The following is a 113,633-nucleotide window of genomic DNA, read 5'->3' on the forward strand; positions in this document are numbered from 1 at the left end:
TTTGTGGGGTAAGGCCCCCAGCTAGACGACTGGGTTGATAGGCCGGAAATGTAAGCCCGGTAACGGGTTCAGTTGACCGGTACTAATAGGCCGAGGACTTGACTACCAAGCTGCTACGCGTCCACTGTGCAACTCTGAACAAGCGAACACCCCTAACGTGTGTGTGTTTGACATGTTCATAGAGTTACGGCGGTCATGGCGGAGGGGAAACGCCCGGCAACATTCCGAACCCGGAAGCTAAGCCCTCCAGCGCCGATGGTACTGCACTCGGGAGGGTGTGGGAGAGTAGGACACCGCCGGACAATCTTCCAGTCAGGGCCACCCTTCGGGGTGGCCCTGACTGCGTTTGTGGCGTGCTTCGGTGAATCGCCCCGGGCACGCGGCCGCGTCTCGTACGGTCGGTGCGGGAACCGCCCGCGCCTGCCCCGTCAGGCCGGCGGAAAACGTGACGTGCTGTAAGCGTCGTCCACGGTCGGGGCGGCCCGGCCGGGGTACCTGCTGATGGTTCGGCCGGAACTGACCGCCAGGCGCTGGCGGAGGCAGGAGTGGTCATGAAGATCGGAATCGTCGGGTCGGGGCACATCGGCGGCACCCTCACGCGTCGGCTGCAGGCGCTGGGCCACGACGTCACGGTGACGAACTCGCGCGGGCCGCAGAGCCTCACCGACCTGGCCACGGAGACCGGTGCCACGGCCGGCACCCTGGAGGAGGCCGTCCAGGGCGCTGAACTGGTCGTCGTCGCCATCCCCCTCAAGGCGGTCCCGGACCTGCCGCCGGCGCTCTTCGACGGCAAGCTGGTCGTCGACGCGGACAACTACTATCCCGAGCGGGACGGCGACATCCCCGAGCTGCTCGACCGCAGCCTCAGCTCCAGCCGCTGGACGGCGGACCACCTCAAGGGCGCCCGGGTGGTGAAGGCCTTCAACAACATCCAGGCCGCGTACCTCATGGACAGTGGGAAGCCGGCGGGCACACCGGACCGGATCGGGCTGCCGGTGGCCGGGGACGACGCCGAGGCCAAGCGGGTGGTCATGGAGCTCGTGGACGAGTTGGGCTTCGACCCGGTGGATGCCGGCACGCTGGACGAGAGCTGGCGGCAGCAGCCCGGAGCCCCCGTCTACGGCACCGACCGCGGTGCCGACGGCGTACGGCAGGGGTTGGCCGAGGCGCGGCCCTGAGCGGGCGTACGACAGCGAGAAGCCCCGCCGGCGACGTTGGCCGGCGGGGCTTTTCCGTGCGTGCGCGCGACGGGTGTCAGGCGGGCGGCTTGGCGCAGATGAAGCGCGGCTCGGGGTCGTAGCGCCAGCTGAACTTCTCCCGCTTCACCACCTTGCCGTCCTTCTTGATGACCCGGAAGGCGTCCTGGGCGAAGCCGACGCTGCCCGTGGCGGAGATGCAGTCCGGCCCGGGATCGAGGTAGACGGTCTTCGGCTGGGTGATGTTCCGGCGCGGCCCGTACTCCGTCTTGACGCTGTCGTAGATCTTGGTGCTCCACATCGACACGGTGATCGTGCTCGACGTGTAGGACGTGTCGATGAGGACGCCGTACGGGGTGTTGTTGCGGAACTTGAAGTCCAGCTGCGGCCAGTAGATGGTCGACTCGATCACCGCGGGGTAGCGGCTGAAGTAGAACGAGTGCGGCTTGTGCTCGACGTCCTCCAGCCCGGCGTAGTAGCTCGCGTTGAAGAGCGTGGTGGTGAACTGCGAGACACCGCCGCCGACGCCCGGCACCAGCTTGCCGCCCACGATGGTCGGCGCGTCCTTGTAGCCCTGGTCGTAGCCGCGCTCGCCGGTGTGGCCGTTGAGGGAGAAGGTCTCGCCCGGCCGCACGATGGCGCCGTCGACGTCCTTGGCGGCCTGGACGATGTTCTGGCTGCGCGGCGAGGACAGGCCGCCGGGGAACCGGGTGGTGAAGGTGGAGACCCGCTCCTTGATGCCCAGCTCGGCGAGCTTGGCCTCGGTCAGCTCGGGCTCGGCCGGCTTCAGCGCGGCGGTCACCGTGCGGCCGTCGGTCCTGGGCAGCACGGCGAGCAGGTCCCGGCCGAGCGCCGCGGCGTCGACCTGCCGCCCGGCCCGGCCCGGCACCACCTTCGGCTTGCCGCCGCTGATGGTCAGCCCGGCGTCCTTCGGCGCGACCTCCAGCTTCGCCAGCCCGTCGCCGAGCGCGGCCCGCAGCCGCTTGACGTCCACCCGGGGGGTCAGCCTGCCCGCGTCGTCGGCGGAGAAGCGCAGGCCCCGGGCGATGGCGGCCGGCGGGATGGTGACCTTGCCACCGTCGGTGGTGAGGGTGACGGGCGCCGCGACGGCCGGCCGCGCCAGCTCGGCGATGAGCCGGTCGACGTCCTCGCGGCTGCTGGCCGGCCACTTCTCGACCAGCGGCACGGTCACCGGCCCGCCGGCCAGCCAGCCCGCCTTCACGGCCTGGACCGCGCCGTCCGTGTCGACCGTCAGCGCCGGCTTCGGGTAGACCGGCTTCGGTGTGGTGCCGGTGAAGATGATGGCCGGCATGGTCATCTCGCGGCCCTGGTCGCCCATCGCGGTGCGGAGCGCGGCCGCCAGGCGGGTGCCGTCGACGGTCACCACCGGTTCGACCGTGCGGGAGCCGACGAGGCGGCTCACCGGGTGCGCCTCGGCCTCGGCCGCCGCTGCCACGGTGGCGTCCACGTCGATCGCGAGCCCGATGTCGCCCGGCTTCAGCTCGGCGCGCTTCTCGCCGACGGTGACGGGGATCGGGGCGTTCAGCGCCGCCGCCCGTCGCGCCAGCTCGTCGTGGAGCGCCCGGGCCGCCTCGGCCCGGCTCCGCCCGCCCAGCTCGGCCCCGAGGACCGTCGTGCCCCGGGGCACGTCGCCGGCGTACGCGTAGGCGCCGAGGCCGGTGCCGGCGGCCAGCACGGCGGCCACGATCCCGCCGGCGAGCAGCAGCCGCCCGCGCCGGAACCGCCCCGGCGTCGCGGGCCCGCGCGCCGGGGGTGCGGCGACCGGGTCCGGCTCGACGTCCGGCCAGCTCACCGCCGTCACCTTCACGGTGGGCCGGTCGTCGGCGGAAGGCACTTTTTCGCCGTACAGCGTCACAGCAACCTCGATCGGAAGTACCACGTGGGGACCGCTTCCCCCACGGGAGACACCTACGGTAACCAACGCTCGAGCCAGCCGGGAGTCTCCGCCCCGGCGGCCGTCCGGGCCGCGCGTCCGCCGCCGCCGGGTGTCGCGGGCATCACCCCTGGCCGGCCCCCACTCCGGTCCGGATCGTGGGACGGTGGCCCGGTGCGGACGGATGAGCGGACCCTGGCGTACGGCGGTGGCTGGCTGGACCGGGCGGGGGCGCAGCGGGCCGACCCGGCGTGGGTCGCCGCGCGGCTGAGCGACCCGGAGAGCGAGCTGCTGGCCCTGTGGCGGGACCGTTGCCTGGTCACGGCCGACCGGTCGCCCGTGCGCCGCGCGGCGGCCGAGGCGGCCGGGCTGCGCGCCGCCGCCGACGAGACGGTGTTCCTCGGGCTGGACGCCGGCCGGGCGGTGTTCGCCGTGGACGTGTCCGGCCGAAGCGAGGCGGAGGCGTGCGAGCTGGCCGGCGCGGCCGAGGCGGTGGACGTACGGGCCCTCGTGGGTGGGCTGGGGGCGGCCGAGGCGGCCGCCCAGGCGTACGCCAAGGGGTTGCTGCACTGGCACCGGGGCCAGCGGTTCTGCGGCGGCTGCGGGGCGGTGACGGTGGCCCGGGACGGCGGCCACACCCGGTCCTGCACCGGCGCCGGTTGCGGCCGGCTGCTCTTCCCCCGGATCGAGCCGGCGGTCATCGTGCTGGTCGAGGCGCCCGGTGAGCCGGAGCGCTGCCTGCTGGCCCGGCACCGGGGCGCGGGAGAGGACTCCTGGTCGACCCTGGCCGGCTTCGTGGAGATCGGCGAGAGCCTGGAGGACGCGGTGCGTCGGGAGCTGGCCGAGGAGGCGGGGGTGGCCGTGGTCGACGTGACCTACCAGGGGTCGCAGGCGTGGCCGTTCCCCGCCGGCCTGATGGTGGGTTTCCGGGCCACCGCCGTATCCGAGGAGGTCCGGGTCGACGGGGTGGAGTTGCTGGAAGCGCGCTGGTTCACCCGGGCGGACCTGCGGGAGCGGATCGCGGCAGGCCGGCCGCTCGGTCGGGTGGACTCGATCGATCATCGGCTGCTGCACGACTGGCTGGCGGCGGGTTGAACACCATCACCAACGCGGTCCCCGCGGCGGTGGCCAGAGCGCACCACATGATGCCCTGGAACGTCCGGGACGCGACCGTCATGGTCAGCACGGCCAGGACACCCGCGCCCACCCAGAGCGGCGCGGAGGGCCAGCGGGCGCCCGCCGCGATCTTCGCGTTGACGGCCGCGAAGACCAGCGCGTAGAGCGCGCCGGTCGCGGCGAAGAACGGGGCGTACTCGCCCAGGGACGCGTAGTCCTCGCCGCCGACCAGCCGGAACGCGAACCCGCCGGCCAGGGCCGAGGCGGCGACGAGTACAGCCCCGCAGGCGGCGACGATCGCGAGCACGACGGTACGGACCCGGTTGTCCCCCACAGCGAGTCGGGGCAGCGCCAGCACCACGATCACCTGGGGCGCCCAGAGCGCACCCTTGGTCAGCACCGTTCCGACCGCGTACGCCCCGGAGTCGGCCGGCGACAGCAGTTGGCGGGCGAAGATCAGATCGGCGTACGACACCGCGAGCATCGCCAGTGCGGCCGCACCGGCGCTCGTCACCTGCCGGATCCGCATGGTGGCGACCACGGCGTCGTCCCCGGCGACCGCCGGTCGGGTGGGCCGGGCGACCCAGGCCAGCACGGGCAGTACGAGGTACGCGGTCAGCATGCCGGTCACGAGGGTGGCCACGACGTCGGCGCCGAGGACGAGTGCGACGATCATGCCGCCGTACCGCCCGACCGCGACCACCCCCATCGCCCAGGCGAGGCGTAGGAAGCGCTGCTCACCCTGCAACTCGCCGAGCCATCGGCCGGCGAGGACGACCGCGACGGTGGTGCCGGCGACCAGCGCCACGACCGCCGGCGACAGCCGCAGGGCGGTCATCACCAGCGGCGCGGCCACCACGACGGCGCCACCGGCGGCGGCCGTGGTGACGAGGGCGACGCGGCGGGCCGGCGCGCCGGGGTGACGGGCCCGGTGCACGGCGATCGCCATCTGTAGTCCCACGCCGGCGACGCCGGCTATCGCGACGAGGGCCAGCACCGTGGCCAGCACGCTCAACTCCTCGATCGCCAGGTACCGGGCACCGAGCATGGGAAGCAGGTAGGCGAGCCCGTTGGTCGCCATCGCGGCGCCCGCCACGGCCGCGCCGGCCGCCCCGAGGCGGCCCGCGCCGGGCCCCGCCGTGGTCTCTGTCATCACGCCTCATGTCGGTTTCGCCGAAGGAAGTCGGTTTCGCCGGGGGAACAGGTTCGCCCCGAACCTCGCGTCGTCGTCGCGGGTCGCTTGTCGACGTCGTCAGGCAAGCTACCGGGCGCGCTTCCTTTGTGCCTAGAGTGCTGTCCGGAGCCCCGGGTGCGACGTCGGGCCCGCTTCCCGTCGAGGCCTATTGGGGGTCCGTGTGCGTCGACCGTCACCGGGGTTCGGTCCGGCGGTGCTGCGGGCCGCCGCCGCGCTCCGTCGGTGGTGGCCGGAGACGGCGCTCGGCGTCGGCGTGGTCGTCGCGATCCTCGGTCCGGTGCTGCGCCGTGGCTACGTCCTCCGGTACGACCTGGTGTTCGTGCCGGACCCGCCGTTCGGCGCGGTGGTCTGGGGCAGCGGCTCGGAGTTGCCACGGGCCGTGCCCAGCGAACTGGTCGCGGTCGGGCTGTCGCAGATCATCCCCGCCGATCTGGCACAGAAGGCGCTCCTCGCCGGCTGCCTCGCCCTGGCCGCGTTGGGCGCCGCCCGGTTGGCGCCCGTCGGCCACCCGCTGGCGAGAGTCGCGGCCGGGCTCGCGTACGTCTGGAACCCCTGGGTGTACGGGCGGCTGCACCTCGGGCAGTGGGCGGTGGTCGCGGGGTACGCCGCATTGCCCTGGGCGTACGCCTGGGTGCTGGGGGTGCTCCGGCCGCCGCCCGAGGGCACCGGCCCGGGGCGGCGTTCCGCGGTGGCGGGAGGGCTCACGGTGGTGCTGGGCGGCCCGGCGATGGTGTTGGCGGCGGTGTTCGCCTGTGCCCCGGCGTTGGCCCTGGCGCGTCGGTGGCGGGCACTGGTCGCGGGCGCGGCGACGCTGGCCGGCCTGACCGCTCCGTGGTGGCTGGCGCTGGCGAGCCGTGGTGGCGCGGTCGATCTCGACGAGCGGGGGGTCGCCGCCTTCGCGGTTCGCGCGGACACGCCACTCGGCGTGCTCGGCAGCGTCGCCACCCTCGGTGGCATCTGGAGCCGGCACGCCGTACCGGTCGGCCGGGACCAGTGGCCGGTCGCCCTGCTCGCGCTGGTGCTGGCCGGGGCGGCCCTCTGGGGGTACGTGTCAACCCGTCGCCGGTGGCCGTCGGCGGCCTGGTGGGGCCTGCTCGCCGGTGCGGTACTGGGTGCCCTGGTCGCCGTGGCGCCGGCGTGGTCGGTGGGCGCGCAGTGGATGGTCGCGCTGGTCGAGCACGCGCCCCTGGCCGGCGCGGTCCGGGACGGCACCCGGCTGCTCGCTCCGCTGGCGTTGGTGCAGGCGGTGGGGCTCGGAATGCTGGTGGAGTCGCTCAGGACGGCGGGCGGCCGGGCGTTGGCCCCGCTGGTCATGGTCGCCCCGGTGTTGCTCCTGCCCGGTCTGGCGTGGGGTCTCAACGGGCAGCTCGACACGGTGCGGTACCCCGCGGAGTGGTCGGCGGTGCGCGCCGAGGTGAACCGGGATCCGGCCGGGGGCAGCCTGGTGTCGCTGCCGTGGTCCTCGTTCCGGGCCTACCGGTGGGCGGGGGATGTGCCCGTGCTTGATCCGGCCTCGCGGGCGTTCCGTCGGCCGGTGGTCGGAGACCAGGACGTGCTGGTCGGTCGGGACCGGATCCGTGGGGAGAGCCGCGAGGCCGATCGGGTGGCGGCGGTGCTGGCGGCACCTGGCGATCCGGGACCGGCCCTGCGTCGGCTCGGAGTGCGCTATGTGCTCGTGCAGACCGACCAACCCGACGGCGCGCAGGTGGCGGGCCGTTTCGTGGACGCCGAGCTGGTGCGGCGGGACGGTGCACTGACACTGTTGCGTCTGCCGGATTCCGATTCATCCGACTCGTCCGAGCGTATCGGCATAGTGCCCCTCTTGGGGTTTTCGGTACTGGGGGCCACCCTGTTGGTCGCCCTTTTGCACCGGGTCAAGCGAGAGTGACGCATGTTACTCTTCGGTACCTTTCTTCGAAGGGATATTGATGAAGGCATCCTTCAATCCCCTCCTGACCGCGGTCGTCGCCGCGGCGGTGGGTGCCGTGCTGGGAATCCTGGCCGTCTCGATCGGGACGTCCACGATCAGCAACAGCAACAACAAGCCTGCGAGCGTGGAGCAGCCCATCATCGTGTACGGCGAGCGCTGACGGTGCCGCGTGGAGGTCCTCCCTCCTGACGTCTCGTCAGATGTGGTCGTACTCGACGTCGTGGTGCCCGCGTACAACGAGGCACTCCGGCTGCCGGACACCCTGATCCTGCTCCGCGCGGCGCTGGCCGAACTCGGTGTGCCCTGCCGGGTCACCGTGGTGGACAACGCCAGCAACGACGGAACCGGTGAGGTGGTGGCGAGCGCGCCGCCAGGCCCCGTTCCGGTCCGCCTGCTCTGGTGCGGCGAACCGGGCAAGGGCTTCGCGGTGCGTACCGGCGTGCTGGCCAGCGACGCGCGTTACGTCGGCTTCTGCGACGCGGACCTGGCCACCGCGCCGGCCGCTCTCGGGCAGGTGCTCGCGTTCCTGGCCGACGGCGCCGACGCGGTGGTCGGGTCGCGGGCCCACCCCGAGTCGGTCGTCGAGGAACGGCACAGCGTGCTGCGACGCTGGGGCGCGGTGGCGTTCCGCGGCGCGGTCCGGCAGGTGGTGCGCGGTGTGAGTGAGACGCAGTGCGGGTTCAAGTTCTTCCGCAGCGACGTCGCACGGCGGGTCTTCGCGCCACTTCGGTGCGGTGGGTTCGCGTTCGACGTCGAAGTGCTGGGCCGCGCCGAGCGGGCGGGCGCCCGGCTGGTGGAGATCCCGGTCAGCTGGGTGGACGTGCCCGGCTCCCGCTTCTCACCGGTCCGGCACGGCTGGCAGAGCTTCGTGGACGTCGCGAAGATCCAATGGCGGTTGCGTGGCGCCGACGTCGCCCCGGCGACGCCGGTGCCCGTCGCCACCCTTCCGGTCACCCCGGACGTCACCGGTGGCACCGCCGCTGTTGGAATGCGGCCGTGAGTGCTGGAACACCCCGTACCGCCGCGGCGCTCACCACCGACGCCACGGTGGTGGGCCGCCGGATCGCGGTGCTCAACTGGAAGGACCCCTGGCATCCCGACGCCGGGGGCGCCGAGGTCTACGCCTGGCAGGTCGCCCGCGACCTGGTGACCGCCGGCGCGGAGGTCACCTTCGTCACCGCGCGCCCCGAGGGTCAGCCCGGGGACGAGATCTCCGAGGGCATCCGGATCGTCCGCGTCGGCGGCCGATGGAGCATCTACCCCCGGGTGCTGGGCTGGTTGGCGCGCCGCCGCCGCCAGTTCGACGCGGTGGTGGACTGCCAGAACGGCATCCCCTTCTTCAGCCCGGTGGTCCTGCCGGCGGACGTGCCGGTGGTCTGCGTGATCCACCACGTGCACGACCGCCAGTTCCGGCTGTACTTCGGTCCGCTCGTGGGTCGCTTCGGGGCGTGGCTGGAGGGGCCGGTCGCCCGACGGGTCTACCGCCGTGCGGTGACCCTTGCGGTCTCCCCGTCGACGGCCGTGGCCGTACGGGATCGGCTGCGCTGGACGGGCCCGGTGGTCGTGGCGCCCAACGGCGCGGACGCGTCACCGCCGGCAGCCGCGGGGACGGCCCGCGACAGCCGGCCCCGTGTCGTCTGTGTCGGCCGGGTGACCCGGCACAAGCGGGTGGACCTGGTGCTCGACGCCGTGGACCGGCTCCGGGCGGAACGGCCCGACCTGCGTCTGGACATCGTCGGTGGTGGGCCGGACGTCGCGACCGTCCGCCGGCTGGTCGACGAGCGTGGGCTGAACGAGGTGGTCACGGTCCACGGGCACCTGCCCGCCACCGAGCGGGACGCCCTGCTGGCCGCCGCCTGGTTGCACGTCTCCGGCTCGTGGGGTGAAGGCTGGGGCCTCGTCGTGGTGGAAGCCGCCGCCGCCGGGCTGCCCACCGTCGCGTTCGACGTGGACGGGCTCCGCGACGCCGTCCGACCCGGTCGCACCGGATGGCTGGTCGACGAGGGTCAGGACCCGGCACAGAGCCTGGCCGCCGGTCTCGACCGCGCGTTGGACTCCCTGGCGGTGCCCGGGGAGGCGGACCGGATGGCCGTGGAGTGCCGACGGTGGAGCGGCTCGTTCCGCTGGACCGACACCGGCCGCCGGGTGCGTGCGGTCCTCGGGGACCTGCTCACCCCGCGTGCGGTGCCCTGGGCGGCCGGGAACGCGTCGGTCCTGGTGCGGACCGACCAGCCGGAGAGCCTCCTGGCCCGGGTGGCCCCGCTCCTGCCACACACCCGACACGTCGCGGTCGACGAGCAGGGCCTGCTGATCCTCGTGCCGGCCGCCGATCCGGACGCCGTCCGGCAGGTGCTGCTCAGTGCGGGGGTCGGAGGCGACGACATCAGCGAGCGGGACGCCGGAGCGGACGAACTGCTCACCGGCATTCCGGTACGGCAGTGCTGACCGCCTGGTCGACCGCTCGTCGCACCCCCGGAATACCGAGCGCCACGGTGTCCCTGGCGGTGTGGCGCCTGCGTGAGCTGCTGGTCTGCCTCGCGCTGATCGGTCTCTGCGTCACCCAGGAGCCCGGGCTCGTCGTGCCCGACACGAAGCTGGACATGGCCCTGGACCCGGGCGGATTCCTCGCTCGCGCGACCCATCTGTGGACCGGGGACTGGCAGTTCGGCACCCTCCAGAACCAGGCGGTCGGCTACTTCTTCCCGATGGGTCCGTTCTTCCTGCTCGGTGAGGCGGTGGGGCTGCCGGCCTGGCTCGTCCAGCGGCTCTGGATGGCGGCCCTGCTCTGTGTGGCCCTCACCGGTGTGGTGCGCCTGGCCCGCGCCCTCGACCTGGGCGGTCCGGGATCGCGGCTGGTCGCCGGCGCGGTCTTCGCGCTCTCCCCCCGGGCCCTGTCCCTGGTCGGCACGGTCTCGTTGGAGCTGCTGCCGTACTGCGTGGCACCGTGGGTCCTGCTGCCCCTGGTCAAGGGAGCCGCGGGTGGCTCCCGGCGGCGCGCGGCCGCGCTCAGCGGGCTCGCGGTGGTCTGCATGGGCGGAGCGAACGGTGCGGCCGTCGCGTGCGCCGTGCTGCCGGCGTTCCTCTACGTGGTGACCCGTGCGCCCGGCCGGCGACGGATCCGCCTGCTGGCCTGGTGGACGGTGGCGATGGTCGCGGCCACCTTCTGGTGGCTGGTGCCGTTGCTGCTCCTGCAACGCTACGGGTTCCCGTTCCTGCCGTACACCGAGAGCGCGGCGGTCACGACCGGCGTGACGTCGCTCCCGTCGGCCGTGCGCGGCAGCACCCACTGGGTGGGTTACCTGGCCGTCGACGGGGTGCCGTGGTGGCGCGCGGGCTGGGCGCTGGTCACGACGCCGTGGATGATCGTGCTCACCGGCCTGATCGCCTGCGTCGGCCTGGCCGGGCTCGCCCGTCGGGACCTGCCGGAACGGCGGTTCCTGCTCGTCGGCGCCCTGGTGGGGCTGCTGGCCCTGACCGCGGGAAACCTGTCGACCGGGGGCGCCGCGTTCGCGTCGACGGTGCGTGAGGTTCTCGACGGCCCGCTCGCCGCGCTCCGCAACCTGCACAAGTTCGACGTCGTACTCCGACTGCCGCTGGCTCTGGCCGCCGCGCACATGCTGGACACCGTCGGCCGGATCGCCCTCATCCGCCGGTTCACCCGCCCTACGAACATGGCGCCCCGGCGGGTGGCGTTGGGCGTCAGCGCCGCCGCGCTTCTCGCGGTGACCAGCGGTGCCGGGACCGCGGGACTCGCGGCGGGCGGCGGCTTCGCGGCGCTGCCCGAGCACTGGAGGCAGGCGACCGGATGGCTCGACCGGCACGCCGGCGAGGGCACCACGCTGCTGGTCCCCGGTTCCAACTTCGCCGAGTACAACTGGGGGCGTCCGCTGGACGAGCCGGTGCAGCCCCTGCTGGACTCGCCGTGGGCGGTGCGGTCGCTGGTGCCGGCCGGGTCGGCGGGAAACGCCCGGCTGCTCTCCGCGATCGACGAGCGACTCGCCTCCGGCACCGCCTCACCCGGACTGGCCGACGTGCTCGGTCGGCTCGGCGTGCGGTACCTGCTCGTCCGTAACGATCTCCGCCAGCCGGTCGGCGGCATCGCCTGGCCGGTTCTCGTGCACCGCACGCTGGACAGCGCTTCCGGGTTGTTCCGGGTCGCCGCGTTCGGTCCGACCGTCGGGGCGAAGCCCGATCTCGGCGGGGCGTGGGACTACGGGCTGCACGAGCCGTATCCGGCGGTGGAGATCTACGAGGTGAACCGGCCGACGCCTCGAGCCACGCTTGCCGACGCGGCGCAGCCGCTCACGCTGGTCGGCGCACCGGAGACGTTGCTGGATCTCAGTGACGCCGGTGTGCTGGGCGATCGGCCGGTGATCCTCGACGGCGATCCCCCGGCGGTCACCGACGGGGGCACCGTGCTCACCGACAGCCTCCGCGACCGGGAGGTCGATTTCGGTACCGTCCGTGGCAACACCTCGCGGACCCTGACCGCCGACGACCCAACCCAGCTGGCGCGCCTGGAACACGACGTCCTCGACCCGGCCTGGACGTCGTCGATCACCTCGTCGGCGTACGCCGGGGTGGCCGACATCCGGGCGTCCTCCAGCGCGGCGGACGTCACCGGGCCGGCCGGGCTGCGCGACCCGTCGGCCACACCGTTCGCGGCCGTCGATGGCGACACCGGCACCTCCTGGCTGTCGGACGGGGCTCGCAAACCCGTGGGCCAGTGGGTCGAGGTCCGGTTCGCCAAGGAGATCGAGGCCGACTCGGTGGAGTTGCAGGTGGTCGACGACGAGGTGATCGGCGCGCCGGTCACCTCGGTGCGGGTGAGCACCGCGGGTGGTTCGTACGTGCACCTCGTGGTCGGCGCGGGCCGGTCGGCGATGCGGCTGCCGCTGCCCCGGGGCCGGAGCGGTTGGTTGCGGGTGAGCATCGACGGGGTCGCGGGCGCGGACGTTCCGGGGCGCCGCGCGGGAATCCGGGAGCTGCGTGTCGCGGGGGTGAACCCCGAGCGCTACCTGCAACTGCCGGCGGTGCCCGACGCTGCCGCCCCCGAGGTCGTCGCGCTCGCCCGCAAGGCCGTGGACCGGCCGGCCTGCGCCGTCGCCGGTGACCACTACCTGTGCGCTCCCGACCTCATCCGTCAGGGTGAGGAGACGGGGTTGGTGCCCCGACGCTTCGACCTGCCGGCAGCCGTCACCCCCCGGCTCACGGGCCTGGCCCGCGCCACGCCCGGCACCGCGCTCGCGATGTACGACGAGCTGGTGGGCGGCCCGACCTTCACCACGTCGAGTTCGTGGTTCGCCGACCCGGTCGCCTCGTCGAGGTCGCTCGGGGACGGGGACGACGGCACGGCGTGGTGGGCGGACCCGGGCGACCCGCAGCCCACCGTGAAGGTGCGCTGGGCCAAGGTGCGGAAGGTGAGCTGGGTACGGCTGCGGTTCGCGGAAAGCCTCGTCGCGGCGCCGCCCAGGACGGTCCGGATCACCGGCGACGACGGTATCCGGGAGGTGTCGGTCGACCTGGACGGCGTCGCCCGTTTCCCGGCGCTGCGCACCCGTGGCCTCACCGTGGCCGTGACCTCGACGGTATCGAGGGTCAGCCGGTCGACTGCGCTGTTCGAGCCGCAGCCGCTTCCGGTCGGCCTCAGCGGTGTGGATGTGCAGGGCGTGCCCGAGGTGAACCAGCCCCACGACCTCGGCCGTGAGGTGACGCTGCCGTGCGGCGCGGGGCCCACGATCGTGATCAACGGGGCGAAGGTGCCGACGACGGCCTCCGGCACCCTGCGCGACCTGCGCGACCTGCGGCCCCTGCGCTACCGGGCGTGCCTTCCCGACAAGTCCTCCGCCCGGGCCGGGGCCGCCCCGAAGGCGAACACGGACCAGGTCGCGCTGCGGGCCGGCCCCAACGAGATCTCCGCCCCCGCGGACCGGTTCGTCGTGGACAGCGTGATCCTCAGCGGTACGCCGGCGGCACGACCCACCGTCGCCGCGTCGCCCCGCCGGGCCGTGACGGTGCTCCACTGGGACGACCAGCGCCGGTCGGTCGAGGTCGGGGCGGGCGGCGACAGCTACCTGGTGGTCCCGGAGAACGCCAACTCCGGCTGGGGGGCCACGCTCGATGGGCGGGAGCTGATTCCGGCGCGCCTGGACGGCTGGAAGCAGGCGTGGTTCGTGCCGGCCGGTGTGGCCGGTCACGTGGAACTGGTCTTCACACCGGGAGAGCGGTACACCGTCGTCCTGCTCGTCGCCGGGGGCCTGTTGGTGCTGCTGGTCGTCGCGGCCCTGATTCCCGCGCGTCGCCATCGACCGGCGTACCCCGTGGTGCCGACCTCGATGCCGACCGCGCCGCTGCTCGCGGTGGTTGTGCCGGCGCTGCTCGGGGGACTGGTCGGGCTCGGCTGCGCCGTCGTGGTCGTGGCGCTGCACCGGCGCCGGACGCCCGGGCCTGGATGGATCTGGGTGCCGGCCGCGCTGGGTCTCGCGGTCTACGGGACCGAGCGGTGGTGGCTGCCTCGGGTCGGCTCGGAACGGCCGGCGGAGCTACTGGTTCTGCTGCCGACCGGGCTGCTCCTGGTCGCGGTCGCCGCTCTGGTGCTGCGTTTCCGGCGGGTCCGCGGCCGGTACGAGGTGCAACCCGAGGCCAGGGTCGCCGGCGCCCTGCAGCGCCGGAACCGGCGTCGCCACCCGGAGCGGGGAGTCGGGCTCGACCACCGCGGGCCGGGTGCGGTCACCGCGTCGGCGCAGCCGCCGCACGGGCCGCTCGATGAGGTAGTAGCTGGCCGTCGCGACCGGGACGGTGAGGGCCAGGGTGACCGCGAGGAGAACCCAGAACGAGCTGTTCATCCGGGTGAATCCGAGCAGGCGGAAGCAGGCTTCGAGGGCGAGGAGATGCCAGAGGAAGATGCCGTAGGAGATCCGGCCGAGAAACAGGACCGCCCGGTGACCGAGGAGCGCGCGGGGCACCCCGCCCGATCCCGGTCCGACGAGGGGGGCGATCACGCACCAGGCGACGAGCAGGAACACCAGGTGCTCGGTGATCGACTCGATCGGCTTGGCGGGTTCGACCCCGCGCGGGCCGGCGATCGGCGTGCTGGCGATCCACAGCAGCGCGCCGGCCATGAGCCACGACGTTCCCGGGGCGAAGGTGAAGACGCGCAGGCCGCGCGGCGTGGCGGACCACAGGTCCTCGTCGCCCCGCCCCGGCCCGCCGCCGGCCAGGCCGGTGAGGAACGGGGACGAGGCCGGGCTGGAGGGCCACGAGGCGAGCACGGCCAACATGATGCCGATGCCGAACCAGTCCAGAAAGGCGGGCAACCAGAGCACCGCTAGTCCCGGTAGTGGCGAGTCGGGACCGTGCGCGTACGCGTTCCAGGTGAGGCCGGCAAGGACGAGTACGACGCCGAGTGCCAGTTGGCGTCGGGCTCGCCCGAGCGGAGTACGACCGCCCATTCGGCGGCCGAGCACCGCTATGACCGGCAGCGCCAGGTAGAAAGTCGCCTCCGTAGCCAGGCTCCAGGTCTGTTCCATGCCGACGGGTAGTCGCAATGGCTCATAAATCTGTGCCAGGAGAAAGGGGATTGCCCAGTCCCAGACGGACTTCAGGTAATCGATGTTGAGCCATGTCAGTGCGACGATCGCCATTGCCCAGTACCCGGGCAGAATGCGCAGTGCGCGATGCCAGAGGTATCTCCGAACGGACGGGTCCGACTGTCCGTGAATGGCGGCGAGTGCGAATGGCCGATAGAGGAGGAAACCGGACAGCACAAAGAAGATCGCCACCCCCACATCCAGCCTGGCCAGCATGCCTCCGAGTCGAGCGAACGAGTTGGTGAGTCCGCTGAGAAAGGAGACATGGTGGACGACCACGCCGATCACCGCCACGGCCCGGAGCCCTTCCAAAGCGGGCAACCAGCCGTCCGAACGGCCAGTATTTGGCGCGGACAGGCCAAACTGTCCGTTGCTCGAGTCCGGTCTGACGGGTCGGCTCACAGTTCCCTCAACATCCATTTGATCTCGCAGCCCGGTGGCTGCGTACCCCCGGAGTCAGTACGCCTCGGGAGGTCGCATCGGACCATATCCGAAATCGGCCTCGTCATGTACTGTCAGCCGACTAGTCGAGTCTTTACAAGGGGAGGAGTTACATGCGACCCACGTCGGGTGCCATCTTGGTGGCGGCAGGCGCGTTCCTGATCGTCGGGGCCGTGGCGACGCCGCTGGCCGTCGCGCCCGCTCTGGTCAAGGTGCCCCTGGATCAGAGTTCGGTAACGGTTTCAGAGGCAAAGAACGCGACCGTCCTTGACTTCAGCACGCTGTCGGAGCGCAACGGCGTCAACCTGACCGCTCACCGCGCCGTGCGCGGCGACGTCGACGCCGGCAACGCCGACCGGACGGTCTTCAACGTCGGTGTCCGGGTGATCGACGACGCCGACAAGGAGATCACGGTCAGCACGGACCGGGTCGCCCTCGACCGGCGCACCGCGGAGGCGGTCGCCTGCTGTGCCGAGGCCGTCAACGGCGCGCCCTTCAAGCACGAGGGCCTGACCTACACCTTCCCGTTCGGCACCGAGAAGAAGACCTACCAGTACTTCGACAACACCGCTCGGAAGTCGTACCCCGCCGAGTACGTGAGCACCGAGAAGTTGCAGGGGTTGACCGTCTACAAGTTCGAGATGACGATCGAGCCGGTCAAGATCAGCGAGATCGACGTCCCAGGCCACCTGGTCGGATCGACCCAGCCCACCGTGACCGCCGGCCGCTTCTACGCCAACACTCGCACCCTGTGGGTGGAGCCGGACAGCGGCGTGATCGTCAAGGGGCAGGAGAAGCAGCTCCAGACCCTCCGTGACGAGACCGGCGCAGACAAGATCAAGATCATCGACGCCACGCTCGTCTTCACCGAGGACACCCAGAAGCAGCAGGCCAAGGCTGCGAAGGATGCGCGTGGCCAGATCGCCCTGCTGACCACGGTGGTGCCGATCGTGCTCGGTCTCGTCGGTCTCGCCCTGCTCCTGCTCGGTCTGTTCATCATCATCCGCGCGGCCCGCCGTCGGCCCGACGCGGCCCCGGTGGGAGCCGACGACCAGCCGACGGCCGACCTGCCGTCGCAGCGGTCCGCGGAACCGGTCGAGGAGCCCACGGTGCCCGGCGGCGGGCGTCACGCCGCGGAGCACAAGGAGTAACCCACCAACCGACAACACCACCGCACGTCGAACTGACCGGGCCGGCCGACCCTCCGAGGGTTGGCCGGCCCGCTCGTGTGTCCGGTCCGTGGCGGGTCAGACGCGCCGCACCGCGTACCGGGTGCAGATCCAGTCCTCGGTGTACGGCAGGTCGGGTCGTTGCCCGACGATCTCGCCGCCGTTGGCCGCCGCCAGCCGCACCATGTCGGCGTGCGGCACCGCGGTCATGCTCATCGGCGCCGGGTAGTTGAGCAGTCGGCGCTGCGCCCAGCTGATCAGGCGGAACGGCGCGACCTTCCAGATGATGCCCTTGGCCGTACGGGCCGGCTCGGTCGGCAGGCCCACGATGGCCACTCCGCCCGGACGCAGCACGCGCAGGAACTCGGCGAGGTAGCGGTCGATCGCCGGGCGGGGCAGGTGCTGCAACACGAGCGCGGTGTAGACCAGGTCGAAGTGGCCGTCGGGAAACTGGCCCAGATCCGGTGCGTCGTTGAGGACGAAGCGGATGTTCCCGGCACTGCGGTCCAGGCGCTGTGCGGCCTCCAGCATGGACGGGGCGATGTCGACGGCGACGACCTCGTCGGCGTGCGGTGCGAGCCCCTGCGACAGCCGCCCGGCCCCGCACCCGAAGTCCAGCACGCGTTCCCACCGGGTGGGCAGGCCGAGCTGACTCAGCCAGCCGGTCGTCTCCTCGACGTCGGCGCGGCCGGTGGCCAGGAACTCGTCGACGTCCCACCGTCCGCCCCGTTTGCCGGGCTGAACAAGTACGGCCCAGAGCGGATCTTCGGCGCCCAGCTTGGTCCAGTCGCGCCGTACATCGTTCAGATTCACGCCAAAACCCTAGGGCATACCGGATCCCCGTCCGCCCAGATGATCGGATGAGGGCGGAGCTCCGAGCGGACGGCATGACCGAAGTCGCAAACCTCCGTTACCTGATTGTAATCCGTCAATGTCTGGTCACTCTCGGTTGTTTGACTGGGAGGTAAGGCCGGGTTTGTGTGCATCCCTGGCCTATCCGCTCCCGGTCAGTTCCACGCTTCGTGATGGTGTTCTGCCCCTCGATCGCCCTCGTGTTACTGACGGGTAAGCGAGGGGTTGTGAGCTGCACCGCATCGGGTGCACCATCAGGCTCGATCGTTACCCGCCGGTAACAGAGGGCGGGCCCCGGTGCGGGCCGCCGACTCGGACCGGCCGCCGCGCACATTCGCTCGAGGAGGAACCCGTGCAGAATCGGCTCGACAATCAGGGTCGTACCCGGTGGCGGCGCTTCGCCGCGATGATCGTGCCCGCCACGGCCGCCGCCGGCGCCATCCTGTTCGGCATGTCGACCGGCGCCATCGCGTCCGACATCACCGTCTCCGGGCAGACCTTCAAGATCAAGGCCGAGCGGCTCGAGGGCGACGGCTTCAAGCAGTACGGCGGCATCGTCCGGGAGAAGGACGGCACCGTCCACCCGATCGCCCTCGCCGAGATCACCAGCGCCGACCTCTACAAGCTCTGCCAGTCGGTCCGTGCCGACCTGCCGGGGCTGCCGGTGGTGCTCACCATCAACGCCGGTGACGGCAAGGATCCGGCCAAGGCCAAGGACCTGCTGATCGCGATGGACAGCCTGGACGGCAACGCGACCTTCAGCAACATCAAGATCGGTCGGGACGCGTCCGACCTGAACCCGACGGCGCGCGCCGGCTCGTTCGGGCAGAACGCCGAAGAGGTCACCATCACCAACCTCGAACAGGTCTCCCGCTACACCACGGCCTCCACCTTCAACCTGGTGGGCCTGCGACTCAAGGTCAACGTCGGGGACGCGGCCAAGGGCAAGGAATGTTTCTGAGCTGAACCGCAGGCCTGCGGCGGGCGACTGCCGCAGGCCCCGTTCCCGTCCCTCGTTTTTCGCTCGGCCAGGAGGAGTACGTGACGAACGCTGATCCGCAACACGTCCGCGCCGGTGGTGCCGGCCGGGTGTGGCGGGGCTTCCACAGCTGGCGGCGGACCCGGCCGTTCTGGGGCGGCCTGTTCACCGCGCTGGCCGGGGTGGAGATGTTCGCCTCCACCCGGATGACCCTCAACGGCTTGAGCTTTCACAGCGGATCCACCGGGCTCTACTCGCTGCTGATCCCGATCATCCTGCTCAGCTGCGGGCTGCTGCTCTGGTTCAGCCCGGCGCAGCGGCTGTTCTACTCGATCGTCGCGGCGGTCACGACGATCTACTCGCTGATGGGACTCAACCTCGGCGGCTTCTTCCTCGGCCTGCTGCTCGGCATGGTCGGCAGTGCCCTCGGCTTCGCCTGGTCGCCGACCGCGCGGCCGGCCAGCGACCTCACCGACGGCTCCGACGCCAGCCACCCCACCGACGGCTCCGACCTCAGCGACCCCACCGAGGGCTCCGACGCCGGCGAGCCGGTCGCCGAGGCGTCGGCGGCGTCACCGGTGCCCGCCACGCCCGTCCCCGGTCCGCGCGACGGGGTCCCGCCCTGGCAACGCGAGGGCGCTCCGGTGGCGGAGGCGGGCCCGGACGGCAAGCCGGAACCACCCGGCACCTCCCGCGATCCGCAGTACTTCGCGGTGGCCCTCATGCTCGGTCTCACCGCCACGGCTCTGGTGGCCAGTCACCCGCAGCCGGTACGGGCGGCCGCGCCCGCACCGACCTCGACCACCTGCCCGAAGCCGTCGGTGCGGGCCACCACCCCGTCCCCGTCGCCCAGCCGCAGCACACCGACCCCGACGGCCAGCCCGAGTCCGTCGGCGGAGCCCAGCTCCGGCGGCAACATCATCACGGACATCCTCGACGGCATCGGAGACCTCTTCACGGGCGGCGGCAAGCCGGCGGAGTCGACCACCCCGACGGCGACCGCCAGCCCGAGCACCGGTGCGACCGCGACGCCCCGCACCCCGGCCACCCCGACCCCGACCGCCACCGGCGGCACCGCTCTCACCTGCTCCCCGGCGAAGCCGAACCGGCCGGGCAAGGTGGAGACGGGTGAGCTGATGCCGAAGATCGCCCCCGAGGCGGGACAGCCGAAGGTGGCCGGGCAGCCGTCGAAGCTGACCGGCTCCAAGGTGACCATGACCGGGCTGCGGTTCGAGGGGATCGTCGAGCTGCCCACCCGTGACGGCACGCTCAAGTGCCTGAAGTTCACCATGGACAAGGCGGTGACGGAGGACTTCACGCTCCTGGCCAGCGGCCCGGGCGGCAAGAGGCAGCGGTACGTCACCGACAAGCTGACGGTCGAGGGTGACGTCGCCTTCTACGCCACCCGGTTCGTCGGGCACCTGCTCGGCATCAAGATCACCCTGACCCCGGACCTGCCGTTCCCCGACGGCCTCCCGATCACCTCGCCGATCCCGATCAGCTTCACCGACCCGGTGATCGACCTGGCCTACGAGAACTCCAAGGCGCTCACCGCGCGGCCGATCCTCAAGCTCGACCTCGCCTGACCCTCGCCTGACCCCGACCACCATGCGAAACGGCCGGAAGCCGAAGGATTCCCTCCGACTCCCGGCCGTCGTCGTGCGGTCAGAGCCGGGCCAGCGCCCGGCGCAGCGGGTCGAGCCCCAGCGAGCCCAGGTCGAGCGCCTGGCGGTGGAACTCCTTGAGGTCGAAGTCGGCGCCTTTGCGGGCCTTCGCCTCCTCGCGGGCCTGGAGCCAGATCCGCTCGCCCACCTTGTACGAGGGCGCCTGCCCCGGCCAGCCGAGGTAGCGGTTCAGCTCGAAGCGCAGGTTCTCGTCCGGCACCCGGCAGTGCGCACGCATGAACTCCCAGCCCAGCTCCGGCGTCCAGCGCTCGCCGGGGTGGAAGCCGAACGGGTTGTCGGCCGGGATCTCCAGCTCCAGGTGCATGCCGATGTCGACGATGACCCGGGCGGCCCGGAACGCCTGCCCGTCGAGCATGCCGAGCTTGTCGCCCGGGTCCTCGAGGTAGCCCAGCTCGTCCATCAGCCGCTCGGAGTAGAGCGCCCAGCCCTCACCGTGCCCGGAGACCCAGCAGAGCAGCCGCTGCCAGCGGTTGAGGAGGTCGGCCCGGACGGCGGTCTGGGCGACCTGGAGGTGATGGCCCGGCACGCCCTCGTGGTAGACCGTGGTCACCTCGCGCCAGGTGGAGAAGTCGGTGATCCCCTGCGGCACCGCCCACCACATCCGGCCCGGGCGGGAGAAGTCCTCGCTCGGGCCGGTGTAGTAGATGGCGCCGTCGCTGGTGGGGGCGAGGCAGCACTCGATCCGGCGCACCTGCTCGGGGATGTCGAAGTGGGTGCCGTGCAGTTCGCTGATCGCCTTGTCGGCGAGCGCCTGCATCCAGTCGCGGAACGCCTCCTTGCCCTGGATGGTCCGGGCCGGGTCCGCGTCCAGCGCGGCGACCGCGTCGTCGATGCTCGCGCCGGGGCCGACGATCCGGGCGGCGACCGCCCGCATCTCACCCTCCAGGCGGGCCAGCTCGGCGAAACCCCACGCGTACGTCTCGTCGAGGTCGACCCGGGCACCGAGGAAGTACTGCGAGGCCAGCTCGTAGCGCTCCCGGCCGGCGGCCTGCTTCTGCCGGCCCCGCGGGGCCAGCTCGGTGCGGAGGAACTGCCCGAACTCGGCGGTGGCGGCCGTCGCGGCGGCGGCGCCCTTGCGCAGCTCGGCGCCGAGCGCGCCGTCCGCGCCGAGCCGCTCGGCCAGGCCGTGGAAGAAGTTGTCGCCGTTCGGGTCCACCCAGATGTCGCACTGCTTGGCGACCTCGACCAGCTGCACCTGCGAGCTGATCCGGCCGGCCTCCGCCGCCTCGCGCAGTGTGCGCTTGTAGCCCTCCAGCGCGCCGGCGAAGCCGTTGAGACGGGCGGCCACGTTCGCCTTCGCGTCGTCGCTCCCGGTCGGCATGAGGTCGAAGACCATCCGCAGGTCGTGCAGCCCGCTGGCGATCACGTTGACCTCGCTGCTGGTCTCGCCGGCCTCGTAGCGGGCGAGCTCCAGGCCGAGGCGCTCCTGCATGGCCTCCTTGGCGGTCCGCTCCGACTCCGTGTCCGGCTCGGTCACGTCGAGGTCGGCCAGGGTGCGCCGGGTCAGGTCGGCGCGGGCCGCGTAGCCGTCCGGGGAGAGGTCGTCGAGCTGGTCGTCGTAGCCGGCGATGCCGACGTAGGTGGCCCCGGTCGGGCTCAGCGGAGCCCAGTCGGCCACGTAGCGGTTGGCGAGGTCATCGATTCGTCCCACCAGGCGACCCTACGTGACCGGGCCACCCCGGTGTCGACGGTGTTTTGCCGTGTTCGCGGGCGCCGGTGGGTCCCGTGTCGGCGGGCGGCTGTGGCGGTCGACACGGCGTCCGATTTTCGCGGGACTTCGTCGTACCCCTGCGGCAGAGTGTCAGGAGTGACAGCGGATATGACTCCTGACCGGGCACCGGTGCGCAGTTGGCTGCCCGGGTTCCTCGCACTCGGCGTGATCTGGGGTTCCAGCTTCCTCTTCATCAAGGTGGGCGTGGCCGAGCTGCACCCGCTGCACCTCACCCTCTACCGCGTGGCCACCGGTGCGGCCACGCTGCTGGTGGTGCTGGCCGTGCTGCGCGACCGGCTGCCCCGCGAGCCCCGGGTCTGGGCGCACCTGGTGGTGGTCGCCGCCTTCGGCGTGGCGCTGCCGTTCACCCTGTTCGGCTTCGGCGAGCAGCGGGTCGAGTCGATGCTCGCCGGCATCTGGAACGCCACCACGCCGCTGATCGTGCTGCCGCTGGCGGTGCTGGTGTTCCGCACCGAGCGGCTGACCGTGCGGCGCGCGGTCGGGCTGGGGCTGGGCTTCGCCGGCGTGCTCGTGGTGCTCGGCGTCTGGGAGGGCGTGGGCGGCTCGCACTTCACCGGCCAGCTCATGTGCCTCGGTGCGGCGGCCTGCTACGGGGTGGCGATCCCCTACCAGAAGAAGTTCATCGCCGGCAGCGCGTACTCCGGCCTGTCGCTCTCGGCGGCGCAGCTGCTGGTGGCGACCGCGCAGCTCGCGGTGGTCGCGCCGCTGGTGGCGGGTGCGCCGCCGGTGCCCACCGGGCTGTCCGCGAAGGTGGTGGCGTCCGTGCTGGCGCTCGGCGCGCTCGGCACCGGGCTGGCCTTCGTGATCAACCTGCGCAACATCCGGCTCGCGGGTGCGAGCACGGCGTCCACCGTCACGTACCTGATCCCGGTGTTCGCGGTGCTGGTCGGCGCGGTGGTGCTCGGCGAGCGGATGAACTGGCACCAGCCGGTTGGCGCACTGATCGTGCTGGTGGGCGTGGCCGTCGCACAGGGGATGCTCGGCCGGCGCCGGCCCGTGGAGGCCCCCGCCCCGGCCGCCGCTCCGGCGGCGGTGCCGGCCGGCCGCTGACCGTCAGGCCGGCGAGACGGCGGGGTCAAGCCCTGCCGGGCTCGCCGGTCAGCCGCGCCCGGCCGTCCACTTCACGAGCCGGTCGGCCTTCCAGGTGTTGACCACCTTGCTGGCCGGCACGCCGCAGAGCGCGGCCCGCTCGCAGCCGAAGCGCTGCCAGTCGAGCTGGCCGGGGGCGTGCGCGTCGGTGTTGATGGCGAACCGGCAGCCGGCCTCCAGCGCGCGGCGGATGAGCCGCTTCGGCGGGTCCTGCCGCTCCGGCCGGGAGTTGATCTCGACGGCCACGTCGTGCTCCGCGCAGGCCGCGAAGACCGCCTCGGCGTCGAAGTCGCTCTCCTTGCGGGTACGCGCCCGGTGTCCCCGGTCGCCGGGGCCGGTCACTCCCGCGGGGCGGGAGGAGACCATCCGCCCGGTGCAGTGACCCAGGATGTCGAGGTGCGGGTTGGCGACGGCGGCCAGCATCCGGCGGGTCATCTTCGCCCGGTCGTCGTTGAGGCCGCTGTGCACCGAGCCGACCACCACGTCGAGCCGGGCCAGCAGCTTCTCGTCCTGGTCCAGCGAGCCGTCGGCCAGGATGTCCACCTCGATGCCGGTGAGGATCCGGAAGCCCTTGGGCAGCGCCTCGTTCACCGCTGCCACGTGGTCGAGCTGCTTGCGCAGCCGGTCCGCGGTGAGCCCCCGGGCCACCTTCAGCCGGGGCGAGTGGTCGGTGAGCACCACGTACTCGTGTCCCAGCTCGACGGCCGCCAGGGCCATCTCCTCGATCGGCGAGCCGCCGTCGGACCAGTCCGAGTGGGTGTGGCAGTCGCCGCGCAGCGCGTCCCGCAGTTTCGCCGCGGACTCGTCCAGGTCGGTGCCCTCGGTGGCGACCAGGCGGCGCAGATAGACCGGCTCCTCGCCGGCCAGCGACTCGACCACGCACCGGGCCGTGACGTCGCCGACCCCGGACAGCTCAGCGAGCTTGCCGGTGCGGGCCCGCTCGGCCACCTCGCCGGCCGGCAGGGCGCCGAGGGCGTTGGCCGCCGACCGGAACGCCCGGACCCGGTAGGTGGCCTCGTTCGCCCGTTCCAGCAGGAACGCGATCCGCCGCAGGTCGGCGATGGGGTCCCGGGCAGTCATGCCCTGCAACCTACGCGCCCGCGCCGCCCGCCGCGCGGGTCCGGCCCCGGGTGTCGGGAGTGGACGCCGCTCAGCCGGCCGCGGCGGAGCCGCTCGGCGCCTTCGGGCAGCCGTGGCGGCGCTGCCACGCGGCCACCTCGGCGGCCGGCGCGCGGTTGCCCCGCTTGCGCCACGAGTCGAGATACTTCGCCGGCCAGACGACGCCCCGCCGGATCCACCAGTCGTCGTGGCCGGTGCACTTCGGGGAGAGCCCGAAGTGCAGGTGGCAGACGTTGTTGGCGTTCCCGGTGTGGCCCACCTTCCCGAGCTGCTGACCGGCCCGGACGCGGACGCCGGCGTCGACGCCCGTGGCGATCGCGCTCAGGTGCGACCCGTAGTAGCGGACCCCGTCGTCGCCGAGCAGGGACACCGACAGCCCGCCGTTGTTCGGCCCGAGCGGCTCTCGCCGGCTGAACCGGTCCACCCGGCTGACCTCCAGGATCACGCCGTCGGTGACCGCCACGACCGGCTCGCCGCAGTCGGCGAAGATGTCCGTCCCGGGGTAGGCGGAGTGGGTGGGGTGGTAGTCGACGTTGCCGGCGCGCACCGGGAAGACGTGCCGCGACTCGGTGCGGCTCGGCGACGGGGACGGCGCGGGCGGGGCCGATGCGACGGGTCCGGCCGGCCGGGCGGGCTGCGCCCCGGAGGACGGCGTGCCCGGGCTCTGCCACGAGCTGCCCGGCTCCCCGGTGGAGCCGGCGTCCGGGGCGCACCCGGCGGCCAGCGCCGCCACGAGCAGCAGGACCGGGTACGCCGGACGCGCGCGGCGTCCGATCGATGGCGAGCGCATCCGGTCATCCTGGCAGACCACTACCGTAGGGACGAACGCTGCGACGGACCCGCGCCGGCCCGTCGCTCTGCGTGATCTCGGTACGTCTACGGTCCGTGAAGGGGGCAGCGGTGACGAACGGGTGGCACGGCATGGCCGGGGAGCCCGGTGCGGGGCCGGTGCGCCCGCTGCCCCGTACGCCGTCGGGGCTCTTCCCGTCCGGGGCGCCGATGCGGCCCAGCTACCGCGAGCCGTACCCGGTGACCGGGCCCGGCGTCGCGATCGGCGCGGTGACCGCGTTCGCCTGGTTGCTGCTGTTCGGCCTGCTCGGGCGGGACGTGCGCGGCTACGCCTGGTGGACCCTGCTCGCCGGCGGGCTGGCCTGGCTGGCCGCCGCGGTGCTGGTCCGCCACGGCGACCGGGGGGTGGCCACCGGGGTCGCCATCGTCACGGCGGGTGGCTGGAGCATCGCTGCGGCGATCGTCGCGGTGCGCTGGGCGCAGACCGGCGACTGGCCGCTCTGGTGACGGTGCGTGCCGGTTTCGCTGCGTAGCGAAGACCGTCTTGACGTACGCGCGGTGACGGTCCACGCTCGCGGTATGGCCTGGATCACCCCGCCGCGGCTCGACCCCGAGCGGAGCCGCCGTCGCCTGCAACTCCTCGCCGAGTTGGCCGGTGCCCGCACCGTGCGGCAGCGTGAACGGCCGCAGCAGCGGGCGCGCTCGGAGCGCCTGCGCGAACTCATCGCGACCCGCCGGCGCATCGCCGGCTGACCGACTTTCTCCAGGATCGGCCGGCCCTTCGGGGCGTTGACCGGTCGCCTGCCGACCCGACCGGTTAACGTGCATCGCGTGACGAGTCGGCGTGCTGCCGAGGCCAATTTGGGGGGACCGTGTCGTACTTCGCTGCTGCCGTGGCGCGCGTCGAGGGCGCCTGGACCGCCGAAGAGGTGAGTTTGCGGGGGGTCACCGACATCGAGGAGGTGGCCGACCGCATGCGCGACGTCGAGCCGGACGCCGACCTCTCCCTGCTGTTCGTCGAGGCCGACGACACGTACCTGGTGATCCTGCGGCTGGACGAGGGCGAGGACCTGCGGGTCTTCGGCTCCGACTCGGCGTACGCCGAGGAGTCCCGGCTCGGCGCGCTGCTGGTCGGGGACCTGAAGACCTCGGTGACCGGGTTGGAGGACGCCGACGAGCCGCGGCCGGCCGCCACCGGCGACGAGGAGACCGAGCAGCCGGCCGTGGATCCGGAGGCCGACCCGGTGGGCGACGCGGACATCCTCGCCGACCTGGGCATCCCGGCGCCGAAGCTGCTCGCGCTCTGCGGCCACGAGGGGATGATGCCGGCCGACGTCACCGCCGAGGTCTGCCAGGTGCTGGGCTGCGCCGACGAGGTCGAGGAGTTGCGTGAGGTCTGAGCCGCCCGGCCCGGTGTGGACCGGCGGGGCGGAGCCGGCCGACGCCACCGATCCGGCGCTGGAGACCGTACGGCCGGGGCAGCCCACCCCGGGGCGGCCGGCGCGGGTCGGTCCGGGCGCGCACGAGGGTCTGGCCGAGCCGGACGGCGTGGGCCGGCGGCAGCGGCACGAGCTGTGGATGCGCCGGGCCCTGGAGGTCGCGGTGACCGGACCGGACGGGGTCCCCGGCGACGGCGCGGACGCGGTCGAGGACGTCCCGGTCGGCGCGGTGGTCTACGGCCCGGACGGCACCGAGCTGGCGATCGGCCGCAACGAGCGGGAGCTCACCGGCGACCCGACCGCGCACGCCGAGGTGCTGGCGCTGCGCCGGGCCGCCGAGCGGCTGGGCCGCTGGCGGCTGGAGGGCTGCACCCTGGTGGTGTCCCTGGAGCCGTGCACGATGTGCGCGGGCGCCATCGCGCTGGCCCGGATCTCGACGGTGGTCTTCGGTGCGTGGGAGCCCAAGACGGGCGCCGTCGGCTCGCTCTGGGACGTGCTGCGCGACCGCCGCCTCACCCACCGCCCCGAGGTGTACGGCGGGGTGCGGGAGGCGGAGAGCGCCGCCCTGCTGCGCGCCTTCTTCCGCTGACCGGGCCCGCTCAGACCGGGGCCGGCGCCGGGCGGAGCAGGGTCTCGGCGACCGCGCGGGCCGCCTCGGTCCACGCGGTCGGGCGCAGGGTCGCGGGGTCCAGCCGGACGATCGACCGGGTGCCGTCGGCGTGCAGGACGCGGCCGTCCACCGAGCGGAACTCGAACGCGTAGCGGGCGCTGCTGGTGCCGAACTGCTCCAGCCAGAAGTGCACCGCCACCGGGCCGACGCCGGTGACCGGGGCGCGGTAGGTGATGGTGAACTCGCGGACGGCGTGGAACACGTCGGGGGCGGCGTGCACGTCGCCGCGGAAGGCGACGCCGCGCTCGGCCCAGTAGGGCGTCAGGGCGCGCTCCAGCAGCACCGCGTAGCGGGCGTTGTGCAGGATGCCCATGGCGTCGAGGTCGTCGAAGTGCACCGGGACGCGCTCGACGTGCCCGAACTCCTGGCTCATGGCTGGCCTTCCGCTAGCAGGGCCGGATCCGGGCAGAGCGCCCGCAGCCGGTTCAGCAGGCCCTGGCGGGCGTGCCGGTAGGTGGCGTCCGGGTCGAGCATCCGGGACCGCATGACCGCGCTGATCCCCAGCGCGTCGATCTCGTAGGCCAGCAGCGGCACGTCGAGGTCGGCGGGGAGCTCGCCGAGGTCGACGGCCTCCCGGACGAGGCGTTCGAGGAACATGGTCCACCGGCCGAACGCGTCGGCGAGGCGGTCGCGGACCGGGCCGGGGCGGGCGTTGTACTCGAACTCGGTGTTGGCGAAGAAGCAGCCGCCGGGGAGGACCCGGGCGGCGTAGAACTCGATCCGGGCTTCGTGCAGCGCGTGCAGCCGCCGGACGCCCCGGGGAGCGCGCAGGGCCGGTGCCACGATGCGCTCCTCCCACTGCGCCACGGCGCGGTCGACGGTGGCGAGTTGCAGTGCCTCCTTGGAGCGCCAGTGCGCGAAGAGCCCGGACTTGCTGACTCCGAGCCGGTCGGCGAGCTGGGCGAGGGAGAGCCCGTCCAGGCCGACCTCGGTGGCGAGCGCCACGGCGGTGTCCAGCACCGCGGTGCGGGTGCGGTCGCCGCGGGCGACGCGGCCGTCGGTGGTCATGCGAGCAGCGTAACGAGTAAAAGACCGACCGGTCGTGTTTATTTGTGTGACCCCGGTAACGCGACCGCCCCGCCACCGGGCGGTGGCGGGGCGGACTCCGGGTCGGGTCAGGCGATGATCGTGTCGAGGGCGATCTCGACCATCTGGCCGAAGGTCTGCTCGCGCTCCTGCGACGTGGTCTTCTCGCCGGTCTTGATGTGGTCGCTGACGGTCAGGACGGTCAACGCACGGGCCTTGAACCGGGCCGCGATCGTGTAGAGCGCCGCCGACTCCATCTCCACCGCGAGCACGCCGTAGTCGGCGAGGGTGTCGTAGAGGTCCGGCCGGTCGGTGTAGAAGGCGTCCGCCGCCAGGATCGGCCCGACCCGCATGGTGATGCCGCGCCGCTCCGCCACCTCGACCGAGGTACGCAGCAGACCGAAGTCGGCCACCGGGGCGTAGTCGATCAAGCCGTCGAACCGCATCCGGTTCATGTTCGAGTCGGTGGACGAGCCGATCGCCGCCACCACGTCGCGCAGCTGGAGGTCCTCGGTCAGGGCGCCGCACGAACCGACCCGGATCAGCGTCTTCACGCCGTACTCGTTGATCAGCTCGTGGGCGTAGATGGAGGCGGACGGCATGCCCATGCCGGAGCCCTGGACGGAGACCTCGACGCCGTTCCACCGGCCGGTGAAGCCCAGCATGCCGCGAACCGTCGTGTAGCAGCGGGCGTCCTCGAGGTAGGTCTCCGCGATCCACTTGGCCCGCAGCGGGTCACCCGGCATCAGGACCCGCTCGGCGATCTCTCCCGGCTCAGCGCCGATGTGCGTACTCATGGCAAGGATCCTGCCAGGCCGGGCCCGGGGATACCGGTTCGGCGTCCAGACCCGGGGTCCTGTACCCTACTCGGCGGTGGTGTGTCCGAGTGGCCTAAGGAGCACGCCTCGAAAGCGTGTGAGGGTTTACGCCCTCCGCGGGTTCAAATCCCGCCGCCACCGCTCGTGAGATGCGCGAACGCCCGGTCGATCCGTGAGGATCGGCCGGGCGTTCCGCTGTATGCCCTCAGTGCTCACGCCTGCGGTCGATGAGCGCCTGGATGCCGTCGAGGAGCAGGTCGAGCCCGAAGGTGAAGTCGGCGTCGTCGATCCACTCCTCGGCGACTCCGAAGGCGTTCGCGTGCACGGCCTCGGTCAGTGCGGGGTAGCCGTCCGGGTCGAGGACCTCGCCGAGGATGTCGGCGTACTCGGTCAGCCCGGCGATCGGCTCGCCGGCGGCGGCGACGTTCAAGGCGTGCGCCAGGGACGCCTGCCGGGTGGCGTAGCCGGTGAGGGTGGTCGCGATGTTGATCCGCTCGCCGTGGCCGAGGCCGGTGCCGGCGAGCGCGGCGAGCGCACGGTCGAGCCAGCGGAGCGCCCGAGGCCCGGCGGGCGGGGTGTGCTGGCCGAGCGCGAGCAGCCACGGTCGGCCGAGCAGGAAGTCCCGGTTGGCCCGGGTCCAGTCGGTGAGGTAGTCGCGCCAGGCCCGCCCGTCGAGCGCCGGAGGCTCGGGCGCGGCGGCGTCGGCCATCGCGATCAGCAGTTCGTCCTTGCTGCCGACATAGCGGTAGAGGGACATCGTCGCCATCCCGACCTCGCGGGCGACGCTGCTCATCCTCACGCCGTCCAGGCCGTCGCGGTCGGCGATCCGGATGGCGGCGTCGACGATCCGGGCCAGGTCGAGACTCGGCCGGGGGCCGTGCCGGGGACTGGTCTCCCGGCCCCACATCCGGGCCACGACGGGGGGAAGACGCCGTTCCGACACGTTCGACTCTCCTCGTTTCCCACCCGCGGGTCTTGTGCTCACTCTAGAACCCAGGGATTCTGTACCACGTACGCTGTATCGCATACGCAGATTACGGGGGTTCGGTCATGAGCACATCCGGTCCAGCCACGCGCGTCTTCGACGTGGACGCCGTCCGTGGGTTCGCCCTCTTCGGGATATTCGCCGTCAACGTGACCTTCATGGCCTCCGGCTATCCGGGGAACCTGGTGACCGACCCCGACTTCGTTTCGGGCCTCGACGACGCCGTCCGCACGCTCTCCTCGGTGTTCGTCGACATGAAGTTCTACGTGCTTTTCTCGTTCCTCTTCGGATACAGCTTCACGCTCCAGATGGCGGCGGCCAGCAGAGCCGGCGCGGCCTTCGCGCCGCGCATGCTCCGCCGGATCGGCGGCCTGTTCCTCCTGGGCGCCCTGCACACCGTCCTCCTCTACGGCGGCGACGTCCTCACCACGTACGCGGTGGCGTGCCTCGCGCTGCTCCTGCTGCGCCGGGTGACCGACCGCACGGCGATCCGGATCGCGGTGGCGCTCTACGCCCTCGTGCTGCTCAGCCTGGTCGCCGGCGCGCTGTTCGTGGACCGCTCGGCGTTCCTGCCGAGCGAGGCGGAGGCGCTGGCCAACGGCGAGGCGGCGACGCGGGCGCTGCTCGGTGGCTGGGAGGCCAACATCGGTGAGCACCTGGCCGGTCTGCCGCTGCTGGTCCTCCAGGCGGTGACCCTCCAGGGCCCGACCGCACTGGGACTGTTCCTGCTCGGCATGGTCGCCGGCCGCCGGGAGTGGCTGGCCCGGATCACCGGACGCGAGCCCGTGCTGCGCCGGATCCAGTGGATCGGGTTCCCGCTCGGGCTGCTCGGGTCGATCGTCTACGCGGTCAGCGGTGGCAACGGCAACAGCCTGGGCGTCGCGGCGAGCGTCGCGACCGCACCCCTGCTGGCCGCCGCGTACGTGGCGACGCTGCTGCGCATCATGCACCATCCCCGTACGGCGGTCGTCCGGTCGGCCCTGGCGCCGGCCGGCCGGATGTCCCTCACCAACTACCTGGGCCAGTCGGTGGCCGGGCTGATCGCCTTCACCGGCATCGGGTTCGGGCTCGCGGGCACGTTCTCCCCGCTCGCCCTCTTCGCCTTCGTCCTGGCGGTGTTCGCGGTCCAGTTGGTGGCGAGCGCGTGGTGGCTGCGCCGGTACCGCTACGGGCCGGCCGAGTGGGCGTTGCGCTGGCTCACCAACGCACGCCGCCCGGCCTTCCGGAACCCGCCCGCCGACCAGCCGCGCCGAGAGGAGGTCAGGCCGCTGCAGGTCGAGCCGGGCTCGGCGCGCTCGGCGAAGTGATCCAGCAGTTCCCGGTGCACGAAGATGTAGCCGTCACCGACCTGGCGCAGGAAGAGGCACTGCACCGCGTGGTCGAGGAACGGCAGCAGCGGGTACGGCACCACGGCCTCCCGGGCGAGTCGCCGCCGGGCCAGGGCCTGCTCGACCATCGGAGTGAATGCGACAACGGTGAACAGCACGAGCGCCGTGCCCCCACCGAGCAGCACCGCGAAGCGGAGCGCCTCGGCCGTCCCCCGGGCCAACGCGACCGGCACGAAGCCGAGCACGCCGACCATCACGCCGAGCAGGACGAGATCGGCCGCCATGACGGTCAACCGCTGCCGCAGCAGCGGGCTCGGCAGCTCGCGGCGGCCCGTCCGGGGCGGCAGCGGCCGGAAGTGCAGCCGGATCTGCGCGCTGTCGAGGGCGATCAGGGCGACCACCGTGGCGAGGAAGAACCCGCCGCCGTAACCGAGGCCGGCCGTCCAACTCGGCCCGCCGGGGGCGAGCCAGCCGGTGAGCACGCCGACGGCCGCGCCGGCGGCGAGCGCCGACACCTGGATGAGCCGTTCCAGCTCGGCGACGCTGGTGGTCCAGGCCACCACCCAGCTCTCCGGGTGCCGGTCGTCGCGGTCGCGGATGGTCGACGTCAGCTCGAACAGGTCGTCGTAGTTGGCCGTGTGCATGAGCACGGCCAGCCCCAGCAGGCCACCGGCGACGACCAGCCCGGTCACCGAGCCCAGCGCCCGTCCCGCCGTGCCGAACAGCGCGGCCAGCGCGGCGCAGGCGAGCAGCCGGGCGAGCGCCGCCGAGGTCCGCCACGCGGCCGGCCGCCGGGGTGACCAGGACTCGTCGATCATGTCCAGCACGAAGACCGTCTGGTCGCGCCGGCGCAGCACCCGGGCCAGGGTGGCGAGGTGGCCGGCGGTCCGTTCGGGGCGGTACCGGGGATGTGGCCGGCGGCGCAGCATGGTGTCGACGTACCGGGCGAAGAGGCGTTCGCGGCCCGAGCCGGTGGAGGCCGGGTCGGATCCGGCGTCGTCCGGGTCCGCGTACGCCAGGGCCATGATGCTGAGCATCAGGGGCGAGTCGGCGAGCTGCCACAGCTCGGGGTCGGCGTCGAGCGCGGCCCGCAGGCCGGCCAGCCCCGGCCGGTCGACGTACCGCCCGATCTGCGACCGGTCCAGCGGCTGGATGGCGACCGTGCCGTAGAGAGGCAGTGCCGACCGGAGCCGGGCGTACTCCGCCTGGCGGCAGCAGACGGCGATCGGGGTGAGTGGCTGCCGCTGGTGGAACGCGGCGATCGCCTCCGCGCACTCGTCACGGTGCTGCTCGCCGACCTCGTCGAGGCCGTCCAGCAGCGGCAGGATCTCCCCGGCCGCCACCCACGCGGCCGCCTGCCCCGCCGGGATGCCGTACCGCTCGGTGAGCTGCTCGACGAGCCAGCGGTCGAGGGGGCGGCGGAGGGTCGCCCAGGAGGAGAGGTTGAAAACGGCCGGGATCGGGGCGTCCGGGTCGTGGTCGGCGCGGTCGAGGAGGTCCCGCGCGAGTTCCAGGAGGCTGGTCGTCTTGCCGGCACCGGGTGCCCCGACGATGACCACCGCCCCGTCGAGCTGGTCGAACAGCGCCGCCATCGAGGTCCGGTCGTCCAGCGAGCCGGTGAAGCCGTCCCGGTGGCTGGCCTGCAGGCTCCACGGGTGCCGCCGGTCCTCGGCGGTCGCGGCGATGCCCAGCTCGATCCGCGCCTCCTCGTGGAGGGAGCGGTCGAGGACGCTGGTCACCCAGTAGCGGCGGACCCGTTCCAGCAGCACCCGGCGGGCCCGCGCCGCGCCGGCGGTCCCGGCCCGCCGCGGCTCCCGGCCGCGCTGCACCTCGATGAGCACCAGGACCGCCACGAGCAGCAGCACCAGCGGCCAGGCCAACCAGAGGTACGGGGTCCAGCGCGCCGGCAGCGCCCCGGTGGCGACGTTCGTGGCCACGCCGAGCAGGGCCACCACGACCACCGACATGCCGACCATGACCACCCGACGCATGCGTCGTCTCTACCGTCCGCGCGGGTGGCCGCACAACCCGCGCCGGGTCAGCAGGGACCGTAGCCCTCGTCGAAGAGGCGGCGCGCCCAGTCCGCGTACCCGGCGATGATCTTCCGGACCGTGGTGCCGTCGTGCAGGAAGAGGTACGCGCGGTCGCCGTTGCGGGCGAGCAGCCCGTCGAACCGGTGCATCTCCTGTGGAGCGTCGAGCCCGACCACCGACGGGTACGCGTCGTGCACCGCGTCGACCGGCGTGCCGACCGTGATCCCCTCCGGGGTGCTCATGGGGTCGTCGAGCCAGAGCAGGACGAGCCGGTCGTCGGCGAAGATCGGGCTGACCGAGCCGTGCCCGGCCAGCGTCGGCCCGCACGCGTCCTCGTCCGTACGCAGCACGCCGCGCCGGGTCAGGTCCTCCTCGGTGGCGCCGAACGCGGCGTTGCCCAGCCCGTCGAGGCTGACCACCTCGGCGGCGCCGACCGGCCGGGCCGGCACGTCCGGCCCCTGTGGACGGACGCCGCTGCCGGCGATCGAGGCGGCCGCCATCAACGCGGCGATGAATCCGAATTGTCGCAGTTTCATGCAATCCCCCAGTCCCCAACGGGACCGGGGCGAGGAGGTTGCTGGTGCTGGTCGGATTGCCGCAGTTCCCACTCGTCGGCCAGCTCGTCCCAGTAGTCGGCGGAGAGCCCGCGCCGGCCGTGCGCCAGCCAGCCGGCCGTCTCGCGCTCCAGGTGCAGGCCCAGTTCGGCGAACGGGTCGATCCACGGCCCCGGTTCGACGCCCAGCCGGGCGAGCGCCGCGTTGATCGGCCATTCGGCGCGCGGCCGGTCGAGCCGGTCGTCGAAGCAGGGCCCCCAGCTCGGCTCGCCGCCCAGCCAGACCGCCGCGGCCTGGTGGCCCAGCCCGCCGGCGAACTCCGCCTCCAGGTACGCCACCGGCCCCGGCCGGGACCAGCGGGCGAGCAGCTCCGACAGCGCGGGCGAGAGGACGAGCTGGAAGGGCTGCTCTGCCGACGGTTCGCCGGTGGTGAAGTCCGGCAGCCCGCCGGTCAGCTCCTCGACCAGCTGCGGGGTGACCGGCAGCAGCGCGAAGTCCTGGCGGAGCGCGGCGAGCACCGCGTGGTCCAGCCCGGCGGTCTGCTCGCGGAGCAGCTCGACGTCTGCGACCACCGCGCTGAGCTGGTAACTCATCCGTTCCTCTCGGCGTCCACAGGCTGTGGATGGAACATGTGTACGACGGGCGGTCAGTCCTCGGCGGCCGGCGGCGGGTCGGCCATCTCGAAGGCCATGAGGGTGGCGCCCACCCGGACCGTACCGGGGGCGTGCGGCGGCTGGGCGGCGTCGTGCAGCTCGGTCATGATCGCGTGCAACCGGCCGCGCGCCGCCGCCCAGGCGTCGGGGGACACCCACAGCTCCGCGTCCGTGGTGACACCGGGCGTCCCGGGGGTGCGGTGGGCCACCCGGTCGAGCAGGTTGCGGGCCAGCGACTCGGCGAGCAGCGGCTGCCCCTCCTGCTGCTCGGTGAGCCAGGGGCCGCGTACCGCGCGATAGCGGCGTTCCCGGCCGCCGCGCCGGGCGCGCACGTCGGCCAGTTCGACCAGGCCGGCGGCGTCCAGCCGGCGCAGGTGCTGGCTGGCCAGGGCGTGCGAGATGGCCAGCTCCCGGGCCAGCGCGGCGGCGGAGAGCGGCGCGCTCCACAGCAGCGAGAGCATGCGCAGTCGTACCGGATGGGCCAGCGCGCGCAGGCGCGGATCGGCGGTGCTCACGGCCGCCATTGAACCGCACCCGACGGGAGCGCTCACCCCCAAGCATTGACTTGGGGGTCGGATGTGGACAGAATCGCACCGCACGGGGGAGGTGCCATGAGCTGGGGTACGACCAGAGTGCTGGGCAACCGCGACGCGGGCCGCTACCTGGCCGCCGTGCTGGTGTCCGGCTTCGGGACGGCGGCCATGCTGCTGGTGGCCGGGATCTGGGTGAAGGACCTCACCGGGTCGAGCAGCCTCGCCGGGCTGGTCACGCTGGGCACCTGGGGGCCGACACTGATCGCCCCGCTGATCGGGGTGCTGGCCGACCGGTTCCGCCGCCGGCCGCTGCTGATCGCGCTGCATCTGGCCATGGCCGCCCTGCTGCCGGTGCTGCTGCTGGTCGACTCCGCCACCCGGGTCTGGCTGATCTTCGCGGTGACGGTCGCCTACGGGGTCAGCTTCGTGCTGATCGACTCGGCCGAGGCGGCGCTGGTGCCGGCCGTGGTCCCCGGTGAGCTGCTCGGTGACTTCAACGGGCTGCGGACGACCGTCAACGAGGGCATGAAGCTGGTCGCCCCGCTGGCCGGCGCCGGCCTCTTCGCCGCGTACGGCGGGCCTCCCGTGGTGCTGCTGGACGCCGCCACCTTCGCCCTCGCCGCGCTGCTGCTCACCCTGATCCGGGTCCGCGAGACGGCCCCACCGCCGCGCGAACCCTGGACCCGCCAGCTCGCCGAAGGGCTGGGCCACCTGCGCCGGCATGCCGCCCTGCGGCACCTGGTCGCCTGCACCGGAGCCGCCATGCTGCTGATCGGGCTCAACGGCGCCCTCGCGTACGCGGTGGTGGACGACGGCCTGCACCGGCCACCCGAGTTCAACGGGGTGCTCGGCACGATGCAGGGCGTCGGTTCGCTGATCGGTGGACTGGCCGCCGGGACGCTGCTGCGCCGGTTCGGCGACCGGCGGGTGACGGCGGCGGCCGTCGCGCTCCTGGCCGCCGGCCTGGCGCTGCGGGCCGCGCCCGGCCTGGCCCCGGTGGTCGCCGGCACCGTGGCGGTCGGCGTCGGCGCTCCGTTGGTGCTGATCACCGTCTGGACGGCGGTGCAGCGGGAGACACCGAACGCGCTGCTGGGGCGGGTCTCCGCGACCGTGAACACGCTGACCTTCGGCCCCGGCACGCTCGCCGTGCTGGCCGGCGCGAGCCTGCTGGCCCTGGCCGACCACCGGATGATCCAGCTCGCCGGGGCGGCCGGCGCGCTGCTGCTCGCCGGCTGGGCCCTGCGCGGCGGGCCTCGTCCCGCCGCGCCGGCCCCGCCGCCGACCGCCGCCCCGCACTCGGACACGTCGCCGGTCAGCTCGTGAAGCCGCCGTCCGCGTTGATCGTCGCGCCGGTCACGTACCCGCCGTCCGGCCCGGCGAGGAAGGCCACGACGGCGGCGATCTCCGCGGGGTCGGCGTAGCGGCCCAGGGCCGTGAAGGCGCGGATGGCGTCCGCGTTCGGCCCGTCCGCCGGGTTCGCGTCGGTGTCGGTCGGCCCGGGGACGACCAGGTTCGCGGTGATCCCTCGGCCGCCCAGCTCGCGGGCGAGGCCCCGGGTCAGGCCGGTCAGGGCGGTCTTGCTCATCGAGTAGAGGGCGAGACCGGGGAACACCGCCCGCTCGGCCACGTTGCTGCCGATGTTCACGATCCGGCCGCCGTCGGTCAGGTGCCGGACCGCCGCCTGGGCGAACACGAACGGCGCCCGCACGTTGACCGCGATGGTCCGCTCGACCTCGTCCGGGCCCAGCTCGGTCACCGGGCCGGTCAGGAACACCCCGGCGTTGTTGACCAGCACGTCGAGCCGGCCGAGCTCCCCGGCGACCCGGTCGACCGCCGCGCGGGCCGCCGCCGGGTCGGCGCTGTCGGCCCCCACCGCCAGGGCGCGCCGCCCGACCGCCTTGATCTGCTCGACCAGCTCGGTGGCCCGGTCGGCCCGCCGCTCGTAGGTGAGCGCCACGTCGGCACCCTCCCGGGCCAGCCGCAGCGCCACCGCCGCCCCGATACCCCGGCTGCCGCCGGTCACCAATGCCACTTTTCCGTCCAGAACTCCGTTCATGCCACCAGCCTGCTCGGGCGGGGGCAGGGAGTCTGGCGGCGATCAGACGCCGCGTTCGCGCGCAACCAGACCGCTCACCCGTTGGCCACACCGGCCATCCGCACTCAGCCAGCGCATGGGCGTGATACGACTGCTGAAAGCACAACAGAAGCGGCGGAAACGGGCGAGCTGATGGCGATCGGGGCAGCGGCGTTCCTGCGACCACCCGGGAAACCACGGGCGACGTTCCTGGAGCTGTTCTTCGACCTGGTCTTCGTCCTGGCGCTTGCCCAGCTGTCACAGGCACTACTACGAGATCTCAGCTGGACCGGCGTCTTCCAGTCGCTGGTGATGCTCCTGGCCCTGTGGGCGGTCTGGGCCAACACGGCAGGGCTGACCGACAGGCTGGACCCACAGCAGCCACTGATACAGCTGCTGGTGATCGCGACCATGTTCGGCGCCCTGATGATGGCCATCACGGCGCCCGCGGCGTTCAGCGACCGAGGTATGACCTTCGCCATCGCATACGTCGCAGTCCAGATCGGTCGGAACGCCGGCGCCGTGCTCCTGGTGCGGGGCCACGAGGCGCGGGGCGCCTTCGCGCGCCCGCTCTTCTGGTTCGGCGTATCCGCAGTGCCATGGATCGCCGGTGCCGTCGCACAGGACACGGCACGTGGAGCGCTGTGGGCGCTGGCGGTAGCCGTCGAGTACGGGGCACTTGCGCTCGGCCTACCCACACCGGGGCTGGGTCGCGCGTTCACGCGGAAGGCCGAGTTCGCCGTCTCCGGCGCGCACGTGGCCGAACGCTTCCAGCAGTTCTTCATCCTCGCGCTCGGCGAGCTCATCCTGGTCACCGGGCTGACCGCCGGCCGCAGCGGCTTCGAGCCCGACCGGAGAGCCGCGGTCGTTCTCGCGTTCGCCACCACGGCGCTGCTGTGGCGGATCTACATCCACCGCACCGGGGAACTGCTGGCCGACGCCATCGCAGCCGCCCCCGACCCGGTCCGCGCCCTGATCACGGTGGTGAACGTCCATCTGGTCATGGTCGCCAGCATCGTCACGATCGCCGTCGGCAACGAACTCGTCATCGAGCACCCGTCCGGCCACCCCCGGCCGGCCTGGTCCGCCGTCATCCTCGGCGGACCCGCACTGTTTCTCGTTGGACGCGCCGCCGTCGAGTACGCCGTATTCAGCCGCATATCCCCGAATCGGCTGATCGGGGTACTCCTGCTCGCCGCCATTTCACCCGGGGCCTTCTTCCTGCCGCCACTGCTGGTCGCCAGTGCGCCAGTCCTCGTCCTGGCCGGGATCGCCGTGTCCGACGCGATCCGCGCCCGAGGGCGCCCACCCGAGCGGCCGTCACCACCCGGCTAGCCAAGACGACTCAGGGCCGGTCCCCATGAGGGCCGGCCCTGTCGTCTGTCCTGCTCAAGAGAGCGGAGGATACGAGATTCGAACTCGTGAGGGTGTTAACCCAACACGCTTTCCAAGCGTGCGCCCTAGGCCTCTAGGCGAATCCTCCGCGAGCCAGGATACAGGTCCCCGACCGCCGGGCCACCCCACCACCCCCTGAAGATCCACCCCGCGTCGGGTAGGCTGGGCGGCACCCCCCGTGCGGCGTGCATCTCGTGAACCTCCCCAGGGCCGGAAGGCAGCAAGGATAAGCGGGCTCTGACGGGTGCACGGGGGGCCTTTCTGTCTCCGGGTGCCGGTAACGTCCCTGCGGGTCAGGTCACGGGGTGGTGGGTGGTCACCCGGGGCCGACCGGCGCAGAATGGCTCGGTCGAGAGGAGGCGGGACGGGTGGCACTGGCCCTTTACCGCAAGTACCGGCCCCGTACGTTCGCCGAGGTCATCGGCCAGGAGCACGTCACCGAGCCGCTGTCGCAGGCGCTGCGCAGCGGGCGGCTGAACCACGCCTACCTCTTCTCCGGCCCCCGGGGCTGCGGCAAGACCTCCAGCGCCCGCATCCTGGCCCGCTCGCTCAACTGTGAGCAGGGGCCGACCCCGGAGCCGTGCGGGCAGTGTGAGTCGTGCCGCTCGCTGGCCACGGACGGCGCCGGCTCGATCGACGTCATCGAGATCGACGCGGCCAGCCACGGCGGCGTCGACGACGCCCGCGAGCTGCGCGAGAAGGCGTTCTTCGCGCCGGCCCGCAGCCGCTTCAAGATCTATGTCATCGACGAGGCGCACATGGTCTCGTCGGCCGGCTTCAACGCCCTGCTCAAGCTGGTCGAGGAGCCCCCGGAGTACGTCAAGTTCATCTTCGCCACCACCGAGCCGGAGAAGGTCCTCGGCACGATCAAGTCGCGGACCCACCACTACCCGTTCCGGCTCATCCCGCCGAAGGTGCTCCGGCCCTACCTGGAGCAGCTGACCGAGGCCGAAGGCGTCAAGGTCGAGCCGGCGGTCTTCCCGCTGGTGGTGCGCGCCGGTGGCGGCAGCGCCCGCGACAGCCTCTCCGTGCTCGACCAGCTCATCGCCGGGGCCGGCCCCGAGGGGGTCAGCTACGCCCGGGCCGCCGCGCTGCTCGGTGTCACCGACTCCGCGCTGATCGACGAGATGTGCGACGCGCTGGCCGCCGGTGACGGCGCCGCCGCGTACGCCACCGTCGACCGGGTCGCGGAGGCCGGGCACGACCCGCGCCGGTTCGCCTCCGACCTGCTGGAGCGGCTCCGCGACCTGATCGTCATGCAGCAGGTGCCCGACGCCGCTGCCAAGGGCCTGATCGACGGCCCCGACGACCAGATCGAGCGGATGGCCGCCCAGGCCCAGCGGCTCGGCCCGGCCACCCTGTCCCGCTGCGCCGACATCGTGCACAACGGCCTGGTCGAGATGCGCGGCACCACCGCACCCCGGCTGCTGCTCGAGCTGATCTGCGCCCGGATGCTGCTGCCCGGCGTGGACGACTCGTCCGGTGGCCTGCTCCAGCGCCTGGAGCGGATGGAGCGCCGGCTCACCCTGGGTGGCGCCGAGCCGCCGCCGGCCGCCGCCGGCTCCGCGCCGGTCGGCTCCGCCCCGGGGGTACGCCCGGCGCCTCCCGCCCCGACCGCGGCTGCCGCCGCGCCCGACCCGGAGACCGCCGGCGCGCCGGCGGCTGCCGGTGCCCCGACCGGGGCGGCCGCCGCCCGCGCCGCCGCCGCGGCGGCCGGTGCCCGCTCGGCCCCGGCTGCCCGCCCGGCCGGCCCGGCCGAGAGCGGTCCCGCCCAGCCCGGTCCGGGCGCCCGTCCTGGCGACAGCGCCGGCCCGGCCCGGCCGGCCCCGGGTCCGACCGACCGGGCGCCCGGCGGCCCACCTGACCGGGCCACTGGCGGCTCGACGGCCGGTGGTCCGGCGTCCGGCGCTCCCGTCCGGCGGCCGGTCCCGGCCTCGGCGGTGCTGCCCGATCCGGCCACCCCCGAGCCGCCGCGCCCCGGTGCCGCCCCGGCCGGCGCGCTCGACGCCGTCGCGGTGCGCCGGGTCTGGGCCGAGGTGGTCGGCAAGGTCAACCGCAGCAACAAGCGGATCGCGGCGCTGATGCGCGACGCGGTGGTCCGCGACCTGGACGGCGACACGCTGGTGCTGACCGTGAAGTCGACGGTGCTGGCGAAGATGATGGCCGACCACGCCGCCGTGCTCACCGACGCGCTCTACGAGGAGCTGGGCGGCCGCTGGCAGATCCGGTGCGAGGTGGCCGGCGAGCGGGGCGCTGCCTCGCTCGGCGGCCCGGCCCGCCCCTCCGGTTCGTCCCGCGCGGCGTCCTCCGATCCGGCCCCGGTGGCCGGTCCAGATGCCGCACCGGCACGCCCGGCCGGCCCGTCCGGCGGAGCCGCCCGCGCGTCGGAGCCGTCCGGTGATCCCTCCCGCCGGGTGTCCGGCCCGTCCGCACCCGGGACGGCTGCCGGCGGGGACGACGACGAGGAGGACTGGCCGGAGCCGGCCCGACCGGGCGGCACCGGCCAGCCGACCGGTGACGGCGCTGCCCCGACGGCTGCCGCCGACGCCGACGACTGGCCCGACGCGGCCCGCCCGGGCGGGACGGCAGCCGTGGCCACGGCCACCGCGCCGGCCGCCGTCTCGGCGCCCGCCGTACCCAGGCCGGCCGGACCACCGGCCACCGCGCCGGCGCCAACGCCGGCGGGCGGTGCCGCGCCGAAGAACAGCGCGATCGCGGCGGCCCGGGCGGCCGCGGCGGCGGCCGCCGCCGGTGGCGGTCCTGGCAAGGGTCCCCGGGCGGCGCAGGCGGCCCGGAAGACCGCCGACGCCGAGTGGGCCGGGGAGCCGCCCTACGACCCCGACTACGACGGGCCGGTCGGCAACCGGTCGGCGGCCCCGGCCCCGGCGGCACCCGCCTACGAGGGCTTCGACCCGGGCGACGAGCCGCTGGACGACGTGATCGACGAGCGGACCGCCCGGCAGTCCAGCGAGGAGCAGGCGGTGCAGCTGCTCCGCGAGGCGTTCGGGGCCGAGAAGATCAACGAGGTGGACGCGCGGTAGCGCGCGTCGACCGCCGAGGAGCAGTGCCGCCGCCCGACTAGGCTGGGCGCGGCCGATCAGACGAGTGCGAGAAGGAGCCGTCCGTGCGCCCAGGTGGACAGCCGAACATGCAGCAGATGCTGAAGCAGGCGCAGAAGATGCAGCAGCAGATCGCCAAGGCCCAGGCCGAGCTGGCCGAGGCCGAGCTGACCGGCACCGCCGGTGGGGGCCTGGTCACCGCCACCGTCGCCGGCACCGGTGAGCTGAAGGCGATCAAGATCGACCCGAAGGCGGTCGACCCGGAGGACGTGGAGACGCTGGAGGACCTGGTCGTCGCCGCCGTGCACAACGCCGCCGAGGCGGCCCGGGAGCTGACCGAGAAGAAGATGGGCCCGGTCGCGGGCGGCATGGGCGGCCTCGGCCTGCCCGGGTTCTGAGCCGGCAGATGTACGAGGGTGCCATCCAGGACCTGATCGACGAGCTGGGCCGGCTCCCGGGCGTGGGCCCGAAGAGCGCCCAGCGGATCGCGTTCCACGTCCTCTCGGCGGACCCCGCCGACGTGAACCGGCTGGCCGGTGCGCTGCGCAAGGTCAAGGATCTGGTGCGGTTCTGCACCACCTGCTACAACGTGGCCGAGTCGGAGCAGTGCCGGATCTGCCGTGACCCGCGGCGCACCGACGAGGTGCTCTGCGTGGTCGAGGAGCCGAAGGACGTCGTGGCGATCGAGCGGACCGGTGAGTTCCGCGGCCGCTACCACGTGCTCGGCGGCGCCATCAACCCGCTGGAGGGCATCGGCCCGGACAACCTGCGGATCCGGGAGCTGATGACCCGGCTGGGCGGGGGCGCGGTCCGCGAGCTGATCCTCGCCACCGACCCGAACACCGAGGGTGAGGCGACCGCGACCTACCTGGCGCTGATGGTGAAGCCGATGGGCATCGCGGTGACCCGGCTGGCCAGCGGCCTGCCGGTCGGTGGCGACCTGGAATACGCCGACGAGATCACCCTGGGCCGCGCGTTCGAGGGCCGCCGGGCGATCTGACCGGAGCGACGTACCGCCGGCCGGTCCCCTTGTGGGGGCCGGCCGGCATCGTTCGCGTATCCGGAATGTGAGACGGGTGTGGTTCGCCACGTCCTCGCCGCCCGGCCGGCGACTGTCCGCTTTTGCGGTGATCCGTCCGGTCCCACTATCTGCTCATGGCTGTGACAGTCCTGTTTGTCGGGAGATCGCGCGCTGTCAGACCCGGCCACTTGGTGTCGGCTTGATAGCGATTGCCTCGCGGGCGTTCCGCATTCTGTGTGTCGTGTCATAGCCTCCCGCACACGGACTGAGTCACAGCTCGGCGTGGACACATGCGCATGACAGAGGTGAGAGATGCAGGCGAGCAGGCTTAAAGCGGCCGTGGCCCTCGCGGCCGCCGCCGCTCTGGCGGTCGGGGCGTCCGGCTGCGCCAAGAGCGAGCGCGACGAGGACAGCGGTGGGGCCAAGACCGGCGGCACCTTCGTCTTCGCGGGCGCCGGTAACCCGAAGAACTTCGACCCGATCTTCAACGACGACGGCGAGTCCTTCCGGCCGATCCGGCAGATGTACGACACCCTCGTGCAGAACAAGCCGGGTACGGCCGATCTGCAGGGCGCCCTGGCGGAGAGCTGGGAGCACGACCCGGAGGGCAAGGTCTGGACCTTCCACCTGCGCAAGAACGTGAAGTTCCACGACGGCACCCCGTTCAACGCCGCCGCGGTCTGCTTCAACTTCGACCGCTGGTTCAACATGAAGGGCGCCGCCGCCCAGTCGCAGATGATCTACTACTCGGACGTCTTCGGCGGCTTCGCCAAGAACGAGGCCGAGGGCGCGGGCGACCCGGTCTACAACAAGTGCGAGGCGAAGGACGACGGCACCGCCGTCGTCACGATGAACCGCTACAAGGGCGCCTTCCCCGGTGCCTTCGCGCTGACCGCGCTCTCGATCGCGAGCCCCGAGGCGCTGAAGAAGTACGACGCCGACACGGTGAAGCAGAACGGCGACTCGTTCGAGTACAGCGCGTACGCCAACGAGCACCCGGTGGGCACCGGCCCCTTCACCTTCGGCGGCTGGGACAAGGCCAAGGGTGAGATCACCCTGAACCGGAACCCCGACTACTGGGGCGAGAAGGCCAAGGTCGACAAGCTCGTCATCAAGATCATCGAGGACGAGAACACCCGTAAGCAGGAGCTGCGGGCGGGCACCGTCCAGGGCATCGACTTCCCGGCTCCGGCCGACCGGAAGGCGCTCGCGGGTGAGGGCTTCCAGGTCCTCGACCGCCCGGCGTTCAACATCCTCTACCTCGGCTTCAACCAGAAGAACCCGAAGCTGAAGGACCTGCGGGTGCGCCAGGCGATCGCCTACGCCCTCAACCGTCAGGCGCTCGTCCAGACCAAGGGCCCGGGTGGCACCAAGGTCGCCGACGAGTTCATGCCGGACACCGTGCTCGGCTACGCCCAGGACGTGCAGAAGTACGACTACAACGTCGACAAGGCCAAGCAGCTGCTCAAGGAGGCGGGCGCCGAGAACCTGACGCTCAACTTCTACTACCCGACCGACGTCTCCCGGCCGTACATGCCGAACCCGCAGGAGATCTTCACCGTCCTGGCCAACGACCTGCAGGCCGTCGGCATCAAGGTCAACGGTGTGGCCCGCCCGTGGAACGGTGGCTACAAGGACGACGTGCAGCAGTTCGGCAAGCACGACCTGCACATCCTCGGCTGGACCGGTGACTACAACGACCCGGGCAACTTCGTCGGCACCTTCTTCGGCCGCGCCAAGGTCGAGTTCGGCGACCAGGCGATGACCGAGATGTTCGACGCCATCACCAAGGCCGACGCCACGGTCGACGAGGCCGGCAAGAAGACCGCGTGGGAGCAGGTCAACCGCGACATCGCCGCCAAGTGGCTGCCGGCCGTGCCGGTCTGGCACGCCCCGCCGGCCATCGTGGTCACCAAGGACGTCAAGGGTCTGGTCGCCAGCCCCCTGACCGACGAGCGGTTCAACACCGTCAGCGTTGGCTGAAGGCGCTCCTGACCGCTGACACCGTACGCGGAATCGGCCCGGGCCGGGCTCTCTCTCCCGGCCCGGGCCGACCCGCTGTTACCGAGAATCTGGTGTGTGAGAGATGTTGCGAGTCATAGTCCGCCGCCTGCTGCAACTGGTGGTGACCCTGATAGGGCTGTCCTTGCTGGTCTTCGTCTGGCTGCGGAACCTCCCCGGCGGCCCGATCGAGGCGCTGCTCGGTGAGCGGGCCACGCCGGAGCGGCGGGCCCTGCTGGTCAAGGCCCTCGGCTACGACCAGCCGATCCTGGTGCAGTACGCCAAGTTCATGCAGCGGCTGCTGACCGGCGACTTCGGCAACTCGATCCGGAGCGGCGACCCGGTCACCGAGGTGATCGGCCGCGCCTTCCCGGCCACCATCGAGCTGGCCGCGGCCGCCATGATCATCGCCATCGGGCTCGGCGTGCCGCTCGGCTACCTGGCCGCCCGGCACCGCGGCCGGCTGCTCGACAACATGAGCATCGCCGGCACCCTGCTCGGCATCTCGATCCCGATCTTCTTCCTGGGCTACCTGCTCAAGGACGTGTTCACCCAGAACATGCACTGGTTCCCGCCCTCGGGCCGGATGAGCACCGGGGTGGACAACACCGAAGTCACCGGCTTCTTCGTCCTCGACGGGCTGCTCACCCGCGAGTTCGACGCCAGCGCCGACGCGCTGTGGCACCTCATCCTGCCGGCACTCACCCTGGCCACCATCCCGCTCGCGGTGATCGTCCGGATCACCCGGGCCAGCGTGCTCGACGTGCTCAACGAGGACTTCGTCCGCACCGCCGAGGCGAAGGGTCTGCGCCACAAGACCATCCGGGGCCGGCACATCCTGCGCAACGCCCTCCTGCCGGTGGTCACCACCATCGGCCTGCAGACGGGCGCGCTGCTCTCCGGCGCGGTGCTCACCGAGCGGGTCTACAACTGGGGCGGCCTCGGCACGCTGATCTACAACTCGATCAGCGGCGGCCGCGACTACCCGGTGCTCCAGGCGCTGATCCTGCTGGCCGCACTGGTCTTCGTGGTGGTCAACCTCCTGGTCGACCTCTCCTACGCCTTCATCGACCCGAGGGTGCGTGTGCGATGAGTGACCCGATCACCCGGCCCACGGTGGGCACCCCGCGCGAGAGCGTGGACTCCTCGGCCGTCGAGGAGAAGCGCGAGGGCACCCTGCCGCGCGGCATCGACCGGCTCGGCGAGCGCAAGCGCGCCCGGCTGGAGCAGCTGGCCCAGGCCACCGCCGACAAGGGCGGCGTCAGCCTGCTCCGGGACGCGTTCCGCCGGCTGCGGCGCAACCCGACGGCGATCGTCGGCGCGTCCATCGTGGCGCTGTTCGTCCTGGTCGCCATCTTCGCGCCGCTGCTCGCGCCGCACGACCCCGCGCAGCGCTTCGACGAGCTGACGAAGAACCTGACCGTCGACAGCATCCCCGGGGCCAGCAGCGAGTTCCCGTTCGGCTCCGACCCGCTCGGCCGGGACTTCCTGTCCCGCATGATCCACGGCAGCCGGCAGACCCTCTTCGTCGGCGTGCTCGCCACGCTCATCGGGCTGGCCCTGGGCGTGCTGATCGGCGCGATCGCCGGCGCCTTCGGCGGCTGGGTCGACAACATCCTGATGCGCGTCACCGACGTGATGCTGGCGCTGCCGGCCCTGCTGCTGGCCATCAGCCTGGTGGCCATGGCCAGCCGGTCCAGCCAGTGGACGGTCATCCTGGCGGTGGCCATCGTCAACGTGCCGATCTTCGCGAGGCTGTTGCGCGGGTCGATGCTCGCCCAGCGGGAGAGCGACCACGTGCTGGCCGCCCGCGCGCTCGGCGTCAAGCAGGGCTCGATCGTGCTGCGGCACATGCTGCCCAACGCGATGACCGCGGTGATCGTGCAGGCCACGCTGACCCTCTCCACCGCGATCCTGGAGGCGGCGTCGCTCTCCTTCCTCGGCCTCGGCGACCCCGACATCAACCGGGCCGAGTGGGGCCTGATGCTCGGTGTGGACGGTCAGCGCTACTTCGAGGTCCGGCCGGAGCTGGCCTACTACCCGGCCATCGCGATCATCGTGGTCGCGCTCGGCTTCACCCTGCTGGGTGAGGGCATGCGCGAGGCGATCGACCCGAAGAGCCGGCGGTGACGGCGATGCGGACCAAGGACCAGCACGGTGAGGAAGTGACCCGATGAGCCTGCTCGACGTACGCGATCTGAGCGTGGTGTTCCAGCGTCGCGGTGAGCGGCCGTTCACGGCGGTCGACAAGGTCAGCTTCAGTGTGGAGCCGGGGCAGACCGTGGGCCTGGTCGGCGAGTCCGGCTGCGGCAAGAGCGTGACCAGCCTGGCGATCATGGGCCTGCTGCCCCGGCGGGGCAACAAGGTCACCGGCGAGGTCAACTTCGACGGCGCCGACCTGCTCAAGCTGCGCCCGGACGACATGCGGGACCGGCGCGGCCGGGACATCGGCATGATCTTCCAGGACCCGCTGTCGTCGTTGAACCCGGTCGTGCCCATCGGCGTCCAGGTGGCCGAGGTGCTGGAGCGGCACCGCGGGATGGACCGCAAGGTGGCCATGAAGGAGGCCCGGGAGCTGCTCGACGCGGTCGGCATCCCGGACCCGATGCGGCGGCTCAAGGAATATCCGCACCAGATCTCCGGCGGCATGCGGCAGCGCGCGCTCATCGCCATCGCGCTGGCGTGCAAGCCGCGGCTGCTGATCGCGGACGAGCCGACCACGGCGCTGGACGTGACCATCCAGGCGCAGATCCTCACCCTGCTCAAGCAGCTCGTCGACGAGACCGGCACCGCGCTCATCATGATCACGCACGACCTGGGCGTGGTGGCCGGCCTCTGCGACACGGTCAACGTGCTCTACGGCGGCAAGGTGGTCGAGCGGGCCGAGCGGCACGAGCTGTTCGCCCGGCCGCGGCACCCGTACACGCACGGGCTGCTGAACTCGGTGCCGCGGCTGGACTCGCCGCGGGGCGAGCGGCTGCACGCCATCCGCGGCTCGGTGGCCGACAACATCCCGTGGGTCGAGGGCTGCGCGTTCGCCCCCCGCTGCGACAACGTGGTGGACGCCTGCCTGGAGGGCACGCCTCCGCTCGAACCCACCGCGACCGGCGGCGACCTGCGCTGCAACAACCCCGTTTCCGAGGAGGTGGCGGTGCCGTGACCGAGTCGACCGAACGGACCGGACCACTTGTCGAACTGCGCGACGTCAAGGTCCACTTCCCGATCAAGAGCGGCGTGCTCTTCGACCGCACCGTCGGTCACGTCTACGCCGTCGACGGCGTCTCGCTCTCCATCAACAAGGGCGAGACGTACGGGCTGGTGGGCGAGTCGGGGTGCGGCAAGTCCACCCTGGGCCGGGGCCTGCTGCGGCTGGTCGAGCCGACCGACGGCGAGGTCGTCTTCGACGGCACCGACGTCCGCGCGCTCAAGGGCGAGGCGATGCGCAAGATGCGCCGCCGGATCCAGATGATCTTCCAGGATCCGCTGTCCAGCCTCGACCCCCGCCAGTCGGTGGAGTCGCTGCTGGTCGAGGGCCTCAAGGCGCACGGCCTGGCCAAGGACAAGGCGGCCACCGCGAAGCGGCTCCGCGAGGCGCTGGCCGCGGTCGGCCTGCCCGCCTCGGCGCTGAGCAAGTACCCGCACGAGTTCTCCGGCGGCCAGCGGCAGCGCATCGGCATCGCCCGGGCGCTGGTGCTCGACCCGGACCTGATCGTCGCCGACGAGCCGGTCTCCGCGCTGGACGTGTCCATCCAGGCCCAGGTGATCAACCTGCTGGAGGAACTCCAGAACGAGCACGGCCTGACGTACCTGATCATCGCTCACGACCTGGCGGTGGTCCGGCACATCGCCGACACGGTCGGGGTGATGTACCTCGGCGGCCTGGTGGAGGAGGCGTCCAGCGACGACCTCTACCGGGAGCCGATGCACCCGTACACGAAGGCGCTCATGTCGGCCGTGCCGGTGCCGGACCCGCAGGTGGAGGACCGCCGCGAGCGGATCCTGCTCGCCGGCGACCTGCCCTCGCCGACGAACCCGCCGGCCGGCTGCCGGTTCCACACCCGCTGCCCGTGGGCCCAGCCGACCCGCTGCGCTGAGGAGCGGCCGGCGCTGCGCCAGGTGCTCGACGGGCACCGGGTGGCCTGCCACTACGCGGAGGACATCGCCGCCGGCCGGATCCGGCCGCACGAGGTGGAGCCGGAGCTGGTCCGGCCGGACGACGGCGCCGCGCCGGGCGACACCGGCGAGCTGATCCCGACCCCGTGACGTGACGACGCGAGGCCCCTTCCCCGGTCGGGGAAGGGGCCTCGTCGCGTTCGAAGCGGGTCAGCCCTCGGGTCGGTTGAGCAGGGCCACCGCGACGGTGTGCACGGCGTCCAGCGCGGCCGGGTCGGCCAGCGGCACCCGGCCGCCGGTCACCGCGTACCACTCGTCGGCGTCCTTGTACTGCACCCGCAGGGTGACCTGGCCGTCGGCGTACTCGGTGCGCAGGGTGAGGTCGCCGGTCACCACGCCGACCTCGTCGGTCATCACGCCGCCCGGGCCGGCCGTGATGTCGCTGGTCCGTTCCGGCGATCCGGGTGCCGGCGGGGCCGCGGCTGGTGCGGCCGGCGTCGCGTCGGCGGACATCCCGGCCCCGGAGACGTCGGCGGGCGCGGCCGGCGTGCCGTCGGCCGTCATCCCGGCCGAGGTCGGGCCGGGTGCTGTCGCGCCGCCGGCGGCCGCCGCGGCGTCCTCGCCGGTGCTGTCCGGCGTCCTCTCCGGCGCCGGCGCGCCACCGGCCCCGGTCACGGCTTGTTCGCCCATGTGCAGCCCTCCAACATGTCGGTGAGGGCGGCCTTCTCGGCACTGGTCACCGTCAGCCGCCAGTAGTGCTTGACCGTCACCCAGTCCGCGGCGTACTGGCACCAGTACGACCGGTTCGCCGGCTTCCACTGGGACGGGTCCTGGTCACCCTTTGCCCGGTTGGAGCGGAGGGAAACCGCGATGAGCTGCGGCCGGGTGAGGTCGTTGGCGAAGTCGCCGCGCTTCGAGTCGTCCCACTCGTCGGCGCCGGACCGCCAGGCGTTCGCCAGCGGCACGACGTGGTCGATGTCCACGTCGGCCGGATCGGTCAGCGCCAGCCCGTCGTACGCGCTCTCCCAGCGGCCGTCGACCACGTTGCAGCCGGAGAGCTTGATGCCCTCACCGTCCCGTTGCAGCACGCTGTCCCGCACGTCGCAGTTCTTGCCGGTGTCCCGCCAGTGCGGGAAGCGGGTCCGGCTGTAGCCCTTCATCGACCCGGCGGCGGCCACGGTCAGCTCGCCGAGCTGCTGGTCGACGTTGCCGGTGCTGCTCGGCGGCGTGTCCGGCTCGTCGACCGGCACACAGCCGGCCGCGCCGAGGGCGAGCACCGCGGTGAGCGCGACCGCCATCCCGGCACGGGCTCCTGATCTCGTACGCACAGACGACACCTCTCCAGCTTGCGTGCTCCGGGCGAGTCCGCACAGTACCCGGCGACGGTTTCCCAGATTCGTGGCGTCGGGAGTGGAGGTCCCGGCAGAGTGGTTACCCATGACCGCACCCGCTCCCGAGCTGCGCCTCGGCTCCGCCGCCGGGCGCGGCACGCTGCTCGCCGCGGTCCTCGCCTCCGGCATGGTCTTCCTCGACAGCACCGTGGTCAACGTGGCGCTGCCCCGGCTCGGCGCGGAACTGGACGCCACCGTGGCGGGTCTGCAGTGGACGGTCAACGGTTACCTGCTCATGCTGGCCGCCTTCGTGCTGCTCGGCGGCGCGCTCGGCGACCGGTTCGGGCGGCGGCGGATCTTCCTGCTCGGGGTGGTGTGGTTCGCCGTGGCGTCGGTGCTCTGCGGGCTCGCGCAGGGGACCGGCTGGCTGATCGCCGCCCGGTTCCTCCAGGGCGCCGGCGGGGCACTGCTCACCCCCGGCTCGCTCTCCGTGCTCCAGGCCAGCTTCCACCCGGACGACCGCGCCCGCGCCATCGGCACCTGGTCCGGGCTCTCCGGCGTCTCCACCGCGCTCGGCCCGCTCCTCGGCGGCTGGCTCATCGACGCGCTCTCCTGGCGGTGGATCTTCTTCGTGAACCTGCCCCTGGCCGTCGGGGTGGTGCTCGCCGCGCTGCGCTGGGTGCCGGAGAGCCGGGACGAGGCCACGTCGCGTACCGGTGCCGGCCGGGGGTTCGACGTGGCCGGTGCGCTGCTCGGCGCGCTGGCGCTCGGCGGCGTCACGTACGCCCTGATCGACGCCCCGGCGCGCGGCGCCGGCTCCCCGGCGGTGCTGGCCGCGGCGGTGCTCGGGGTGCTCGGCGCGGTGGTGTTCGTGCTGGTCGAGCGGCGCCGCGGCGACACCGCCATGCTGCCGACCGGGCTGTTCGGCAGCCGGCTCTTCTCGGTGCTGAACGTCTTCACCGTGGTGGTCTACGCGGCCCTCGGCGGGTTCACCTTCTTCCTCGCCGTCTACCTGCAGAACGTCGTCGGCTGGTCGGCGCTGCTCACCGGCCTGGCCACCGTGCCGATGACGCTGCTGCTGCTCGTCGGTTCGGCCCGGGCCGGGGCGCTCGCCGCCCGGATCGGCCCCCGGCTGCCGCTCACCGTCGGCCCGGTGGTCGCCGCGGCCGGCCTGCTCCTGCTGCGCCGGGTCGGCCCCGGTGCGTCGTACTGGACGGACGTGCTGCCCGGGGTGCTCCTGTTCGGCGCGGGGCTCACCCTGGTGGTCGCCCCGCTGACCGCGTCGGTGCTGGCCGCGGTGGCGGACCGGTTCGCCGGGGTGGCGAGTGGCTTCAACAACGCCGCCTCCCGGGCCGGCGGCCTGCTCGCGGTGGCCGCGCTGCCGCTGCTGGTCGGCCTCTCCGGCAGCGGCTACGAGCAGAAGAGCGCGCTGGCCGGCGCTTTCCGCGGGGCGATGCTCTGGTGCGCCGGCCTGCTGCTGGTCGGCGCGCTCCTGGCCGGGCTGCTCATCCACCGCCCGCCCGGAAGCGCACCCGGCCCCCACGCGACGCCGCCCCACGGGCGATGAACGGGGGCGCTGTTAGCGTCGGGCCATGGGTGATCAGGAGAGTGCAGGGCCGGTCCGGCTGCGGTACCGGCTGCTGACCGGGCCCGACGACGCCGACTTCTGCCGGCGGGTCAGCGAGCTGCTGGCCGACGGCTATCGCCTGCACGGCTCGCCGGCGGCCACCTTCGACGGGCAGCGGGTGATCGTGGCGCAGGCGGTCGTCCTCGACGACGGCAACCCCACCGTCGTGCCGGTCTAGCGGCTGGTCGGGCCCGCGCGGCGGGCCCGACCAGCCGTCGGTCAGCTCCGCGCGCGGTTGACCGCGCTGGTGACCGCCTTGATCGAGGCGGTCACGATGTTGGCGTCGACACCGACGCCCCAGACGGTCCGGCCGTCGACCTCGCACTCCACGTACGCGGCGGCCTGCGCGTCCCCACCGGAGGAGAGCGCGTGCTCGTGGTAGTCGAGCACCCGCACGGCCACGCCCAGCGACTGGAGCGCGTTGACGTACGCGTCGATGGGGCCGTTGCCGACCGCGGTGAGCGGCTGGACGTCGCCGTCGTAGCCGATCCGGGCCTCGATCTCGACCTTGCCGTCGGCGGTGCCGATGGCGTAGCCGGCCAGGGTGACGGCCGGGTCGACCTGGTGGTCGACGAGATAGTTGCGGGCGAAGATCTCCCACATGGTGCCCGGCTCGACCTCGCCACCGTCGTGGTCGGTGACCTGCTGGACCACGCCGGAGAACTCGATCTGGAGGCGGCGCGGCAGGTCGAGCTGGTGCTCGGACTTCATGATGTAGGCGACGCCGCCCTTGCCGGACTGCGAGTTGACCCGGATGACCGCCTCGTAGGTGCGGCCCAGGTCCTTCGGGTCGATCGGCAGGTAGGGCACGGCCCAGGTGAACTCGTCGACCGGCACCCCGGCCGCCGCCGCGTCGGCGTGCAGCGCGTCGAAGCCCTTCTTGATCGCGTCCTGGTGCGAGCCGGAGAAGGCGGTGTAGACCAGGTCGCCCGCGTACGGGTGGCGCTCGTGCACCGGCAGCTGGTTGCAGTATTCGACGGCGCGCTTGACCTCGTCGATGTTCGAGAAGTCGATCATCGGGTCGATGCCCTGGGAGAACATGTTCAGCCCCAGGGTGACGAGGTCGACGTTGCCAGTGCGCTCGCCGTTGCCGAACAGGCAGCCCTCGATCCGGTCGGCGCCGGCCAGCAGGCCCAGCTCGGCGGCGGCCACCCCTGTGCCCCGGTCGTTGTGCGGGTGCAGGCTCAGCACCAGGCTGTCCCGGCGGGGCAGGTGCCGGTGCATCCACTCGATCGAGTCGGCGTAGACGTTCGGCATGGCCATCTCGACGGTGGCCGGCAGGTTGACGATCAGCTTCCGGTCCGGGGTGGGGTCGACCACCTCGATGACCTTGGCGCAGACCTCCAGCGCGTACTCCAGCTCGGTGCCCGTGTACGACTCCGGCGAGTACTCGTAGTGGATGTCGGTGTCCGGGGTGTGGATCTCCGCGTACTTCTGGCAGAGCCGGGCGCCCGTGGTGGCGATGTCGGTGATGCCGTCCCGGTCCAGCCCGAAGACCACCCGGCGCTGGAGCGTCGAGGTCGAGTTGTAGAAGTGCACGATGGCCCGGCGGGCGCCGCGCAGCGACTCGAAGGTGCGGTCGATCAGGTGCTCCCGGCACTGGGTCAGCACCTGGATGGTGACGTCCTCGGGGATCAGGTCCTGCTCGATCAGCTGCCGCACGAAGTCGTAGTCGGTCTGGCTGGCCGACGGGAAGCCGACCTCGATCTCCTTGTAGCCCATCTGCACCAGGAGCTGGAACATCCGGCGCTTGCGCTCCGGCGACATCGGGTCGATCAGGGCCTGGTTGCCGTCGCGGAGGTCGACGGCGCACCAGCGGGGCGCGGCCTCGACGCGGCGGGTGGGCCAGGCGCGGTCCGGCAGGTCGAACCGGAACTGCTGGTGGTAGGGCAGGTAACGCTGGAACGGCATCCGGCTGGGGCGCTGCCGGGCGATCGGATCGGTCTCGGCGTCGGTGACAGGTTGAGCCATCTCGGAGTGCTCCCTGGGAACATGTGGCGTCAGCAGATCGGAAGGTGTCGGCGGATGCCGGGCGACGGTGCGCGGCGGTGCCGAGAGGAAGTTCGGATGTGCTGGACGGCGCGGTTCAACTCCGCGACGAGGTGCCGGCCGGTCAGGCCTCGTCGCGGCAGCCAAGGAGAAGGTACGCCCGCCACATGACAAGGTCACCCTACGTGGCGAGGCCGGGGGTGGGAAGCCAGGTCCGGACTATGGGACCGGAGTCACGGTCTGCTCCGGGGCCGCCGCGCCCAGCCGAGGCGTGCGGCCGGCCCAGGCCACCACGGGCACGAGCGCCAGCCCGACCAGCGCGAAGACCGCCGCCGTCGGGAACCAGCCCCAGCCCCCGGTGGTCACGCCCAGGGCGGTCAGCCCGGCCGGGGCGATCAGGTACTGCAACTGCGTGCCGAGCCGGAACGCCCCCACGTACGCGCCGCGCTGGGCGGCCGGCGGGAGGGTGGCGGTGAGCCCCCAGGTGCCCGCGGACTCGACCAGCTCGGCCACGATCAGCAGCAGCGCGGCCGCCACCAGCACCACCAGCGTGAGCGCGCCCCGGGTCACCCCGGAGATCGGCACGACCAGGCAGAACAGGGCGATCAGCAGGGCGCCCCGGCGGGACGCCCGGGCCGCGCCCGGCGCGGTGTCGGCGCCCCGGCTGGCGCGTACCTGGAGCAGCACGATGAGGACCGTGTTGAGCAGCACCAGCCCGGCGATCACCGTCTTCGGCGCGTCGGTGTGAGTGAGGATCCAGAGCGGCAGCACCGTCAGGTAGAGCGTCTGATGCGCGGTGAGCAGCCCGGAGAGCAGGGAGACCGCCATGAACGGCCGGTCCCGCAGCACGGCGAACCGGCTCATCGGCTCGGCCGGGCGGGCCACCTCGGGCAGCCGGGGCAGCCGCCGCACGAAGAGTGCCGTCACTCCGAAGACCGCCGCGATGAACCAGACCATCCCCCGGTACGCCGCGATCGTGTCCACCGCCAGCACCAGGCCGCTGATCGCCGCGCCGAGCCCGAACCCGACGTTCAGCAACGACCGCTGGTAGGCCATCGCGGTGACCCGTTCGGCCGGGGGGACCGCGTTGATCGAGTAGACCTGCACGGCCACGCCCGTCGCGGCGTGCACGGCGGCCAGCGTCACCACCACGGCGAGGAAACCGGCGAAGCCGCCCACGAACGGGTACGTTCGCGAAGAGCGCCGCCTCCAGCACCAGTCCGAGCGTCCACACCCGCTGCGGTCCGTACCGGTCGGTGAGCCCGCCCAGCGGCACGGTGCCCAGCAGCGACACCCCCGCCGCGATGGACAGGCCCAGCCCCACCTGGGCGGCGCTGAGCCCGAGCGCCCGGGTGAAGAAGACGGCGCTGCCGGCCTGGAACAGGCCGTTGCCGACGGCGTAGACCATGGCCTGCACGGCCAGGGCGCGGGTCAGCCCGGCCGGCGGCACGACGTGGTGGACGGCGGTGCGGATGATCTCTCTGGCCCCCATGGGCGGTGAGTGAACCGTGCCCCCGGGGCCCGGCGCGAGCACTTTCAGTCTGGGGCGAATCCCCGGTCGCCGGCTCAGGCGAGCAGCAGGGTGGCGAGCGGTCGCCGGCGGCGCAGTGCGGTCTCCCGGTCCCGCAGGTCCTCGGGAAGCGCGGACGGGTCCCCGAGCCGGCCGATCGCGACCACCACGAGGGGCCGGACCCCGGCGGCCAGGTCCAGCTCGGTGGCGAGGCCGGCCCGGTCGAGGCGGGTGAGCTGGTGCGCGTGCAGGCCGAGCGCGGTGGCCTGCACGGTCAGGTGGGCGACGGCCTGACCCAGGTCGTACGCGGCCCGTTCCGGGTCGCCGCCGGTGTGCGCCCCGACGACCAGGGCGGCGGCGTGCGGTACCCACCGCTGGTCGCCCTCGGGCAGGTTGACCAGGATGCGCTTCCACGTCTCGTCGTGCCGGTGGCCGAGCGCGAAGCGCCACGGCTGGGCGTTGCCGGCCGAGGGCGCCCAGCGGGCGGCCTCCAGGAGGGAGGTGGCCTCGTCACCGGTCAGCTCGGCGGCCGGGTCGAAGGCGCGCGGGCTCCAGCGGAAGGCGAGCAGCGGGGTGAGGTCAGGCATGTGGCAAAGCATCACTGATGGGTGTTTTGTGCCCTCGCTCGCCCCCGGTCAGATGTGGCCAAGAGCACCCGTAACGGACATCGGGGTCAGGGCGTTCCCGCGGTCGGGCTGTCGGTCGGCGACGCCGCATCCCGGCTCACCGGCTCGCCGCCCTCACTGACCGGCCCGGCCAGCGGCACGGTGGCCGGCGCCGCGCCCGGCTCGCCGGCCAGCTTCAGGGTGCCGAAGGCCGCCCGCACGGCCGCCGGGGTGCCGTCCGGGAGGTAGCAGTAGATCCCCACGTCCAGCGGGGCGTTCAGCGAGGCCGAGGTCGACTCGACCGAGTAGCACTCGCCGCGCACCCCGGGCAGCGGCGCGGCCGGTGAGACGGCGAGCGGCGCGCGCCGGTCGGTGAGCACCTCCAGCCAGTCGGTGAACGGGTGCTGCACCCGCGGGTCCAGCCTGCGGGGCACGGCGTCGTCGGCGTCGCCGAGGCGTACGCAGCCCGCCGGCTGCGCCCAGCCGGCCGAGGGCAGGGCGCACTGGAAGAGCCCGTCGCCGGTGGCGGCGAGCGAGACGTCGACCGTGCCGCCCTGCCCCCAACCGGGCACGTCCACCCGCCAGGTGCCGTCGTTCGCGCTGGTCACCGTGACCGTCCGGGTCGCGCCGTCGCCCGGCTCGTAGGCGTACGTGGCGGTGAGGTGCCGGTCCTGCGCGGCGGCGGCCAGCGCGGCCAGTTCGTCCCGCGCCGCGTCGACCTCAGCCGGAACCGGGTCGGCGGTGCTGGTCGGTGCCGGGCTCGGCGGGTCGGTGGTGCAGGCGGCCAGGAGCGCCGGCAGGGCGAGCGCCAGGACGCCGGTCAGCCGCCGGGCGGCGCGTCGATGTGCGTGCACCGGGACATTCTGCGGTGCCGGCCGGGCTCCGGGGAGCCCGCCGCACGGGTGTTCCGGCCGGCGTGTCGCAGGGCCGGCTCGGGGCCGGTGAGCCGCCCCACGCCGGGCCGGATGGTGGGATCACCCGACCCGGCGCCGCGCGCCGCCCGATACCCTGGGGAGGTCTGACACGCGCCGCCGGACCGAAGTAACCGGCGGCGCCGGCACGCTCAGGGTCGTCGCTGGGAGGGAGTGCACCGTCGTGGCACTCGTGGTGCAGAAGTACGGCGGGTCCTCCGTCGCCAACGCCGAGCGGATCAAGCGGGTGGCCGAGCGCATCGTGGCGGCCCGCAAGGCCGGCGACGACGTGGTCGTGGTGGTCTCCGCCATGGGCGACACCACCGACGAGCTGCTCGACCTGGCCAACCAGGTCAGCCCCCTGCCGCCCGGCCGCGAGCTGGACATGCTGCTCACCGCCGGGGAGCGGATCTCCATGGCGCTGCTCGCCATGGCCATCCACAACCTGGGGTACGAGGCCCGCTCGTTCACCGGCTCCCAGGCCGGCGTGCTCACCACCTCGGTGCACGGCCGGGCGCGGATCATCGACGTCACCCCGGGCCGTCTCAAGGGCGCGCTGGACGAGGGCGCCGTGGTCATCGTCGCGGGCTTCCAGGGCGTCTCGCAGGACACCAAGGACGTCACCACGCTGGGCCGGGGCGGGTCGGACACGACCGCCGTGGCCCTCGCCGCCGCGCTCGACGCGGACGTCTGCGAGATCTACACCGACGTGGACGGCGTGTTCAGCGCCGACCCGCGGATCGTGCCGAACGCCCGGCACATCAAGCACATCACCTACGAGGAGATGCTGGAACTGGCCGCCTGCGGCGCCAAGGTGCTGCACCTGCGCAGCGTCGAGTACGCCCGGCGCGCAGGCTTGCCGATCCACGTCCGTTCGTCATACTCGACCAACACCGGCACGATGGTCACCGGATCGATGGAGGACCTTCCTGTGGAACAGGCACTGATCACCGGGGTCGCCCACGACCGCAGCGAGGCGAAGATCACGATCGTCGGGGTGCCCGACGAGCCGGGCGCCGCCGCGCGGATCTTCGACACGGTGGCCGGCGCCGAGATCAACATCGACATGATCGTGCAGAACGTGTCCACCGAGGGCACCGGCCGCACCGACATCTCGTTCACCCTGCCCAAGACCGACGGCCCGACCGCCATGGCCGCGCTCAGCAAGATCCAGGAGCAGGTCAAGTTCAAGGGCCTGCTCTACGACGACCACGTCGGCAAGGTCTCGCTGATCGGCGCCGGCATGCGCTCGCACCCGGGTGTCGCGGCCGGCTTCTTCGCCGCCCTCGGCGCGGCCGGGGTGAACATCGAGATGATCTCCACCTCGGAGATCCGGGTCTCGGTGGTCTGCCGGGACACCGACCTCGACAAGGCGGTCCGGGCCATCCACGACGCCTTCGACCTGGGCGGTGACACCGAAGCCGTCGTCTACGCCGGCACCGGGCGGTAGTGCGGATGTCGTCGCTGCCCACCCTCGCCGTGGTCGGGGCAACCGGCGCCGTCGGCACGGTGATGTGCCAGATCCTCTCCTCCCGCCGCAACGTGTGGGGCGAGATCCGGTTGCTCGCCTCCGAGCGCTCGGTCGGCCGCCAGATCCAGTGCCGGGGCGAGTCGCTGACCGTCCAGGCGCTCACCCCCGAGGCGTTCGACGGCGTGGACGTGGCGATGTTCGACGTCCCGGACGCGGTCTCGGCCGAGTGGGCGCCGGTCGCGGTCAGCCGGGGCGCCGTCGCCGTGGACAACTCCGGCGCGTTCCGCATGGACCGCGACGTGCCGCTCGTCGTGCCCGAGATCAACCCCGAGCAGGTCCGCAACCGACCGAAGGGGATCATCGCCAACGCCAACTGCACGACCCTCGCGATGATCGTGGCGATCGCCCCGCTGCACCGGGAGTACGGGCTGCGCGAGCTGGTCCTCGCCTCGTACCAGGCGGTCTCCGGTGCGGGGCAGGCCGGCGTGGACACGCTGCACGCCCAGCTCGGCAAGATCGCCGGGGACCGGGTGCTCGGCTCCCGGCCCGGCGACGTCCGGCAGGCGGTCGGCGACGAGGTGGGCCCGTTCCCGGCGCCGCTCGCGCTCAACGTGGTGCCCTGGGCCGGCTCGCTCGCCGACGGCGGCTGGTCGTCCGAGGAGCTGAAGATGCGCAACGAGTCGCGCAAGATCCTCGGGCTGCCCGACCTCAAGGTCTCCGCGACCTGCGTTCGGGTGCCGGTGGTGACCGGTCACTCGGTCGCGGTGCACGCGGTCTTCGCCACCGAGGTCGACGCCGAGGGCGCCCGCGAGGTGCTGCGCAACGCGCCCGGCGTGATCCTGGTCGACGACCCGGCCGCCGGCGAGTTCCCCATGCCGATCGACGCGGTGGGCACCGACCCCTCCTGGGTCGGCCGCATCCGCCGCGCCGTCGACGACCCGCGCGCCCTCGACCTCTTCGTCACGGGCGACAACCTCCGCAAGGGCGCCGCCCTGAACACCGCGCAGATCGCCGAACTCCTGGCCAAGGAGCTGACCCGGCCCTGAGCCCGTAGCTCAGGCGGCGGAGAGGTGCACGCCGTCTCGGCCGTCCCGCTTCACCGCGTAGAGGGCCTGGTCGGCGCGGCGGAGGGTCCGCTCCGGCGACTCGCCGGGCCGCGGCAGGGCGACGCCGACGCTGATCGTCCGGCCGGTGCGGCGGGCGGCCGCGGTGAGCCGCTCGGCGATCCGGACGGCCTCCTCGGGGCGGCTCACCTCGATCACCGCGACGAACTCGTCGCCGCCGGTGCGGTAGAGCTCGTCGCCCTGGCGCAGCGCACCCTCCAGCGCCCGGGCCAGCCCCACCAGCAGCTGGTCGCCGGCCTGGTGGCCGTACGTGTCGTTGACGTCCTTGAAGCCGTCCACGTCGATCGCCAGCAGGGCGGTACGCCCCGGCGTAGCGCTCGCGATCCGCTGCCCGAACGGCCCGGTGTGGCGCAGCCCGGTGAGCGGGTCCGAGCTGGCCTGCTCGCGCAGCCGGGCGAGCGTACGCAGCCGGTCGAGGCAGATCCACGCCTGCCCGGCCAGCAGCTCGATGAGGTTGACCGTGGTCGGGTCGGGCCGCAGCAGCCGCTCGTCGGCGACCAGCAGCACGCCGCCACCCTCCGTGGGGCCGACGGGCACCGCCACCAGGGTGCGCGCCCCGGCCCGGGTCAACGGCAGGTAGTCCGCGGTCGGCGGGTGCCCCTCCTCGCCCAGCGTGTACGCCGAGCCGTGCCGGTGCGCGCGGGCGATCATCCGGGCGAGCGCCGCCGGGCCGGCCTCGGCCAGCTCGGCCCGCATCCGGGCCTCCAGCGCGCCGGGAGTGCCCGTCGGCGTGCCCAGCCGGGGTTCGCGCGGGCCGGGGAGGACCAGCACGGCGGCGGCGAGCGCCGAGACGTCCCGGGCCGCGGCGATCGCGGCGGTCATCAGGTCCCAGTCGGTGGGGGCGCTGGTCATGGCGGCGGTGTGCCGGAGCAGCTTCTCGCTGCGGCTTTCGGCGGGCGGGCCGCCGAGCGTGGCGATCCGGGCGCCGAGCCGGTCGGCCATCCGCTGGGCGGTCCTCCGCCACCGCTCCGTCTCGACCGGGCCGCTCCACTGGAGGTCCAGCACGCCGAGCGGCCGGCCCGCCCGGTCCCGCACCGGCACGCAGATCTCGGCCGTGACGTCGGGGCGTACCGGGAGGTAGTCGGGATCGGCGGTCACGTCGGGGACGACGGCCGGCTCGCCGGAGCCGTACACCCGCGCGACGATCGAACGCTGCTGGTCCCGGCGCGGCGTGCCGGAGTCGTCGCTCCCGGCCTGTGCCGGCACGGTCGAGAAGACCTGCCAGGCGCCGCTGGCCGCGACGCAGCGGAGCGAGTCATGGACCCCGAGCAGGATCGAGATCGTCGCCGGGGTGTGCCGGGCGAGCGCCGAGACGGTCCACTGGCACGCCTCCAGCGCGGTCGACGCCATCGGAAGGCGGACCGTGACGTCCCGGACGACTCGCTCGTGATCCACGTCGTTCCTGCTCGGAGGGGGCGGGGCGCGATCAAGGGTACCCAGCGCGGCAGCCCGCGACCTTCGTACACATGTGCTATCCACAGGCTGTGGACGGGGCCTGTGGGCATGAGGGGGCCGCGCGGCGGGGTGCGGCGGCGATAGCGTGAGGGTCCCGGGCTCGTCAGGAGGCGCCGATGCTCATCGCCCAGCTCAGCGACCCGCATGTGACCACCGGCCTGCTCGCCGCCGAGCCCGCGTCCGGGCTGCACCGGGCACTCGGGCGGGTGCTGGCCCTGCGCCCCCGGCCGGACTGCGTGGTGATCACCGGCGACCTCGTGAGCAACGGCCGACCGGACGAGTACCTCGCGCTGCGCGAGATCATCGGGCGCTTCCCGCTGCCCGTCCACCTCGCCGCCGGCAACCACGACGACCGGGAGTCCCTGCTCGACACCTTCGGCGGCACCCCGTACCTGGGCGGTGGCTTCTCGGCCTACTACCACGTGGACCAGCCGGACGGCACGCTCGTGGTGCTCGACTCGCTCGCCCCCGGCAGCGACGCCGGGCGGCTCGGCGACGACCAGCTCGGCTGGCTCGACGGCGTGCTGGCCGGTCGCGCCGAGGTGCCCGCCGTGGTGTTTCTGCACCATCCGCCGGTGGCGGTCGGCGTGCCGGCCATGGACGCCATGGGGCTCACCGATGCCGGCGCTCTCGCTGAGGTGATCAGTCGGCACCCCCACGTGGTGCGGGTCGCCGCCGGCCACCTGCACCGGCCGGTCACCAGCGCCTTCGCCGGCACGGTGCTGACCACCGCGCCGAGCACCTGGATGCAGGTCAGCCTCGCCATGACGGACGAGGAGGAGATCGGGTGGGTCGCCGAGCCCACCGCGTTCCTGCTGCACCGGGTGGCCGACGGGGGCTGCGTGACGCACACCGTCCAGGTCAGCCATTCCGCCGGGCGGACCTGCTGGTTCTGAACCCGTGGAGCGGCTGCTCTGGTACGTCGCGTACGGCTCGAACCTGCACGCGGCGCGGCTCGACCGGTACCTGCGGGGCGGGCGCCCACCCGGCGGGCTGCGCACGTACCCGGGCTGCCGGGACTGCCGGCCACCGCGCCGGACGGTCGCGGGGCTGATCCCCGGCGGCGTCTACTTCGCTGGCGAGTCGCGGGCCTGGACCGGCGGGATGGCGTTCTACGACCCGGAGCTGCGCGGACGCGCGGCCGTGCGGGGCTACCTGGTGACGGTCGAGCAGTTCGCCGACATCGCGGCGCAGGAGATGTACCGGCCGCCCGGGACGGACCTGGACCTGATCCGGGTGGCGGCGGAGACCGGCCGGGCCACCCTCGGCCCGGGTCGCTACGAGACCCTGCTCCGGGTGGGCACGCGTGACGGCCTGCCGATGCTCACGTTCACGGCCCCGCATGCGGCGTCCGAGGTGGCGTGGGCCTCGCCCGCGCCGGTCTACCTCGGGATGCTCGCCCGCGGACTGCGCGAGGCGCACGGCTGGGGCGTCGCGCGGATCACCGGCTACCTGGCCGCCCGGCCCGGCGTGCGGGGGAACTGGCCCCGGTCGCGGGTCGGCCACCTGGCCGAGGACGCGGTCGGTGGGGCGGGACGCGGCGGAGGCCACCGGGACCGGGTCCCGATGGCCTCCGCCCTCAGCTCCGCGGAGTCGGGGCGGATCAGAGTGCCCCGAGGATCCGGTTGAGCAGGGCGACGATCCCGTTCAAGACGCCGCCCGCGCCGCCGGTGTTGTCGAGCAGGCCGGCGACGGCGCAGAGCAGGTTGCCGAGCAGGTTGCCCGGGCCCTGCTGCGCGGTGATGTCGAGCACGACCTCGTCGAGGTGCACCTGAAGACCGAGCAGGTTCAAGTCCAGCGGGCCGAGGTCGAGATTGAGGATGTCGCAGGTGGCGCTGGCCTGGACCGGCACGGTGATCTGCTGACTGATCGCGCCGAGCGAGGTGCCGGCGGAGTTGGTGAGGGTGCCGGCCAGCGTGCCCACGGCGGCGAGCTGGCCGTTCTGGTTGACGAACCGGGTGGGCGTGAAGGTGCCGGTGAAGCTGCCGACCCCGCCCAGCGCGTCGGTGAAGCTGCCGGTGACGGGCGTGCTCACCGCGGACGCCGCGGGGGCGGCCGCCGGCGCCTGCTGGGCCTGCTGGCTCACCGGGGCGGCCTGCGCGACGCCCGTCGTGGCGAGGACCAGGCCTACGCTCGCGGCCAGGGCGACGGAGGCGGTCCGGAGACGTGCTGCATGCATGAACTCTTCCTTCCTCTGGCTCATTCGTGCATCCATCCGGTACCCGTGACCCACCCGGCGATTCAAATAAAATTCTTCACTTTCGATCTGTTCCGGACAGGTAGCCGCAGCTCAACAGCCAGTCGATCTTCCTGCTCGGCACGTCGGCGCCGCGTCGTGCAGGCGATGGTCGAGATCGGACTGTCGACATTCCCGGCCGGCCGCAGGCGATCACTCGCCGATCGTCATGCCGAGCGAAATGTCCGATCCAACCCCTCGGCCGCCGGTGGATCCCCGCAACGGCGCGCGCACGACCGGCGCTGCCGCCAGGGCCAGGCCTTCGGCCGGATGCGACCGGCGGACCGGCAGATGTTGACCACCGATCGGTCGTGTTCGGCTCGTCCGCGGATGTATTTACTCCCGGGAAGGTTGCGCGAGCAAGATTCTGCACGTGACATGAAGGGGCCGCGACACCTGATCGTGGATCAGCAGGTGCCGCACCCTCCTGCTGGTCCGCCCCGCGCACGGCGCCGGCTCCCTGGTCCCTGGGAGCCGGCGCCGTGGGCGTAGGACACGGGTCGCCGGCAGGTCGGCCGGACTCAGCCGAGCAGGGCGTCGCGCAGCGCGGGGGCCAGCACCTCCGGCGGCACCTCGTGGAAGCCACCCGCCAGGCTGAGGTGGGTCGCCCCGGGGATCGCCTCGGCGGTCGCCACGGCGGCGTCCCGGAGCCACGGCGGGCTGCCGGTGCTGTCCACCACCACGGTCGGGGCGGCGATCGCCGCGAGCCGGTCGGCGGGCAGGCCGCCGGAGCCCGTGACCGTGGTGTCGTAGGCCAGGGTGTGCGCCAGCCCCGCCATCCAGCCCCACTCGGGGGCCTCGCGCATCGCGCCGACCGCCTCGGCGGGCACACCGACCGCGTCGGTCAGGAAGAGGGCGACCGCGTCGTCGCGCCGGCCGGCGGAGACCAGCTCGCTCAACCGCTCGGCCAGGCCCGGCTTCCGGCCGCCGTGCGGGCCGGCCTGGAACGGCGGCTCGAAGAGGGCCAGCCCGGTGAGCGGCACCCCCTCGGCGGCCGCGTACGCGGCGAGGATCGCGCCGGAGGAGAGGCCGTAGAGGTGAGCGGTGCCGCCCGCCCGGTCGGTCAGGGCTGCCACGTCCTCGATCTCGCGCTGCACCGCGTACGGCCCGGTGTCACCGCTGCCGCCGCGACCCCGGCGGTCGTAGCCGTACACGGTGAAGTCGGCGCTGAGCGCGGCGGCCAGCGCGCGGGTGGTGCTCCGGTCGTTGAAGGCCCCGCCGACCAGGATGATGGGCGGCCCGTCGCCGGCCGTCTCGTAGGCGATCGTGGTGCCGTCCGCGGAGCGCACCGAGTCCACCGTCCAGGTGGTGCCGTTCGACGTCATGGCTCCTTTCCTACTGCACACGGCCGACAGCGGGGAGCCGTGAAGGATTTCACCTGCCCGTCATGTCCGACTCGTCGGGCAGACCGGTACAGGTCGCCGTCCATATCCACCATTCCGCTGTGCCGCTCCGGTCGACCTCTCGCCCGCCGGATGAGAAGCTTGCCCCCGGTGAAGCGGTGTCCCCCGACTGCCGACTTCGCGATCGACCCCTGTCACGGCACGGTCAGGGTCACCGGGCGAACCATCGTCCGGACACCACGCGCCGGTATCTCACGAGGAGTTCCATGTCCGTCCCCGGGATGCGCCGCCGGGCCGCCGTCGGCCTGGCCGCACTCGCCGCCACCGCGTTCACCGCGGTCGCCGTACACCCCGACCAGGCCGAGGCCCGCCCGAAGCCGATCGACGTCAAGCTGCTCGCCATCAACGACTTCCACGGCAACCTGGAGCCGCCGACCGGTTCCAGCGGCACCATCGACGGGAAGCCCGCCGGTGGCGCGGCATACCTGGCCGCCCACCTCGACGCGCTGCGTGGCACCACCGAGGAGGAGCGGGAGCACACCGTCACGGTCGCCGCCGGTGACCTGATCGGCGCCTCGCCGCTGCTCTCCGCCGCGTTCCACGACGAGCCCACCATCGAGGAGATGAACCTCGCCGGGCTCGAGTTCACCAGCGTCGGCAACCACGAGTTCGACGAGGGCGCGACCGAGCTGCTCCGGATGCAGAACGGCGGCTGCCACCCGGTGGACGGCTGCGGCGACGGCACCCCGTTCGAGGGCGCCAACTTCCAGTACCTGTCGGCGAACGCCTTCAAGACCGCCACCGGCAAGCCGCTGCTGCCGCCGTACGGCATCAAGAAGATCGACGGCGTGAAGATCGGCTTCATCGGGATGACCCTCGAGGGCACCCCGCAGATCGTCAGCCAGCAGGGCGTCGCCGGCCTGTCCTTCGCCGACGAGGCGGAGACCGCCAACAAGTACGCCCGCGTCCTGCGCGCCCAGGGCGTGCAGGCCATCGTCGTGCTGCTGCACGAGGGTGGCGTGCAGAACGGCGGCGGCATCAACGACTGCACCGGGTTCAGCGGCCCGATCGTCGACATCGCCAACCGGATGGACCCGTCCATCGACGTGATCGTCAGCGGGCACACCCACGCCGCGTACAACTGCAACATCAACGGCAAGCTGGTCACCAGCGCCAGCTCGTTCGGGCGCCTGGTCACCGACATCGACCTGAAGATCGACCGGCGGACCAAGGACATCGTCAGCGCGTCGGCGAACAACGTCGTGGTCACCCGGACCATCGACCCGCACGAGGCCACGAACGACCTGATCACCCACTACAAGACCGCCCTCGGCCCGGTGGCCGACAAGGTGGTCGGCGAGACCGCGAGCGTGCTCACCAAGACGCAGGAGAACCTGTACCAGACCGGGGTCGACGTCAACGGCAAGCCGACCTACCAGACCGGTGAGTCGCCGCTCGGCAACGTGATCGCCGACGCCCAGCTCGCGGCCACCGACAACGAGCAGAACGCGGTCGCCGCGTTCATGAACCCCGGTGGTGTCCGCGCCGACCTCGACGCCGGCCCGGTCACCTACGCCGAGGCGTTCACCGTCCAGCCGTTCGCCAACAACCTGGTGACGCTGGACCTGACCGGCGCGCAGCTCTACTGCATGCTGGAGCAGCAGTTCACCACCGCCAAGGTGCTCTACGCGTCCTCGACCGTGCACTACGTCGTCGACGTCAACGGCACCACGGCGCCGGCCGCCTCGCCGTGCACCGGCACCCGCGTGGTCCGGGGCAGCCTCACCATCAACGGCACCCCGGTCACCGACGCCGGGACCTACCGCGTCACGGTGAACAACTTCCTCTCCGGCGGTGGCGACGGCTTCAGCGTCCTCACCGGTGGCACGAACGCCGTCACCGGCATGATCGACCTGGACGCCTTCACCGCGTACCTGACCGAGAAGTCGCCGGTCTCCGCGCCGGCGCTGGACCGGATCCAGACCACCGCGGAGGTCCCGGCCGCCTGACGGCCGACCCGCACGACGACGGGCCCCGGAGCTGATGCTCCGGGGCCCGTTCGCGTGCCGCGACAGTGCTCAGGCGTGCGCGGGCTCCGGCTCCCGGACGACGGCGGCGACGCGGCCGTCCTGACCGGCGGTGAGCAGCCGGCGCAACGACAGGGCCAGCACCGAGGCGGTCAGGCAGCCGCCCACCACGACGGCCACCCAGAGCCGGCCGTGCGCCGCGCCGATCAGCGGGCCCGCGGTGACCGGCCCGATGACCCCGCTGATCCCGAAGATCATCGAGCTCATGGCGTTGTAGCGCCCGCGCAGCTCGTCGGTGGCGAGCGCGTTGGTCAGCGCCGGCATCACCGGCGACAGCATCGTCTCGCCGAACCCGAAGATCGCCGAACAGGCCACCACGCCCAGCGCCGCGAGCAGCGCGTTGCCCGTGCCGATCACGCCGGCCGCGCCGAGGACCAGCCAGGCGGCCGCGAAGACCGCGCCCACCGCGGCGAGCGCGCCGGTCCGGCTCCGCCCCTCCATCCGGCGGATCACCAGCAGCTGGGAGAGCACGATCATCACGGTGTTGCCGGCGAGCGCCCAGGCCACCACCCGCGGCGACACCTCCACCACCCGCACCGAGTACGCGGCGAAGCCCACCTCGATCTGCGCGTAGCCGCAGGTGGTGAGGACCAGGCCGAAGATGACCAGCCGGCGGAACGGCCGGTCCCGCAGCACGGTGAGGTAGCCCCCGGCCGGTCGGGCGGCATCCGTCGCGGCCCTGGCCAGCCGGTGCCCGACGTGCGGGAGGGTGAGCAGGATGAGCCCCGGCATCAGGTAGCTCAGCGCGTCCAGCAGGTAGATGGCCTGGAAGGTGGCCGGCCGGGCCACGTCGACCACCGCGCCGGAGATCAGGCCGCCCACACCGATGCCCAGGTTGAGCAGGGCGAAGTTCAAGCCGAACACCCGCTGCCGCTCACCGTCGTCGGTGAGCGAGGCGAGGATGGTGTTCTGGCCGGCCCAGATCGCCGAACTGCCCACGGCGATCAGCGTCATCACGCCGAACGCCGAGGCCGTCGAGTCGACCAGGGCCAGCGAGCCGGTGCCGACCGCCTCGATCACCAGGCAGGGCAGCACCACCCGGCGCGCGCCGAACCGGTCGATCAGCGTGCCGCCCAGCGGCGACAGCGCCAGCGTCACCGCGCCGAACCAGCCGATCACCAGGCCGGCCCGGGTGTCGCTCAGCCCGCGCACGTCGGTGAGGTAGATGAACAGGAAGGGCAGGGTGAGGCCGCGCCCGACGGCCGACAGCAGGGTGCCGATCAGGATGCGGCGGGCTTCGGGACGGGCGGGCAGGGCGCGGCGCAGCATGGCTGCATTCTTCGCGGGGGGTACGACGACCCGCGAACGGATTTGCGCCCGTTACGCGCTCGGCAGAGCCGGCGGGTGAGCAAGCTAACCCCGTCTGCCATGCTGGCCCGGTGACGACGACCTGGCGCCACCTGCCCGCCCCGGCCCGCGAGATCGCCGAGGCGACCACCGAGGCGGTCGGCGCCGCGCAGGCCCGGGACGCCGGGGCGTACGAGCCGGCGGTCGAGCGGCTCGCCGCCGCGGACCGGGCCGGGCTGGTGCTCGGCGGCGTGGTCCGGTTGCTGCTGGAGGAGAGCCACCCGGACGGGCTGGACGGCGACGACGTCCGCCAGGTGCTGGAGCGGTGCGTCCGGTCGAACGCGGCCTGGCGGCCCGACGTCGACCCGCACGTGCTGCTCGTGCTGCTGGCGAGCGCGCTCGGCGTCTACGACCCGGGCGACGACGACGCGCCGCCGAACCCGGCCGCGATCGCCCGGCAGGCTCCGCTGCTCATCGCCGATCTGCTGGCGGCCACCGGCCGGCCTCTGGCCGAGCACCTGTCGGCGGCGTTCGCCGAGGTGGCCCGCACCGAACTGCACGACTGACCGCCGTCGGCGGCCGTCTCAGGCTGGCGGCGGTCACGTGCCGGCGGCAGTCACGTGCCGGCGGCGATCACGTCTCGGTGGCCGTCCCGGGCCGATGACGGTCACGGGCTGGCGGCGAGGAAGACGAAGGCGGCGAGCAGCACGAGGTGCACCCCGCCCTGGAGCACGGTCGCCCGGCCCGGCACCACCGTGAGCACACCGGTCACCGCGGTCAGCGCCAGCAGCGTCAGCTGGGTGCCGCCCAGGCCCAGCAGCAGCGGGCCGTCCAGCCAGATCGAGGCCAGCGCTATGGCCGGGATGGTCAGGCCGATGCTGGCCATGGCCGAGCCGAGCGCCAGATTGAGACTGATCTGCACCCGGTCCCGGCGGGCGGCCCGGGCGGCGGCGAGGGTCTCCGGCAGCAGCACCAGCAGGGCGATGACCACGCCGACGAACGCCTGCGGCAGGTTCGCCGCCTCGACACCCGCCTCGATCGCCGGGGAGACGCTCTTCGCGTCCCCGACCACCGCGACCAGGGCCACCACCAGCAAGGCCAGGCTGGCCAGGGCGGTACGCGTGGACGGCGGGTCGGCGTGCCCGTCGCCGTCGGCGTCCTCGGGGATGATGCTGCCCTCCTGCGTCACCGGCAGGAAGTAGTCGCGGTGCCGGCCGGTCTGCACCATCACGAACAGGCCGTACAGCGCGAGCGAGGCGACCGCCGCGAAGGCCAGTTGCGCGGGGGAGAACTCCGGGCCGGGTCGGCTCGTGGTGAAGGTGGGCACCACCAGGCTGAGGGTGGCGAGCGTGGCCACCGTGGCCAGCGCCCCACCGGTACCCTCGGGGTTGAACACCGCCACCCGCCGGCGCAGCGCGCCGAGCAGCAGCGACAGGCCGAGTATCCCGTTGCAGGTGATCATCACGGCGGCGAAGACGGTGTCCCGGGCCAGCGCCTGCGTCTTGTCGCCGCCGCTGATCATCAGCGTGACGATGAGACCGACCTCGATCACGGTGACCGCCACCGCGAGCACCAACGACCCCAGCGGCTCGCCGACCTTGTGCGCCACCACCTCGGCGTGGTGCACGGCCGCCAGCACCGCGCCGGCGAGCAGCGCGGCCACGAGGATGACCAGCGGACCGGACAGCTTCCGGTTCCAGGTGGCCGCGAGCACGACGACCGCGATCAGGGGTAGAAGGGTGGTCCAATCGGTCAGGCGGGATCGGATCATGGCGGCCATGGCATCAACCTTGCCAGGAAGATGGATCAACCGCCCACGCCCGGACGCCGGTCGTTCCCCGGAGTGCCAAGAGGCCGCACCCGGTGGAACCGGATGCGGCCTCTTGCCTCTGGTCGGGGTGGCCGGATTCGAACCGACGACCTCTTCGTCCCGAACGAAGCGCGCTACCAAGCTGCGCCACACCCCGAGGCGTGCCGACAAATAGTAGCCCACCCGCTCCGATGGTCAAACTCGGTATCCCTCCGCGCCGAACCGGCCGCAGATCCTGGTAGCTACCGGCCCCTCCGGGGGCCGTGTCGTACCAGGATCTGCGCGGTGCACTCAGCGGGGGATCAGCGTCAGGACCGTTGCTTCTGGTGGGCAGGCGAAGCGTACTGGCGCGGTCGGGTGGGTGCCCAGGCCGGCCGAGACGTGCAGCCAGGAGTCGGAGCCGGGCCAGCGGTGCAGCCCGCGCGCCATCGAGCGGGGCAGCCCGCAGTTGGTGACCAGCGCGCCGTAGCCGGGCACGCAGACCTGCCCGCCGTGGGTGTGCCCGGCGAGCAGGAGTCCGAAGCCGTCGGCGGCCATCCGGTCCAGCACGGCCGGCTCCGGGGAGTGGGCCAGGGCGATGGAGAGTGCCGGGCCCGTGCTCACCGGCCCGGCCACGGCCGCGTAGTCGTCCCGCTCGATGTGCGGGTCGTCCACGCCGACCAGCTCGATCTCCCGGCCCCCGGCCTTGAGGGTGGTCCGCGCGTTGTTGAGGTCCACCCAGCCGGCGCCGGTGAAGACGTCGCGCAGCTCCTCGTACGGCAGCGGCACGCCCTCGGTGTACTCCCGGTCGGGCAGGAAGTAGGTGAACGGGTTCTTCAGGACCGGCCCGGTGTAGTCGTTGGAGCCGAAGACGAAGGCGCCGGGCAGGTCGAGCAGCGGTTGCAGGGCGCGCAGCACGCCCGGCACCGCGTCCGGGTGGGCCATGTTGTCCCCGGTGACCACCACCAGGTCGGGGTCGAGGGCGGCCAGCGAGGCCACCCAGTCCTGCTTGCGCCGCTGGTCGGGCATCATGTGCAGGTCCGACAGGTGCAGTACGCGCAGCGGCTCGGCGTCGGTCGGGAGCACCGGTACGTCGTACCGGCGCAGGGTGAACATGTTGCGCTCGATGAGCGACGCGTACGCCAGGGTGGCCGCCCCGGCGGCGACGGTCCCGGCCGCGAGCCGGAATAGTGTGCGCTTTCGCATGGCGTTCAGGGTAGTTTGACCGTCCATGAGCACGCTGAAGGACCGCCTCACCGCCGACATGCGCGCCGCCCTCAAGGCGCGCGACGAGCTGACCACCTCCACGCTGCGGATGGCCCTCGCGGCCGTCGGCAACGCCGAGGTCGCCGGTAAGGAGAAGCGCGAGCTGAGCGACGACGAGGTGCTCGCGGTGCTGACCAAGGAGGCGAAGAAGCGCCGCGAGGCCGCCACCGCCTTCGCCGACGCGGGTCGCGCGGAGCAGGCCGGCAAGGAGACCGCCGAGGGTGAGGTGCTGGAGCGCTACCTGCCGAAGCAGCTCTCCGACGACGAGCTGGCCGAGCTGGTCTCGGGGGCGCTCGCCGCGGGCGGCTTCACCGGCAAGGCGCAGATGGGCCCGGCCATGAAGGCGGCCCAGGCCGCGGTGGCGGGCCGGGCCGAGGGCGGCCGCGTCGCCGCGGAGGTCCGCCGCCAGCTCGGTCTCTGACCGCATCAACGACGAAGCGGGCGGGCACCCCGGTGGGGTGCCCGCCCGCTGGCGTTGCTCGGGTCAGCCGCGCGGTCGGCCCGGGCGGCCCTGGCCGGGCGGCGGTGGGACCGCCGGCCCGCCGGGACCGGTGCCGGTGCCGGGCTTCGGCTGGCCGCCGCCGGCGCTGACCTCGATGGTCACCACGCCGCCCTTGATGGTGCGCCCGTCCGGGCTGGTGCCGGCCGCGGTGTCCACCGGGCATTCCGACGGGGTCTTCTGGCTGGCGACCACCGGCTCGAATCCGGCGCCTCGTAGCCGCGACTTGGCGGTCTCGATGGACTCGCACTTCACCCCGGGGATGGAGCGCTGGTCGCCCTCGATGATCTTCCCGCTCGGCGGGGTGAAGTTGATCCGCTCCTTGCCCTTCATGGCGTCGCGCAGCGTCTGGTAGACCGCCGGGTTGATGCCCCACGGCACCTCGTTGTGCCTCATCCGCTGGTTGGTCTGCGGCCAGTCCGGGTCGGCCTGGATGCCGGCCACCGCGTACTGCTTGGTCATGGCGACCAGAGCGGAGGTCTTGTCCCCGTCGGTGGTCCCGGACTTGCCGGCGACCGGAGCGTTGACGATGCCGCGGACGTTGCCGGCGGTGCCGTTCTTGCACTTCGAGGTCGACGAGTGGTCACCCACCGGGCAGCGCGCCGCGTCCACGGCGGCCCGGGCCACCTGCGTGCTGATCCGCTGCTCGCAGCGCGGGTTGGCGATGTCCAGCTTGTCGCCGTCCGGGCCGCGGATCTCCTGGACCGGGATCGGCTCGCAGTATTTCCCGTCGGCCGCCAGCGTGGCGTACGCGTTGGCCAGTTGCAGCGGGGTGGTCTGCGAGACGCCCAGGGTGAACGCGCCCCAGTTGTGGGCGGCGTCGGCGTTCGCGGCGAGCTTGGCGTCCTCCGACGAGGGGAAGGTGATGCCGAGCTTCTGCGCTGCCTTCACCACGTTCTCCGCGCCGACCCGCTGCTGAAGTTCCACGAAGAAGGTGTTGACCGAAGCGCCGAAGGCACTCCACATGTTGTGCACACCGGCCATCGAGTCGCTGGCGTTCTTCGGGCAGTAGTTGCTGGTGCCGGGGCATGCGGCGGGCGAGTTGAACTTGACCGGGTAGTCGGACTTGAACTGCTTCTGCGCGTTGATGGTGTAGCTGAGCGGGTAGCCCTTTTCGAGGGCCGCCACCAGCGTGAACATCTTGAAGGTCGAGCCGGCCTGGTAGCCGGTGATGCCGCCGCCACCGGTGATCAGGGGGTTGACCGTGTTCGGGCGGCTGCCCCGGATCTTCTTCTTGGCCTTCTTCGGGTCGCTGGAGATCTTGTTCTGCGGGTGTTCCGGGTCGTCGAGCTTGAAGTTCCGGTTGACCGCGATGGCGCGGACCCGCCCGCTGCCCGGCTCGATGGCGGCCACCATCCGGGCCGCCGTCGCGTCCTCCTTGAGCTGGTTGCGGACCGCCTTGTCGGCGCCCTTCTGTGCCTGCACGTCGAGCGAGGTGATGATGGTGTAGCCACCGCTCTTCAGCCGCCGCTCCCGGTCGTAGGAGGTGGAGCCGAAGGTCTCCTGCTGGAGCCACCAGCGGTAGAAGTAGTCGCAGAAGAAGCCCCAGGAGCGGGTGTTGGTGGCGACGCAGCCGTTCGGGGTGCGCTTCTTCGCCACCTTGAGCTTGATCTGCTTGGCCTGGTCGGCCTGCTCCTTCGTGATGGCGCCGATCTGCACCATGTTGTCGATGACGTAGTTGCGCCGGTCCACCGCGGCTTGATAGCCGCCCGTGGTGGTGGGGTCGAACGCCGTCGGCGCCTTCACCAGACCGGCGAGCAACGCCGACTCCTGGATGTCGAGCTTGCTCGGCGGCTTGTTGAAGTAGACCTGGCTGGCGGCGTAGATGCCGTACGCGCCGTTGCCGAAGGCGGCGATGTTCAGGTAGCGCTCGAGGATCTCGTCCTTGGAGAGTTCCTTGTCGATCTGGAGCGCGTAGCGCATCTCGCGCAGCTTGCGGGCGCTGGTGTCCTCGGTCGCGGCGACCACGTCGGCCGGGTGGGTGGCCGAGTAGGAGATGGCCAGCCGGACGTACTGCATGGTGAGCGTCGACGCGCCCTGCCGCGAGTTCGTTCCGGACTGGTTGTTGACGAACGCCCGCGCCACGCCGTTGAGGTCCACGCCGTTGTGCTTGTAGAAGTCGTGGTCCTCGGCCGCGATGATGGCCTTCTGCATGATCGGCGCGATGTCCTTGAGCTTCACGTCGCGCCGGTTCTCGTCGTACATGGTGGCCAGCGGGGTCTTGCCGTCGGAGGCCAACAGGTAGGTGATCTGCGGAGACCGCGCCACCGTCAGTTCCGTGGGGAGCGCGCCGAAGGTTTCGGCGCCGGCCTTCGCGGCCAGTCCGGACATCGCCACCGCGGGGAAGGCCGCCGCCGCGACCACCACGCCGGCCAACAGGCCACAGATGAGTAGCGATGCGGCGTTGGTCAGCACGTTGTGGTCACGTTTCCGCATCCAGGTCACCTCGACAGGGTACGCGAGTAGGGAACGAGGGGCGCGCGGGGAACTTTCCCCATTTCCTGCGCGCGCCGGCCTCGTTGTGCTAAACGCACGAACCCCGGTGCGTGGTTGCGTGAAACCTGGCAGAAGTCTCCTCCGAACGGGGGAGTGGCGCAGCGTTTTCACCTACTCCGGCGGGGTAGACGGCGGGCGAAAGCCCGGGAAGCCGGGAGTGTCCGGAATGATGGATTTCGCCGACAACGTTGCGTAATCAGGCGACTACACAGCATGATGGTGGCGGCGACAGCAGCCACACGTCGTCCGCGCCGCCTTGGGGAGGCCGGCCCGGACGACCGGGGGGAATTCGACGGCTGGTCGCGCGTAGTCGGTAGGTACTGCAAGGGGGGACGTGTACAGATGGGCATGATCACTGACTGGCCGTCACTGGCGGCGTGTCAGAACGGGGACCCGGACGCGTTGTTCGTACAGGGCGCCGAACAGAACGTGGCGAAGAGGATCTGCCGGAGCTGCCCAGTTCGGTACGAGTGCCTGGCCGACGCGCTCGACAACCGGATCGAGTTCGGTGTGTGGGGTGGCATGACCGAACGCGAGCGCCGGGCGTTGCTGCGGCGTCACCCGCAGGTCACCAGCTGGCGAAAGATGTTCGAGGCGGCCATGAAGAAGAACGCCAAGGAGAAGGCCGGCCGGGACAAGGTCCTCGTGACCACGGCCAACTGACCGACGCGCCGGTCGGTCGCGCCGCTCAGCGCCGGCTGATCGCCTCGCCGATCGTCCGCAGCCCGTCGACGTCGTGCACGTCGGCGGGCTGCGCCGTCACCGACACCGCCGGCACGGCCGGGAACTCCCCGGTGAACCGGGCCGCCACCTGCTCCTCGCGTGCCGCCTGCTCGGCCAGCGCGGCGTGCGCCCGCAGCACCTCGGCGGTGCCCTCGTGCCCGCCCGCAGCGGCCAGCCGCTCCGCGGCGGCCAGGCTGTCCGCCGCGGACAGGTCGGGCACCGCCGGCCGGTGCACCCGGTTGAGCACCAGGCCGGCCAGCGGCATCCGTTCCGCGCGCAGCCGGCCGGCGAAGTAGGCGGCCTCCCGGACCGCGTCCGGCTCCGGCGCCGCGACCAGCAGGAACGCCGTCTCGCGGGCCTGGAGGATCCGGTACGTCTGCTCGGCCCGCTGCCGGAAACCGCCGAACATCGAATCCAGCGCGGCCACGAAGCCGGACAGGTCGGTGAGCAGTTGCGCGCCGATCACCTTCTGCACCACCTTCGAGAACATGCCGAAGCTGGCCGTCACGAAGCTGAACATGCTCCGCCCGCCGCTGCGGGCCGGGGCGAGCAGCAGCCGCAGCATGCGCCCGTCGAGGAAGCGGGAGAGCCGGGCCGGGGCGTCCAGGAAGTCGAGCGCCGAGCGGGACGGCGGGGTGTCCACCACGATGAGGTCCCACTCGCCCCGCGCGTGCAGCTGACCCAGCTTCTCCATCGCCATGTATTCCTGCGTGCCGGCGAAGGTGGAGCTCATGGCCTGGTAGAAGGGGTTGGCGAAGATCTCCGCCGCCTTCGCCGGATCGGTGTGCTGGAGCACCACGTCGTCGAAGGTGCGCTTCATGTCGAGCATCATGGCGTGCAACTGGCCGCCGCTGGACTCGACGTCGATCCCCTTGACCTGGCGCGGCGTGTTGTCCAGCTCGGTCAGGCCGAGGGACTGGGCCAGCCGGCGGGCCGGGTCGATGGTGAGCACCACCGTGCGCCGGCCGTGCCGCTCGGCCGCCCGCAGGGCCAGCGCCGCCGCGGTGGTCGTCTTGCCCACTCCGCCCGCCCCGCAGCAGACCACGATCCGCACGCCCGGATCGGCGAGGATCTGGTCGACGTCCAGCGGGGGCGCCGCGTCTTCGGAAGGCACCAATCGAGCGTATCGGTCTCGAGGGTCTCTCTGCTCCGTGCCGGCCGCAGGTGTGAGTCAATCCGCCCGGACGAGCGTCTCGGCCAGCGTCTCCAGCCCCGCCCGGTCGACCCCGCCGGGCAGCAGCGGCAGCTCGGTCAGGGGCAGGCCTAGCTCCACCAGGTCGCCGCGGAGCGAGTCCTCCAGCTCCCGGCGTACCTGCTGGTCACGGGCCTCGGCGGCGAGGCCGGCCACGGTCCGGGCGTCGGTCGGCAGGCCGGCGGCGGCGAGCCCGCGCTTCAGTTCGGCGCCGGTCACCGGCCGGCCCGCCGGCACCGGGGGCCGGGCCCCGTTGACGATCACCCGGCCGACCGGGAAACCGAGCTTGGTCAGCTCGGCGATGGCGTCGACGGTCTCCTGGACCGGCATCTCCTCCAGCAGCGTGACCACGTGCACCGCGGTCATCGGCGAGCGGAGCAGCGCGGAGACCCCTTCGCTCTGGGTCTTGATCGGGCCGACCTTGGCCAGCCGGGCGGTCTCCGCCGTGACGTTGAGGAAGCGGCCGATCCGCCCCGTCGGCGGCGCGTCCAGCACCACCGCGTCGTACGCGCGGCGCTGCCCGCTGGTCCGGGTGGTCGCCTCCTTGACCTTGCCGGTGAGCAGCACGTCCCGCAGGCCCGGGGCGATGGTGGTGGCGAAGTCGATGGCGCCCAGCTTGCGCAGGGCCCGGCCGGCCGCGCCGAGCTTGTAGAACATGTCCAGGTACTCGAGGAGCGCCTCCTCGGCGTCCACCGCCAGGGCGCGCACCTCGCCGCCGCCCGGGGCGTCGGTCAGGTGCCGCTCCTCGTAGGGCAGCGGGTCGGTGCCGAAGAGCTGGGCGATGCCCTGCCGCCCCTCCACCTCGACCAGCAGGGTGCGCCGGCCGCCGGCGGCCAGCCCGAGGGCCAGCGCCGCCGCCACGCTCGTCTTGCCCGTGCCGCCCTTGCCGGTCACCACGTGCAGGCGGGCCGGCCATCTGCCGGCGGACTCGGCCGGCTGCTCAGTCGCTGCCACCCGTCGAGCCTATCCAGCCGCCGCGCTCAGGCGACCTCGCAGACCCACCAACCCGTCTTCCGCACCACGGTGAAGCGCAGTTCCTGGTCGGCCACCTTCTCGTCGGCCGTCGTCATGGTGACCCTGGTGCTGACCGAGGCCCGGTCCCCGGTCTGGTTGTCCACCTTCGGGGTGGTCCAGCGGAACCGCGGGTTCTGGTACTGCCCGGCGTACTTCCGCACCTCGGCGACCTTGGCGGCGATCTTGTCGTCGTCACGGGACGCCGAGCAGACGAAGGTGGCCGCCGCGCGCGGGTCCTGGTCCTTGTAGACCGCCGTGAGGAAGCCGTCCACCGCGACCGTCGGCTCCTTGGCGCCCTGGCCGTCCTCGGCCTGGCGCAGGGTGAGGAACGCGGCCGTGCCGCCACCGCCGCAGAGCAGGATCGCCACGCCCAGCACGATCGACGCGATCAGCAGGCCGCGCCGCTTCTTCGGGGCCGCCGGCGGGGGGTACGGCGGGTAGCCGGGCGCGGGCGGGGCGCCGGGGGCCGGCGGGGCGCCGGCGGGCGGCTCCGGGTGGGCGGGGCCTCCGGGCGATCCGGCGGCGCCACCGATGGGCGGTTGGGTCATGTCTTCCCCCGGGGGTGCGGCGCGCCGACGCCGCCCCAGGCGACGGACACGTGATCGAGCGTGGTGGGCGAGCAGGGGCGCTCGTCCAGACCGGAAGGGTAGCGGTCGGCGGGCGGCTTGCCAGCCCCGCGTACGCCCCGCCGGACGTGAAGCCGCCGCCGCTTTCCGGATCGGGAATGTGTCGCATATGTGACTGCAGGTGCTGGGGTGTGCGCGTCCCGTTGCCGGGACTCCCCGCAGGTCCTACGTTCGTCGCGACGCGGGGGCCGGACCGGCGACGGGTTCCGAGCCGGTTGGTGGTGACGGTGAACAGGTACGAGGCCCGGAGGCAGCGGATGCGCGACGCGGAGAACATTCCCCGAGCCCAGTTTCCACCTGGCGAACGGGCGGGGCGGCCCGGCGACGCCGAGGGGCCCGGCGCGGGAGCACCGGTCAACGAGCGGTCCTACCGCCCGCCGACCGAGGTGGTCCGCACCCTGGCCCGGCCGGCCGGGCGCGGTCGGGACGAGGAGGAGCCCGGCTACGTCATCCACCTGCCCGTCCGGGTCCCCGACCTGGCGGCGGCCACCGCGCTCGCCGGCACCGTGGCCACCTCGCTGGGCTTCCTCGGCGAGTTGGACGCCGGGGAGACCACCGTCTCCACGACCGACGACCAGAACAACCGGCACCGGGTCTTCTGCGACCTGCTGCTGCCCGACCGCACCCGGTGCCCCCAGCGGTACGAGCACGAGGGCCCGTGCGGTGACCCCTCCGCTGCGCCCGAGCAGCGTCCCGCGTCCCCGTAGCGGCGCCGGACCGTAGGCTGTGCCTGACCGAAGTCCATGCCAGGCAAGGGAGCCTTGACTCGATGCAGAAGTGGGAATACGCCACGGTCCCGCTGCTGGTCCACGCGACCAAGCAGATCCTCGACAACTGGGGCGAGGACGGCTGGGAGCTGGTCTCCGTGGTTCCCGGCCCGAACCCGGAGCAGCTCGTCGCCTACCTGAAGCGTCCGAAGGGCTGAGGCGACATGAGCAACGGACCGCACGCGAAGCTCGCGGAACTCGGCCTGGCCCTGCCCGAGGTGGCGTCGCCGCTGGCCAGCTACGTGCCGGCCGTCCAGTCCGGCCAGCACGTCTACGTCTCGGGCCAGCTCCCGATCGTCGAGGGCAAGCTGCTCGCCACCGGCAAGGTCGGCAACGGTGTCTCCGCCGACCAGGCGAAGGACCTGGCGCAGCGGTGCGCGCTGAACGCGCTCGCCGCGATCGACTCGCTGGTCGGGCTGGAGAACATCGTCAAGATCGTCAAGCTGACCGGCTTCGTGGCCAGCGCGCCCGGCTTCACCGGCCAGCCCGGCGTGGTAAACGGCGCCTCTGAGCTGTTCGGCGCCGTCTTCGGCGAGGCCGGCCGGCACGCCCGCAGCGCGGTGGGCGTCGCCGAACTCCCCCTCGACGCTCCCGTCGAGGTCGAGGTCATCGTCGAGGTCGCCTGACGCTCCGTACCCGCGATCTTGCCGATGCCGGTGGGCAGACGCGCCCGCAAGGGGACATAACCCCTGGCGGCACGGCAAGATCGCGGGGAGTGGCGGGCGGGGTCGTACGATCGCTGCCATGGGGCCTGTGACCGGAGCCGCAGCGGCGCTCGCGGACGAGCTGCCGGGGTGGGTGACGCTGGTGCGCGCCCCGAACCCGGGGCCGATGACGCTCGACGGCACGAACACCTGGGTGCTGCGCGCACCGGGCGCCGAGCAGGCCGTGGTGGTGGACCCGGGTCCGGCCGACGAGGCGCACCTGGCCGCGCTCGCCGCGCACGGCCCGGTCGGCCTCGTGCTGATCACCCACGGGCACGCCGACCACACCGAGGGCGCACCGCGGCTCAGTGAGCTGCTCGGCGGTGCGCCGGTCCGCGCGGTCGACCCGGCGCACACCGTCGGCGGCGCGCCGCTGACCGCCGACACCGCGTTCGACGCCGGCCTGGAGATCCGCCTGCTTCCCACCCCCGGGCACACCGCCGACTCGGTCTGCTTTTTGGTCGGGCACGGCGACGAGAAGGTCGTGCTCACCGGCGACACCATCCTGGGGCGGGGCACCACCGTGGTCGCCCACCCCGACGGGCACCTCGGCGACTACCTGTCGAGCCTGGAGCTGCTCACCACGTACCGGGGGGTCCCGGCGCTGCCGGGGCACGGCCCGGCGCTGGCCGACTGCGGCGTGGCGGCCGAGTTCTACCTGGCCCACCGGCGGGCCCGCCTCGACCAGGTCCGCGCGGCGGTCGCCGCCGGCGCCACGACCGCGCCCGAGGTGGTCGAGCGGGTCTACGCGGACGTCGACCGGTCGCTGTGGTGGGCCGCCGAGTGGTCGGTCCGGGCCCAGTTGGAGTACCTCGGGGTGACCCCCCGGGAATCCGGCGCCGGGGGTGCGGAGTTGGAGCAACCGTGACCTGCCCGGTGTGTGGAACCGTCGCCGTGCCCGGCGCGCGGTTCTGCCACAACTGCGGTGCCGCCCTGCCGGCCGCCGCCACGCTGCCCGCCGCCGAGCGGCGCGTGGTCACCGTGCTCTTCGGCGACCTCTCCGACTTCACCTCCTGGTCGGAGGACCTCGACCCGGAACGGGTCGGCGCGGTCACCGACCGCGTGCTGGCCGCCCTGGCGGGCGCGGTCAAGACCTTCGGCGGGCACGTCGACAAGCTCACCGGCGACGGGATCATGGCGGTCTTCGGCGCGCCGGTGGCGCACGAGGACGACGCCGAGCGCGCCGTCCGCGCCGCGCTCTCCATGCAGCGGGCGGTCCGCCGGGTGCTCGACGACGAGCGGGGCGGCGGCGCGCCACTCGGCCTGCGGGTCGGGCTGAACACCGGCGACGTGATCGCCGGCATCCAGGCCGCGATCGAGTACACGGTCATCGGCGACACGGTGAACACGGCCGCCCGGCTCGCCGACGCCGCCGCCGTGGGCGCCGTCTACGCGGGCGGGCGCACCTCCGCCGCCACCCGGCACGTCGCCTCCTGGCGGGCGCTGCGCCCGCTGCGCCTCAAGGGCAAGCGCGAGCCGGTCGAGGCGTACGAGCTGCTGGGCCTGCTGGACGCGCCGGGCACCCGGTCCGGCCTCGGCGACGAGGCGCCCTTCGTGGGCCGGGAGACCGAGATCGGCCGCGTCGCCGGCCGGCTCGCCGAGGTCATCGACCGGGGCGAGCCCCGGGTGCTCCTGATGACCGCCGAGGCGGGCATCGGCAAGTCCCGGTTCGCCGCCGAGGTGGAGCGCCTCGCGGCGGGTTACGACGTCGGCGCCGGCCGGTACGCCGCGCACACCGGTGCCCGCGTCCTCTCCGTCCGCTGCGCCGCGTTCGGCGAGCGGCGCCGGCTCGCCCCCCTGGCCGACCTGGTCCGGGCGGCGGTCGGCCTGCCCAACGACGCCGCCACCGCGCTCACCCGGCCGGCCGTCGAGGAGCGGCTGCGCCGGCTCGGGCAGCGCCTCGGCCGGCTCCCCGGCGAGCTGCCCCCGCTCGCCATGGACCAGCTCCTGGCCCTGCTCGGGTACGCCGAACTCCCCGCCGCCACCGAGAACGGCGAGTGGAACGCGGCCTCCCCGCCGCCGGACGCCGAGGCGGTGCCCAACGCGGTCGCCGGCCTCCTCAGCGCGCTGGCCCGCGAGGCGCCGCTGGTGATCGTGGTCGACGACCTGCACGACGCCACCGCCGAGACGATCAAGGCGCTCGCGCTGACCCTCAACCGGCTCACGGGCCCGGTGCTGGTGCTGCTGCTCGGCCGTCCCGAGCTGGTGCGCACCGCCGGCGCGCTGACCCGGGTCGCGGACGCCGAGGTGCACGCGCTGCCCCCGCTGCGCGGCGCCGACGCGTCCCGGCTGCTCACCAGCTATCTGGGCGGGGGCAAGCTGTCGCCGGCCGACGTGGACCGGCTGCTCGCCACCGCCCAGGGCAACCCGTTCTACCTGGCCGAGCTGGTCACCCTGCTGATGGAGCGCGGCGCGCTGACCGCCGGTCCGGGGCGGGACGCGAACGTCGGCTGGCGGCTCGCGCCGGGCTCGCTGGGCAGCCGGCTCCTCTCCCGCGACCTGGCGGCGGTGCTCGCGGCGCGTATCGACGCGCTGCCGCCGGACGCCCGCTCGGTGCTGCGGGACGCCGCCGTGGTCGGCGACACCGTGCCCGACGGCGCCCTGGAGGCGCTGCGTGAGCAGCGGGTCGGGCGGGACGGCCGGCCCGCCGCGGTGGCCGCGGTCGAGCTGGACCGGGCCGTGGAGGAGCTGCTCCAACGCCGCATGCTGCACCGCACCCGCACCGGTTTCGCCTTCGCCACCCCGCTGATGCGGGAGGCCGCGTACGCGGGGGTGAGCAAGGCCGAGCTGGCCGAGCGGCACGCGGCGCTGGCCCGCTGGGCCGCGCCGGAGAGCGTCGTCGGGGCCGCCACGCCGCCCGGCGGGTTCACCGAGTCCGGCCGGGACGACTTCGTCGCCGAGCACGTCGAGCGGGCTGCCGCGCTCGCCGACGCGGTCAAGCTCCGGCCGGACGCGCCGGCCCGGGCGGTGGCCCCGCTCGGGGTGGCCGCGCTGGGCCGCGCCGCCCGCCGCGCGCTGCGGTCGGGGGAGCCGGCGATGGCCGTCGAGTACGCCGAGCGCGCCGCCGAGCTGGCCCGCGACGGGTTGCCGCTGGCCGACCGGGTGGTGCACGCCCGGGCGCTGCTCCAGATCGGCCGCCCGGCCGACGCGCTCGCCTTCGCCGAGAAGATCGCCGCCAACGCCGGGGACGCGGCGGCCACCCGGACCAGCGCCCTGCTGCTGGCCGGGCAGGCCCACCAGACGCTGGGTGACGCCGCCCGGGCCGAGCGGAGCTGGCAGGAGGCGCTGCAGGTGGCCACGGCAGCCAACCTGCCGACCATGCGCGCCTCGGCGATGCGCCGGCTCGGCATGGCCGACTTCATCGCCGGCCGGCTGGGCCAGGCGAGCAGCCGGCTGGCCGCCTCCTACCAGGTCAGCCTCGCCGCGAAGGACCCGCGCGGGCAGGCCTGGTCGTTGCAGAACCTGGCCTGGGTCTCCACCACCCGGGGCGACTTCGCCGGCACCGACGCGGTGCTCGGCCGGGCCGCCCGCCTCTTCGCCGAGCTGAAGGACCCGTACGGGCGGGCCTGGCTGCGCGGCACCACCGCGTTCGCCCGGCTGCTCGCGGGCCGGCTCCGCGAGGCGTGCCGGATGGCGCAGGTGTTCCTGCCGTTCGGCGAGCGCGTCGGCGAGGCGTGGGCGGTGGGCACCCTCCGCGCGGTCGAGGCGTACGCCACCGCCGAGCTGGGCGAACTGGGCGAGGCGGACCGCGCGGCCCGCCGGGCGTACCGGGAGTTCACCGAGGTCGGCGACGACTGGGGGCAGGGCTTCGCGCTGGTGGTGCGCGGCGTGGTGGCGCGTGGGCTGGGCGAGCCGGAGCACGCCGCCGACCTGCTCACCGACGCGCTCACGTACGCCGACCGCACGGCGCACCCGCTGCTCACCGGGATGGCGGGGACGCTGCGCGGCTTCGTGGCGCTGGACATGGGCGACGCCGGGACGGCCGAGCGGGAGGCCCGTTCGGTGCTGACCACCGTGGAACCGCACAACCCGCAGGCCCCCGCCCAGGTGGCGCCCCGCGTGCTGCTCGCCATGGCCCGGCTCGCGGCCGGCGACTCCGCGACCGCGGTCGGACTGCTCGCCCCGGTCGCCACCACCGCCGCCAACACCCCGTCGCTGCTCTTCTCCCGCCGGCAGACCATGGCCCGGTACGCGTCCGCGCTGCTCGCCCACGGCCAGCGCGAGCAGGCCCTGGACTGGGCGCAGCGGGCGGTGTCCGCGCCGGCCGAGGACGTGCGCAGCCAGGTCATCGCGCGGATGGTGCTGGCCGAGGCGTTCGCCGCCTGCGGCCGCCCGACCGAGGCGCTGGCCAGCGCCGAGGAGGCGGTGCGGCTGGCGTACGCCACCGAGCAGCGCAGTGAGCGGGCCGTCGCCGACGCGCTCCGCGCCCGCCTCGCCGGCGGCTGATCCGGCCCGGTTCTGCCGGTTCCGGGGATGTGCCCGTCGGAGGGGGCGGATAGCGTGGGAGCGAGGGCCGTCCACGACGTCGGCCGCGGGTGGGAGGGACGATGAGGCTGCCGCGCTCGGGCGCCGGCTGGACGATGGCGGTCTTCGGGCTCCTGGCGCTGCTGCTCGGCGCGCTGGGGCTGATCTGGCCGGAGACCCAGCTCCGCCTGCTCGGCTTCGAGGTGCCGGCCGAACGCGCCTCCGGTGACTACACCGGCACGTTCCTGACCGCGTCCTCGATGGCCTCGTTCAACATGGGCGTCTACTACCTGCTCGCGGTGGCCACCGAGTGGCGGCCGTTCTACCGGTTCACCGTCTGGTTCCGGCTGGTCACCTTCACCGTCTTCAGCATCGCGGTGCTCTCCGACGTCGCACCGGGCCGCTTCTTCGGCGTCGCCGTCTGGGAGGGCCTGGGCGCTGTCGCGACCGCCGTCGGCCTGTGGTGGGACGCCCGCCGGGCGGCCACCGGGCCGGGCCGGCCGGCTGCGGCGGACGACACCGCGCCGGGCGCGGGCCCGGTTCCGGCCACCGACACGGTGCACTGAGCGACCGGAACCGTTGGGTATTTTCGAGTCGTGACCGAGACCCCGCCCGGCGCCCTGCGGCTGCCCATCGTGCCCGGTCTGACCGATCTGGAGGTCTTCGCCCGGGGCGGCTACGCCACCGTCTACCGGGCCACCCAGATCTCGGTGGGGCGCGAGGTCGCGGTCAAGGTGGAGAACCGCACGCTGGACAGCGAGCGGGACCAGGCGCGCTTCCTGCGCGAGGCGCGGGCCGCCGGCAAGATGTCCTCCCACCCGCACGTGGTGGACCTCTTCGACGTCGGGGTCACCGTCGACCAGCACCCCTACCTGATCATGGAGCTCTGCGACGGCTCGTACGCGGAGCGGATGCGCCGGCGCCCGCTGGGCGCGGTGGAGGCCCGCGACCTCGGCGTGAAGATCGCCGACGCGCTGGCTCACTCGCACGCGGCCGGCGTGCTCCACCGGGACGTCAAGCCCGCCAACATCCTCTACTCGCACTTCAACCCGGCGGTGCTGGCCGACTTCGGGCTGGCGGTCCTGGCCGAGGTGCGCGACGCCTCGGTCACCCTCGAGGTGCTCACCCCGGCCTACGCGCCGCCGGAGATGTTCAGCCACAGCCCGCCCAGCCCGGCCGTCGACGTCTACGCGCTCTGCGCCACCCTCTACGCGGTGATGCACGGCCGCCCGCCGCGCTGGCAGTCCGAGCGCAACCCGAGCCTGGTCACCGTGCTGGAGATGTTCCAGCAGCCGATCCCCGGCCTGCCCGGCGTGCCGGACGAGCTGGTCGACGTGCTGCGGCTGGGCATGGCCAACGACCCGGGCGAGCGTCCCTCCGCCGTCGAGCTGGGCGGCATGCTCGCCGCGCTTCCGCTGGATCCGGGCGCCGCGCCGGTGAGCGGCGCGCCCTATCCGGGGCCTCCGGTCAGTGGCGGCCCGGGCGGCCACCCGCTGAGCCGCACCGGCCAGCCGAGCCCGCGCCCGCCGACGGACGACGCCCACCCCACCGTGCCGACCCGGAGCCGGCGCTGGCCCCGGCGCTGGTTCCTCGGCGGGGCCGGGGTGCTCGCGCTCGCCGCGTCGGCCGGCACCGGCGCCTGGCTGGCCGGTGGCGCGCCGACCGTGGTGTCGCCGACACCGGTGGCCAGCGGGGCGGTCGAGCCGTCCGGGGCGAGGGTGTCACCCGGCTGCGCGGCGGGCGACGTCCGGCTGCCGGCGGGCGCCCACTGCGCGTCCGAACTGGAGTGTTACGGCCCGGTACGCCTGCGCAGTGACCGGGCCGAGGCGACCCGCGTGCCCTGCGACGGCCGGCACACCTGGGAGACCTACGCCGAGGGTGACCTGCCGGCCGCGCTGGCCGGGGCGGGCCACGACGCGGTGGTCGCCGACCCGGCCGTCCAGCAGGTCTGCAGCGTCAGCACCTTCCGGCTGGCCAGCGGCATCCGGCAGGTGGCCGGCTGGAACCTGGAGGTGCTGCCGCCGGCCGGGACCGGCCTGGACCGCACCTACCGGTGCCTGGCGGGGCGGGGCGTGGACGCGCTGGCCGTGCCGACCCTCACCGGTCGCTGACCCCGTTCGCGGCCCGCTGCTGCCGCACCGCCCGCGGGTCGAGTGCGGCCAGGGTGTCGGCGTCGCCCGGGTGGCCGCCGCCGGCCGCCCGCAGGTCCCGGACCGCCCGCGGGTCGAGCGCCTCCAACGTGTCGGCGTCGCCCGCGTAGCCGCCGGCCGGCGTGCGGAGCTGCCGGACCGCCCGGGGGTCGATGGCCTCCAGCGTGTCGGCGTCGACCCCGTAGGCCGCCGGAACCGGCCACTCGTCGCTGGGGGTGTCGGCGCGGGGAGGTGCCTGCCGGGCGGCGGTGACCGTCACCCCGGCGATCATGCCGAGCAGCACGCAGACCAGGGCCAGCACCACCGACAGGATGCCGGCCGGGCGCCACGCCACCAACGTCACCAGGGCCGCCACCGCCGCCAGCGACGCGACGACGGCCTTGACCCGCGCATCGGGCTTCGGGAACGAACTCACCCGACAAGCATGGCCCAGGGCGTCGAACTGTCAACCGCCGGACCCGGGCGGCCTGCCGCCGGCGGGTTGGCGGCGCCGGTCACCCTCCACTGCGGAGGGCGGCTAAAAGCGTCGATCAAGACATCTTCGTTACATCAATCGGCAATCTGTCGCTTCTGCCCGCGTTTGAGGGCCGACTCCGGCTGTCCCCGCTCCCTAGAGTGACCGGTGTCGAGGCCTCCTCGACGGACCCCGTTCCCCACCGGAAGGCAGCCACATGCCACGTGCAATCCGGTCCCTCACCGCAACAGGGATCGCCGGCATCGTCCTCGCCGGATCGGCGGTCGCGCCCGCCGCGGCCGCGGCCGCGACGCCGCAACCGCCGGCGTACGACCGGACCAGCGCCGCCGAGGCGCGCCGGGTCGACCGCGTGCCCACGCCGAAGCTCGACTGGTACGCCTGCTACGACTACGCCGAGTGCGCCACCGTCCGGCTTCCGCTCGACTACGACAAGCCGAGGGGCGCCACCACCGAGGTCGCGCTGCTCCGTGTCAAGGCCCGCGACCAGCAGCACCGGATCGGCAGCCTGTTCCTCAACCCGGGCGGCCCGGGCGGCTCCGGCACCAGCATCGCGCTCGCCGCACCGTACTTCCTCGGCGACGACCTGCTCGACCGCTTCGACGTCGTCGGCGTCGACCCGCGCGGCATCGCCGCCAGCGACAACATCCGGTGCTTCCGGTCGGTGAAGGACCAGACCCGGGCGTACGCCGGGCTGAACGTCGCCTTCCCCGTCACGAAGGCCGAGGAGAAGGCGTACGTCGCGGCGTCGAAGGCGGTCGGCAGGGGCTGCTCGACCACCGGGAAACCGCTCACCGGCGCGGCGTCCACCGCCGAGGTGGCCCGCGACATGGACGTGCTGCGCCGCGCGGTCGGCGACCGGAAGCTGAGCTACCTGGGCTTCAGCTACGGCACCGCGCTCGGGCAGTACTACGCCAACATGTTCCCGGACCGGTTCCGTGCCCTGGCGGTCGACGGCGTGCTCAACCCGAACGCCTGGATCGGCCAGGGCCGGGCCCGCAACCAGCTCCAGGAGACCCGGCTGCGCAGCGCCGACGGCGCGTACCGCGCGCTGCACGAGATCCTGGTCCGGTGCGCGAAGACCGGTGCGGAGAAGTGCACGCTGGCCTCCGGCGGTGACCCGGTCGCCGCGTACGAGACGGTGGCGCGGCGGCTGCGTGAGAAGCCGCTCGTGGTGGACGATCCGGACCTCGGGCAGTTCACCGTCGGCTACGCCGACTTCGTCGGCGCCACCCTCAGCTACCTCTACGACCCGAGCGGCTGGCAGTACATCGTGGACCTCACCGGCGAGCTGCTGGTGCTGACCGACCCGGCCGCCACCGCGTCCGGCCGGGCGGAGGCGCGCACCGCCGTCGCGCAACGGGCGGCGAAGGCGCGCCAGCAGCGGGGCTACGACTTCCCGTACGAGAACGGGCTGGAGACGTTCCTGACCGTGGACTGCACCGACGGCTACCACCCGAAGAGCGCGGACGCCTGGCCGGCGCTGTCGGCGCGGGAGGACCGGCGGGCGCCGTACTTCGGCCGGGCCTGGGCCTGGGGCACGGCGCCCTGCGCCCGCAACGCCTGGACGGTGCGGGACGAGGACGCGTACACCGGGCCGTTCGACCGGACCAGCGCCGCCCCGGTGCTGGTCGTCGGCAACTACTGGGACCCGGCGACCAACTACCAGGGCGCGGTCAGCTCGGCGAAGCTGCTGCCCAACAGCCGGCTGCTGAGCAGCGACAGCTGGGGGCACACCGCCTACGGCACCTCGGCCTGCGTGACCGGCGCGGTCGACGCGTACCTGCTCCGGGGGACGCTGCCGGCCGGGGGCACGGTCTGCACCGGTGACGCGCAGCCGTTCCAGGAGGAGCCGGCGGCCACCCGGGCGGAGGCGTCGAAGCGCGATCTGGCCCGGGCCGGCGCGCCGGGCCGGGGCGAGCCGAAGCGGCTGCCGCCGGTGGTGGCGCCGCTGCCGGTGGCCGGCACGCTGACCGCGCGCTGACGGACCCCCGGGGTGCGGCGGGTGATCGGGCACCCACCGCACCCCGGGCTCCCGTCCGGGGGCTTCCTCCGCCATCATGTCGCGCAGCAGGTCGGCGTGCTCGGCGGCGCTGGTCTCCCAGGCCGCCACGACGGGGCACCGCGCAGCCGGTTCGGCGGGTTAGAGTACGGCCGCACCTTGCTCCGGCCGATCCCCCGGCCCGGGAGCGAGGGCGTTCCGCCGCCGTGATCCGCCCTCTGGCGACCGGCGGCCCTCGACCTCCCGACCGAGGAGATCCCGAACCCATGTCCCGAAGACTGATCTCTGTTCTGGTGTCCGCCGGGCTCGCGCTCGGCACCGTGTTCGGCGTGTCGCAGCCGGTGAGCGCGGCCGATTCCGCTCCCGACGGCGGTGGCCGGGCGAACGCCGGCGTCAAGCCGGGTGCGCGCGCCGCCACGGCGTCCACGACTGCCACCACGCCGGCGGGCTACACGATCCGCGGCATCGACGTCTCCAGCCACGACCACAACCTGGGCCCGATCAACTGGCCGGGCGTGGCGACCGACGGCTACAAGTTCGCCTACGTCAAGGCGACCGAGGGGCAGACGTACCGCAACCCCTACTTCGCCGAGGACTACGCGGCGGCCAAGGCGGCCGGTCTGCTCGTCGGCGCCTACCACTTCGCCCGTCCGGACGGGCGTGACCCGGTCACCGAGGCGAACTTCTTCATCGACAACGCGCAGTTCGCCAAGGACAGCCAGACGCTCGTGCCCATGGTGGACATCGAATGGCCGTACTGGTCGGGCGCGCCGACCTGCTACGGGCTGACCACGACGGAGATGTCCGCCTGGATCAAGTCGTTCACCGACCAGGTCAAGGCCCGTATCGGCCGGCCGGTGATGATCTACACGAACACCAACTACTGGAACCCGTGCACCGGCAACAACGCCACCTTCGGCGCCAACCCGCTCGACATCGCGGGCTACACCACCACCCGCCCGCCCCTGCCGGCCGGCTGGACGACGGAGACCGTCTGGCAGTACGCGGCCGGTAACCCCAGCGAGCCCGGGAACTACAGCCAGAACGTGTTCAACGGCGACTACCCGGCCCTCACCCGGCTCACGGGCGCCCCGGCCGCCGCGGCCCCGATCGCCCTGCGCGCCCGGATCAACAGTCGTTACGTCGTGGCCGAGAGTGCCGGCACCAAGCCGCTGATCGCCAACCGGACCTCGGTCGGGCTGTGGGAGCAGTTCGACCTCGTCGACGCGGGCGACGGCTTCGTGGCCCTCCGGGCGCGGGCCAACGGCCGGTACGTGGTGGTGGAGGGCACCAAGCCGCTGATCGCGAACCGCACGTCGGTGGGCGCCTGGGAGAAGTTCACCATCATCAACAATTCGGACGGCAGCATCAGTCTCCAGGCCAACGCCAACGGCCGGTACGTGGTGGCGGAGAACGCGGGCACCCAGCCGCTGGTCGCCAACCGCACGTCGATCGGGCCGTGGGAGAAGTTCGACAAGATCGCCACGTCCTGAACCACCGCCGTTGCCCGGCGCCCCGACGAGGGGCGCCGGGCAACGGCGCATCTCACGGTCAGTACGACTTGTCCTGGCCGAGGACGTGCTGGGCCACGAAGTTGAGGATCATCTCGCGGCTGACCGGGGCGATCCGGCCGGCCCGGACCGCGCCGAGCAGGGTGGCCACGCCGTACTCGGTGGTCATGCCGGCGCCGCCGAGCGCCTGGACGGCGGTGTCCACGGCGAGCGCGGCGGCCTCGCCGGCCGCGTACTTGGCCATGTTGCCGGCGACGCCGGCCTCCAGGTCGCGGCCGGCGTCGTAGAGGGTCGCCGCCTTGTGGATCATGAGGCGGGCCAGTTCCACCTGCACCGCCGCGTGGGCGAGCGGGTGGGCGACGCCCTGGTGCGAGCCGATGCTCCTGCCGCCCCACACCGTCCGGGTGGCGGTGTACGCGCTGGCCCGCTCGATGGCGTACCGGCCGGTGCCGGCGCCCATCGCGGCCACGGTGATCCGCTCGGGGTTGAGGCCGGAGAAGAGCGCCGGCAGCCCGGCGTCGAGGGATTCGCCGACCAGCGCGTCGGCGGGCAGCCGGACGTCGTCCAGGTAGAGCAGGAACTGGTTCTCCGGGGACAGGATCTCCATGTCCAGCCTGGACCGCTCCAGCCCGGGGGCGTCGGTCGGCACGATGAACAGCGCCGGCTTCAGCTTGCCGGTGGAGGCGTCCTCGGTTCGTGCCACGACCAGCACGTGCCCCGCCTCGTCGACCCCGGAGATGTAGCACTTGCGGCCGGTGAGCAGCCAGTCGTCGCCGTCGCGGCGGGCCACCGTGCCGAGCCGGTGGAAGTTCGACCCGGCCTCCGGCTCGGTGATCGCGAACACGATCTTCTGGGAGCCGTCGGCGAGGCCGGGCAGGTGGCGCTTGCGCTGCTCGTCGGTGCCGTGCTTGTTGATGACGGTGGCCGCGATGGCCGGCGAGACCACGAGCAGCAGCAGCGGGCAGCCGGCCGCGGCCAGTTCCTCGCAGACGATGGCCAGCTCGGTGATGCCGCCGCCCCCGCCGCCGTACTCGGTGGGGATGTTGACGCCCAGGTAGCCGAGCCGGCCGGCCTCCTGCCACAGCTCGGTGGTGTGCGCACCGGCCTTGGCCTTCTCGACGAAGTAGCCGTGGCCGTACTTCCGTCCCAGCGCCCGGACGGCGTCGCGGAGCTGGTCCTGCTCGGGGGTGAGGTCGAAGTTCATCGCGGGTCCTCCTCGGGATTGACCACGGCCAGCACGGCCCCGGTGTCGACCTGGCCGCCGGCCGGCACGGGCAGCTCCGCCACCACGCCGTCGGCCGGGGCGAGCACGGGGTGTTCGAGCTTCATCGCTTCGAGGGTCAGCAGCAGGTCACCGGCGCTCACCCGCTGGCCGACCTCGACGTGCAGCCGGGTCACCGCGCCGGGCAGCGGCGCGAGCAGCGACCCGGCCGCCAGCTCCGCGGTGGGCAGGGGGAAGCGGGGCAGCTCGGTGAGGCTCGCCGCCCCGTCCGGGCCGTCCACGAAGACCTCCGACCCCGCGCGGTGTACGCGGTAGGCCCGCCGCACCCCGTCGACGTCGAGCACGACGCGGTCCGCGGCGGCCTCGACCAGGGTCACCGCCTCGCCGCCGGACCCGGTGCCGCCACCCGCCGCCGACACCGACCAGTCCGCGAGCGCCCCCGTACGGTCCAGCCGGTACCGGACCTCGATCTCGCCGCCGCCCGCCCCGCTGAACCGGGCGACCTGCGGGAACGCCGGCACGTTGCGCCACCCGGACGGCAGCCCGGCCAGCACGGTGGCCCCGGCGCGCCGCCGCACGGCCGACGCGAGCGCCGCGGCCAGCGCGACCAGGGGGAGCTGATCGCCGGGAAGCAGCGGGGCGAAGACCTCGGGGTGCCGCTCCAGGAAGCCGGTGTCGAGGTCGACGGCGCCGAACTCGGGGCTGCGCAGCACCCGGACCAGCAGGTCCCGGTTGGTGGTGACGCCGTGCAGTTCGGCCCGGGCCAGCGCGCCGGCCAGGGCTCGGACCGCCTCGGCCCGGGTGGGCGCCCAGGCGATCAGCTTGGCGAGCATCGAGTCGTAGTGGACGCCGACCGTCGAGCCGTCGACCACGCCGGAGTCGAGTCGCAGGCCCTTCGCCAGGGCGAACTCGGCGACCACCCCCGGGATCGCGAAGCGGTGCAGCGTGCCGGTGGCCGGGCGGTAGCCCTGGGCCGGGTCCTCGGCGCAGAGCCGCACCTCGACGGCGTGGCCGTCGGGCGGAGGAGCGGCCGTCAGCGGCAGCGGCTCGCCCTCGGCGACGAGGAGTTGCAGCCGCACGAGGTCCAGTCCGGTGGTCAGCTCGGTGACCGGGTGTTCCACCTGGAGGCGGGTGTTCATCTCCAGGAAGCGGACCTGGCCGTCGGGGGCGAGCAGGAACTCCACCGTGCCCGCGCCCACGTAGTCGACCGCCCGGCCGGCGGCCACCGCCGCCTCGTGCAGCCGCTCGCGCACCTCCGGAGGCAGGACCCCCGGCGCCTCCTCGACGATCTTCTGGTGCCGGCGCTGGATCGAGCAGTCGCGCACACCGAGGGCGACCACGGTGCCGTGGGTGTCGCCGAAGATCTGCACCTCGACGTGCCGGCCGCGTTCGACGTACCGCTCGATGAAGACCGTGCCGTCGCCGAAGGCCGCGGCCGCCTCGCGGCGCGCGCCCGCGACGGCCTCGGCGAGCCCGGTGGCGTCGCGGACCACCCGCATGCCCCGGCCGCCACCGCCCGCGGCGGCCTTGACCAGCACCGGGAAGTCGGTGACCTGGCCGGTCTCTGTCCAGGTCGGCAGCATCGGCACGCCCGCGTCGGCGAGCAGGGCCTTGGCCGCCATCTTGTCGCCCATGGCGGCGATCGCCTTGGCCGGCGGGCCGACCCAGGTCAGCCCCGCGTCGGTGACCGCCGCGGCGAACTCGGCGTTCTCGGCCAGGAAGCCGTAGCCCGGATGGACCGCGTCCGCGCCGGACCGGCGGGCCGCGTCCAGGATCAGGTCGATCCGCAGGTACGTCTCGGCCGGCGCGTTGCCGGGCAGCCGGACGGCCTGATCGGCCTCGGCCACGAAGGGCGCGCCGGCGTCCGCGTCGGAGTGCACGGCGACCGTCTCCACGCCGAGCGCGCGGCAGGTGGCGAAGACCCGCCGGGCGATCTCGCCCCGGTTGGCGACCAACAGCCTGGTAATCATCGGCACTGCGCCGTCCTTTCGTTCGCGACTGCGGGACTCCGCTGCGCTGCGTTCCTCGCGCTCACCGGTCACATCCGGAAGACGCCGAAGCCGTCGGCGCCCTTCACCGGTCCGTTGTGGATCGCCGACAGGCACAGCCCGAGGACGGTCCGGGTGTCCCGGGGGTCGATCACCCCGTCGTCGTAGAGCCGGCCGGAGAGGAAGAGCGCGCCGGACTGGGACTCGATCTGCTGCTCGACCATCATGCGCATCGCGGCGTCGGACTCCTCGTCGTAGTCGCGGCCCCGGGCGGCGGCGGCCTGCCGGGCGACGATCGAGAGCACCCCGGCGAGCTGCGCCGGCCCCATCACCGCCGACTTGGCGTTCGGCCAGGTGAACAGGAACCGGGGTTCGTACGCCCGGCCGCACATGCCGTAGTTGCCGGCACCGTAGGAGGCGCCCAGGTTGACCGTCAGGTGCGGGACCGTCGAGTTCGACACCGCGTTGATCATGAGGGCGCCGTGCTTGATGATGCCGCGCTGCTCGTACTCGGTGCCGACCATGTAGCCGGTGGTGTTCTGGAGGAAGACCAGCGGGGTGTCGGCGGTGTTGGCGAGCTGGATGAACTGCGCGGCCTTCTGCGCCTCCTCGCTGAACAGCACGCCTCGCGCGTTGGCCAGCACGCCGACCGGCCAGCCGTGCAGCTCGCCCCAGCCGGTGACCAGCGCGGTGCCGTAGGTCGGCTTGAACTCGTCGAACTCGCTGCCGTCGAGCACCCGGGCCAGCACCTCACGCGGGTCGAACGGCACCTTGAGATCGGCGCTGGCGATGCCGAGCAGCTCGTCGGGGTCGTACCTGGGCGGGAGGGGGAACGGGTTGCGCGGCGGCGGCCCCTGCTTGCGCCGGTTGAGCCGGCGTACGCACTGCCGGGCCAGCCGGATGCCGTCCCGCTCGTCCTCGGCCAGGAAGTCGGCCAGGCCGGACCTCGTGGCGTGCATGGCCGCCCCGCCCAGCGACTCGTCGTCGGTGACCTCGCCGGTGGCCATCTTCACCAGCGGCGGCCCGGCCAGGTAGACCTGCGACCGGTCCCGGATCATGATCGTGTAGTCCGACATGCCCGGCACGTACGCGCCGCCCGCGGTGGCGTTGCCGAAGACCACGCTGACCGTGGGGATCCTCGCCGCGGAGAGCCGGGTCAGGTCGCGGAACACCCGGCCGCCCGGGATGAAGATCTCGGCCTGGGTGGGCAGGTCCGCGCCGGCGCTCTCCACGAGGTTGACCATGGGCAGCCGGTTGGCCAGGGCGATCTCACCGGCCCGCCGGGTCTTGGCGAGCGCCCAGGGGTTCACGGCCCCGCCGCGCACGGTCGGGTCGTTGGCGACCACCAGGCACTCCACGCCCTCGACCACCCCGATGCCGGTCACCGTGCTGGCCCCGACCGGGAAGTCGCTGCCGTACGCGGCCACCGGCGACAGCTCCAGGAACGGGCTGTCCGGGTCGAGCAGCAGCTCGATGCGCTCCCGGGGGAGCAGCTTGCCCCGCTTGTGGTGCCGGGTCACGTACTTCTCGCCGCCACCGGCCCGGGCCTGGTCGAGCGCGGCCTCCAGTTCGGCGAGGCGTTCCAACAGCGCGTCCCGGTTGGCCCGGTAGGCCGGCGCGGACGGGTCGAGCCGGCTGTCGAGTGTCGTCACAGGCCCATGCCCTTCGCGATGATCTCGTTCATGATCTCCGTGGTGCCGCCGCCGATGCCCAGGATCCGGGCGTCGCGGTAGTGCCGTTCCACCTCGGCGTCGCGCAGGTAGCCGAAGCCGCCGTGCAGTTGCAGCGCCGCGTCGACCACGAAGTCGCAGGCGGCCACCGCGACGTTCTTCGCCATGGCCACCTCGGCCACCACCGGTTGACCGGCGGCCACCCGCTCGGCCACGTCGTGCACGTACGCCCGGGCCGCCTCGGCGCGGGTGTGCATCTCGGCCAGCCGGTGCCGGACGAGCTGGCGGCTGGCGAGCGGGCGGCCGAAGGTGGACCGGTCCCGGCACCAGCGGGCCGCCAGTTCCACGCAGCGCTGCGCGGTGGCGTAGGCCTGGGTGGCCAGGGAGAGCCGCTCGGTGGCGAACTGCTGCATGATCGCCAGGAAGCCGGTGTCCTCCGGGCCGATCCGGTTCGTCACCGGCACCCGGACGTCCACGAAGGAGAGTTCGGCGGTGTCCGAGCAGTGCCAGCCCAGCTTCTCCAGCCGCCGCCCGACGGTGAACCCGGGGAGGCCCTTCTCGATCACGAGCAGGCTCAGCGAGCCGGAGCCGGGGAAATCGGTGCAGACGGCAGTGGTCACGAAGTCGGACCGTGCGCCGCTGGTGATGTACGTCTTCGATCCGTTCACCACGTAGTGGTCGCCGTCCCGCCGGGCGCAGGTGCGGATGCCCGCCACGTCCGAGCCGCCGTCCGGCTCGGTGATCGCCAGGGCGCCGATCATCGTGCCGGCGAGCGTGGGCCGCACGTACCGGTCGATGAGGCGGTCGTCGCGGGAGGCCACCATGTGCGGCAGCGCGATGCCATGGGTGAAGAGCGCGGCGACCAGCCCGGACGAGCCGCCCGAGCGGATGATCTCCTCGGTGACCAGGATCGAGTCGAGCAGGTCGCCGCCGCTGCCGCCGACCGACTCGGGGAAGCCGACGCCGAGCAGCCCGATCTTCGCGGCGGTCTCGTGCAGCGACCGGGGCACCTCGCCGGCCCGCTCCCAGTCGTCCAGGTGCGGCAGGACCTCCCGGGTCACGAAGGCCCGGGTCAGCTCGCGGAGCTGCCGCCGCTCGGGAGTGTCCACGATGGTCACGACGGCACCCCCGGGGTGAGGTCGGCGGGCAGGTCCACGATCCGGGAGCGGAGCAGCTCGCCGAGCGCCTTGGCCTGCGGGTCGAAGCGGGTGGAGGCGGCCACCCCCTGGCCGAGCAGCCCCCGGATCACGAAGTTGACCGCGCGCAGGTTCGGCAGCTCGTACCGCTCGACGGCCAGCGGGGCGGTCTCCGGCAGCAGCTCGGCCAGCCGCGCGACGGTCAACCAGCCGCGCAGCCAGGCCCAGGTGGCGTCGGTGCGGGCCCAGACGCCGAGGTTGGCGTCGCCGCCCTTGTCGCCCGACCGGGCACCGACCAGCTCACCGAGCGGCGCCCGCCGGGTCGGCCCGGCGTGGTGGGGCTGCCCGCCCGGGGTCTGCTCGCCGGCCGGCGGTGCCGCCGTCCGCACCGGCGGGGCGATCGGCACCCGGGTCCCGTCCGGCAGGACGGCCACGTGCGCGACCGCGTCCTGCGGCACGGCGTCGGCGGTGAAGACCCCGTACGGGGTGGCGTCGCCGGGCAGAGTGGTCAGCGTGCAGCCCGGGTAGGAGGCCAGCGCCAGCTCCACGGCGGCCGCCGAGAAGGCCCGCCCGGCCCGCGCCCTGTCGCCGTCCCGCAGGTGTACGTGCAGCAGCGCGCTCGCCGCCTCGGTGTCGGTGGCGTCCGGGTGGTCGGTGCGGGCCAGCGTGAACTCCAGCCCCTCCTTGCCGACCGCCTCCTCCAGCTGCCCCCGCACCAGGGCCGCCTTGGCCGGGATGTCCAGGCCGCAGAGCACGAACGTCATGGAGTTGCGGAAGCCGCCCAGGTTGTTGACGCCCACCTTGAGGGTGTCCGGCGGGGCCGTGCCCCGGACACCGGAGACCCGCACCCGGTCCGGCCCCTCCTGGGTCAGCTCCACGGTGTCGAGCCGGGTCACCACGTCCGGCCCCAGGTAGGCCGGCCCGCCCACCTCGTACAGCAGTTGGGCGGTGACCGTCTCGACGGTGACCGCGCCGCCCGTGCCCGGGTGCTTCGTGAGCACCGACGAGCCGTCCGCACGGATCTCGGCGATGGGGAAGCCGGGGCGGTGCCCCCCGTCGGGCAGCTCGGTGAAGAAGCTGAAGTTGCCGCCGGTGACCTGCGCCCCGCACTCGATGAGGTGCCCCGCGACGGTCGCGCCGGCCAGCGCGTCGAGGTCGTCCCGGGTCCAGCCGAAGCGGGAGATGGCCGGGCCGACCGCCAGCGAGGCGTCCGTCACCCGCCCGGTGACCACCACGTCCGCACCGGCGTCGAGGCAGGCCGCGATCCCGAACGCCCCCAGGTACGCGTTCGCGGTCAACGCGTCCGGCCGCGCCAGGGCGTCGCCCTCGACGTACCCGATCCGGACCGGGAGGCCGAGCCGGTCGGCGAGCGCGCCGATCGCGGCGGCCAGCCCCGCCGGGTTGAGCCCGCCGGCGTTGGTGACCAGCCGGACCCCGCGCTCCAGCGCGGTGCCGAGGACGCCGTCGAGCTGGCGCAGGAACGTCTTCGCGTAGCCGAGCGAGGGGTCGCGCATCCGGTCCCGCCCGAGGATGAGCATGGTCAGCTCGGCCAGGTAGTCGCCGGTCAGCACGTCCAGCTCACCGCCGTCGAGCATCTCCCGCCAGGCGGAGAGACGGTCGCCGTAGAAGCCGGACGCGTTGCCGACCCGCAGCGCGCTCACCGGGCCACCCCGCTGCCCGCCGCCTCCCGCTTGCCGCCGGGCGGCCCCGCGAACGCCTGGGCGACGTCCAGCCACTCGTCGGCGACCGGCCCGGTGGCGACCAGCGCCAGGTCGGCGCGGTGCCGGCGCTGGGTCACCAGCAGGCAGAAGTCGAGTGCCGGGCCGGTGACCCGGTCGGCCGCGTCCTCCGGCCCGAACGCCCAGGTGTCCCCGTGGGGCGCCACCAGCTCGACCCGGACCGGCGCCGTCGGCATCGCGCGGCCGTGGGCCGCGAAACCGTGCCCGAGGGTACGGAACCCCAGGTGCGCCACGTGCCGCAGCCGCGCCGTCGGGGCACGCCGGACGCCCAGTGTGTCGGCCACGTCCTCGCCGTGCGCCCAGGTCTCCATGATGCGGGCGGTCGCCATCGAGGCGGGCGACATGCGGGTGCCGTACCAGGGCAGTTTCTCCCCGGCCGGTGCGGCCGCGAGCGCACCGGCGAGCGCGGCCCGGCCGGCCCGCCAGCGGGCCAGCAGCGCGGCGGGCGCGGCGAGGAACGCGTCGGCGCCGTCGTCGACCAGCCGGGACGGGTCCGGTGCGGAGGTGACCGAGGCGAAGAACGCCGCCGCGTCGGTCGCCGCGAGGTGGGCCACGTGGTCGGTCCAGGCGAGGTGGGCGATCTGGTGGGCGATGGTCCAGCCGGGTGCCGGAGTCGGCCGTGCCCAGGCCTCCGGTGGCAGCGGCGCGACCAGAGCGTCGAGTTGCTCGGACTCGGCGGCCAGGTCCGCGAGCAGGGCGGTCAGGTCGACCATGGTGCCTCCGGGGGATCAGTGCGGCCGCGCGCTCCCGGGCGTGGGCGGGCCGGCGTCGGGGGTGAGCAGGGCGGCGAGCTGGCGCTTCCAGGTGTGCAGGAGGGCGGTGCGGCGGGTCGAGTCGTCGCTGAGCAGGTTGGCCACGCCGAGGCCGCGGAGCAGGTCGAGGGTGGCCTGCACCGCCTCGCGGACGCCGGGCCGCCGCTCGTCCACGCCGAGCAGCTCGACGGTCAGCCGGTGCATCTCCCGGCCCACCCGGGCTTCGAGGGGAACCAGGGCGTCGCGCAGTTCGGCGTCGGTGCGGGCGGCCACCCACAGCTCCAGCGCCGCGACGAAGAGCGGCCCGGTGAAGGCGGCGGCGAGCAGGTCGACCACCCCGTCGAGGCGCCGCGGGCCGGCCGGCAGCGCCGCGGCCTCGGTGCGCAGCTCCACGGCCCGGCGCTCGGTGAGGTGGGTGACCGCGGCGGTGACCAGGGCCGCCTTGGTCGGGTAGTGGTGCAGCTGGGCGCCCCGCGAGACGCCCGCCCGGGCCGCCACCACGGTCGTCGTCGTGCCGGACCAGCCGTGCTCCACCAGGCACTCCACGGTCGCCTCCAACAGCCGGGCCTGGGTGGCACGGCTGCGCTCCTGTTGAGGGACGCGGGTCGATGTGGTGGGCACGGGGACAGCGTGCCGCCCCCGAAACAAACAGTCAAGACTGACTTTTTCTGACTCATGACCGAGCGATGTATACAATCCAGACGCATAGATCTAGCTGTCCGTCGATGGCTGGACTAACGTGCGGCCTCACCAGATCAAGGAGGCGCGCCGTGACTCAACCTCCCGACTCACCCGCGACAGCCGTCCAGGTCGAACGGTTCGGCTACCGGCAGGAACTGAACCGTACCCTCAGCTTCACCGACCTGCTCATCTACGGCCTGATCTTCATGGTGCCGATCGCACCCTTCGGCATCTTCGGCAGCGTGTACGCCGGCTCCGGCGGCATGGTCGCGCTGGCCTACCTCATCGGCATGGTGGCGATGATGTTCACCGCCCTGTCGTACGCGCAGATGGTCCGGGCGTTCCCCATGGCCGGGTCCGTCTACACCTACACCGGCCGCGGCATCGCGCCGCCCGTCGGCTTCCTCGCCGGCTGGGTGATCCTGCTCGACTACGTCCTCGTGCCCGGCCTGCTCTACCTGGTGGCCAGCGTGGCCATGCACTCCCTCGTGCCCGGCGTGCCGGTGTGGGTGTGGCTGGCGGCCTTCGTCGTGCTCAACACCGTCGTCAACTACTTCGGCATCCGGATGACCGCCCGGGTCAACCGGGTGATGCTCGCCGCCGAGCTGGTCATCCTCGCGATCTTCCTGGTCGTCGGGGTGGTCGCGCTGGCACAGGGCAAGGGTGCGGGCTTCTCGCTCCGGCCGCTGTTCGACTCGGGCACGTTCTCCTGGCCGCTGGTCTTCGGCGCGGTGTCGATCGCCGTGCTCTCCTTCCTCGGCTTCGACGGGATCTCCATGCTGGCCGAGGAGAGCCGCGAGGAGGCCCGGCAGATCGGCCGGGCCATGGTCGCGGCGCTGCTGCTGGCCGGTGCCCTGTTCGTCGTGCAGACCTGGGTCGCGGCCCTGCTGGTGCCGGACGCGCCCGGCCTGCTCGACAACGGCGACCCGGAGGGGACCGCCTTCTACGACGCGGCCCGCGCGGCCGGCGGCGGCTGGCTGGCCGGGCTGACCGCCCTGGCCACCGCTATCGCCTGGGGCTTCGCCAACTCCCTGGTCGCCCAGGCCGCGACCTCCCGCCTGCTGTACGCGATGGCCCGCGACCGCCAGATGCCGCGCTTCCTCGCCCGGATCAACCCGAAACACAAGGTGCCCGCCAACGCCACCCTGCTGGTCGCCGCCATCTCCCTGGCGCTCGGCCTCTACATGGCCAGCCGGGACGACGGCATCTCGCTGCTGTCCACACTCGTCAACTTCGGCGCCATGACGGCGTTCCTGGCGCTGCACGTCTCCGTCGTGACCCACTACGTGGTGCGCAACGGCAGCCGGGACTGGTTGCGGCATCTCGTGGTGCCGGTGATCGGATTCCTGATCCTGCTCTACGTCGTGATCAACGCCAAGGTCGCCGCCCAGGTGCTCGGCTTCGTCTGGTTGGGCGTCGGGCTGCTGGTCCTGGTGATCTTCTACCTGACGGGCCGGCGTCCCGAGCTCGCCGCGCTGGTCGACGTCGCCCACGACAGCACCGACGAGCCGGTGAAGGAGCCGCACTGATGACCGACGTGGTGAAGTACCGGCCGGAGCCGGACGAGCTGTCCTACACCTTCGGCGGGCGCGAGGCGGTGCTCCGGGTGCGCCCGGGCACGATCCTCGAGCTGTACACCGAGGACTGCTTCGGCGGGCGCGTCCGGAGCGTCGACGACCTGCCGTCGCAGGTCTGCGAGTTCCCCTACCTCAACCCCGTGACGGGGCCGATCCACGTCGAGGGGGCCGAGCCCGGGGACACCCTCGCCGTGCACTTCGTCGCCATCGAGCCGGCCCGGGACTGGGCGGTGTCCACCACCTTCCCGCACTTCGGCGCGCTCACCGGCACGCACACCACGGCGACCCTGCACCCGCCGCTGGACGAGGTGGTCTGGCGGTACGACGTCGACGTCGCCGCCGGCACGGCCACGTACCGGGCCCGCCGGGGCGACTACAGCGTGGCGCTGCCGCTGGATCCGATGCACGGCACGGCGGGGGTGGCGCCCGGCGCCTTCGAGGCGCGGATGACGATCACGCCGGACGCGCACGGCGGCAACATGGACACCCCGGAGCTGCGGGCCGGAGTCACCGCGTACTTCGGTGTGAACGTGCCGGGGGCGCTCTTCGCCCTCGGTGACGGGCACTGCCGGCAGGGCCACGGCGAGGTCTGCGGCACCGGCATCGAGGCGGCCATGAACACCACGGTCGTGGTGGACGTGATCAAGGGGGCCGGCACCCCGTGGCCACGGCTGGAGTCGGACGACGCGCTGATGTCCACCGGCTCGGCCCGCCCGCTGGAGGACGCCTACCGGATCAGCCAGCACGACCTGGTCACCTGGACCGCCGAGCTGGTCGGGCTGGACCAGCTCGACGCATACCAGCTCATCAGCCAGGCCGGTGAGGCGCCGGTCGGCAACGTGTGCGACCCGAACTACACGATGGTGGCGAAGGTGGACAAGCGCTACCTGGGCGGGGCCGGCGCGTACGACGGGGTGCACGGCCGGCTGCGCGAGACGGCCCGGCACTACCTGAGCCACCGCTGACCGGCGACGAGGCCGGCCGGGTCGTCCCCGGCCGGCCCACCGTCCGCGGGGCCGCCGGGGCCGGTCAGCGGCCGTCGCGCGGGCCGAAGACGGTGAGCGCGTCGGCGTCCGAGTGGCGGGAGCGCAGGTACTCGTCGGCCCAGGCGGCGGCGTCCGGGAAGCCCGACTCGGCGGCCACCCGGGCGCAGGCCGCGTCCACGTCGTAGCCGGTCCGGCGCAGTTGGACGCCCGGTCCGAGCAGCGCCCACCAGGCACCCGCGCCCCCGTACGGCATGCCGACGCTGCCCGGGTTGACCACGAGCCGGCGGTCGACCAGCCGGGTGAACGGCATGTGGGTGTGCCCGCAGACCACCGTGCCCACCTCGGGCGGCAGCCCGGCGAAGACCTCGGCCCAGCGTTCCAGCCGGGAGTCCACCAGCACCACCTCCTCGTCGTCCCGGGGCGTGGCGTGGCAGAAGAGCACGTCGCCGAGGCCGGCGACCGGCAGCGTGACGGTCGGCGGGAGCCCGGCGAGCCGGGCCACCTGGTCGTCGCGGAGCTGGGTCGCGGCCCAGTCCGACACCTCGATCTTGGCCGGCCGCCCGGCCCGCGCCTCGACCAGCTCGCGGTCGGCGTTGCCGCCGACCCAGCACGCACGCTCGCCGAGCGCGGCGAGCAGGTCGAGCACCTCGACCGGCTGCGGGCCGGCGGCGATGTCGCCGGTGAGCACGATGAGGTCGGCGGCGGCCACGTCCGGCTCGGCCAGGACGGCTTCCAGCGCCGGCAGCGCGCCGTGGATGTCGGAGAGGACAGCTACCCGCTCGATCATCGCCCCAGGGTGCGCCGCGCGGGGCGGGCTGGTCCAGCAATTCTGCGACCGGCAGAGACGGAACCGGCCCGGACCGCGGAACCACTGGGCCGGGCCGGGCCGCCGGGCCGCAGCGTCAGACGGAACCGGCCCGGACCGCGGAGGCGGACCGGGCCGGGACGTCGGTGGAGGGCTCAGACCCGCGCGCGGCGGGCCAGGCGCTCCGGGTCGAGGATGATGATGCTCTTGCCGTCCAGCCGCAGCCACCCGCGCGAGGCGAAGTCGGCCAGGGCCTTGTTGACGGTCTCCCGGGAGGCGCCGACGAGCTGGGCGATCTCCTCCTGGGTGAGGTCGTGGGTCACCCGCAGCACGCCGCCGTCGCGGGTGCCGAACCGGCCGGCCATCTGGAGCAGGTTCTTGGCGACCCGGCCGGGCACGTCGGTGAAGATCAGGTCGGCCAGCGAGTCGTTCGTCCGGCGCAGCCTGCGGGCCAGCACCCGCAGCAGCTGCTCGGCGATCTCGGGCCGGTTGTTCAGCCAGGGCCGCAGCGCCTGCTTGCGCAGCCGGACCAGCCGGGTGTCGGTGACCGCCGTGGCCGTCGCCGTACGCGGGCCGGGGTCGAAGAGCGACAGCTCGCCGACCATGTCCGACGGGCCCATCACGGCGATCAGGTTCTGCCGGCCGTCCGCCGCGCGGCGACCCACCTTGATCTTGCCGGACAGGAGGATGTAGAGACTGTCACCGGGCTCGCCCTCGTTGAAGACGACCTCGCCCTTACGGACCTCGATCGTCTCCATCTCCTTGGCGAGCGCCTCGGCAGCCTCCGGGTCGACACCCTGGAAGATCCCGCTGCGGGCCAGTACCTCGTCCATCGCGCACCTCCGCTTGCGCGTGCCGTCCGTCGGCCGGGTCCGCCGTCCGCTGATCCCTCGCGCGCCGCCAGTCTAGGCGCACATGAGCGGGAATCAGAGGTGCACCCCTGGAATCTTGATCGTTGGGCGTAACCTGCCCGACCCGCTCAACGACTAGGATCCCGGCTCCGGTGCGGGTGGGCACCACCCGTCCCACCTGTGATCGTAGGGTGACCGGCGTGCTGAGCGAGCCGTTCCTGACGACCCGGCCCGAGGACGGGTCGGACATTCCGCTGCTGGTCTGGCGGGCCGAGGCGCCGCTGCTGGCGGTCGGCTCCGCCCCGCTGGGCGGGGGGATCGGCGTACGCGGATGGGTGGTCAACGCGACCGTGCCGATGTCGTACGACCGGGAGGACCCGGCCGCCCACCTGACCGAGCTGGCCGACGGCCTCGGCCTGGCGGGGCCCGGCGTCGGGCTGCTGACCGGGGTCGACGTGACCGAGGTGGTGGCCCGGACGGACGGCGGCGTGCGGGTCTGGGCGACCGTCGGCCTCGGCATGCCGGTCTGGGCCGCCGCGCCCGCGCCCGCCACACCCGCCCAGCGGGTCGGCACGGTCAACATCGTCGTGTACGTGCCGGCCCGGCTCGGCGACGCCGCCCTCGTCAACGCGGTGGCCACGGCGACCGAGGCGAAGGCCCAGGCGATCTGGGAGCTCGGGTTGCCGGCCACCGGCACCCCCACCGACGCGGTCACCGTGCTCTGCCCGGCCGACGGCGAACCGGCGCCGTACGGCGGCCCCCGCTCGGCCTGGGGTGCCCCGCTGGCCCGGGCCGTGCACGCGGCCGTCCTGGCCGGCGGCGCCGGCACGGTCGTGCCCTGGTCCCACCGGGTTGCGGGCTGAGCGTGGACCGGCCCTCGCCCGGCCGACAGGTTTTCCGACCGATCGGCCCTCGTCGCCGCGTTCCCGGGACGGTAGCGTCGCCCACGATGTACGCTCCCGCCCGCTCCGTGCCTCGTTCCCGCCGCCGCCGCTCCGCCGTCCCCGGCGGGCGCCTCGCCGCCGCCCTCGGCGCCGTGCTGGTCGTCCTGCTCGCCGCCGGCTGCGGCGACGCCGGCTCCGGCGACGGGCCGCTCTGGCAGGCGGGTCAGGGTGGTGGGTCGACCGCGTCCGGGGCTCCGGTCGAGGGCGACCAAGCCGCCGCGCCGGGCGAGGCGACCGAGAAGTCGATCTCGCTGACCGCGACCGGCGACGTGATCATGGGCAACGCCCCGTCCCGGCTGCCGGCCAACGGCGGGAAGGGCTTCTTCGACGACGTCAAGGCCGCGCTCAAGGGCGACCTCGTGATGGGCAACCTGGAGGAGCCGCTCACCGACGACACCGGCGCCGGCAAGTGCGGCCCGAAGCCGAAGAACTGCTACCAGTTCCGGGCGCCGCCGGGCTGGGCGGCGCACCTGCGTACGGCCGGGTTCCAGCTGCTCAACCAGGCCAACAACCACGGCTACGACTACGGCCAGCAGGGCTACGAGAACACCCAGTCGGCGCTGGAGGCGCACGGGCTCAAGCACACTGGCGCGCCCGGCGAGATCACCGTGGTCGACGTCAAGGGCATCAAGGTCGCGGTGGCCGGCTTCTCGTCGTACCCCTGGTCGAACAGCCTTGTCGACATCGACGCCGCGAAGCAGGTCATCACCATGGCCAAGGGGATGGCCGACCTGGTCGTGGTGCAGGTGCACATGGGCGCCGAGGGCGCCGACCGCAGCCACGTGAAGCCCGGCACCGAGATGTTCTTCGGCGAGAACCGCGGCGATCCCATCCGCTTCTCCCACGCCGTGATCGACGCCGGCGCCGACCTGGTGATCGGCCACGGCCCGCACGTGCTGCGCGGCATGGAGTTCTACAAGGGGCGGCTGATCGCCTACAGCCTGGGCAACTTCGCCGGCGGCGGGAAGTCGCTGAACAGCTCGGGCCGCCTCGGCTGGGGCGGCGTGCTGAAGGTCTCGCTGACCGCGGAGGGCCGCTTCGTCGGGGGCCAGTTCACCTCGACCCAGATGAACAGCGTGGGCCGGCCGGCCGTCGACGGGCAGGACCGGGGGCTCGGGCTGGTCCGCGAGATGAGCCGGGCCGACTTCCCGGAGACCGGCGCGCGACTCGACGGGTCCGGCAAGATCAGCACTCCGGCGGGTGGCTGAGCCGCACCGCCGCCCGCGTGGGCCTCGCCGGGACGTCGTCCCCGCGACGTAGGCTGGCCGGCGTGACCACGCGCTCCCCCGAGACCGACCTCGGCCGCACGCGCCGCGCCCGCCGGATCGGCCGGGTGCTGACCGAGACCCACCCCGATGCGCACTGTGAGCTCGACCACTCCAACGCGCTGGAGCTGGCCGTCGCCACGATCCTGTCGGCGCAGTGCACGGACAAGAAGGTCAACGAGGTCACCCCGAAGCTGTTCGCCCGCTACCGCACGGCGGCGGACTACGCCGGGGCCGACCGCGCCGAGCTGGAGGAGCTGATCCGGCCCACCGGCTTCTACCGCAACAAGACCAGCTCACTGATCAACCTGGGCCAGGCCCTCTGCGAGCGCTACGACGGCGAGGTGCCCGGCAGGCTGGCCGACCTCGTCACCCTCCCGGGGATCGGGCGCAAGACCGCCAACGTGATCCTCGGCAACGCCTTCGACGTCCCCGGCATCACCGTCGACACCCACTTCCAGCGCCTCGTGCAGCGGTGGCAGCTGACCACCGAGACCGACCCGGTCAAGATCGAGCACGCGATCGGCGCGCTCTACCCGAAGCGCGACTGGACGATGCTGTCGCACCGGATCATCTTCCACGGCCGGCGGGTCTGCCACGCCCGCAAGCCGGCCTGCGGCGCCTGCACGCTGGCGAAGCTCTGCCCGGCGTACGGCACCGGGCCGACCGATCCGGTGGCCGCGGCCAAGCTGCTCAAGGGCCCCCGCGCCCGGGACCTGGCGGCGGCCGTCGGCATCGACCCCGACCTGGTGCCGCAGCAGGCGGTCGCGGCGGAGGTGCCGTGACCCGTCGGCTCGCGTACCTGTTCGTCCCGCTGCTGCTCGCGGTGGCCGGCTGCACCGGCACCACCGACGAGCCGGCGGGCCCGCCGCCGGCCACCCGGGCCGAGCGGCCCTCGCCGTTCGCCGACTGCGCCCCGCTGACGGCCGCCGCACCGTCCTCCGGCCCGGCCCCGGCCGGCGTCTCCGGCGACCCACTGCCCGACCTGACCCTCTCCTGCTTCACCGGCGGTACCCCGGTCAATGTGCGCGACATCCGGGGGCCGGCGGTGATCAACGTGTGGGCGTCCTGGTGCCCGCCGTGCCGCAAGGAGCTGCCCGCCTTCCAGCGGCTCAGCGAGCGGGCCGACGGCCGGTTCCAGGTGATCGGGGTCAACAGCCGGGACAGCCGCGGCGGGGCGCAGTCCATCGGCGAGGACTTCGGTGTCCGGTTCCCCATGCTGGTCGACCAGGGCGACGCGTTCGAGCGGGCGCTCGGCCGCAACGCCTTCCCGCTGACCGTCCTGGTCGACGCCGAGGGGCGGATCCGGCACACCGACTCGACCGGCGCGCTGGACGACGCCCGGCTGGCCGAGCTGGTCCGTACCCAGCTCGGGGTGCGGCTGTGACCCGACGGCCGCCGGACTGGCTCGACCCGCTGCTCGGCCGGCTCGGCAGCGCCCGGGCCGAGGACTTCACCCGGCTCACCACCCCGGAGAGCGGCGGCCGGGAGAGCGCCGTGCTGGTGCTGCTCGGCGAGGAGCCGGGCACCGGCCCGGACGTGCTGGTCCTCCAGCGGGCCGCCACGCTGCGCAACCACGCCGGGCAGCCGGCCTTCCCGGGCGGCGCGGCCGACCCGGAGGACGCCGACGCCCGAGCCACCGCGCTGCGCGAGGCGAACGAGGAGGTGGACCTCGACCCGGCCAGCGTGACCGTGCTGGCCGAGCTCCCCAAGCTGTGGATCCCGGTCAGCGACTTCGTGGTCACGCCGGTGCTCGCCTGGTGGCACGACCCGCACCCGGTGCACCCGCGCGAGCCGGCCGAGGTGGCGCACGTCGCGCGGCTGCCGGTCGCCGAGCTGGTCGACCCCGAGAACCGGATGCGGGTACGCCACCCGAGCGGCTGGATCGGCCCGGCCTTCTCGGTGCGCGGCATGCTGGTCTGGGGCTTCACGGCGGGGGTGCTGAACACCCTGCTGGAGATGGGCGGCTGGGCCCGCCCCTGGCCGCGTTCCCGGGTGGTGGAGCTGCCGCCGCCCGGCGCCGCCCCGGCCCCCTCGGCCGGCACCGACGCGGTCGACGAGAGCCCGGTGCGCTGACCCGGCCGCGATCACCGGCGCGGATCCGGAGGTCACGTTCAGCGAGCGGTCAGCCTCTTGCGGGCACGGTGCCCGTACCCTGGGGGCGTGTCCGCCGTGGATCTCGTACTGCTCCTGCTCATGCTCGTGTTCGCGATCAGCGGATACCGTCAGGGCTTCGTCATCGGGGCGCTGTCGTTCTCGGGTTTCTTCCTGGGCGCGCTGCTCGGCCTGCAGGTCGGGCCGCTGATCGCCCGGCAGTTCGCCGAGAGCGGCACCCGCGTGCTGATCTCCCTGGTGGCCATCTTCGGGCTGGCCGTGCTGGGCCAGGCGCTGGCCGGCTGGCTCGGCTCCAGTCTGCGGGCGGCGATCACCGATCCGGTCGGGCGGAAGGTCGACGACGCCGGCGGCGCGATCATCTCGGTCTTCGCGGTCATGCTGGTGGCCTGGCTGGTCGCCGTGCCGCTGGGCTCCTCGTCGGTGCCCTGGCTGGCCTCCTCGGTGCGCAACAGCGCGGTGCTCACCGTGGTCGACCGGGTGCTGCCGGACAAGGCGCAGGAGCTGTCCACGGCGCTGCGCGACACCGTCGACACCAACGGCTTCCCGGACGTCTTCGGCGACCTCGCGCCGACCCGGGCCCGGCAGGTCTCCCCGCCCGACCCGGCGCTGGCCAACTCCCAGGTGGTGAAGAACAGCCAGCGGGCGGTGGTGAAGGTGTTGGGCTCCGCGCCGAGCTGCGCCCGCCGCATCGAGGGCTCCGGCTTCGTGTACGCCGACGACCGGGTGATGACCAACGCGCACGTGGTGGCGGGCACCCGGTCGGTGGCGGTGGAACTGCGCGGCGAGCGCTACGACGGTGAGGTGGTCGTCTACGACCCCGCGCGGGACCTGGCCGTGCTGCACGTCCCGGGGCTGCCCGGGCCGTCGCTGCGCTTCGCCGCCGGTGAGGCGGGCAGCGGGGCCGACGCCATCGTGCTGGGCTTCCCCCTCGACGGCCCGTACGACGCCCGCCCGGCCCGGATCCGCGACGTCGACCGGATCACCGGGCCGGACATCTACTCGGCCGGTGACGTGACCCGGGAGATCTACACGATCCGGGCGCTGGTTCGCAGCGGCAACTCGGGCGGGCCGCTGGTCTCCTCGAACGGGCTGGTGCTCGGCGTGATCTTCGCGGCCGCCGCGGACGACCCGAACACCGGCTTCGCGGTCACCGCCGCCGAGGCGCGGTCGGTGGCGCTGGCCGGCGCGGAGCGTACCCGTGGCGTGGCCACCGGCGACTGCACCTGAGCCGGCCCGGCCGGTGGTCAGCCGGCGGCGGTGCTCGCCGGGGTCACGTCGCCGCCGGAGCGGCCGATCGGCAGCTTGGCCCGGCCCCAGGTGAGCGTGCGGTCGAGCACCGCCCGCGCCATGATCGCCACGCAGGCGCCGCCGTTGAGGAAGGACGCCACCACGTCGCTCGGGTGGTGCATGCCCCGGTACATCCGGGTGAGCGCGACCCCGACCGGCACCAGCACCAGCAGGGACCACCAGGCGACCTTGGCCGGGGTGCTCCGGGCCCGCAGGGCCAGCAGCACCGCGATGCCGACGTAGAGCGCCATGGCGGCCGAGGTGTGCCCGGACGGGAAGCTGGAGGTCGGCGGCGAGTCGTCCATGTGCTCGACGGCCGGCCGGTGCCGGTCGATGACCATCGTGGTGAAGAGGAAGATCAGTGCCTGCGCGCTCACCGCGGCGCAGAGGAAGATCGGCTCCCGCCAGCGGTGCAGCACCAGCCGCAGCACCAGCGCCACCAGCACGGTCACCACGACGATCAGCTGGGTGCTGGCCAGCGTGCTGAACACCAGCGAGACGTCGTTCCAGCCGCCGGTGCGGTGCGCGGCGAACTCGCGGTTGACCGCGTCCTCCACGGTGAACGGCCAGGTGGTGGCGAGCACCCGGGTGACCAGGAGGCCGAGCCCCACCAGGACGGCGAAGAGCAGGGCCACCGGCAGCAGCACCCGCCGGGCGATCTGGACCGCGACATCGGACATGAGCCGCCCTTTACCCCGGCGGGTGCCGGACTACGCGTGGCGGTCGTCCGGCCCCGGCTCGGCCAGCTCCGGCTCGACCCCCTCCCGCGCGGTACGCGCCGGCCGCCGGCCGACCCGGGTCCGCCAGGTGGAGAAGGCGGCCGCGGTGGCGGCCACCACCGCCACACCGAGCAGCCAGCCGCCCACCACGTCGCTGGTCCAGTGCACGCCCAGCGCGATCCGGCTGAGCCCGGTCAGCAGGGCGATCAGCACCGCCGCCGTCCAGAGCACGCCGCGCAGCGGCCGGCTGTGCCGGGCGAACGGCAGGAAGACCAGCAGCAGCACCCCGGCGGCCAGGGTGGCGTTCAGCGCGTGACCGGACGGGAAGGAGTAGCCGGCCGCCCGCGCCACCGGGTCGAGCAGGTCCGGCCGGTGCCGGCCGACGAGCAGCTTGAGCAGGGCGCCGAGCAGCCCACCGACGGTCATGGTGGTGACCACCCAGAGGGCCAGCCGCGGGGCGCCGCGCCACAGCAACCAGACCACCACCCCGGCGGCGGCCACCCGGAGCGGGCCGGGCCCGAAGACGTGGGTCCACACCTCCGTCAGCCGGACCCAGGCGGGGTGGTCGAGGGCGTACCCGTGCAACGCGTCGGTGATCACGGCGTCCAGCCGGGACAGGGGTGACCAGGCGCCCAGCACCAGCAGCGCGAGCAGGGCGAACGGCACCAGCACGAGGAACGCGGCGGTGGCGGCCAGGGTCAGCCGGAGTCCCAGCGAGTGGTCGGGGTCGAGGCGGCGGCGCCGCCAGGACCGCTCGGGCGTGGAGATCAGGCCGCCGCGCGTGTTCATGCGCTGTTCACTACCCAGGGTGGGGCCCGGTCAGACGGGCCGGTCAGCGGCGGGACTGGCGGAACCGGCGGACCGCCAGCGCGGCACTGGTGACCAGGGCGACGAACAGGGCGAGCCCCGGCCAGAGCCGCTCCCGCGCCGTGTTGTCGACCTGGCCGGCCGGGCGGGCCGCCCACCGGGTCTGCTGCTCCGGAGCGGCGACGCTCAACGGGTCGGCGCCCGGCGCGGCGGCGGCCTGGTTGTCCGGGTCGAAGCCGGGCGCCCAGCCGAAGCCCACCGAGCCGGGGGACCCGTTGTCGTCGAGCGGGTTGCGCGCCACCGAGGGCACGTCGGAGGTCAGCGCCGCCACCGGATCCACCATGCCGTAACCGAACCGGTCGTCGCGACCGGTGGGCCCGAGGTCCCGTGCCGTCGCGGTGATCCGGTTGACCACGTCGGCGGCCGACATCTGCGGGTACTTCGCCAGGACCAGGGCCGCCGTCGCCGCGACCAGGGGAGCCGCGAAGCTGGTGCCCTGCATCAGCCAGTAGCCGCCGGGACGGGCGCCGTAGATGGCGGTGGCCGGGGCGCTCAGCACCGTCTCGTGGCCGGTGATGGCGCCCGACCAGAGGTTGTCGTTGCCGTCCAGCCCCGTGACGGCGAGGACGCCGGGCTCACGGGCCGGGTACCAGACGTCGCGGCCCTTGGAGGTGGCGAGGTTGCCCGTGCAGGCGACCACCACGACGTTGCGGGCGAAGGCGTAGTCGATGGCGGCGGCCAGGGGCGCGCTGGTGTCGGTGCCGCCGAGGGACAGGTTGATCACGCGGGCGCCGTGGTCGACGGCCCAGCGCACCCCGTTGGCGACGGTGACCGCGTTGTCGTACCGGTTCTCCTGGTCGAGCACCCGGACCGGAAGGATCCTGGCATCCGGCGCCAGCCCGACGGCGCCCCGGTCGTCGTCCCGGCGCCCGGCGATGAGGCCGGCGACCGTGGTGCCGTGCCCCACCGGATCAGGCCCGTCGGCACCGCTCGAGACCAGGTCGACGCCGGGCAGCACCTGGCCGGCCAGGTCGGGGTGGGAAGCGTCCACTCCGGAGTCGATCACCGCGACGATGACGCCGCGACCGGTGGAGGTCTGCCACGCGGTCTGTGCCTGCAGTTTGGCGAGCTGCCACTGGCCGTCGCGCGACGGGTCCATCCCGGTGAGCTCGTCCACCGGTGCCAGCCGGGCAACCCCTCCTGAAGCGGTGACCGGGGCGGCGGCGATCGGGGCGGCGTGGGCGGGCGGGGCGAGTGGACCGGCCACGGCGGCCACGACTGCGAGCCCGCCGAGCAGCGCGCGTCCGGCGAGACGCCGGGGAGGCGCGGTGGGAACACCCTGCCGATCCCTGGTCACATTCCCCAGCCATTTCCTCGCGTCAGACACATGCTGCTCGGAGATTACCGGTTTTCCCGTGCGCCACGCTGCCACTCCGGTCACCCGGGCGGGAGATGGGCGAGCTGGACCAGGCGTACGCCCTCGCGCCGGGTCACGAGCCGGCCCCGGCCCGGTGGCAGCGGGCCGGCCTTCACCGGACCGACGAGCGGCCCTTCCTCCGGGCCGCCCGACATCACGAGCCCGGCCGTGGAGAGCTCCCGCAGCCGTTGGACGACCGGCTCGAACGAGGTGCGGCCGGCGCCTCCGGAGCGGCGGGCCAGCACCAGGTGCAGGCCGACGTCCCGGGCGTGCGGCAGGTGCTCCTCCAGCGCGCGCAGCGGGTTGGTCGGCCCGCCGGCCACCAGGTCGTAGTCGTCCACCAGCACGAACAGCTCCGGCCCGGTCCACCACGACCGGGTACGCAGCTCGGCCGGGGTGACCTGCGGGCCCGGCAGCCGCCCCTGGAGGTAGCCGGCCGCCGACTCGATCAGCTCGGCCGTGTGCGGCGCGGCGGTCCCGTAGCCGATCAGGTGCGCCGTCTCGATCGTGCCCATGAGGCTGCGCCGGTAGTCGACAAGGATCACCCGGGCCTGCTCCGGGGTGAACCGGTGGACGATCGAGGTGGCCAGCGCCCGCAGGAACGAGGACTTGCCGCACTCGGCGTCGCCGAAGACCACGAAGTTGGGCTCGGTCGCGAAGTCCAGCACCACGGGGCGCAGGTCCGCCTCGGCCACGCCGATGGGGAAGGCCAGCCCGGTGGTGGCGGCCTGGTCGAGCTCGGCGTAGGGCAGCACCGGCGGGAGCAGCCGCACCCGGGGCGCGGCCGGCCCGGTCCAGGCCCCGGCCACCGCCTTCACCAGGTCGCCGGTCTCCTCGCCGACGCCGGCAACCCGGGGTGCGGCGGCGAGGAAGTGCAGCCCGCCCGCCGTGATCCCGCGCCCCGGCCGCCCGTCCGGCACGGTCGCCGCGAGCGCCCGCTTCACCACCAGCGAGTCGGCCGGGTCGCCGAGGCGCAGCTCCAGACGCGAGCCGAAGAGGTCGCGGATGGCCGGCCGGAAGTCCGACCAGCGCAGGGCGCTCGCCACCACGTGCACCCCGTACGCCAGGCCCCGGGTGGCCAGCTCGGTGACCAGGGGTTCCAGGTCCTCGTATTCGCCGCGCAGGGTGTTCCAGCCGTCGACCACCAGGAACACGTCGCCGAACGGGTCGGTGGCCGACGCCGCGGCCCGGCGCCGGCGCCACGCCGCCATCGACTCGACCCCCGCCTCGGTGAACCGCCGCTCCCGCTCGGCCAGCACGGTGGCGACCTCGCCGACGGTCCGGCGGACCGCCGTGTCGTCGGTGCGGCCGCTGACCCCGCCGACGTGCGGCAGGTCGCGCAGCGCGCCGAGCGCGCCGCCGCCGAAGTCGAGGCAGTAGACCTGCACCTCGGCCGGGGTGTGGGTGAGCGCCAGCGCGCAGACCAGGGTGCGGAGCAGGGTGGAGCGGCCGCTGCGGGTGGTGCCGACCACCGCCACGTGCCCCGCCGCGCCGTCCAGGGCCAGCCAGAGCAGGTCGCGACGCTGCTCGAACGGCTTGTCCACCACGGCCACCGGCACCTGGAGGGCGCCGTGCAGCTCCGGGTTGCCCACGGTGAGCCCGCGGACCGGATCCGCACCGACCGGGCCGAGCAGCTCGTCGAGCGCGGGCGCGGCGTCCAGCGGCGGCAACCACACCCGGTGCGCCGGCGGGCCCTGCCCGGCCAGGCGACCCACCAGCAGGTCGAGCAGGGTCTCGCCGGTCTCCTCCTCGGCGGGGAGGGGGGCCGGGGTGGCCGGCTCGGGCGCCGGCACCAGGTGGGTGGAGAAGGCGAGCAGCCGGGGACCGGCGGCACCCGCCGCGCCCGCCGGGCCGCCGCGCCGGCGCACCGTGCCGGAGACGTAGGCGGCCTTGAACCGGACCAGCGGCTCGGTGCCCGAGCGCAGGTAACCGTGGCCCGGGCTGCGGGGCAGCTCGTGCGCGTCCGGCACGCCGAGAACCGTCCGGGACTCCAGCGCCGAGAAGGTCCGCAACCCGATCCGGTACGACAGGTGGGTGTCCAGCCCGCGCAGCCGGCCCTCCTCCAGCCGCTGCGAGGCGAGCAGCAGGTGGACGCCGAGCGAGCGGCCCAGCCGGCCGATCTGCACGAAGAGGTCGATGAAGTCGGGCTTGGCGGAGAGCAGTTCGGAGAACTCGTCGCAGACGAGCAGCAGCGACGGCAGCGGGGCGAGGGGGCTGCCGGCCCCGCGCGCCCGCTCGTAGTCGCGCACGCTCGCGAAGTTGCCGGCCCGGCGCAGCAGCTCCTGCCGGCGCACCAGCTCGCCGTTGATCGCGTCGACCATCCGGTCGACCAGCGGCAGCGCGTCGGCCAGGTTGGTGATCACCGCGGCCGTGTGCGGCAGCCGTTCGAAGGACGCGAAGGTCGCGCCGCCCTTGAAATCGACCAGCACGAAGTTGAGCTGCTCCGAGCTGTGTGTGGCGGCCAGCCCGAGCACCAGCGTGCGGAGCAGCTCCGACTTGCCCGAGCCGGTGGCGCCGATGAGCAGCCCGTGCGGGCCCATCCCG

97 protein-coding genes, 3 tRNA genes, 2 rRNA genes, 1 other RNA gene and 2 pseudogenes (1 of these 105 running past the window's edge) are annotated in these 113,633 nt (G+C 73.4%); 57 read left to right on the plus strand and 48 right to left on the minus strand.

What is annotated here, in order from left to right; translation table 11 throughout:
• The 3 genes from GA0070214_RS21060 to GA0070214_RS21070 form a co-directional block, all read left to right on the plus strand.
• Window positions 1-106: ribosomal RNA gene (locus GA0070214_RS21060) — 23S ribosomal RNA — on the plus strand; the annotation flags it as partial.
• 79 nt (window positions 107-185) lie between these two features.
• Window positions 186-302 (plus strand): 5S ribosomal RNA (gene rrf / locus GA0070214_RS21065).
• A gap of 249 nt (window positions 303-551) precedes the next feature.
• Window positions 552-1,178 (plus strand): NADPH-dependent F420 reductase, encoded by a 627-nt coding sequence (locus GA0070214_RS21070; protein WP_091266701.1) that lies wholly within the window; start codon window positions 552-554, stop codon window positions 1,176-1,178.
• A 76-nt stretch (window positions 1,179-1,254) separates the two neighbouring features.
• Here GA0070214_RS21070 and GA0070214_RS21075 read toward each other — a convergent pair whose 3' ends face one another.
• Complete coding sequence (locus tag GA0070214_RS21075; protein ID WP_091266704.1) at window positions 1,255-3,072, minus strand: VanW family protein; 1,818 nt, start codon at window positions 3,070-3,072, stop codon at window positions 1,255-1,257.
• 192 nt (window positions 3,073-3,264) lie between these two features.
• Between GA0070214_RS21075 and nudC the strand changes: the two genes are divergently transcribed.
• A complete protein-coding gene (gene nudC / locus GA0070214_RS21080) occupies window positions 3,265-4,185 on the plus strand; it encodes an NAD(+) diphosphatase (protein ID WP_091266707.1) in 921 nt (306 codons plus the stop codon).
• Here nudC and GA0070214_RS21085 read toward each other — a convergent pair.
• Complete coding sequence (locus tag GA0070214_RS21085; RefSeq protein WP_091266710.1) at window positions 4,082-5,359, minus strand: polysaccharide biosynthesis protein; 1,278 nt, start codon at window positions 5,357-5,359, stop codon at window positions 4,082-4,084. The two genes, nudC and GA0070214_RS21085, sit on opposite strands and share 104 nt — an antisense overlap.
• 235 nt (window positions 5,360-5,594) lie before the next feature.
• Here GA0070214_RS21085 and GA0070214_RS21095 point away from each other — a divergent pair, with 235 nt between their 5' ends.
• The 5 genes and pseudogenes from GA0070214_RS21095 to GA0070214_RS21110 form a co-directional block, all read left to right on the plus strand.
• Window positions 5,595-7,289 carry an MmpA family trehalose lipid delivery protein gene (locus GA0070214_RS21095; RefSeq protein WP_139141884.1) on the plus strand — a complete coding sequence of 565 codons (1,695 nt, stop codon included), beginning with the start codon at window positions 5,595-5,597 and terminating at the stop codon, window positions 7,287-7,289.
• Window positions 7,290-7,329: 40 nt separating this feature from the next.
• On the plus strand, window positions 7,330-7,491 hold the full coding sequence (locus GA0070214_RS31925) for a hypothetical protein (RefSeq protein WP_167364311.1): 162 nt from the start codon (window positions 7,330-7,332) through the stop codon (window positions 7,489-7,491).
• 9 nt (window positions 7,492-7,500) lie between these two features.
• Window positions 7,501-8,331: a glycosyltransferase gene (locus tag GA0070214_RS21100; RefSeq protein WP_208602852.1), complete on the plus strand. Its 831-nt coding sequence runs from the start codon at window positions 7,501-7,503 to the stop codon at window positions 8,329-8,331.
• The gene (locus GA0070214_RS21105; protein WP_208602853.1) at window positions 8,328-9,776 is read left to right on the plus strand and encodes a glycosyltransferase family 4 protein; all 1,449 of its coding nucleotides are present in this window, start codon (window positions 8,328-8,330) and stop codon (window positions 9,774-9,776) included. The genes GA0070214_RS21100 and GA0070214_RS21105 overlap by 4 nt, the downstream gene beginning before the upstream one ends.
• Before the next feature lie 59 nt (window positions 9,777-9,835).
• A pseudogene (locus GA0070214_RS21110) lies at window positions 9,836-12,991 on the plus strand (alpha-(1->3)-arabinofuranosyltransferase domain-containing protein); the annotation flags it as partial.
• A gap of 882 nt (window positions 12,992-13,873) precedes the next feature.
• Here the strand turns inward: GA0070214_RS21110 and GA0070214_RS33050 are convergent.
• Window positions 13,874-15,340 carry an acyltransferase family protein gene (locus GA0070214_RS33050; protein WP_091267595.1) on the minus strand — a complete coding sequence of 489 codons (1,467 nt, stop codon included), beginning with the start codon at window positions 15,338-15,340 and terminating at the stop codon, window positions 13,874-13,876.
• Between the two features lie 134 nt (window positions 15,341-15,474).
• Between GA0070214_RS33050 and pgfA the strand changes: the two genes are divergently transcribed.
• A complete protein-coding gene (gene pgfA / locus GA0070214_RS21120) occupies window positions 15,475-16,512 on the plus strand; it encodes a cell envelope lipid trafficking protein PgfA (RefSeq protein WP_091266731.1) in 1,038 nt (345 codons plus the stop codon).
• A 96-nt stretch (window positions 16,513-16,608) separates the two neighbouring features.
• Here the strand turns inward: pgfA and GA0070214_RS21125 are convergent, their stop codons facing one another.
• Window positions 16,609-17,343, minus strand: a complete 735-nt coding sequence (locus GA0070214_RS21125; RefSeq protein ID WP_091266734.1) for a class I SAM-dependent methyltransferase — start codon at window positions 17,341-17,343, stop codon at window positions 16,609-16,611.
• Between the two features lie 391 nt (window positions 17,344-17,734).
• Between GA0070214_RS21125 and GA0070214_RS21130 the strand changes: the two genes are divergently transcribed.
• Together GA0070214_RS21130 and GA0070214_RS21135 are read left to right on the plus strand one after the other, a co-directional pair.
• Complete coding sequence (locus GA0070214_RS21130; protein WP_091266737.1) at window positions 17,735-18,343, plus strand: DUF6230 family protein; 609 nt, start codon at window positions 17,735-17,737, stop codon at window positions 18,341-18,343.
• Window positions 18,344-18,423: 80 nt separating this feature from the next.
• On the plus strand, window positions 18,424-19,947 hold the full coding sequence (locus GA0070214_RS21135; protein ID WP_091266741.1) for a DUF6114 domain-containing protein: 1,524 nt from the start codon (window positions 18,424-18,426) through the stop codon (window positions 19,945-19,947).
• 79 nt (window positions 19,948-20,026) lie between these two features.
• On the opposite strand, the gene GA0070214_RS21140 is transcribed toward GA0070214_RS21135, so the two are convergent.
• A complete protein-coding gene (locus tag GA0070214_RS21140) occupies window positions 20,027-21,697 on the minus strand; it encodes a DUF885 domain-containing protein (protein ID WP_091266744.1) in 1,671 nt (556 codons plus the stop codon).
• Between the two features lie 168 nt (window positions 21,698-21,865).
• On the opposite strand from GA0070214_RS21140, the gene GA0070214_RS21145 reads away from it, so the two are divergent.
• Window positions 21,866-22,828, plus strand: a complete 963-nt coding sequence (locus tag GA0070214_RS21145; protein ID WP_091266748.1) for a DMT family transporter — start codon at window positions 21,866-21,868, stop codon at window positions 22,826-22,828.
• A 48-nt stretch (window positions 22,829-22,876) separates the two neighbouring features.
• On the opposite strand, the gene GA0070214_RS21150 is transcribed toward GA0070214_RS21145, so the two are convergent.
• Window positions 22,877-23,947: a PHP domain-containing protein gene (locus GA0070214_RS21150; RefSeq protein ID WP_091266751.1), complete on the minus strand. Its 1,071-nt coding sequence runs from the start codon at window positions 23,945-23,947 to the stop codon at window positions 22,877-22,879.
• Window positions 23,948-24,017: 70 nt separating this feature from the next.
• Complete coding sequence (locus GA0070214_RS21155) at window positions 24,018-24,776, minus strand: M23 family metallopeptidase (protein ID WP_091266755.1); 759 nt, start codon at window positions 24,774-24,776, stop codon at window positions 24,018-24,020.
• Window positions 24,777-24,907: 131 nt separating this feature from the next.
• On the opposite strand from GA0070214_RS21155, the gene GA0070214_RS21160 reads away from it, so the two are divergent.
• The 4 genes from GA0070214_RS21160 (at window position 24,908) to GA0070214_RS21170 (ending at window position 26,803) form a co-directional block, all read left to right on the plus strand.
• Window positions 24,908-25,282, plus strand: coding sequence for a hypothetical protein (locus GA0070214_RS21160; protein ID WP_208602866.1), 375 nt, complete (start codon window positions 24,908-24,910; stop codon window positions 25,280-25,282).
• 72 nt (window positions 25,283-25,354) lie between these two features.
• On the plus strand, window positions 25,355-25,528 hold the full coding sequence (locus GA0070214_RS31930) for a hypothetical protein (protein ID WP_167364313.1): 174 nt from the start codon (window positions 25,355-25,357) through the stop codon (window positions 25,526-25,528).
• Between the two features lie 119 nt (window positions 25,529-25,647).
• On the plus strand, window positions 25,648-26,175 hold the full coding sequence (locus tag GA0070214_RS21165) for a tRNA adenosine deaminase-associated protein (protein WP_091266759.1): 528 nt from the start codon (window positions 25,648-25,650) through the stop codon (window positions 26,173-26,175).
• A gap of 178 nt (window positions 26,176-26,353) precedes the next feature.
• Entirely contained in the window at window positions 26,354-26,803 is a 450-nt protein-coding gene (locus GA0070214_RS21170; protein WP_208602867.1) for a nucleoside deaminase, read from the plus strand.
• Window positions 26,804-26,813: 10 nt separating this feature from the next.
• On the opposite strand, the gene GA0070214_RS21175 is transcribed toward GA0070214_RS21170, so the two are convergent.
• The 3 genes from GA0070214_RS21175 to deoD form a co-directional block, all read right to left on the minus strand.
• Window positions 26,814-27,257: an acyl-CoA thioesterase gene (locus GA0070214_RS21175; protein ID WP_091266767.1), complete on the minus strand. Its 444-nt coding sequence runs from the start codon at window positions 27,255-27,257 to the stop codon at window positions 26,814-26,816.
• On the minus strand, window positions 27,254-27,892 hold the full coding sequence (locus GA0070214_RS21180) for a TetR/AcrR family transcriptional regulator (RefSeq protein ID WP_091266770.1): 639 nt from the start codon (window positions 27,890-27,892) through the stop codon (window positions 27,254-27,256). The genes GA0070214_RS21175 and GA0070214_RS21180 overlap by 4 nt, the downstream gene beginning before the upstream one ends.
• A 107-nt stretch (window positions 27,893-27,999) precedes the next feature.
• On the minus strand, window positions 28,000-28,707 hold the full coding sequence (gene deoD, locus GA0070214_RS21185; RefSeq protein WP_091266773.1) for a purine-nucleoside phosphorylase: 708 nt from the start codon (window positions 28,705-28,707) through the stop codon (window positions 28,000-28,002).
• Between the two features lie 75 nt (window positions 28,708-28,782).
• On the opposite strand from deoD, the gene GA0070214_RS21190 reads away from it, so the two are divergent.
• Window positions 28,783-28,869 (plus strand) — tRNA-Ser (locus tag GA0070214_RS21190).
• Window positions 28,870-28,933: 64 nt separating this feature from the next.
• On the opposite strand, the gene GA0070214_RS21195 is transcribed toward GA0070214_RS21190, so the two are convergent.
• Window positions 28,934-29,671: a TetR/AcrR family transcriptional regulator gene (locus GA0070214_RS21195; RefSeq protein ID WP_208602854.1), complete on the minus strand. Its 738-nt coding sequence runs from the start codon at window positions 29,669-29,671 to the stop codon at window positions 28,934-28,936.
• A 107-nt stretch (window positions 29,672-29,778) separates the two neighbouring features.
• On the opposite strand from GA0070214_RS21195, the gene GA0070214_RS21200 reads away from it, so the two are divergent.
• Window positions 29,779-31,020, plus strand: a complete 1,242-nt coding sequence (locus tag GA0070214_RS21200) for a DUF418 domain-containing protein (protein ID WP_091266780.1) — start codon at window positions 29,779-29,781, stop codon at window positions 31,018-31,020.
• A gap of 1,145 nt (window positions 31,021-32,165) precedes the next feature.
• Here the strand turns inward: GA0070214_RS21200 and GA0070214_RS32940 are convergent.
• The 4 genes and pseudogenes from GA0070214_RS32940 to GA0070214_RS21220 all read right to left on the minus strand — a co-directional run.
• Window positions 32,166-33,032: pseudogene (locus GA0070214_RS32940) on the minus strand (NACHT domain-containing protein); the annotation flags it as partial.
• Between the two features lie 47 nt (window positions 33,033-33,079).
• Complete coding sequence (locus tag GA0070214_RS21210; protein ID WP_377463215.1) at window positions 33,080-33,574, minus strand: hypothetical protein; 495 nt, start codon at window positions 33,572-33,574, stop codon at window positions 33,080-33,082.
• 32 nt (window positions 33,575-33,606) lie between these two features.
• Window positions 33,607-34,221, minus strand: coding sequence for a hypothetical protein (locus GA0070214_RS21215; protein ID WP_091266790.1), 615 nt, complete (start codon window positions 34,219-34,221; stop codon window positions 33,607-33,609).
• Between the two features lie 53 nt (window positions 34,222-34,274).
• Complete coding sequence (locus GA0070214_RS21220) at window positions 34,275-34,796, minus strand: ArsR/SmtB family transcription factor (RefSeq protein ID WP_244167795.1); 522 nt, start codon at window positions 34,794-34,796, stop codon at window positions 34,275-34,277.
• 96 nt (window positions 34,797-34,892) lie between these two features.
• Between GA0070214_RS21220 and GA0070214_RS21225 the strand changes: the two genes are divergently transcribed.
• The gene (locus GA0070214_RS21225; protein ID WP_091266797.1) at window positions 34,893-36,137 is read left to right on the plus strand and encodes an MFS transporter; all 1,245 of its coding nucleotides are present in this window, start codon (window positions 34,893-34,895) and stop codon (window positions 36,135-36,137) included.
• Here GA0070214_RS21225 and GA0070214_RS21230 read toward each other — a convergent pair.
• Window positions 36,127-36,870, minus strand: a complete 744-nt coding sequence (locus tag GA0070214_RS21230; protein ID WP_091266800.1) for an SDR family oxidoreductase — start codon at window positions 36,868-36,870, stop codon at window positions 36,127-36,129. The genes GA0070214_RS21225 and GA0070214_RS21230 overlap by 11 nt on opposite strands.
• Before the next feature lie 171 nt (window positions 36,871-37,041).
• Here GA0070214_RS21230 and GA0070214_RS21235 point away from each other — a divergent pair, with 171 nt between their 5' ends.
• On the plus strand, window positions 37,042-38,223 hold the full coding sequence (locus GA0070214_RS21235; protein WP_091266803.1) for a low temperature requirement protein A: 1,182 nt from the start codon (window positions 37,042-37,044) through the stop codon (window positions 38,221-38,223).
• Between the two features lie 63 nt (window positions 38,224-38,286).
• On the opposite strand, the gene GA0070214_RS21240 is transcribed toward GA0070214_RS21235, so the two are convergent.
• Window positions 38,287-38,371, minus strand: a tRNA-Ser gene (locus GA0070214_RS21240).
• Between the two features lie 82 nt (window positions 38,372-38,453).
• On the opposite strand from GA0070214_RS21240, the gene ffs reads away from it, so the two are divergent.
• The 9 genes from ffs (at window position 38,454) to GA0070214_RS21285 (ending at window position 48,627) form a co-directional block, all read left to right on the plus strand.
• Window positions 38,454-38,544, plus strand: an RNA gene (gene ffs, locus GA0070214_RS21245) — signal recognition particle sRNA small type.
• Between the two features lie 107 nt (window positions 38,545-38,651).
• Entirely contained in the window at window positions 38,652-41,324 is a 2,673-nt protein-coding gene (locus tag GA0070214_RS21250) for a DNA polymerase III subunit gamma and tau (RefSeq protein WP_091266805.1), read from the plus strand.
• A gap of 107 nt (window positions 41,325-41,431) precedes the next feature.
• Complete coding sequence (locus GA0070214_RS21255; RefSeq protein ID WP_030502117.1) at window positions 41,432-41,740, plus strand: YbaB/EbfC family nucleoid-associated protein; 309 nt, start codon at window positions 41,432-41,434, stop codon at window positions 41,738-41,740.
• Between the two features lie 8 nt (window positions 41,741-41,748).
• A complete protein-coding gene (gene recR, locus GA0070214_RS21260) occupies window positions 41,749-42,342 on the plus strand; it encodes a recombination mediator RecR (protein WP_091266808.1) in 594 nt (197 codons plus the stop codon).
• Window positions 42,343-42,675: 333 nt separating this feature from the next.
• Complete coding sequence (locus GA0070214_RS21265) at window positions 42,676-44,346, plus strand: ABC transporter substrate-binding protein (protein WP_091266809.1); 1,671 nt, start codon at window positions 42,676-42,678, stop codon at window positions 44,344-44,346.
• Window positions 44,347-44,449: 103 nt separating this feature from the next.
• Window positions 44,450-45,457, plus strand: coding sequence for an ABC transporter permease (locus GA0070214_RS21270; protein WP_091266812.1), 1,008 nt, complete (start codon window positions 44,450-44,452; stop codon window positions 45,455-45,457).
• A complete protein-coding gene (locus tag GA0070214_RS21275) occupies window positions 45,454-46,494 on the plus strand; it encodes an ABC transporter permease (RefSeq protein ID WP_091266815.1) in 1,041 nt (346 codons plus the stop codon). The genes GA0070214_RS21270 and GA0070214_RS21275 overlap by 4 nt, the downstream gene beginning before the upstream one ends.
• Before the next feature lie 43 nt (window positions 46,495-46,537).
• Complete coding sequence (locus GA0070214_RS21280) at window positions 46,538-47,524, plus strand: ABC transporter ATP-binding protein (protein WP_091266818.1); 987 nt, start codon at window positions 46,538-46,540, stop codon at window positions 47,522-47,524.
• On the plus strand, window positions 47,521-48,627 hold the full coding sequence (locus GA0070214_RS21285) for an ABC transporter ATP-binding protein (RefSeq protein WP_091266824.1): 1,107 nt from the start codon (window positions 47,521-47,523) through the stop codon (window positions 48,625-48,627). The genes GA0070214_RS21280 and GA0070214_RS21285 overlap by 4 nt, the downstream gene beginning before the upstream one ends.
• 60 nt (window positions 48,628-48,687) lie before the next feature.
• On the opposite strand, the gene GA0070214_RS21290 is transcribed toward GA0070214_RS21285, so the two are convergent.
• Together GA0070214_RS21290 and GA0070214_RS21295 are read right to left on the minus strand one after the other, a co-directional pair.
• On the minus strand, window positions 48,688-49,167 hold the full coding sequence (locus tag GA0070214_RS21290) for a hypothetical protein (protein WP_091266827.1): 480 nt from the start codon (window positions 49,165-49,167) through the stop codon (window positions 48,688-48,690).
• Window positions 49,149-49,775, minus strand: a complete 627-nt coding sequence (locus tag GA0070214_RS21295) for an HNH endonuclease family protein (RefSeq protein WP_244167796.1) — start codon at window positions 49,773-49,775, stop codon at window positions 49,149-49,151. The genes GA0070214_RS21290 and GA0070214_RS21295 overlap by 19 nt, the downstream gene beginning before the upstream one ends.
• A 139-nt stretch (window positions 49,776-49,914) precedes the next feature.
• On the opposite strand from GA0070214_RS21295, the gene GA0070214_RS21300 reads away from it, so the two are divergent.
• Window positions 49,915-51,375 (plus strand): MFS transporter, encoded by a 1,461-nt coding sequence (locus tag GA0070214_RS21300; RefSeq protein ID WP_091266832.1) that lies wholly within the window; start codon window positions 49,915-49,917, stop codon window positions 51,373-51,375.
• A gap of 25 nt (window positions 51,376-51,400) precedes the next feature.
• A complete protein-coding gene (locus GA0070214_RS21305) occupies window positions 51,401-51,613 on the plus strand; it encodes a DUF1737 domain-containing protein (protein ID WP_091266835.1) in 213 nt (70 codons plus the stop codon).
• 41 nt (window positions 51,614-51,654) lie between these two features.
• On the opposite strand, the gene leuA is transcribed toward GA0070214_RS21305, so the two are convergent.
• From leuA to GA0070214_RS21325, 4 genes are all read right to left on the minus strand, one after another.
• Window positions 51,655-53,406: a 2-isopropylmalate synthase gene (gene leuA, locus GA0070214_RS21310; RefSeq protein WP_091266839.1), complete on the minus strand. Its 1,752-nt coding sequence runs from the start codon at window positions 53,404-53,406 to the stop codon at window positions 51,655-51,657.
• A gap of 237 nt (window positions 53,407-53,643) precedes the next feature.
• The gene (locus tag GA0070214_RS21315; protein WP_091266842.1) at window positions 53,644-54,603 is read right to left on the minus strand and encodes an MFS transporter; all 960 of its coding nucleotides are present in this window, start codon (window positions 54,601-54,603) and stop codon (window positions 53,644-53,646) included.
• A gap of 387 nt (window positions 54,604-54,990) precedes the next feature.
• On the minus strand, window positions 54,991-55,521 hold the full coding sequence (locus GA0070214_RS21320) for a nitroreductase family protein (protein WP_091266845.1): 531 nt from the start codon (window positions 55,519-55,521) through the stop codon (window positions 54,991-54,993).
• Window positions 55,522-55,607: 86 nt separating this feature from the next.
• Window positions 55,608-56,393, minus strand: a complete 786-nt coding sequence (locus GA0070214_RS21325) for a hypothetical protein (RefSeq protein ID WP_244167797.1) — start codon at window positions 56,391-56,393, stop codon at window positions 55,608-55,610.
• A gap of 241 nt (window positions 56,394-56,634) precedes the next feature.
• On the opposite strand from GA0070214_RS21325, the gene GA0070214_RS21330 reads away from it, so the two are divergent.
• Together GA0070214_RS21330 and GA0070214_RS21335 are read left to right on the plus strand one after the other, a co-directional pair.
• Window positions 56,635-57,900, plus strand: a complete 1,266-nt coding sequence (locus GA0070214_RS21330; protein WP_091266848.1) for an aspartate kinase — start codon at window positions 56,635-56,637, stop codon at window positions 57,898-57,900.
• Window positions 57,901-57,905: 5 nt separating this feature from the next.
• A complete protein-coding gene (locus tag GA0070214_RS21335) occupies window positions 57,906-58,967 on the plus strand; it encodes an aspartate-semialdehyde dehydrogenase (protein WP_091267603.1) in 1,062 nt (353 codons plus the stop codon).
• A gap of 9 nt (window positions 58,968-58,976) precedes the next feature.
• Here the strand turns inward: GA0070214_RS21335 and GA0070214_RS21340 are convergent, their stop codons facing one another.
• Window positions 58,977-60,440, minus strand: coding sequence for a diguanylate cyclase domain-containing protein (locus GA0070214_RS21340; protein ID WP_091266850.1), 1,464 nt, complete (start codon window positions 60,438-60,440; stop codon window positions 58,977-58,979).
• 176 nt (window positions 60,441-60,616) lie between these two features.
• Here GA0070214_RS21340 and GA0070214_RS21345 point away from each other — a divergent pair, with 176 nt between their 5' ends.
• Complete coding sequence (locus tag GA0070214_RS21345; protein WP_091266853.1) at window positions 60,617-61,396, plus strand: phosphodiesterase; 780 nt, start codon at window positions 60,617-60,619, stop codon at window positions 61,394-61,396.
• Between the two features lie 4 nt (window positions 61,397-61,400).
• Window positions 61,401-62,129, plus strand: coding sequence for a histone deacetylase (locus GA0070214_RS21350; RefSeq protein WP_244167798.1), 729 nt, complete (start codon window positions 61,401-61,403; stop codon window positions 62,127-62,129).
• On the opposite strand, the gene GA0070214_RS21355 is transcribed toward GA0070214_RS21350, so the two are convergent.
• Together GA0070214_RS21355 and GA0070214_RS21360 are read right to left on the minus strand one after the other, a co-directional pair.
• Window positions 62,104-62,679 (minus strand): hypothetical protein, encoded by a 576-nt coding sequence (locus GA0070214_RS21355; RefSeq protein WP_091266861.1) that lies wholly within the window; start codon window positions 62,677-62,679, stop codon window positions 62,104-62,106. The two genes, GA0070214_RS21350 and GA0070214_RS21355, sit on opposite strands and share 26 nt — an antisense overlap.
• Window positions 62,680-63,257: 578 nt before the next feature.
• Window positions 63,258-64,061: an alpha/beta fold hydrolase gene (locus GA0070214_RS21360; RefSeq protein WP_091266864.1), complete on the minus strand. Its 804-nt coding sequence runs from the start codon at window positions 64,059-64,061 to the stop codon at window positions 63,258-63,260.
• 284 nt (window positions 64,062-64,345) lie between these two features.
• On the opposite strand from GA0070214_RS21360, the gene GA0070214_RS21365 reads away from it, so the two are divergent.
• Window positions 64,346-66,088 carry a bifunctional metallophosphatase/5'-nucleotidase gene (locus GA0070214_RS21365; protein WP_091266869.1) on the plus strand — a complete coding sequence of 581 codons (1,743 nt, stop codon included), beginning with the start codon at window positions 64,346-64,348 and terminating at the stop codon, window positions 66,086-66,088.
• Window positions 66,089-66,157: 69 nt separating this feature from the next.
• Here the strand turns inward: GA0070214_RS21365 and GA0070214_RS21370 are convergent, their stop codons facing one another.
• Entirely contained in the window at window positions 66,158-67,435 is a 1,278-nt protein-coding gene (locus GA0070214_RS21370; protein ID WP_091266873.1) for an MFS transporter, read from the minus strand.
• 110 nt (window positions 67,436-67,545) lie between these two features.
• Between GA0070214_RS21370 and GA0070214_RS21375 the strand changes: the two genes are divergently transcribed.
• Entirely contained in the window at window positions 67,546-68,019 is a 474-nt protein-coding gene (locus tag GA0070214_RS21375) for a hypothetical protein (protein ID WP_091266875.1), read from the plus strand.
• 101 nt (window positions 68,020-68,120) lie between these two features.
• On the opposite strand, the gene GA0070214_RS21380 is transcribed toward GA0070214_RS21375, so the two are convergent.
• The 3 genes from GA0070214_RS21380 to GA0070214_RS21390 all read right to left on the minus strand — a co-directional run bounded on the left by GA0070214_RS21380 (window position 68,121) and on the right by GA0070214_RS21390 (window position 70,448).
• Window positions 68,121-69,224, minus strand: coding sequence for a calcium:cation antiporter (locus GA0070214_RS21380; protein WP_167364314.1), 1,104 nt, complete (start codon window positions 69,222-69,224; stop codon window positions 68,121-68,123).
• Between the two features lie 119 nt (window positions 69,225-69,343).
• Window positions 69,344-69,420: transfer RNA gene (locus GA0070214_RS21385), tRNA-Pro, on the minus strand.
• 134 nt (window positions 69,421-69,554) lie between these two features.
• A complete protein-coding gene (locus GA0070214_RS21390) occupies window positions 69,555-70,448 on the minus strand; it encodes a metallophosphoesterase (RefSeq protein WP_091266881.1) in 894 nt (297 codons plus the stop codon).
• 25 nt (window positions 70,449-70,473) lie between these two features.
• Between GA0070214_RS21390 and GA0070214_RS21395 the strand changes: the two genes are divergently transcribed.
• The gene (locus GA0070214_RS21395; protein WP_091266884.1) at window positions 70,474-70,929 is read left to right on the plus strand and encodes a GatB/YqeY domain-containing protein; all 456 of its coding nucleotides are present in this window, start codon (window positions 70,474-70,476) and stop codon (window positions 70,927-70,929) included.
• Window positions 70,930-70,992: 63 nt separating this feature from the next.
• Here GA0070214_RS21395 and GA0070214_RS21400 read toward each other — a convergent pair whose 3' ends face one another.
• Window positions 70,993-73,443, minus strand: coding sequence for a penicillin-binding protein (locus GA0070214_RS21400; protein ID WP_091266887.1), 2,451 nt, complete (start codon window positions 73,441-73,443; stop codon window positions 70,993-70,995).
• Between the two features lie 402 nt (window positions 73,444-73,845).
• On the opposite strand from GA0070214_RS21400, the gene GA0070214_RS21405 reads away from it, so the two are divergent.
• Window positions 73,846-74,166, plus strand: a complete 321-nt coding sequence (locus GA0070214_RS21405) for a WhiB family transcriptional regulator (protein ID WP_091266889.1) — start codon at window positions 73,846-73,848, stop codon at window positions 74,164-74,166.
• Window positions 74,167-74,191: 25 nt separating this feature from the next.
• On the opposite strand, the gene bagB is transcribed toward GA0070214_RS21405, so the two are convergent.
• The 3 genes from bagB to GA0070214_RS21420 are packed head-to-tail and all read right to left on the minus strand — an operon-like array spanning window position 74,192 to window position 76,980.
• Complete coding sequence (bagB, locus tag GA0070214_RS21410) at window positions 74,192-75,343, minus strand: ArsA family ATPase (protein WP_208602856.1); 1,152 nt, start codon at window positions 75,341-75,343, stop codon at window positions 74,192-74,194.
• 54 nt (window positions 75,344-75,397) lie between these two features.
• Complete coding sequence (bagA, locus tag GA0070214_RS21415) at window positions 75,398-76,372, minus strand: ATPase BagA (protein WP_091266895.1); 975 nt, start codon at window positions 76,370-76,372, stop codon at window positions 75,398-75,400.
• Window positions 76,373-76,398: 26 nt separating this feature from the next.
• Complete coding sequence (locus GA0070214_RS21420; RefSeq protein ID WP_091266898.1) at window positions 76,399-76,980, minus strand: Rv0361 family membrane protein; 582 nt, start codon at window positions 76,978-76,980, stop codon at window positions 76,399-76,401.
• A gap of 335 nt (window positions 76,981-77,315) precedes the next feature.
• Between GA0070214_RS21420 and GA0070214_RS21425 the strand changes: the two genes are divergently transcribed.
• From GA0070214_RS21425 to GA0070214_RS21455, 7 genes are all read left to right on the plus strand, one after another.
• Window positions 77,316-77,765 carry a hypothetical protein gene (locus GA0070214_RS21425; RefSeq protein ID WP_091266901.1) on the plus strand — a complete coding sequence of 150 codons (450 nt, stop codon included), beginning with the start codon at window positions 77,316-77,318 and terminating at the stop codon, window positions 77,763-77,765.
• A gap of 62 nt (window positions 77,766-77,827) precedes the next feature.
• Window positions 77,828-77,983, plus strand: a complete 156-nt coding sequence (sp36, locus tag GA0070214_RS21430) for a Sp36 family protein (protein ID WP_013289021.1) — start codon at window positions 77,828-77,830, stop codon at window positions 77,981-77,983.
• Window positions 77,984-77,989: 6 nt separating this feature from the next.
• The gene (locus tag GA0070214_RS21435; RefSeq protein ID WP_091266904.1) at window positions 77,990-78,451 is read left to right on the plus strand and encodes a RidA family protein; all 462 of its coding nucleotides are present in this window, start codon (window positions 77,990-77,992) and stop codon (window positions 78,449-78,451) included.
• A 118-nt stretch (window positions 78,452-78,569) separates the two neighbouring features.
• Window positions 78,570-79,397, plus strand: a complete 828-nt coding sequence (locus tag GA0070214_RS21440) for an MBL fold metallo-hydrolase (protein ID WP_091266907.1) — start codon at window positions 78,570-78,572, stop codon at window positions 79,395-79,397.
• Window positions 79,394-82,975 (plus strand): adenylate/guanylate cyclase domain-containing protein, encoded by a 3,582-nt coding sequence (locus GA0070214_RS21445; protein ID WP_091266910.1) that lies wholly within the window; start codon window positions 79,394-79,396, stop codon window positions 82,973-82,975. The genes GA0070214_RS21440 and GA0070214_RS21445 overlap by 4 nt, the downstream gene beginning before the upstream one ends.
• 101 nt (window positions 82,976-83,076) lie before the next feature.
• A complete protein-coding gene (locus GA0070214_RS21450) occupies window positions 83,077-83,559 on the plus strand; it encodes a hypothetical protein (protein WP_091266914.1) in 483 nt (160 codons plus the stop codon).
• Window positions 83,560-83,589: 30 nt separating this feature from the next.
• On the plus strand, window positions 83,590-85,104 hold the full coding sequence (locus tag GA0070214_RS21455; protein WP_091266917.1) for a serine/threonine-protein kinase: 1,515 nt from the start codon (window positions 83,590-83,592) through the stop codon (window positions 85,102-85,104).
• On the opposite strand, the gene GA0070214_RS21460 is transcribed toward GA0070214_RS21455, so the two are convergent.
• Complete coding sequence (locus tag GA0070214_RS21460) at window positions 85,091-85,558, minus strand: hypothetical protein (RefSeq protein WP_091266921.1); 468 nt, start codon at window positions 85,556-85,558, stop codon at window positions 85,091-85,093. The two genes, GA0070214_RS21455 and GA0070214_RS21460, sit on opposite strands and share 14 nt — an antisense overlap.
• Window positions 85,559-85,814: 256 nt before the next feature.
• Here GA0070214_RS21460 and GA0070214_RS21465 point away from each other — a divergent pair, with 256 nt between their 5' ends.
• Window positions 85,815-87,599, plus strand: a complete 1,785-nt coding sequence (locus tag GA0070214_RS21465; protein ID WP_091266925.1) for an alpha/beta hydrolase — start codon at window positions 85,815-85,817, stop codon at window positions 87,597-87,599.
• A 284-nt stretch (window positions 87,600-87,883) separates the two neighbouring features.
• Window positions 87,884-89,110 carry a GH25 family lysozyme gene (locus GA0070214_RS21470; protein ID WP_091266930.1) on the plus strand — a complete coding sequence of 409 codons (1,227 nt, stop codon included), beginning with the start codon at window positions 87,884-87,886 and terminating at the stop codon, window positions 89,108-89,110.
• A gap of 58 nt (window positions 89,111-89,168) precedes the next feature.
• On the opposite strand, the gene GA0070214_RS21475 is transcribed toward GA0070214_RS21470, so the two are convergent.
• The 7 genes from GA0070214_RS21475 to GA0070214_RS21505 all read right to left on the minus strand — a co-directional run bounded on the left by GA0070214_RS21475 (window position 89,169) and on the right by GA0070214_RS21505 (window position 98,256).
• Window positions 89,169-90,332, minus strand: a complete 1,164-nt coding sequence (locus GA0070214_RS21475) for an acyl-CoA dehydrogenase family protein (RefSeq protein WP_091266933.1) — start codon at window positions 90,330-90,332, stop codon at window positions 89,169-89,171.
• Entirely contained in the window at window positions 90,329-92,320 is a 1,992-nt protein-coding gene (locus GA0070214_RS21480) for an ATP-binding protein (RefSeq protein ID WP_091267606.1), read from the minus strand. Before GA0070214_RS21480 ends, GA0070214_RS21475 begins: the two co-directional genes overlap by 4 nt.
• 68 nt (window positions 92,321-92,388) lie before the next feature.
• Window positions 92,389-93,990: an acyl-CoA carboxylase subunit beta gene (locus GA0070214_RS21485; RefSeq protein WP_091266936.1), complete on the minus strand. Its 1,602-nt coding sequence runs from the start codon at window positions 93,988-93,990 to the stop codon at window positions 92,389-92,391.
• Complete coding sequence (locus GA0070214_RS21490; RefSeq protein ID WP_091266939.1) at window positions 93,987-95,126, minus strand: acyl-CoA dehydrogenase family protein; 1,140 nt, start codon at window positions 95,124-95,126, stop codon at window positions 93,987-93,989. Before GA0070214_RS21490 ends, GA0070214_RS21485 begins: the two co-directional genes overlap by 4 nt.
• On the minus strand, window positions 95,123-96,805 hold the full coding sequence (locus GA0070214_RS21495; RefSeq protein ID WP_091266942.1) for an acyclic terpene utilization AtuA family protein: 1,683 nt from the start codon (window positions 96,803-96,805) through the stop codon (window positions 95,123-95,125). Before GA0070214_RS21495 ends, GA0070214_RS21490 begins: the two co-directional genes overlap by 4 nt.
• Window positions 96,802-97,596, minus strand: coding sequence for a TIGR03084 family metal-binding protein (locus GA0070214_RS21500; RefSeq protein ID WP_091266945.1), 795 nt, complete (start codon window positions 97,594-97,596; stop codon window positions 96,802-96,804). Before GA0070214_RS21500 ends, GA0070214_RS21495 begins: the two co-directional genes overlap by 4 nt.
• 15 nt (window positions 97,597-97,611) lie before the next feature.
• Window positions 97,612-98,256 (minus strand): TetR/AcrR family transcriptional regulator, encoded by a 645-nt coding sequence (locus tag GA0070214_RS21505; protein ID WP_091266948.1) that lies wholly within the window; start codon window positions 98,254-98,256, stop codon window positions 97,612-97,614.
• A 104-nt stretch (window positions 98,257-98,360) separates the two neighbouring features.
• Between GA0070214_RS21505 and GA0070214_RS21510 the strand changes: the two genes are divergently transcribed.
• Together GA0070214_RS21510 and GA0070214_RS21515 are read left to right on the plus strand one after the other, a co-directional pair.
• Window positions 98,361-99,845, plus strand: a complete 1,485-nt coding sequence (locus tag GA0070214_RS21510) for an APC family permease (protein ID WP_091266951.1) — start codon at window positions 98,361-98,363, stop codon at window positions 99,843-99,845.
• Window positions 99,845-100,858: an acetamidase/formamidase family protein gene (locus GA0070214_RS21515; protein WP_091266954.1), complete on the plus strand. Its 1,014-nt coding sequence runs from the start codon at window positions 99,845-99,847 to the stop codon at window positions 100,856-100,858. Before GA0070214_RS21510 ends, GA0070214_RS21515 begins: the two co-directional genes overlap by 1 nt.
• A gap of 64 nt (window positions 100,859-100,922) precedes the next feature.
• Here GA0070214_RS21515 and GA0070214_RS21520 read toward each other — a convergent pair whose 3' ends face one another.
• Window positions 100,923-101,666: a metallophosphoesterase family protein gene (locus tag GA0070214_RS21520; protein WP_091266957.1), complete on the minus strand. Its 744-nt coding sequence runs from the start codon at window positions 101,664-101,666 to the stop codon at window positions 100,923-100,925.
• Between the two features lie 173 nt (window positions 101,667-101,839).
• A complete protein-coding gene (locus GA0070214_RS21525; RefSeq protein WP_007073398.1) occupies window positions 101,840-102,517 on the minus strand; it encodes a Crp/Fnr family transcriptional regulator in 678 nt (225 codons plus the stop codon).
• Between the two features lie 218 nt (window positions 102,518-102,735).
• On the opposite strand from GA0070214_RS21525, the gene GA0070214_RS21530 reads away from it, so the two are divergent.
• The 6 genes from GA0070214_RS21530 (at window position 102,736) to GA0070214_RS21555 (ending at window position 108,086) form a co-directional block, all read left to right on the plus strand.
• The gene (locus GA0070214_RS21530) at window positions 102,736-103,398 is read left to right on the plus strand and encodes an adenosylcobinamide amidohydrolase (RefSeq protein WP_091267609.1); all 663 of its coding nucleotides are present in this window, start codon (window positions 102,736-102,738) and stop codon (window positions 103,396-103,398) included.
• A gap of 107 nt (window positions 103,399-103,505) precedes the next feature.
• Window positions 103,506-104,687 carry a CapA family protein gene (locus GA0070214_RS21535; protein WP_244167800.1) on the plus strand — a complete coding sequence of 394 codons (1,182 nt, stop codon included), beginning with the start codon at window positions 103,506-103,508 and terminating at the stop codon, window positions 104,685-104,687.
• Between the two features lie 62 nt (window positions 104,688-104,749).
• Window positions 104,750-105,529, plus strand: a complete 780-nt coding sequence (gene nth / locus GA0070214_RS21540) for an endonuclease III (RefSeq protein ID WP_091266963.1) — start codon at window positions 104,750-104,752, stop codon at window positions 105,527-105,529.
• The gene (locus GA0070214_RS21545) at window positions 105,526-106,131 is read left to right on the plus strand and encodes a TlpA family protein disulfide reductase (RefSeq protein ID WP_091266965.1); all 606 of its coding nucleotides are present in this window, start codon (window positions 105,526-105,528) and stop codon (window positions 106,129-106,131) included. The genes nth and GA0070214_RS21545 overlap by 4 nt, the downstream gene beginning before the upstream one ends.
• A complete protein-coding gene (locus tag GA0070214_RS21550; protein ID WP_091266967.1) occupies window positions 106,128-106,820 on the plus strand; it encodes an NUDIX hydrolase in 693 nt (230 codons plus the stop codon). The genes GA0070214_RS21545 and GA0070214_RS21550 overlap by 4 nt, the downstream gene beginning before the upstream one ends.
• An 87-nt stretch (window positions 106,821-106,907) precedes the next feature.
• A complete protein-coding gene (locus tag GA0070214_RS21555) occupies window positions 106,908-108,086 on the plus strand; it encodes a MarP family serine protease (protein WP_091266969.1) in 1,179 nt (392 codons plus the stop codon).
• Between the two features lie 17 nt (window positions 108,087-108,103).
• Here GA0070214_RS21555 and GA0070214_RS21560 read toward each other — a convergent pair whose 3' ends face one another.
• From GA0070214_RS21560 to eccCa, 4 genes are all read right to left on the minus strand, one after another.
• Window positions 108,104-108,826 (minus strand): phosphatase PAP2 family protein, encoded by a 723-nt coding sequence (locus tag GA0070214_RS21560; RefSeq protein ID WP_091266971.1) that lies wholly within the window; start codon window positions 108,824-108,826, stop codon window positions 108,104-108,106.
• Between the two features lie 30 nt (window positions 108,827-108,856).
• A complete protein-coding gene (locus GA0070214_RS21565; RefSeq protein ID WP_091266974.1) occupies window positions 108,857-109,654 on the minus strand; it encodes a phosphatase PAP2 family protein in 798 nt (265 codons plus the stop codon).
• 43 nt (window positions 109,655-109,697) lie between these two features.
• A complete protein-coding gene (gene mycP / locus GA0070214_RS21570) occupies window positions 109,698-111,029 on the minus strand; it encodes a type VII secretion-associated serine protease mycosin (protein WP_091266976.1) in 1,332 nt (443 codons plus the stop codon).
• An 80-nt stretch (window positions 111,030-111,109) separates the two neighbouring features.
• Window positions 111,110-113,633, minus strand: the 3' portion of a protein-coding gene (gene eccCa / locus GA0070214_RS21575; protein ID WP_091266978.1) for a type VII secretion protein EccCa. The gene runs 1,418 nt beyond the window's last position; the window shows 2,524 of its 3,942 coding nt (coding positions 1,419-3,942); the start codon falls outside the window, past its right edge; the stop codon is at window positions 111,110-111,112.

This window comes from Micromonospora chaiyaphumensis (assembly GCF_900091435.1).
Lineage (GTDB): Bacteria > Actinomycetota > Actinomycetes > Mycobacteriales > Micromonosporaceae > Micromonospora > Micromonospora chaiyaphumensis.

Coding starts and splice junctions, on each gene's coding strand:
- GA0070214_RS21070 (WP_091266701.1), top strand. CDS start 552: ATGAAGATCGGAATCGTCGGGTCGGGGCACATCGGCGGCACCCTCACG.
- GA0070214_RS21085 (WP_091266710.1), bottom strand. CDS start 5,359: ATGACAGAGACCACGGCGGGGCCCGGCGCGGGCCGCCTCGGGGCGGCC.
- GA0070214_RS31925 (WP_167364311.1), top strand. CDS start 7,330: ATGAAGGCATCCTTCAATCCCCTCCTGACCGCGGTCGTCGCCGCGGCG.
- GA0070214_RS33050 (WP_091267595.1), bottom strand. CDS start 15,340: ATGGATGTTGAGGGAACTGTGAGCCGACCCGTCAGACCGGACTCGAGC.
- pgfA (WP_091266731.1), top strand. CDS start 15,475: ATGCGACCCACGTCGGGTGCCATCTTGGTGGCGGCAGGCGCGTTCCTG.
- GA0070214_RS21145 (WP_091266748.1), top strand. CDS start 21,866: ATGACTCCTGACCGGGCACCGGTGCGCAGTTGGCTGCCCGGGTTCCTC.
- GA0070214_RS21150 (WP_091266751.1), bottom strand. CDS start 23,947: ATGACTGCCCGGGACCCCATCGCCGACCTGCGGCGGATCGCGTTCCTG.
- GA0070214_RS21155 (WP_091266755.1), bottom strand. CDS start 24,776: ATGCGCTCGCCATCGATCGGACGCCGCGCGCGTCCGGCGTACCCGGTC.
- GA0070214_RS21160 (WP_208602866.1), top strand. CDS start 24,908: ATGGCCGGGGAGCCCGGTGCGGGGCCGGTGCGCCCGCTGCCCCGTACG.
- GA0070214_RS31930 (WP_167364313.1), top strand. CDS start 25,355: ATGGCCTGGATCACCCCGCCGCGGCTCGACCCCGAGCGGAGCCGCCGT.
- GA0070214_RS21170 (WP_208602867.1), top strand. CDS start 26,354: ATGCGCCGGGCCCTGGAGGTCGCGGTGACCGGACCGGACGGGGTCCCC.
- GA0070214_RS21175 (WP_091266767.1), bottom strand. CDS start 27,257: ATGAGCCAGGAGTTCGGGCACGTCGAGCGCGTCCCGGTGCACTTCGAC.
- GA0070214_RS21180 (WP_091266770.1), bottom strand. CDS start 27,892: ATGACCACCGACGGCCGCGTCGCCCGCGGCGACCGCACCCGCACCGCG.
- deoD (WP_091266773.1), bottom strand. CDS start 28,707: ATGAGTACGCACATCGGCGCTGAGCCGGGAGAGATCGCCGAGCGGGTC.
- GA0070214_RS21200 (WP_091266780.1), top strand. CDS start 29,779: ATGAGCACATCCGGTCCAGCCACGCGCGTCTTCGACGTGGACGCCGTC.
- GA0070214_RS21210 (WP_377463215.1), bottom strand. CDS start 33,574: ATGGCGGCCGCCTCGATCGCCGGCAGCGGCGTCCGTCCACAGGGGCCG.
- GA0070214_RS21215 (WP_091266790.1), bottom strand. CDS start 34,221: ATGAGTTACCAGCTCAGCGCGGTGGTCGCAGACGTCGAGCTGCTCCGC.
- GA0070214_RS21225 (WP_091266797.1), top strand. CDS start 34,893: ATGAGCTGGGGTACGACCAGAGTGCTGGGCAACCGCGACGCGGGCCGC.
- GA0070214_RS21230 (WP_091266800.1), bottom strand. CDS start 36,870: ATGAACGGAGTTCTGGACGGAAAAGTGGCATTGGTGACCGGCGGCAGC.
- GA0070214_RS21235 (WP_091266803.1), top strand. CDS start 37,042: ATGGCGATCGGGGCAGCGGCGTTCCTGCGACCACCCGGGAAACCACGG.
- GA0070214_RS21255 (WP_030502117.1), top strand. CDS start 41,432: ATGCAGCAGATGCTGAAGCAGGCGCAGAAGATGCAGCAGCAGATCGCC.
- recR (WP_091266808.1), top strand. CDS start 41,749: ATGTACGAGGGTGCCATCCAGGACCTGATCGACGAGCTGGGCCGGCTC.
- GA0070214_RS21265 (WP_091266809.1), top strand. CDS start 42,676: ATGCAGGCGAGCAGGCTTAAAGCGGCCGTGGCCCTCGCGGCCGCCGCC.
- GA0070214_RS21270 (WP_091266812.1), top strand. CDS start 44,450: ATGTTGCGAGTCATAGTCCGCCGCCTGCTGCAACTGGTGGTGACCCTG.
- GA0070214_RS21275 (WP_091266815.1), top strand. CDS start 45,454: ATGAGTGACCCGATCACCCGGCCCACGGTGGGCACCCCGCGCGAGAGC.
- GA0070214_RS21280 (WP_091266818.1), top strand. CDS start 46,538: ATGAGCCTGCTCGACGTACGCGATCTGAGCGTGGTGTTCCAGCGTCGC.
- GA0070214_RS21290 (WP_091266827.1), bottom strand. CDS start 49,167: ATGGGCGAACAAGCCGTGACCGGGGCCGGTGGCGCGCCGGCGCCGGAG.
- GA0070214_RS21295 (WP_244167796.1), bottom strand. CDS start 49,775: ATGGCGGTCGCGCTCACCGCGGTGCTCGCCCTCGGCGCGGCCGGCTGT.
- GA0070214_RS21300 (WP_091266832.1), top strand. CDS start 49,915: ATGACCGCACCCGCTCCCGAGCTGCGCCTCGGCTCCGCCGCCGGGCGC.
- GA0070214_RS21305 (WP_091266835.1), top strand. CDS start 51,401: ATGGGTGATCAGGAGAGTGCAGGGCCGGTCCGGCTGCGGTACCGGCTG.
- leuA (WP_091266839.1), bottom strand. CDS start 53,406: ATGGCTCAACCTGTCACCGACGCCGAGACCGATCCGATCGCCCGGCAG.
- GA0070214_RS21320 (WP_091266845.1), bottom strand. CDS start 55,521: ATGCCTGACCTCACCCCGCTGCTCGCCTTCCGCTGGAGCCCGCGCGCC.
- GA0070214_RS21335 (WP_091267603.1), top strand. CDS start 57,906: ATGTCGTCGCTGCCCACCCTCGCCGTGGTCGGGGCAACCGGCGCCGTC.
- GA0070214_RS21345 (WP_091266853.1), top strand. CDS start 60,617: ATGCTCATCGCCCAGCTCAGCGACCCGCATGTGACCACCGGCCTGCTC.
- GA0070214_RS21355 (WP_091266861.1), bottom strand. CDS start 62,679: ATGCATGCAGCACGTCTCCGGACCGCCTCCGTCGCCCTGGCCGCGAGC.
- GA0070214_RS21360 (WP_091266864.1), bottom strand. CDS start 64,061: ATGACGTCGAACGGCACCACCTGGACGGTGGACTCGGTGCGCTCCGCG.
- GA0070214_RS21365 (WP_091266869.1), top strand. CDS start 64,346: ATGTCCGTCCCCGGGATGCGCCGCCGGGCCGCCGTCGGCCTGGCCGCA.
- GA0070214_RS21370 (WP_091266873.1), bottom strand. CDS start 67,435: ATGCTGCGCCGCGCCCTGCCCGCCCGTCCCGAAGCCCGCCGCATCCTG.
- GA0070214_RS21380 (WP_167364314.1), bottom strand. CDS start 69,224: ATGATCCGATCCCGCCTGACCGATTGGACCACCCTTCTACCCCTGATC.
- GA0070214_RS21390 (WP_091266881.1), bottom strand. CDS start 70,448: ATGCGAAAGCGCACACTATTCCGGCTCGCGGCCGGGACCGTCGCCGCC.
- GA0070214_RS21395 (WP_091266884.1), top strand. CDS start 70,474: ATGAGCACGCTGAAGGACCGCCTCACCGCCGACATGCGCGCCGCCCTC.
- GA0070214_RS21400 (WP_091266887.1), bottom strand. CDS start 73,443: ATGCGGAAACGTGACCACAACGTGCTGACCAACGCCGCATCGCTACTC.
- GA0070214_RS21405 (WP_091266889.1), top strand. CDS start 73,846: ATGGGCATGATCACTGACTGGCCGTCACTGGCGGCGTGTCAGAACGGG.
- GA0070214_RS21420 (WP_091266898.1), bottom strand. CDS start 76,980: ATGACCCAACCGCCCATCGGTGGCGCCGCCGGATCGCCCGGAGGCCCC.
- GA0070214_RS21425 (WP_091266901.1), top strand. CDS start 77,316: ATGCGCGACGCGGAGAACATTCCCCGAGCCCAGTTTCCACCTGGCGAA.
- sp36 (WP_013289021.1), top strand. CDS start 77,828: ATGCAGAAGTGGGAATACGCCACGGTCCCGCTGCTGGTCCACGCGACC.
- GA0070214_RS21435 (WP_091266904.1), top strand. CDS start 77,990: ATGAGCAACGGACCGCACGCGAAGCTCGCGGAACTCGGCCTGGCCCTG.
- GA0070214_RS21440 (WP_091266907.1), top strand. CDS start 78,570: ATGGGGCCTGTGACCGGAGCCGCAGCGGCGCTCGCGGACGAGCTGCCG.
- GA0070214_RS21450 (WP_091266914.1), top strand. CDS start 83,077: ATGAGGCTGCCGCGCTCGGGCGCCGGCTGGACGATGGCGGTCTTCGGG.
- GA0070214_RS21465 (WP_091266925.1), top strand. CDS start 85,815: ATGCCACGTGCAATCCGGTCCCTCACCGCAACAGGGATCGCCGGCATC.
- GA0070214_RS21470 (WP_091266930.1), top strand. CDS start 87,884: ATGTCCCGAAGACTGATCTCTGTTCTGGTGTCCGCCGGGCTCGCGCTC.
- GA0070214_RS21475 (WP_091266933.1), bottom strand. CDS start 90,332: ATGAACTTCGACCTCACCCCCGAGCAGGACCAGCTCCGCGACGCCGTC.
- GA0070214_RS21480 (WP_091267606.1), bottom strand. CDS start 92,320: ATGATTACCAGGCTGTTGGTCGCCAACCGGGGCGAGATCGCCCGGCGG.
- GA0070214_RS21500 (WP_091266945.1), bottom strand. CDS start 97,596: ATGGTCGACCTGACCGCCCTGCTCGCGGACCTGGCCGCCGAGTCCGAG.
- GA0070214_RS21510 (WP_091266951.1), top strand. CDS start 98,361: ATGGCTGGACTAACGTGCGGCCTCACCAGATCAAGGAGGCGCGCCGTG.
- GA0070214_RS21515 (WP_091266954.1), top strand. CDS start 99,845: ATGACCGACGTGGTGAAGTACCGGCCGGAGCCGGACGAGCTGTCCTAC.
- GA0070214_RS21520 (WP_091266957.1), bottom strand. CDS start 101,666: ATGATCGAGCGGGTAGCTGTCCTCTCCGACATCCACGGCGCGCTGCCG.
- GA0070214_RS21525 (WP_007073398.1), bottom strand. CDS start 102,517: ATGGACGAGGTACTGGCCCGCAGCGGGATCTTCCAGGGTGTCGACCCG.
- GA0070214_RS21560 (WP_091266971.1), bottom strand. CDS start 108,826: ATGTCCGATGTCGCGGTCCAGATCGCCCGGCGGGTGCTGCTGCCGGTG.
- GA0070214_RS21565 (WP_091266974.1), bottom strand. CDS start 109,654: ATGAACACGCGCGGCGGCCTGATCTCCACGCCCGAGCGGTCCTGGCGG.